Genomic DNA, 114454 nt, shown 5'->3' on the forward strand with positions numbered 1-114454 from the left:
ATGCGCTTTTCGTCGACGGCGACGCGGGCGGCGGAGCCTTCGAGTTCGGCGAGGCCTTCGGCGACGTCGAGTTTGTCCAGGGCGGCCTTGGCGCGCACGATGGCGGCGGAGTCACTGGCGGTGACGGCGCGGGCTTCGATGGCGGCGGCAGCGCCGGCACCGTCGAGGCGGTCCATGTTGGCTTCGGTGGCGTGGCCGGCGTTGGCGCCTTTGGCGGCTACTTCGCCTTCTTCTTCTTTGTCGAATTCGTCCCAGCTCAGCATGACGTGTCGTCTCCTGCGTGAGGGCTCAAAGGTGCCCGTGTGAAACCGGATGGTTGGGTGTTCACACGGCCCAGAGGCCGCGGTGGATCTTAAGGAATCGTTTGTTGCAACAGCTCGCGCAGGCAATTAAACGGAATAGGGTTACGGGTTCTGCTTGAGGCTTGAGGTGCGCAGCAACAGATGCAGGCTCGCGCGGAGGCCTCAGGTCTGGCTCTTCATCCCACTGTAAAGGGATATTGCAGGCCCGATTTACCCGCGCATTATAGGGAAAAAATCGGCTTTGTGTTGCGGCGGATGGTCACGATGGAGGGCCAAAATGGTGTGGTTTTCGGCCGGAGCGTGTGTTTGCAAGGCTTTGCTGGGGTAGGAATTTTTTGACGGGCGGTGGGATAGTTTTTGTAGGGCTGGGGGAGGTGGGTGTGTGGCGGGCTTTGGCGGGTGTGTGAGGCCGAAATCGCCATCGCCGGCAAGCCAGCTCCCACATTGGGTGGGCGGTGGGCCAGAGGGCGGTTCTTGGCCGCAAGAACGATTTCTTGCGGCGACCAAGATCCGGGTTTAAATCTTTCTGAAAAAGTTATTACCCGTTAGAGCAACCATTGCCCATCACTTGATAATTAAGAATATGCCGCTGACCTTGCGAGTCTTCATATTCCATTTGTACCGGTACAACGTTGCAGACATCCGGGATGTTACTCATGGACAATACTTTGGCCACATCCAAGTGTGTGCTGTAAGTGTAGTCTTCAACGATCGGTGGGTTCTGTCCGGCCAGCTCAGTCGGGGCTTCGTCGGCCAGGGCGGCGGTGGCGCACAAGCTGCTGAGGGCCAAAACTACTAACGCTTTCATTTGTGTATTTACCTTCTTCAGGGCGAAAGGGGTCACGGGGCCCTTATGAGGCCGCGTGTGTAACTTAAGAGTTGGGAAGTTCGGATTAACGTTGCCTTGGTGGGGGCTGTTACGGTGTTAATCACGTTGCCTTGTTGGCGGAGTTGATTTTAGGCCTGCGGGTTATATTCATATACCCGTGCTTTTGATAAACACTATTGGCGGTTTTTGTAACAATCCCGTAGTAAAGGTTTTTTCATCAGGCGCCAAAGCCGCGCAGGCCGTGGGCCAGAGCCCTGAAAGGGCATAGCAGGGCATTTTGTAGGGGCTTGTTACTACCATCGTCGAATGGTTCTATGGGGCAGCCCCGGCTACAACAGGGGCCATACAACAACAACTATGTCACCGAGGTAAGAAAGATGAGTGCGGCTTCCCTGTACCCCGTTCGCCCCGAAGTAGCAGCCAACACGCTGACCGACGAGGCGACCTACAAGGCCATGTACCAGCAGTCGGTGGTCAACCCCGATGGCTTCTGGCGCGAGCAAGCCAAGCGCCTTGACTGGGTCAAGCCTTTCACCGCGGTCAAGCAGACCTCTTTCGACGACCACCATGTCGACATCAAATGGTTCGCCGACGGCACCCTCAACGTTTCCTACAACTGCCTGGACCGCCACCTCGCCGAGCGTGGTGATCAGGCGGCGATCATCTGGGAGGGCGATGACCCTTCCGAAAGCCGCACCATCACCTACCGCGAGCTGCATGAAGAAGTCTGCAAGTTCGCCAACGCCTTGCGCGGCCAGGATGTGCACCGCGGCGACGTGGTGACTATCTATATGCCGATGATCCCCGAAGCCGTGGTCGCCATGTTGGCCTGTACCCGCATCGGTGCGATTCACTCCGTGGTGTTTGGCGGTTTTTCGCCGGAGGCGCTGGCCGGTCGCATCATCGACTGTAAGTCGAAGGTTGTGATCACTGCCGACGAAGGCATTCGCGCCGGTAAGAAGATTCCGCTGAAGGCCAACGTCGACGACGCGCTGACCAACCCGGAAACCAGCAGCATCCAGAAAGTCATTGTGTGCAAGCGTACCAATGGCCACATCAAGTGGAACCAGCATCGCGACATCTGGTACGAAGACCTGATGAAAGTGGCGGGCACTGTGTGCGCGCCTAAAGAGATGGGCGCCGAAGAAGCGCTGTTCATCCTTTACACCTCGGGCTCCACCGGCAAGCCTAAAGGCGTGCAGCACACCACCGGCGGCTACTTGCTGTACGCAGCCCTGACCCACGAACGCGTGTTCGACTACCGCCCAGGCGAAATTTACTGGTGCACCGCCGACGTCGGCTGGGTCACCGGCCACACCTATATTGTCTACGGCCCGCTGGCCAATGGCGCGACCACGCTGCTGTTTGAAGGCGTGCCGAACTACCCGGATATCACGCGGGTGGGCAAGATCGTCGACAAGCACAAGGTCAATATCCTCTACACCGCACCGACCGCGATCCGCGCGATGATGGCGTCGGGCACCGCTGCCTGTGAAGGTGTGGATGGCAGCAGCCTGCGCCTGCTCGGTTCGGTGGGTGAGCCGATCAACCCGGAAGCCTGGGACTGGTACTACAAGAACGTCGGCCAATCCCGTTGCCCGATCGTCGACACCTGGTGGCAGACCGAAACCGGCGCCACCTTGATGAGCCCGCTGCCGGGTGCTCACGCGCTCAAGCCGGGTTCGGCGGCACGCCCGTTCTTCGGCGTGGTGCCGGCGCTGGTGGACAACCTCGGTAACATCATCGAGGGCGCTGCCGAAGGCAACCTGGTGATCCTCGATTCGTGGCCGGGCCAGGCGCGCACGCTGTATGGCGACCATGACCGTTTTGTCGACACCTACTTCAAGACCTTCCGTGGCATGTACTTCACCGGCGACGGTGCGCGTCGCGATGAAGACGGCTACTGGTGGATCACCGGGCGGGTGGACGACGTGTTGAACGTCTCCGGGCACCGTATGGGCACCGCCGAGATTGAAAGCGCGATGGTTGCTCACCCGAAAGTCGCTGAAGCAGCGGTGGTGGGGGTGCCCCATGACATCAAGGGGCAGGGCATCTATGTGTATGTCACGCTCAAAAATGGTGAAGAGCCGAACGAAGCGCTGCGCCTGGAGCTGAAAAACTGGGTGCGCAAAGAGATCGGGCCGATTGCCTCGCCGGATGTGATCCAGTGGGCACCGGGTTTGCCGAAGACGCGTTCGGGGAAAATCATGCGCCGGATTTTGCGCAAGATTGCCACGGCTGAGTATGACGGGTTGGGGGATATCTCCACCCTGGCCGACCCAGGTGTGGTGGCGCATTTGATTGAGACGCACAAGACCATGAACGTCGCGTAAGGCGGGCTTGGGTCAGATAAAGCCCCATTTGGCGTGAGCCGGGTGGGGCTTTTTTGTGGGGATCGAAGACGATGGAAATCCCCTGTGGGAGCGGGCTTGCTCGCGAATTCGGTGGATCAGTGAGCAGAGATGTAGCTGACCCACCCCATTCGCGAGCAAGCCCGCTCCCACATTTGGAATGTATTTCATGGCCGGAATCAGTGGTGTCTGACGGCCCGGCATAACCACCAAGCCAATAAATATCGGTTTCTCTCGCAGGAAGTTTCTGAATGTTACCGTCCAGCCTAAATGTGTAACCTCACGCCCAAGCCTGAGGCAATGCGCTACGCCCATGCCCCGAAAACCCGCGTTTTAGACACCCTCACAAATAAGATTAAACGCCAGACTTGCCGTGCTAGAAGGGTTTGCGAATAATAGGCCCGCAATTTGCAGCATCATCAGGTTTTATATCTTTTGTCTCTGCATAAAAATCAGAGGCTGTCAATAAGCTGGAACCGCTTTCTCGGTGCTTCTGTAAATTGTTGTCGCATTGAGGAAATATCGGCTTCCGGCCTGTCGTTAGAATGCCGATCACTCGCTCGTCGTCTCCTGTATCAATTCGGGGTAGGACGCAGCACCGCTATTCGGTTTCACTTAAGTCGCATCGTGGGCCACGGCTCATTCTGCTTTTTGCCCCATACCGATGGAGTCCCAAGATGAAGAAACTTGTGCTGTTGGGCGCCCTGGCGCTGTCCGTGCTGTCCATGCAGGCCTTCGCTGATGAAAAGCCTCTGAAAATTGGTATTGAAGCGGCTTACCCTCCGTTTGCCTCGAAGGCGCCGGATGGCAGCATCGTCGGTTTTGACTACGACATCGGTAACGCGCTGTGCGCAGAGATGAAGGTCAAGTGCGTATGGGTCGAGCAGGAATTCGACGGCCTGATCCCTGCGCTCAAAGTGCGCAAGATCGACGCGATTCTGTCGTCCATGTCCATCACTGAAGACCGCAAGAAGTCCGTGGACTTCACCAACCGCTACTACCTGAGCCCGGCGCAGCTGGTGATGAAGGAAGGCACCACCGTCAGCGACAGCCTGGATGAACTCAAAGGCAAGAAAATCGGCGTGCAACGCGGTTCGATCCACGATCGTTTCGCCAAGGAAGTCCTGGCCCCTAAAGGTGTCACGGTGGTGCCTTACAGCTCGCAGAACGAAATCTACCTGGACGTGGAAGCCGGTCGCCTCGATGGCACCGTGGCTGACGCTACCCTGCTGCAAGACGGCTTCCTGAAAACCCCGGCCGGTAAAGGCTACGCGTTTGTGGGCCCACAGTTCACCGACGCCAAGTACTTCGGTGACGGCATTGGCATCGCGGTACGCAAAGGCGACAAGGCCGAGCTGGACAAGATCAACGCGGCCATCGCTGCGATCCGTGCCAACGGCGAATACAAGAAAATCCAGGACAAATACTTCGACTTCGATATTTACGGCGCTGACCCTAAGTAACTCGTCGCAGCTGTCTGTCCAGAATGGCGCAAGCAACAGAAGATTCTGAAGTTTGCGCCATTTTTTCATCCCCCTTTTCGAGGACCTGAATCATGTTGAACGGCTACGGGGCTGTCATCCTCGATGGCGCATGGTTGACGCTTCAGCTCGCCTTGTCGTCCATGGCCTTGGCCATTGTTCTGGGTCTGATCGGGGTCGCGTTACGCCTGTCGCCGGTGCGCTGGTTGGCTTGGCTGGGTGACTTGTACTCCACGGTGATCCGCGGGATCCCCGACCTGGTGCTGATTCTGCTGATTTTCTACGGCGGCCAGGACTTGTTAAACCGCGTCGCGCCGATGCTCGGCTATGACGACTATATCGACTTGAACCCCTTGGCCGCCGGTATCGGCACCCTGGGTTTCATCTTTGGCGCCTACCTCTCGGAAACCTTCCGTGGCGCCTTCATGGCCATTCCCAAGGGCCAGGCCGAGGCCGGCCTTGCGTATGGCATGAGCAGTTTCCAGGTGTTTTTCCGGGTGATGGTGCCGCAGATGATTCGGCTGGCGATCCCCGGGTTCACCAACAACTGGCTGGTACTCACCAAGGCCACCGCGCTGATCTCGGTGGTGGGCCTGCAAGACATGATGTTCAAGGCCAAACAGGCGGCAGACGCCACCCGTGAGCCTTTTACCTTCTTCCTCGCAGTGGCGGCGATGTACCTGGTGATCACCAGCGTATCGTTGCTGGCCCTGCGTTATCTTGAGAAGCGCTACTCGGTAGGCGTAAGGGCGGCTGATCTATGATCTTCGACTACAACGTCATCTGGGAAGCCATGCCGCTGTACCTTGGCGGCCTGGCAACCACCCTGAAACTGCTGGCCATTTCGCTGTTCTTCGGCCTGCTCGCCGCCTTGCCCCTGGGCTTGATGCGCGTGTCCAAGCAGCCGGTCATCAACGGTGCGGCCTGGCTCTACACCTACGTGATCCGCGGCACGCCGATGCTGGTGCAGCTGTTTTTGATCTACTACGGCCTGGCGCAATTCGAAGCCGTGCGCGAAAGCTTCCTGTGGCCGCTGCTGTCGAGCGCCACGTTCTGCGCGTGCCTGGCGTTTGCGATCAACACCAGCGCCTACACCGCCGAAATCATCGCTGGCAGCCTCAAGGCCACGCCCAACGGTGAGATCGAAGCGGCCAAGGCCATGGGCATGTCGCGCTACAAGCTGTACCGCCGCATCCTGCTGCCGTCGGCCCTGCGCCGCGCGCTGCCGCAGTACAGCAACGAAGTGATCATGATGCTGCAGACCACCAGCCTGGCGTCCATCGTCACCTTGATCGACATCACCGGTGCTGCACGCACCGTTAACGCCCAGTACTACTTGCCGTTCGAAGCCTATATCACCGCCGGCGTGTTCTACCTGTGCCTGACCTTTATCCTGGTGCGCCTGTTCAAGTTGGCCGAGCGCCGCTGGCTGAGCTACCTGGCTCCACGGAAGCACTGATATGGAACGTATCGATCACCTGTTGCCCTGGGGCCACCTGGGGTGTGAACGCCAACTGAGCGTCTTTCGTTTCGGCACTGGCGAGCGCAAGGCCTATATCCAGGCCAGCCTGCACGCCGACGAATTGCCCGGAATGCGCGCGGCGTGGGAGCTGAAAAAGCGCCTCACCGAACTGGAACAGCAAGGCGCGCTTAACGGCGTGATCGAGCTGGTGCCGGTGGCCAACCCGATGGGCCTGGGCCAGTTGCTGCAAGGCAGCCACCAGGGGCGTTTCGAGGTGGGCAGCGGCAAGAACTTCAACCGTGATTTCGTCGAACTGAGCGCGCCGGTTGCCGAGTTGCTCAAGGGCAAGCTGGGCGATGATCCGCACGCCAATGTGCGCATGATCCGCCAGGCGATGACCGACGCACTCAACGCACTGCCCGCGCCGAGCAGTCAGCTGCAAGGCATGCAGCGCATCTTGCTGAGCCACGCCTGCACTGCCGATATCGTCCTTGACCTGCATTGCGACGCCGAAGCCGCGTTGCACATGTATGCGTTGCCCCAGCACTGGCCGCAGTGGCGCTCGTTGTCGGCGCATTTGAATGTGAAGGTCGGCCTGCTGGCGGAAGACTCCGGCGGCAGTTCGTTTGATGAGGCGTGCTCGCTGCCGTGGTTGCGTCTGTCCCAGGCGTTCCCCGAGGCACAGGTTCCGCTGGCGTGCCTGGCGACTACCCTGGAATTGGGCGGCCAGGCCGACACCGGCCGTGATGAAGCGATTTTCCACGCCGAAGGCATCCTCGCGTTCCTGGCCGAGCAGGGCTTGATCACCGGCCAATGGCCGGCGCCGCAATACGAAGCGTGCGAAGGCTTGCCGTTTGAAGGCACCGAGTTGCTGTTTGCGCCCCATGCCGGTGTGATCAGTTACCTGCGTAAAGCCGGTGACCGGGTAGAAGCGGGCGATGAGATTTTTGAAGTGATTGACCCTCTGACCGACCGCGTCAGCATTGTCTGCGCGGGTACATCCGGGGTGTTGTTTGCCGTTGAACGGCTACGTTATGCCCAAGCGGGTTTCTGGCTGGCCAAGGTGGCGGGGCGCGAAGCGCTGCGTCACGGGCGCTTGCTCAACGACTGACCACCTGTTTTTGTGAGAACCGACCGCATGTACAAACTTGAAGTCCAAGACCTGCATAAACGCTATGGCAGTCATGAAGTGCTCAAAGGCGTGTCCCTGGCCGCCGCGGCCGGTGATGTGATCAGCATCATCGGTTCCAGTGGTTCGGGCAAAAGTACCTTTTTGCGCTGCATCAACCTGCTGGAGCAACCCCACGCCGGCAAGATTCTGCTCAATAACGAAGAGCTGAAACTGGTGGCCAACAAGGACGGCGCCATGAAGGCCGCCGACCCTAAACAGCTGCAGCGCATGCGTTCGCGTCTGTCCATGGTGTTCCAGCATTTCAACCTGTGGTCGCATATGACGGCGCTGGAAAACGTGATGGAAGCGCCGGTGCACGTGCTGGGCATGTCGAAAAAAGACGCGCGTGAGAAGGCCGAGCATTACCTGGCCAAGGTCGGCGTGGGCCATCGTAAAGATGCGTTCCCGGGCCACATGTCCGGCGGTGAGCAGCAGCGCGTGGCGATTGCCCGTGCCCTGGCGATGGAACCGGAGGTGATGCTGTTCGACGAACCGACCTCGGCCCTCGACCCGGAGCTGGTCGGCGAAGTGCTCAAGGTGATGCAGGACCTGGCCCAGGAAGGCCGCACCATGGTGGTAGTGACTCACGAAATGGGCTTTGCCCGTGAAGTGTCGAACCAGTTGGTGTTTTTGCACAAAGGCATCGTCGAAGAACGGGGTGACCCGCGTGAAGTGCTGGTGAACCCGCAGTCCGAGCGGTTGCAGCAGTTCCTTTCGGGTAGCTTGAAATAATCAAGACTGCTTTTGTGCACTCAAATAGTGCATATTTCGCAGCTCGGAAGTTGACTTCCGTCCCTGTGGGAGCTGGCTTGCCTGCGACAGCGATATATCAGTAACCGGTGTGCCATCTGACCCACCGCCATCGCAGGCAAGCCAGCTCCCACATTGGATCTCCATTTGTTTTGAGATTTGTGTTGGTTTCCGGGCTAGCATTGGCCCTTGTCTTCATTACTGTTACTCGCTTCGGATAGCCCCTAAATGACCGCCCATAAAATTGGTTTCCTGATTTGGCCCAGCACAAAAGCCCTGACGCTTGCGCTGGCTGAGGAGGCTTTGCGCGTTGCTCAGCGGGTGCATCCGGACGTGGTGTACGAACTGTCGTTTTTGCAGGCCGAACCGCGCACCGAGGGCGACTGGCAATTGCCGGGCGAGCCATGGGCCGGCAAGCTTGAAGGCTTTCAAAAACTGTTCCTGCTGGCGGATGAGCCGCCGACCGTCATCGCCTCCCAGCTCAGCAGCGCGCTCAAGCAGCTTGTGCGGGCTGGCTGTGTGATTGGTGGCTTGTCGGCGGGCGTGTATCCCTTGGCTCAGTTGGGTCTGCTCGACGGCTACCGCGCCGCCGTGCATTGGCGCTGGCAGGATGACTTCGCCGAGCGCTTCCCCAAGGTGATTGCCACCAGCCACCTGTTCGACTGGGACCGCGACCGCCTGACCGCCTGTGGTGGCATGTCGGTACTCGACCTGTTGCTGGCGGTGTTGGCCCGTGATCATGGCGCCGAACTGGCCGGTGCGGTCTCCGAAGAACTGGTGGTGGAGCGCATCCGCGAGGGCGGCGAGCGCCAGCGCATCCCCCTGCAAAACCGCCTGGGCTCCAGCCATCCGAAGCTGACCCAGGCCGTGTTGCTGATGGAGGCCAATATCGAAGAACCGCTGACCACCGACGAAATCGCCCAGCATGTGTGCGTGTCGCGACGACAACTCGAGCGCATCTTCAAGCAATACCTCAACCGCGTTCCCAGCCAGTATTACCTGGAACTGCGCCTGAACAAGGCGCGCCAGATGCTGATGCAAACCAGCAAGTCGATCATCCAGATCGGCCTGTCGTGCGGCTTCTCCTCGGGGCCGCACTTCTCCAGCGCCTACCGCAACTTCTTTGGCGCCACCCCGCGTGAAGACCGCAACCAGCGGCGCAGCAGCAGCCCGTTTGAGTTGTCGTCGGTGCCTTCCGAGCGCGGGTGAGCATTTTTCATTCTTCCCTTCTGCTCGTCCATTGGCATCCGGCGTGAAGGCTGTAATCAGCGGCGTAACAGCCCGTCAGTCCTCTTCCGTGTCGGGATAACTCATCGGCAACGGGTTGCCTTGATCATCCACTGTGGCGGCGTCAACCTGGAAGTCGATGCCTGTGCGTTGGTAATACTCACGCATACGCGCAAGGCTTGGCGCCGATAACGGGTTAGCGCTCAGGTCGCTGTCTTCATTGAACGGTGCCGGGGCGTGCAGCAAGTCCGCCGGTATCTCGCTGATCCCGTTATTGCTTAAATCCAGTGTGTGTAATTGATCCAGACGGAATACCCCTTCCGGCACTTCGCGCAATCCCGCATTGCTCAGGTGCAGAGCGGTCAGTTGGTGCTGGGAACTGACGTCAGGGGCGAGCCCCAACGGGTTGTGACTCAAATCAAGGAACTCAAGTTGGCTCAAGCTCGCCAGCGCCTCGCGGGTGTCGGGTGTCAAGCGGATCGCGCACTCCTCCATTGCAAGTGTGGACAGCTTGGGCATGTACTGGATCGAGTCAGGCAGAACGCCCAAGGAACACTTTTCGAGCGTCAGCGATTGCAGGTTGGTAAAGCTTCGCAGTGTGCCGTCGACGCCGGTCGTGGTGCCGTTGCCGGTCAGATGGAACGAGCTTACGTGGCTGAAGTTGGCGTTCAACTGCGGCAAATCACCCAGTATGGGTGTGAGCAAATTCACTTTATGGGTCAGTTCATCGTCCAGACTTTCTTCGTCTTCGATGCTTTCCCGTCGCCAGGCTTCTTCCAGCAGTGTCTTGAAGTTGCGCCGCGACAGCTGGTCCTGCGCACGGGTTTGCTCGTCAATCGGCACATCCAGGATCGGGTGCCGATCCGGCACATCCTGTACCCACAGTTGCAGGTCGTCTCTGAGTTGTTCGTATTCGGCTTTCAGGCGCGTCAATGTCGGGTCGACTGACGCCATGTCGCCGGGCAGACGAAAGATAAACCGGTCTGCCTCGGTGTCCAGGAACGTGGGATAAAGCTGCTGCGCTCGGATGCGTTGTTCTGCGGGTGCCTGGGCTGCGAAGCTTTCGCCGGTGCGCTGGCAGTAGCGTTTGATCGATTCCAGGGTCTGGGGTGTCAACGGGTTTGCTGAAAGGTCCAGGCTGCTGGTGGATGAACTCGGCAGGGAAAAGAGTTCGTCGGGAAGTTGCTCAATGCCGTTTGCGCTCAAGTTCACCGTCTGGCGGGGTGGGTTACCCAGCAGCTCAAGGGGCATCTGCGTCAGCCCCGTATTTTTCAGTGAGACATGGCTCAAGCCGGGCAGGCGACTCAAGTCCGGCGGTTGTCCCAGAGGGTTATGGTCCAGGTTCAAGTACCTGAGGTTGTTCATCGCTTGCAGCCCCTCCCTGCTGGTGGGGCTCAGTGCAATTGAGCAACGTGGCAGCCCCAGTATGTCCAGTTCGGGCAGGTTGAGCACTGAGGGTGGGATGTCGCCGAGCATAACGTTATCGATGTCCAGAATCTTGAGGGCCGGGAAGCTGTCGATAAAGGCGGTTGATCCCATCGAGCCGCCGCTGCCTTTGATCATCAGCGAGCCAATATGCTTGAAGCGCGCGCTCAGGGTGGGTAACTCGCCCGCAAGCGCCTGAGGGATTTCCAGGTCATGGACCAATTGAGTGTTTTGAGGTGTTTCCCGGCGCCAGCTTTGCTCAAGTAATGTATTGAGCTCACGGCGCCGGGCGGTTTCCAGTGGCTGCGACTGCGGTTGTTGCTTCCACTGGTTGAGCTCGTGCTGCAAGGTGTCCAATTCACTGGCCAAACGTGCCAGCTCGCGCTTACCCGCTTCCAGCTCCCCCGGCAGGCTGTAGATGAACTGGTTGATCTGCTTGGCGTCGAGCGAGGGATATAACAGTTTTGCGTCGCGTACATCTACTGCGGGGGCATCGGCCTGCCAGTAAGTTCCATGTTGCTGGTAATAGGTTTTGACACGCTCAAGGGTGGCCGATGACAGCGGGTTGCCAGACAGGTCGAAGGCAACGCTGGCATGGGCAGGCATTTCGAACAGGGCCTCAGGTAATTCACTGATTTGGTTGCCGTTCAGAAAGGCCGCCGTCAGTTCGTTGCGGCTGAGCAGGCCAGGGGGGAGGCGATTGATGCCGGTGTTGGACAGGTCCAGGGTGTGTATTTCGTTCATCGCTTCCACACTGGGCACCCGGCTCAAGGGGTTGTTATGCAGGTCCAGTACTTGCAGTTGGGTCATCGAGGCGAGCCGGGTTTGGCTGAACGGCTTTAAGGTGATTGCGCAGTTGCTCAGGCTCAATGTGTTCAACGCGGGCATCTGGAAGACTGCCGGCGGCACGTCACCCAGCGCGATACTGTCAACGGCCAGATGGCGCAGTCGGGGAAAGTAGCCCAGGAACGCGGGCGCCCCCTGCGTGTGGTTGCTGCCTGCCAGGGTCAGCATTGATACGTGATCGAAGTTGGCGGATAACCGGGGCAGTTCACCGCGAATGGGGTAAGGAAGGTTCAGGCGGTGGCCGTCACGGGTCGGGTCTTCGAAGAAGTCATCTATGGGCAATTCCCTTCGCCAGCAACGTTTGAGTTCGCGGGCAATGTGCGCGCGATTGTGTTGCTCGTACTGACGCTGCTGCAGGTTTAGTACGGGGCCGTTCCCGGCTTCCTGATGGGGAATATTGCCTTGCCAGGTATTGAGGTCACGTTTGAGTTGTTGGTATTCGATGTGCAGCGCTTCCAGGCCGGCGACCGCGCCACCAGGCTGTGAGTGCAAGTGGTTCAGCAGGTCAGTTAATTGATGTTCGGCGAGTTGGGGGTAGAGGGTACGTGCGCGCTGATGCAGGGTTGGAGCGCCCAGCGGCGTGGGCGCTTGGGCGTGGTAGCCATTGTCGTTGCCCAATAGGCGCAGGGTTTCAGTGACCTGTCGCGGCTCACTTTGAGGGGTGAGCAGTACACGTAGTTCACTGCGTGGCAGCGGCTTTTGGCGCAGACGCTGCTTGAGTTGTGCGCCCTGGTGTATGCCCAGGCCTAGCTGATCACGCTGCTTATCGGGCAGGGCACTTAAAATGGCTGAGTACAGGTCCGTCTCGCTGGAGAGGGCGCCCTGTTGATCATGAGGCTGGTAGCGGCCCGCTTCGGTGCGCACCAATGTGCGATGTATAGGCGCGTCATCCGGGCCTACCCGCAGCCAAGTCTCCCCAGTGGCCGAATGGTGACGGGCCTCAAGTTGTACCTCGCCCGACCAGCCCTGTAGTGTGCGCAACGAACTCAAGGCCAGGTGATCAGTGTCCAGAGGCTGCGGTGCATTCAGGTGCTGACCCTCATAGGCACGGTTGAGCCGCACTTCATTCAAGGCCGTGCGTGCCAATTCGGCCAGGCGCGGGGGCGTGTTTCGCTCGTGCAAGGCTTCAAGTTCTGCGCCGCTCGCCTCGCTCACAAGGGTCTTCGCAACGCTTGCCGGCAACTGCGGCGTGGTGTTGATCAATTGCTGCGTAAGCGGTTCGGTAGAGGCTTGCAGCGTCGCGTACCGCGATTCGAACAACGCGGTGCGCTGGCGATCGGCAATATCCGCCAGGGTGTGGCGCAATAGCTGGGCACGACGCACCAGGCTCAGCTCTGGGTCGCTGGCGCGCTCGCCGAATTGTGTGCGGATCTCTTCACTGGTCAGGCCGCGCAAGACGGTTTTCAGCAAGTCTCCGTTGTCCAGCTGGGTTTCGTATACCTGAACCACCGGCATGTTCTTGTCCCCGAACTCCCAGGCGGTCTGCCCTTTATCATTGACGATGCGCAAGGCTTTAGTGGGCGGCCACGAGCCGTGGGTGGTCAATAGTTGCAAGGTGTCTTGAGGATCAATCCGTTGGTACGCCGCTGGGTCGTCGCTGCGTAGCTGCTCGATAAGCCGTTGGATGTCGCGGTCGATGCGCAGACGGCTCAAGGTATCGTCCAGCAGCGCCGCCGGGCGCTCACCGTTGACGTGCATTTTGCGCAACGCGTGTTCAGTGGTGCCACTGATGTGCAGGGCCAGTTCGCGGTCGGCTTCGCTCAAGTCCTGGGCGCTGTGCCCCAGCCGACGCAACAGTGTGTGTTTGTCCCACTGCAAGGGCTGTTCGAGTTCCGTATGCCACGCGCCGGCTTGGTTGTGCTGCACGCTTGGGCGGTAGGCTTCAGGGCGGGTCGGGTGTTTGATCTGGTAAACCTCGCTGCTCGAGGTTTTCTCCACGGTGTAGAGCTTGTTTTCCAGTGGCAGGATTGTCTCCCCGCGCACCTCGTGCAGGCCCAACTCGTTGATGCCAAGGCGCGCAGGTAACGAGGATGGGCACTGGTAGGGCGTCAGGTCCGGTTTCCAGTAACGCTTGGCCTCATTGGCCAGGCTGACGGGTTTGAACGTGTCGATATAGGCGAGTACGTCCTTGGGCAGCACTTTACGCAACTCGGCCGGGCCAATATGGCTGCCCGCAGCGAATGCGCCCAATTGCACCAGAGACTCCAGCACGCCCATGAGATGACCGAAGGCTTCCTTGCCCTGGCCCTCAGCCCAATCGACAATGCCTTCGAACACCTCATCGAGCAGCTGATAGGCCATGTAGCCAAGCATCAACTCGCCCAGCCCGGGGACGAAGGGCGCCACCACCATCAAAGCCGCGTTGAAGATCGAGGCAGCCACCTCGACGAACGAGTCCCAAAGCCGCCACCGCGCCTCACGATCCACATTGGCAGTGGAGACCGCAAGGGTGCGGGCATCGTTGAGCATTTTGTCGAGTTTGCGCTGGAACAGATGCGACCAGACATCGCCCCGGATCGGCACTGCATCAAACTGCAACTTGGGGTCGTCGGTAGGTGTGCTGCGCCAGGGCGCCTCGCTGCTGCCCTTGACGGGGGGATGCCAGGTAATGCGCGACAGGCGCCGGCCCAGGCCGGAAAAAAACTCCCCGCGATGGGAGTGGGGCACAAAGCGGCTGAAAAAGGTTTGGTAGTCAGGGGTACGCAGTTGTCGGATCAGTTCCTGTTTGAAGGCCAGCGACGAGGCATACTCCTTGAGTGGATGTTGTGGGTCATCCGGAACATAGGCCACCAGGCGTTGGGACGAGCGGGGATTTTCCAGGTTGGGAGCGAACAATTGGATACCCGTGAGCGGGATCCCCATCAGTTGCAAGTCTTGACAGAGCAAAGGCTGCCCCTGGAGCTTGAGGTGCGGCTTACCGTCGATCAGCCCTTCGATCAAGGTGGCGAAGTCATCGCTGATATCTGCGTGGATACGAGCCAGTTGCAGCGCTGCGCGCAGTGCGGTTTTGTGGCTGCGGTCGACCTCATGGCGCAGTACGGCGGCGGCAACGGGGTTGTCCATCGCTAATGCATCGTCAAGGTAACGAGCGTAGCGGGCACCAATGTCCACGTCGCGACACAAGTTGGTGAACGCCGAGATCGACAACACATGCTTTATGTGCGGCAAAGTGTCGAATTGCCCACTCTCCGAGGGGCGCGTGATGAAGGTTGAGGCCGGTTCATAGGCATCGGCCAGTGTTTCTTTGTGTTCGAAGTTGTGCAGGGCGGCGTCGAGCAGCGAGACCGTCCAGGTCCGCGTGGCGCCGGAGCGTATCGAGGTCCACGGAATGTGGTCGGGGATATACAGGCGCACGAAGGTGGTTTCGACGTCCAGTTCCAGGCCAAAACGGGCTTTCAGTGCCTGTTCGAGGAGGGGGGTTGCAAACGCCTTGACGTCCTGCAAGTGCTGCAATGTCTGGTCCACACTGTTTTGTGCAGCCCAGTGGGCGCCGGTCAGCCGCTTGAGTGCGGCGCGCTGCTCGGCGCTGCCCTGCAGCAGCCGTTGCGGTGTGGCCTTGGCAAGCGCCTGGCGTTTGTCGGCAGAGGCATTGCCCAGCCAGGTGGGCAGGGCGCGGGTCAGCAGTTGATAGTGGCTATCGGGCAGGCGGGTGTCGGTAAGATCGATATTGGTCATGGAGCGGGTCCGTGCAAGTCATGAAGGCTCGCAGTAAACCAGCCGCCTGCGGGCAAGCGACTTTAGATAGTTAGGGTGTTGCAGTCCTTTCACCTGATGACCTGACGCAAAGCGCCGCAGCGTTTAAACTGCGCCATTGCGACGCTATTTGTCGCATTGGCGTAAACCCGCCAAAAACGCGGGTTGGCGCTATAAGAAGTTGTCGCTTGGCGGCAAGGCCGCACTGAAAACTGTCCTTACAATCCCTGCATCGCCCGCCAGTTCCAGGCAGGCGTTCCTCTTCAGGAGACTCCGATGTCCGTTGAGCAAGCCCCGGTGCAACGTGCCGATTTCGACCAGGTGATGGTGCCTAACTACGCACCTGCCGCCTTTATCCCCGTGCGTGGCGCAGGTTCGCGCGTGTGGGACCAGGCCGGTCGCGAGCTGATCGACTTTGCCGGCGGCATCGCGGTCAACGTATTGGGCCACGCCCACCCGGCGCTGGTGGGTGCACTGACCGAACAGGCCAACAAGCTGTGGCACGTCTCCAACGTGTTCACCAATGAGCCGGCCCTGCGCCTGGCGCACAAGCTGATCGACGCCACCTTTGCCGAGCGCGTGTTCTTCTGCAACTCCGGCGCCGAAGCCAACGAGGCCGCGTTCAAGCTGGCCCGTCGTGTCGCGTTCGACCGTTTCGGCACCGAAAAGTACGAGATCATCGCCGCGCTGAACAGCTTCCACGGCCGTACCCTGTTCACCGTCAACGTCGGTGGCCAGTCCAAGTACTCCGATGGTTTCGGGCCTAAAATCACCGGCATCACCCACGTGCCTTATAACGACCTGGCCGCGCTCAAAGCCGCCGTGTCGGACAAGACCTGCGCCGTGGTGCTGGAGCCGATCCAGGGCGAAGGCGGCGTGCTGCCGGCCGAGCTGGCTTACCTGCAAGGCGCCCGCGAACTGTGCGACGCCAATAACGCGCTGCTGGTGTTCGACGAAGTGCAAACAGGCATGGGCCGCAGCGGCCACCTGTTCGCTTACCAGCATTACGGCGTGACGCCGGACATCCTCACCAGCGCCAAGAGCCTGGGCGGCGGTTTCCCGATCGCGGCCATGCTGACCCGTGAAGACCTGGCCAAGCACCTGGTGGTCGGCACCCACGGCACCACTTACGGCGGCAACCCGCTGGCGTGTGCGGTGGCCGAGGCGGTGATCGACGTGATCAACACCCCAGAGGTACTGGCTGGCGTGAATGCCAAGCACGACCTGTTCAAGGCGCGCCTTACGCAGATCGGCAAGCAATATGGCATTTTCACCGAAGTGCGCGGCCTGGGCCTGCTGATCGGTTGCGTGCTGAGCGATGCGTTCAAAGGCCGTGCCAAGGACGTGTTCAACGCGGCCGAAAAAGAAAACCTGATGATCCTGCAAGCCGGCCCCGACGTGGTGCGTTTCGCCCCAAGCCTGGTGGTGGAAGAGGCGGATATCAACGAAGGCCTGGACCGCTTCGAACGTGCTGTGAAGACGCTGACGCAAGCTTGATGGACCGTTCGGCGCCTGGCGATCCGGGTGCCGAACAAAAATTCTAAAGGCCGGACCGGGTCAAATGTGCGAGCTGGCTTGCCTGCGAAGGCGGTGGTACAGGCAACCTCTGTGCTGACTGACACACCGCCATCGCGGGCAAGCCCGGCTCCCACATGGATTTGCTTACACCATCAGAATGGGGTGAGCAGGCCTCCTGTCCGGCATTTTTCCCTCTGTGAGTTTTTCGAGTTAAGGAGTGACACCATGCTGGTGATGCGCCCCGCGCAAATGGCTGATCTGGGCGAGGTACAGCGTCTGGCTGCGGACAGCCCGATTGGTGTCACCTCCTTGCCGGACGATGTGGAACGCCTGAGCGATAAAATCGCCGCCAGCGAAGCGTCCTTCGCGGCCGAGGTGAGTTTCAACGGTGAAGAAAGCTATTTCTTCGTGCTCGAAGACACCGAGACCGGCAAGCTTGCCGGTTGCTCGGCCATCGTCGCCTCGGCCGGTTACTCGGAGCCGTTCTACAGCTTCCGTAACGAGACCTTCGTGCATGCTTCCCGCGAGCTGAAGATCCACAACAAGATCCACGTGCTTTCCCAGTGCCACGACCTCACCGGCAACAGCCTGCTCACCAGTTTCTACGTGCAGCCTGCGCTGGTCGGTTCGCCGTGGTCGGAACTCAATTCCCGTGGCCGCCTGCTGTTCGTCGCCAGCCACCCCGAGCGCTTTGCCGACTCGGTGGTGACCGAAATCGTCGGCTACAGCGACGAGAACGGTGACTCGCCGTTCTGGGACGCCATCGGTCGCAACTTCTTCGACCTCAACTACGCTGCCGCCGAGCGCCTGTGCGGGCTCAAAAGCCGCACCTTCCTCGCCGAGCTGATGCCGCATTACCCGATCTACGTACCGCTGTTGCCGGACGAAGCCCAGGAAGCCATGGGCCAGGTGCACCCGCGTGCGCAGATCACTTTCGACATCCTTATGCGCGAAGGCTTCGAGACCGACCACTACATCGACATCTTCGACGGTGGCCCGACGTTGCACGCACGGGTCTCGGGCATTCGCTCGATCGCCCAGAGCCGCGTGGTGCCGGTAAAAATCGGCGAGATGGTCAAGGGTGTCGGTCGCCAGTACCTGGTGAGCAATGCGCAATTGCAGGATTACCGTGCGGTGATGCTGGAGCTGGACTACGCGCCGGGCAAGCCAGTGACCCTGGACCTGGAAGCAGCCGAAGCGTTGGGCGTTGGCGAAGGCGCGAGTGTGCGTCTGGTAGCGGTTTAAATAGAGTTTCGCGGGTGGCTGACAACAGCGGCCCGTTCGAGGAGATAGCATGATCGTTCGTCCCGTACGCAGCAGCGATTTACCGGCCCTGATTGATCTGGCGCGCAGCACCGGCACCGGCCTCACCACCTTGCCGGCCAACGAAGAGCGCCTGACCCACCGGGTTGGCTGGGCGGAAAAAACCTTCCGTGGCGAAGCCGGGCGCGGCGATGCCGACTACCTGTTCGTGCTGGAAAACGACGAAGGTCGCGTGGTGGGCATTTCCGCCATCGCCGGTGCCGTCGGCCTGCGTGAGCCCTGGTACAACTTCCGGGTCGGCCTGACCGTCAGCGCCTCCCAGGAACTGAACATTTACCGCGAGATTCCGACGCTGTTTCTGGCCAACGACCTCACCGGCAATTCCGAATTGTGCTCGTTGTTCCTGCACGCCGATTACCGCAACGGCCTTAACGGTCGCATGCTGGCCAAGGCGCGCATGCTGTTTATCGCCGAGTTCCCGCAGCTGTTCGGCAACAAGATCATTGCCGAGATGCGTGGCGTGTCCAACGATGCCGGGCGCTCGCCGTTCTGGGAAAGCCTGGGCCGGCACTTCTTCAAGATGGAGTTCAGCCAGGCGGATTACCTCACCGGCGTGGGCAACAAGGCGTTTATCGCTGAGCTGATGCCTAAGTTTCCGCTGTACAGCTGCTTCCTGTCGGAAGACGCGCGCAACGTGATCGGCAAGGTCCACCCGGACACCGAGCCGGCGCTGAGCATGCTCAAGAGTGAAGGCTTCAGCTACCAGGGCTATGTCGATATTTTCGACGCCGGCCCGGCGGTGGAGTGTGAAACCAGCAAAATCCGTGCGGTGCGCGACAGCCAGTCGCTGGTGTTGGCCATCGGCACGCCGGGGGACGACGCCACGCCGTTCCTGATCCATAACCGCAAGCGCGAGGAGTGCCGCATTACGGCTGCTCCGGCCCGGCTGGCGGCAGGCACGTTGGTGGTCGATCCGCATACCGCCAAACGCCTGCAACTGGTGGTGGGTGATCAAGTGCGCGCTGTTGCGTTGTCTGCTGCTCGGGAGTCGAAATAATGAATTCGTTGTATATCGCAGGTAGCTGGCTGGCTGGCCAGGGTGAGCTGTTTGAATCGCGCAATCCGGTGACCCAGCAGGTGTTGTGGGCCGGCAACGGCGCCACCGCCGAGCAGGTTGAGTCGGCCGTGCAAGCCGCGCGCCAGGCGTTTCCAGCGTGGGCCAGGCGCCCGCTGGAAGAACGCATCAGCGTGCTGGAAACCTTCGCCGCCACCTTGAAAAGCCGCGCCGATGAAATCGCCCGTTGCATCGGTGAAGAAACCGGCAAGCCCCTGTGGGAATCGGCCACCGAAGTCACCAGCATGGCCAACAAGATTGCCATCTCGGTGCAAAGCTACCGCGAGCGTACCGGTGAGAAGAACGGCCCGCTGGGCGACGCCACTGCCGTGCTGCGCCACAAGCCCCACGGTGTGGTGGCGGTGTTCGGCCCCTACAACTTCCCTGGCCATTTGCCGAACGGGCATATCGTCCCGGCCTTGTTGGCGGGTAACACGGTATTGTTCAAGCCGAGCGAGTTGACCCCCAAAGTCGCCGAGCTGACCGTGCAATGCTGGGTCGAGGCCGGTTTGCCGGCGGGCGTGTTGAACCTGCTCCAAGGTGCGCGGGAAACCGGTATGGCCCTGGCGGCCAACCCAGGCATTGACGGGTTGTTCTTCACCGGCTCCAGCCGTACCGGCAATCATCTGCACCAGCAGTTCTCCGGGCGCCCGGACAAGATCCTGGCCCTGGAAATGGGTGGCAACAACCCACTGGTGGTCGACGAAGTGGCCGACGTGGACGCGGCGGTCTACACCATTATTCAGTCGGCGTTTATTTCGGCTGGCCAGCGTTGCACCTGTGCCCGTCGTTTGCTGGTGCCGCAAGGCGCCTGGGGCGATGCGTTGCTGGCGCGTCTGGTGGCGGTGAGCGCGACGATTGCAGTCGGTGCATTCGATCAACAGCCGGCGCCGTTCATGGGCTCGGTGATTTCCCTCGGTGCGGCCAAAGCCTTGATGGACGCCCAGGAACGGATGCTGGCCAATGGCGCCGTAGCGCTGCTGGAAATGACTCAGCCGCAGGCGCAGGCCGCCTTGCTGACACCCGGCATCATCGACGTGACCGGCGTGAGCGAGCGCGAGGATGAAGAACTGTTCGGCCCCTTGTTGCAAGTGATCCGCTACGCTGATTTTGCCGGTGCGATTGCCGAGGCCAACAACACTCAATACGGGCTGGCGGCGGGTTTGTTGTCGGATTCCGAAGCGCGCTACCAGCAGTTCTGGCTGGAAAGCCGCGCCGGTATCGTCAACTGGAACAAACAGCTGACCGGCGCTGCCAGCACTGCGCCGTTCGGCGGTGTGGGCGCCTCGGGCAACCACCGCGCCAGTGCCTATTACGCGGCGGACTATTGCGCGTACCCGGTGGCGTCGCTGGAGACCCCGAGTTTGGTGGTCCCGGCAACACTGACGCCAGGGGTAACGCTAATCTAAATGTGGGTGCGGCCCATGTGGGAGCGGGCTTGCTCGCGAATACGGTGTGTCAGTCAATACATCTGGCGACTGAACCACCGCTTTCGCGAGCAAGCCCGCTCCCACACAAGCCCGCTCCCACAGTTGATTTGTGGTGTGTTCAAGTAATTTGATGCCTATAAAAACAGATGTTCGTGGAGCCTCGCCGATGAAATCCTGTGAAGTCAATTTTGACGGTCTAGTGGGGCCGACCCATAACTACGGCGGTTTGTCCTACGGCAACGTCGCGTCCCAGAGCAACAGCCAGCAGTCTTCGAACCCCAGGGAAGCGGCGTTGCAGGGCCTGCAAAAAATGAAGGCCCTGATGGACATGGGCTTTGTGCAAGGCGTGCTGGCGCCGCAAGAGCGCCCGGATGTGGCTGCCTTGCGCAGCCTCGGTTTCAGCGGCACTGACGCCCAGGTGATCGAGCAAGCCGCCAGGCACGCCATGCCGTTGCTGGTGGCCAGTTGCTCGGCGTCGAGCATGTGGGTGGCCAACGCCGCCACGGTCAGCCCGAGCGCCGACACCGCGGACGGCCGCGTGCATTTCACCGCTGCCAACCTCAACTGCAAATACCACCGCAGCATCGAGCACCCGACCACCAGCCGTGTGCTGGGGGCGATGTTTGCCGATGGCAAGCACTTCGCCCATCACGCCGCGTTGCCGGCGGTGGCGCAGTTCGGCGATGAGGGCGCCGCCAACCACACGCGTTTTTGCCGTGAATACGGTGAGGCCGGGGTTGAGTTTTTCGTGTTCGGCCGCAGTGCGTTCGACACCCGTTACCCGGCCCCGCAGAAATACCCGGCGCGCCAGACCCTCGAAGCCTCCCAGGCGGTTGCACGCCTGCACGGCTTGAAGGATGACGGCGTGGTGTACGGCCAGCAGAACCCGGCGGTGATCGATGCCGGTGTGTTCCACAATGATGTGATCGCGGTGGGCAACGGCGAAGTGCTGTTCTATCACGAGGACGCGTTCCTCAATACCGAGCAGATGCTTGCCGAATTGCAAGGCAAGTTGGGCAAACTGGGGGGCAACTTCCAGTCGGTGTGTGTGCCGCGTGCCCAGGTCAGCGTCGAGGACGCGGTGCGTTCCTACCTGTTCAACAGCCAGTTGCTGACCCGCGCCGACGGCTCGATGCTGCTGATCGTGCCGGAAGAATGCCGCGCCAACGAGCGTGTCTGGCAGTACCTGCAAGGCCTGACCGCCTCCGGCGGGCTGATCCGCGAAGTGAAAGTGTTCGACCTCAAGCAAAGCATGCAGAACGGCGGTGGCCCGGCATGCCTGCGCTTGCGCGTGGCCTTGAATGAAACGGAACTGGCGGCGGTGAACCCAGGCGTTATCATGACCGCGCCGTTGTACGAAACCCTGACCCAATGGGTCGACAAGCACTACCGCGACAGCCTGCGTGAAAGCGACCTGGCTGACCCGCAATTGCTGCTTGAGTGCCGGACGGCACTGGATGAACTGACGCAAATCCTTAAACTGGGCTCGGTTTATCCTTTCCAGATCAATTAAATCTGCCTCTTTTTACACCCTATGCTGAGAACAATTTATGACCACCGACACCCTGAAACTGATCCTTGAAGACACCGACGGCACCCAGCTGGAAACCTCCTGCACCCGCGTCGCCGTGGTGTGGCAGGGCAAGGAAATCTGGATCCAGCACGACGGCCGTGGCCAACTGCTGATCGGCGTAGACGTGGAAGAAGGTGACGCCGAATACGCCAACCTGCTGATGCGCCCGCTGGCCACCAACCTGATGAGCCTGCAATTGGAAATGGAACCGGCCGACGTTGAAGGCGATGACGACGATCACGTTCACGGCCCTGGCTGCAACCACTAAGGAAGCTGCTTATGCTCGCCCTCGGCAAACTGCTTGAACTGACCCTCGCCGGTCGTGAACCGGCGCAAAAAATTCAACTGACTGTCGACGGCGTGCAGATGCGCTGGCTCAGCGAAGGCGCGCTTGAAGTGCGCCCACCGCTGGCATTGGACAACGGCGGCGACCTGCTGCTGTCGTCCGGCATCCATGGCAACGAAACAGCGCCGATCGAATTGCTCGACCGCCTGTTGCATGGCATCGCCCGTGGGGAGATCAAACCCCGCCATCGTATTCTGTTCCTGTTCGGTAACCCTGAGGCCATGCGCCGCGGCGAGCGTTACCTGGAGCTGGACGTCAATCGGCTGTTCAATGGCCGCCACGAACAAAACATCGGCCCGGAGGCCATGCGCGCCGCCGAGCTTGAGCAGTTGGCTCGCAGCTTCTTCAGCCTGCCGGGCCGTTCGCGCCTGCATTACGACCTGCACACGGCCATCCGCGGTTCGAAGATCGAGCAGTTCGCGCTGTACCCGTGGAAAGAAGGGCGCCAGCATTCGCGTCATGAGCTGGCGCGCCTGAACGCTGCCGGTATGCAGGCGGTTTTGTTGCAAAACAAAACTTCGATCACCTTCACCGCGTTTACCTACGAGCAACTGGACGCTGAGGCCTTCACCCTGGAATTGGGCAAGGCCCGGCCGTTCGGGCAGAACCAGGGCGTGGATGTGTCACGCCTGGAAACGCGCCTCAAGCAGATCATCGAGGGTAATGAGCCCGAAACCGGGAGCCTCGATGGCTTGCAACTGTTTGCCGTCTCCCGCGAAGTGATCAAACACAGTGATGCGTTCCTGCTGCACCTGCCGGCGGATGTGGAAAACTTCTCGCCGTTGGCCAAGGGTTACCTGTTGGCCGAGGACGTGGCCAAGACCCGCTGGGTGATCGAGGAGGAGGGCGCGCGCATCATTTTCCCGAACCCGAAGGTCAAGAATGGTTTGCGGGCGGGGATATTGATCGTGCCGACCACGGATGCTGGCCTGGCCTAAATCTTAAGGCTTGCAGGGATCCAAATGTGGGAGCGGGCTTGCTCGCGAAGGCGGTCTGTCAGTCATTTATGTATTGACTGACACTGCGCTTTCGCGAGCAAGCCCGCTCCCACATTGGTTTTGTATTGTTGCTTAGACCGCTACAGCACGCGGCTCGCTGCGACGGATCGCACGCACCTTGTGCAGCGTGTCGGCGCAAGTACGTGCAGCTTCCTGGCCTTTATGCACGAAGTGCTCATAGAAGAAAGTGTGGTGCTCGCTGCCCGCGTGGAAGTGGTGCGGGGTAAGGGACACGGAGAATACCGGCACTTCGGTTTCCAGCTGAACCTGCATCAGGCCGCTGACCACCGATTGGGCGACGAATTCATGGCGGTAGATGCCACCGTCCACCACCAGCGCGGCGGCGACGATGCCGGCGTAACGGCCGGTCTTGGCCAGCAGCTTGGCGTGCAGGGGCAGTTCAAAGGCGCCGCCGACTTCGAAGAAATCGATGTCCGATTCCTGGTAGCCCTGGGCGATCATTTCGCCGAGGAAGCCTTTGCGCGATTGGTCGACAATATCCTTGTGCCAGCAGGCCTGGATAAACGCGACGCGCTCGCCGTGGTGGTTTTTGCTTTTGCTGTCGATTGCGGTGGGTTGCATGTTCTGACTCCTGTTTAAGAAAAAAACAGGGCGTTATGAATCGAATGGGATTTCGAGGGTACGAACAGCGGCGTCATGCAGGCATGAGTTCAGCGCGCGGCCCTCGGGTGCCAATCCCGTTCTCTCTTCATCCGGACTATGACCGTCGGCCCCGGGATCACACCGGGTCTGCTGACCTTGTCGCCGTCCTGCGTGAGCAGTTCGAGGCGCCAAGCGCTCGCGGGCTATGCACATTGCGTGCAATTACCGCCGGTGGGGAATTGCACCCCGCCCTGAGAACGTTGCCGCCAGAACCCTGGCGGCGGAGAGTTTTTAACATGGTTTTTCAGAAACTGCACGATCGCCGTATCGATAACCTATATCGGTTTGTTTGGTTGGTATTCGATTGAATGCACGTGGGGCTTGATATTGCGTGGCTTTGCCCGCAGTAATCATCAATACGACAACCCTGTTCAGAGGCCCCCGGATGACCGTCATAGACCTGCGCAGCGACACCGTGACCCAACCCACCGCCGGCATGCTCGATGCGATGGCCACTGCCGTCAGCGGTGATGACGTCTACGGCGAAGACCCGAGCGTCAACCTCCTGGAGGCCGAACTGGCCAAGCGCCTGGGCTTCGCTGCGGCGTTGTTTGTGCCAACGGGCACCATGAGCAACCTGCTCGCCTTGATGGCTCACTGTGAGCGCGGCGAGGAATACATCGTCGGCCAGCAGGCCCACACCTACAAATACGAAGGCGGTGGCGCGGCGGTACTCGGCTCGATCCAGCCGCAGCCGCTGGAGGTGCAAGCCGACGGTTCCCTGGACCTGGAGCACGTACTGGCGGCGATCAAGCCGGATGACTTCCACTTCGCCCGTACCCGCCTGTTGGCGTTGGAGAACACCATGCAGGGCAAGGTGCTGCCGCTGGCGTACCTGGCCAAAGCGCGGGCGTTTACCCGTGAACACGGCCTGGCGTTGCACTTGGACGGCGCGCGGCTCTACAACGCGGCGGTCAAGCTCGGCGTGGATGCACGGGAGATTGCCCAGCATTTCGACTCGGTGTCGGTGTGCCTGTCCAAAGGCCTCGGCGCGCCGATCGGCTCGGTGCTGTGCGGCTCCACGGCGTTGATCGCCAAGGCGCGGCGCCTGCGCAAGATGGTTGGCGGCGGCATGCGCCAGGCCGGCTCGCTGGCGGCGGCGGGCTTGTATGCCCTGGATCATCAGGTGCAGCGCCTGGCGGATGACCATGCCAACGCCCAATGGCTGGGGGATGCGCTGCGCGACGCCGGCTTTGAGGTGGAGCCGGTACAAACCAATATGGTGTACGTGCAGATTGGCGATCAGGCCCAGGCGCTGAAGGCCTTCGCCGCCGAACGCGGGATCAAGTTGAGCGCCGCGCCGCGTCTGCGCATGGTCGCTCATCTGGATGTCAGCCGGGCGCAGATGGAGCACGTGGTGCAGACATTTGTCGAGTTTTCCCGAAAATGATCGTGCAGACCGTCTAATTGACTGTTTCTATCACATAAACACGCTGTACCACCGGCAAAGGGCCGATATAATGCGGCCCTTTGCCGTCGCTCCGTCTGATGATGTTGCGCACTGGCCTTTGGCCGCAGACTCCGTGGAAGAACCTAATGAAAAGCGCAGAAATCCGTGAAGCCTTCCTTCGCTTCTTCGAAGAGCAAGGCCACACCCGTGTAGCCTCCAGCTCCTTGATCCCAGGCAATGACCCAACCCTGCTGTTCACCAACGCGGGGATGAACCAGTTCAAGGACTGCTTCCTGGGCCAGGAAAAGCGCGCCTACACCCGCGCCACCAGCAGCCAGAAGTGCGTACGCGCCGGCGGCAAGAACAGCGACTTGGAAAACGTCGGCTACACCGCCCGTCACCACACCTTCTTCGAGATGCTGGGTAACTTCAGCTTCGGCGACTATTTCAAGAAAGATGCGATTACCTTCGCCTGGACCTTCCTGACCGGCGTGTTGAAGCTGCCCAAGGAAAAGCTCTGGGTTACGGTCTACGCGACCGACGACGAAGCCTATGACATCTGGACCCAGCAAATTGGTGTGCCCGTCGAGCGCATGATTCGCATCGGCGACAACAAGGGCGCGCCTTACGCGTCCGACAACTTCTGGACCATGGGCGATACCGGCCCGTGCGGCCCGTGCACCGAGATTTTCTATGATCACGGCGCCGACATCTGGGGCGGCCCACCGGGCTCGCCGGAAGAAGACGGCGACCGTTACATCGAGATCTGGAACAACGTCTTCATGCAGTTCAACCGCACCGCCGATGGCGTGTTGCATCCGCTGCCGGCGCCGTCGGTGGACACCGGCATGGGCCTGGAGCGGATCAGTGCGGTGATGCAGCACGTGCATTCCAACTACGAAATCGACCTGTTCACCCACCTGCTGAGCGCCTCGGCGGCTGCCATTGGCTGCGCCAATGACAACCAGTCTTCGCTCAAGGTGGTGTCGGACCACATCCGTTCGTGCGGTTTCCTGATCGCCGACGGTGTGCTGCCGTCCAACGAAGGCCGTGGCTATGTGCTGCGCCGTATTATCCGTCGCGCCTGCCGTCACGGTAACAAGCTGGGCGCCACCGGCAGCTTCTTCTACAAGATCGTGGCCGCGCTGGTCGCCGAGATGGGCGATGCCTTCCCGGAACTCAAGCAGCAGCAGGCCAACATCGAGCGCGTGCTCAAGGCTGAAGAAGAGCAGTTCTCCAAGACCCTGGAGCACGGCCTGAAGATCCTCGAGCAGGACCTGGCTGAGCTTAAAGGCACCGTGGTGCCGGGCGATGTGGTGTTCAAGCTGTATGACACCTACGGTTTCCCGATGGACCTGACCGCCGACATCGCCCGCGAGCGCGAGCTGACCGTCGATGAGGCCGGTTTTGAGCGTGAGATGGAAGCCCAGCGCGTGCGTGCCCGTTCCGCCAGCTCCTTTGGCCTGGACTACAACACCCTGGTCAAGGTTGACGTGCCCACCGAGTTCACCGGCTACGCGGCGACCGTGGGCGCGGCCAAGATCGTGGCCATCTACAAAGACGGCAAGTCGGTCGACGTATTGAGCGAAGGCGAAGAAGCGGTAGTCGTGCTGGACCAGACGCCGTTCTACGCCGAATCCGGTGGCCAGGTGGGTGACTGCGGTTTCCTCAGTTCGACCTCCGGGCGTTTTGAAGTGCGTGACACCACCAAGACCGGCGGCGCGTTCCTGCACCACGGTGTACTGGTGTTGGGCAACCTGACGGTCGGTGCGCCGGTTGACACTCAAGTCGACGCCGACGTGCGGCATGCAACTGCTTTGAACCATTCCGCCACTCACTTGCTGCACGCTGCGTTGCGCCAGGTGTTGGGTGAGCATGTGCAGCAGAAGGGTTCGTTGGTGGACAGCCAGCGCCTGCGTTTCGACTTCAGCCACTTTGAAGCGATCAAGCCTGAGCAGATCAAGGCGCTGGAAGACATTGTCAACGCCGAGATTCGCAAGAACACCCCGGTTGAAACCGAAGAAACCGATATCGAGACCGCCAGGAAGAAAGGCGCCATGGCGCTGTTTGGCGAGAAGTACGGCGACGAAGTGCGCGTACTGAGCATGGGCGGCAGCTTCTCGGTGGAACTGTGTGGCGGTATACACGCCAACCGTACCGGCGATATCGGCCTGCTGAAAATCATCAGCGAAGGCGGCGTGGCCTCCGGTGTACGGCGTATTGAAGCGGTCACCGGTGCTGCGGCCCTGGCCTACCTCAATGCGGCTGAAGAACAACTCAAGGAAGCGGCCGGCCTGGTCAAGGGCAGCCGCGACAACCTGATCGACAAGCTGTCGGCCGTGCTGGAGCGCAACCGCGCACTGGAAAAACAGCTGGAGCAGTTGCAGGCCAAGGCGGCGAGCGCAGCGGGCGACGATCTGTCGGCCTCCGCGCTGGACGTCAAGGGCGTGAAAGTGCTGGCTGTGCGCTTGGATGGCCAGGACGGCAAGGCGCTGTTGGCCTTGGTCGATCAGTTGAAGAACAAGCTCGGCCGCGCAGTGATCCTGCTCGGCGGTGTCCATGAGGAAAAGGTCGTTCTGGTTGCCGGTGTAACCAAAGACCTGACTGGCCAACTCAAGGCCGGTGATTTGATGAAGCAAGCCGCTGCGGCAGTGGGCGGGAAGGGTGGTGGTCGTCCGGACATGGCGCAAGGCGGTGGTGTAGACGCAGGCTCCCTGGACGCGGCCCTGGCCCTGACCGTGCCGTTTGTCGAGGCTGGCATTTAAGGCACTGTTAGCGAGCCCATGGTTTAGTCATGGGCTCGTTTGGGTGCTGGAAGATTTGTTTATTGGGCGCCCCTTTACGGGCTGAGGCGGCTTAGAAATGGCTTTGATCGTACAGAAATTCGGAGGCACCTCGGTCGGTTCTGTCGAAAGAATCGAGCAGGTCGCCGACAAGGTTAAGAAATTCCGCGACGCCGGCGATGACCTGGTGGTGGTGCTGTCAGCCATGAGCGGCGAGACCAATCGCCTGATCGATCTGGCCAAGGCAATCAGTGGTGATCAACAGCCGCTGCCGCGTGAGCTGGATGTGATCGTGTCCACCGGCGAGCAGGTGACCATCGCCTTGCTGGCCATGGCGCTGAACAAGCGTGGCGTGCCGGCGGTGTCCTACACGGGCAGCCAGGTGCGCATCCTCACCGACAGCGCGCATACCAAGGCCCGCATCCTGCAGATCGATGATCAGAAAATCCGCACAGATCTGAAAGCCGGCCGCGTGGTAGTTGTAGCAGGCTTCCAGGGTGTGGACGAGCAGGGCAACATCACGACCCTCGGGCGTGGCGGTTCGGATACCACCGGTGTGGCACTGGCAGCGGCCCTCAAGGCCGATGAATGCCAGATCTATACTGATGTGGACGGCGTGTACACCACCGACCCGCGTGTGGTGTCCGTGGCCCAGCGCCTGGACAAGATCACCTTTGAAGAGATGCTGGAAATGGCCAGCCTCGGTTCCAAGGTGTTGCAGATCCGCGCGGTGGAGTTCGCCGGCAAGTACAACGTTCCGCTGCGCGTATTGCACAGCTTCAAAGAGGGTCCGGGCACCCTCATTACTATTGATGAAGAGGAATCCATGGAACAGCCGATCATTTCCGGCATCGCTTTCAACCGCGATGAAGCCAAGCTGACGATCCGTGGCGTGCCAGACACCCCGGGCGTGGCCTTCAAGATCCTCGGCCCTATCAGCGGCGCGAACATTGAAGTCGACATGATCGTGCAGAACGTTTCGCACGATAACACCACCGATTTCACCTTCACCGTGCACCGCAACGAGTACGATGCAGCCGAGCGTATCCTGCAGAACACTGCGAGCGAGATCGGCGCCCGTGAAGTGGTCGGCGATACCAAGATTGCCAAGGTGTCGATCGTGGGTGTGGGCATGCGTTCCCATGCCGGCGTTGCCAGCCGCATGTTCGAGGCGCTGGCCAAGGAAAGCATCAACATCCAGATGATCTCCACCTCGGAAATCAAAGTCTCGGTGGTGATCGAGGAGAAGTACCTGGAGCTGGCTGTACGCGCACTGCACACTGCTTTTGAACTGGACGCTCCGGCGCGACAGGGCGAGTAAGGCAATGCCCGGAAGGCGCGGTTTACCGCGCCTTTCATTTTTTTGTGGAGCGCATGGTCTTTTGCGTGCGCTCGACAATACTTAGGCCGTTAGGGCTATGGCCGTCAGGTCATGGGTCGAACGCCTTTTTTTTGCAGACTGTTGTTCCTGAACTGAAATGCGTGAGGTGAAAGGTATGCTGATTCTGACTCGTCGTTGCGCAGAAAGCCTGATTATCGGTGATGGCGAAATCACCGTGACTGTGCTCGGCGTCAAAGGCAATCAAGTGCGTATCGGGGTTAACGCTCCGAAAGAGGTAGCGGTCCACCGCGAGGAAATCTACCTGCGGATCAAGAAAGAGAAGGACGAAGAACCAAGCCTTTAATTTTTATCGTTTTTTATGTTTGCAAACGGGGATGAACGTGGTTAATATACGCCCCGTGTTGCGGAGAGCTGGCCGAGTGGCCGAAGGCGCTCCCCTGCTAAGGGAGTACACCTCAAAAGGGTGTCGGGGGTTCGAATCCCCCGTTCTCCGCCATTATTTGCTTAGTACGTTGCAATCTGGTTTTTTCGCTAAGTTGTTGAAATTAAACGAAAAAATAGCTTTACATAGAGATTGAACGGCCTATAATGCGCGGCAACAAATGCACTCGTAGCTCAGCTGGATAGAGTACTCGGCTACGAACCGAGCGGTCACAGGTTCGAATCCTGTCGAGTGCACCATTTAAGAGTCAGTTGCAGCAATGCAGGTGACTTGGCTTCAACCAGTTGTGATCTGGTCTAAAAACACAATCTGCACTCGTAGCTCAGCTGGATAGAGTACTCGGCTACGAACCGAGCGGTCACAGGTTCGAATCCTGTCGAGTGCACCATACAAACAAAAAGCCCGCCTAGTGCGGGCTTTTTGCCGTCTGGGGTTTGTGTAGGATTTCAGCTCTTTCTTCCGGCCTCATGTGTTTTCCTTCCGGGCTGTGTCGTCGCAGTTCATAGATGCAGCCGATGCTCAGCTTTGGCTCGCAAGCGCTTGTTCTTTCCAGTTTTTTAACGTTAAAAGCGTGCGCAGCGTGTATCATTGCGCCCGTCAGCCCCGCCGGGGCTTGTGGAATACCTCCATGGACTTACCCAGTAGTTGCTCAGTACCCCGCTTTACCAATCATGAATTGACTGATTGATCCTTCCGGCGTGCCCCGCTGCTGGGAGTGGAGTTCGCCTATGACCGAAGTAGAAGTAAAGAAAACACAAGACAGCCTGCAGGATCGCCTGGCTCAAGTCATCGAGCTGCTGCAGCGTCAGCGCGTGGTCGAAGACCTCACGCACCGCCAGGAAGGCCCGCACCACGACCGCGTCGAAAACCTGGTTCATCGGCAAAACCTCGTTGAGCTGCAACGCAAGCTCGATGACCTGCACTCTGCCGACGTCGCTTATATTCTTGAAGCCTTGCCGCTGGATGATCGACTGACTCTGTGGCAGTTGGTCAAGGCTGACCGCGACGGCGACATCCTCCTCGAAGTATCCGACTCGGTCCGTGAAACCCTGATCGCCGACATGGACGATCACGAGCTCCTGGCTGCCGCCAAGGAGATGGACGCCGACGAGCTGGCTGACCTGGCGCCAGAGCTGCCGCGTGATGTTGTCCATGAATTGATGGAGGCCCTCGACAGCCAACAGCGTGAGCGTGTGCGCTCCGCGTTGTCTTACGACGAGGATCAGGTTGGCGCACTGATGGACTTCGAGATGGTCACCATCCGCGAAGACGTCAGCCTGGAAGTGGTTTTGCGTTACCTGCGTCGCCTCAAAGAGCTGCCGGGTCATACCGACAAATTGTTCGTAGTCGACTACGAAGGCATTCTCAAGGGCGTGTTGCCGATCAAACGTTTGCTGGTCAATGATCCGGACAAGAAAGTAGCGGATCTGATGGCCAGCGATACGGTGAGTTTCCACCCGGATGAAGACGCCTACGAGGCCGCCCAGGCATTTGAGCGTTATGACTTGATCTCGGCGCCGGTGGTCGACAAGAACGGCAAGCTGATTGGCCGTTTGACCATCGATGAAATGGTCGACCTGATTCGTGAAGAGAGTGAAACCGAAGTCCTCAACATGGCGGGTCTGCGTGAAGAGGAAGATATTTTTGCGTCAGTCTGGCGCTCCCTGCATAACCGCTGGGCGTGGTTGGCTGTCAACCTGATCACCGCGTTCATTGCCTCGCGCGTGATCGGTCTGTTTGAGGGGTCGATCGAGAAGCTGGTAGCGCTTGCGGCCCTGATGCCGATTGTGGCCGGTATCGGCGGCAACTCCGGTAACCAGACCATCACCATGATTGTGCGTGCCATGGCACTGGACCAGGTCAGTACGGCCAATTCCTCGCGCCTGTTGCGCAAAGAGTTGGCCGTGGGCCTGATCAACGGTTTGGTGTGGGGCGGCGTGATCGGTGTGGTGGCTTACTTGCTATATGGCAGTTGGTCACTGGGCGTGGTAATGACGGCAGCCATGACCCTCAACCTGCTGTTGGCGGCGCTGATGGGCGTGTTGATCCCCATGACGCTGGCACGTCTGGGGCGTGACCCGGCCATGGGTGCCAGTGTGATGATCACGGCCATGACCGACAGCGGTGGCTTTTTCATCTTCCTGGGCCTGGCGACGATCTTTCTGCTCTGATCCCTGTGGGGGCCCGGCTCCCACGCCGCCCTCTGCCGTGCCTCTCAAATTTCACGCAAAAAAAAGCCAGCATAGCGCTGGCTTCGGCTTTCAGTTGCAGATCAATTGGCTTCTGCGGCCGCCTCAACGTCGTGCGCGATAAGCGAGACGAGAGCATTCTGCTGGCGGTGGGAGAGCTGACGAAAACGCTGCAGCAGTTCGCGTTCGTGCAGTGACAGCTCGGGGCTGTCCAGGCGCATGCTCAACTCTTCGCCCAGCGCACCTTCCTGAATAAGGCTCTGCTCCAGGCGCGCGATGATTTCGGAGTTCATGCTGCGGTGATGATTGCGAGCCACCTCGGCAATGCGTTCCCGCATTCCGTCTGGCAGACGTACGACGAACTTGTCAGCCGTACGGCTGGAATAAATTGCCTGTTTCAATGGGCGCATATATTTAACCGGTTAGTTCAGGGGAGCGGTTTCTGGAATTGGCCGCAAGATGAGTGTTAAGACAAGGCTCACGACCAAAGTTCAACCCGAATTGCAAAGAGGCCGCATCATGCCTCAGATTTGACAGTTCCTTGGCGTCAATTCTGTGACAAATATTGAACTGCCTAAAGGCTTAATGCCAGCACTCATTTGTATTTTTGCGGACTGGTTGGAAAACTTTCAAACGGGTCATTCCGCAACGGAACTTCCCGTCAGTCCAGGCCGGCACAGGGGTTGAAGCCGCACATCCTAAAGCAAAGTGGCCTTTTGCCCTTATTTTTAAGACTAGTGGCAATTTGCCGATTTGCTAGCGCGGGGCGACATAAGGTCGAAGGGGGAAGGTGCGGTGCAGGGGTCAGCGCAAAACTGGATCGAACTTTATTTTGCGGCCCATGAAAAGCGTCAACAGGAGGAAGCTTGTGAACACAGCCGCAGCAACAGTTGCAGCGGTTTGCCCTTCTTCAGAGGTGGCGCCCAGACCCAGAACGCCAGTGGCGATAGTCAGGCACAAAAACAGCCAGGCGGATTTGCTCATCAATGGCTTCCTCAGAAAACCCAATGTTCGGATGCCGGTGCAGTCTGGGTGCCTTGGGTCAGGCGTATCGGCGATTGCGCGTTGGGCGTCATCACCGCCAATTGCGGGCGTTGTTGCAGGTGGTGCGGCACGGCCTGGCTGATCTGTGCAGGATCATTACTGCCGGTCGATTGGAAATGAAACATCACCAGTGCAGCCAGGGCTATGGTGTTGAGGGCTAACAGAAGGGCACTGTTCATGGTCATGTTCTCCGCTAAACGCCGTGGCTGAATGGGTTTGTAGGAGAAGTATTGCAGGTCCCGTGCCAATCTATTATTTCAGTAAAATCAACTACTTAAGTCTAATCTAAAGCATCGCCAGGTTGCAATTTGCAATGATGGCATTTTGGGGTAGTGCATTTTGCACGACAGGGTCCGGGCCCCGTGGTTGCGGGGCAAGGCGCGCATCGGCGGAACAAGGATCGGCCTACACTCAAAAAGCCCACGGACGACATGACAAAACCCACCTCGGCCGTTAACATGCACGCCGTCCGTCGCAGTGCCCCGTGCCCGATGGCTGTCATTTGTCCCAGTAGCTCAATTGGATAGAGCATCCCCCTCCTAAGGGGAAGGTTGGCCGTTCGAACCGGCCCTGGGACACCATCTTCAAAAGCCCTGCACAGGTTGTCCTGGCAGGGCTTTTTTGTGCGCACCGGCAACACCGGTCGAACCTTGCCGCCTATCAGGGTTCACAGCAGGGGCGCCGTGTGTTTCGCGTACTTTTGTACGTTGCATATGTACCCTGCATGCGACCAGGCAGCGTCTGAACGATTAAGCAAAAATATTCCCCGGAAAACGGCCCGTTGCTTCTGTCCGCTCCCGGCAACCCCGGACTATCATGCTGATAGCCCTGTCCCTCACTTCAAGGAGCCGCTCGGAACGCCGATGCGCCAGATCTGGAAATCTTTTCGAGCCCTTTATTTCGCCTCCTTGATGATGTTGATCGGGTCCGGCCTGCTCAGCACTTACCTTGCCTTGCGTCTGGCAGCCGACCACGTCGACAGCCTGTGGGTGGGTGCCTTGATGGCGGCCAACTACTTCGGCCTGGTGCTGGGCGGCAAGATCGGCCATCGGCTTATCGCCCGCGTCGGGCATATTCGCGCGTATGCCACCTGTGCCGGGATTGTCGGCGCGGCGGTGTTGGGCCATGGCCTGATCAACTGGCTGCCGGCCTGGATTGTGCTGCGGATGATCGTGGGCCTGGGGATGATGTGCCAGTACATGGTCATCGAAAGCTGGCTCAATGAGCAGGCGGACGCCAAGCAGCGTGGCGTGGTGTTCAGCGGTTACATGATCGCGTCCTATCTCGGGCTGGTGCTGGGTCAGTTGATCCTGGTCATGCACCCTGAACTTGGCCTTGAGTTGCTCATGCTGGTGGCCTTGTGCTTTGCCTTGTGCCTGGTGCCGGTGGCCATGACCCGACGCATTCACCCGGCGCCGCTACACCCGGCGCCCATGGAGCCGCGCTTCTTTATCAAGCGTGTGCCGCAGTCGCTGAGCACGGTGCTGGGCGCGGGGCTGATCGTCGGCTCGTTCTACGGCCTGGCGCCGCTGTATGCCTCGCAGCAAGGCTTGAGCACCGAGCAGGTCGGTCTGTTTATGGGTAGCTGCATTTTTGCCGGTTTGTTGGTGCAGTGGCCATTGGGCTGGTTGTCGGACCGCTATGATCGCGCCCTGCTGATTCGCTGCTTTGCCTTGTGCCTGGCAGTGGCGGCGTTGCCGTTGGCCGTAATGACCCAGGTGCCGCTGGAAGTGCTGTTCGTGGCCGGCTTCCTGTGTTCCCTGGTGCAGTTCTGCCTGTATCCCTTGGCGGTGGCGTTCTCCAATGACCATGTGGAAGGTGATCGCCGCGTGTCGCTGACGGCCATGTTGCTGGTGACTTACGGCATCGGCGCGAGTGTCGGGCCGCTGTTGGCGGGTGTGGTGATGAAGCTGTTCGGCAGCCACATGCTGTATGCGTTTTTCAGCCTGTGTGCATTGATCCTGGTATGGCGTATCCGGCCGAAGGCGGTAACCAACCTGCACCAAGTGGATGATGCGCCACTGCATCACGTGGCAATGCCTGACAGTATGTCCAGCTCGCCGCTGGTGGCGTGCCTCGACCCGCGGGTGGATGAGGCGGTGGTGCAGGAGCAAATGCAGAACGTTGTGCCTGAGCCGGAACCTGAAACCGAAACTGACCCGCAACAACCCGCGGATGAACCCGCTTTTGAAGGGCCGCCGGAGCCTCTGGGGCCGGACGAGCATCCTCATGACTTGAGCAGGGCGCGCCCCTGAAAGCAAAAACGGGCAGATCCCATCAGGATCTGCCCGTTTTTATTGACGCGGCCTTTAAGGTTTAAAAGTCGTCGTCCTTGTCAAAGCGCCGCGCTTCGCGCTGCAACTGGTACACAAAACGTTCAACCTGGCGCTGTACCAAGCCGCTCATGTTGTGAAAGCGCACGCCGGCGAAGGTGGTGTTGATCTTGTCTTCGAAGTGTAGGTAACGCAGTTCCACCGAAGTGGTCATGCTGCCGAAGGGCAGGGCGGCGATAAAGCGGTCATAGACCTGGCCCAGTTGCAGGCGATCGGCGATGTCGCCTTCAAAACGCAGCTTGCAGCCGGTGGCGGAGATGTCCAGCAGCTTGCCGCTGATCGGTGCCTTGAGCTTTTCGCCACCCAGCTCGATGCTGACCAGTTGGGCCAGCTTCAATGCGGCGCGAAAGGCATTGCGACGCTGATGGTAGACCACCTCGTCGGGCATGCTGCCGGTGTAGATGCGGTGGCCGCCTTTTTCACTGATGGTCAGCGTGCCGTTGCTTTCCCAGGCGATTCGCACGCCATCATGGAAACCTTCAATGCGGAACGGTTCGCCATTTTCAAGGTAGCGTTCACCGTCACGGGGGATCATTTCGTCGAGGGCGAGCGTTTTGCTCTCCCGATCAATATCCACCAGATAGCTTTGAAACCGCTGGCTGCGTTCATGAAAAGTGATGATCAGCGGGTCATGGCTTTCTTGCAGCATCCGCAACGTGCTGGCGATTTCCAGAGGCGTGGTGAGCACCTTGGGTGGCTGCGGAGCATCTTCCGCATTAAGGGCGTTGAACACGGTTCTTCCATCTCCAGACAAAATACGACTACACGCAAGAACCGGCATTTTGCCAGTATGTAACGCGCCTTGGATAGGGCGCGCTGTAAACCGGTGTCAGGCTTGGCTGCGGGTGCTTGGCTTGACCAGTCGCGAGGTGGAACCCTGGGCGTTGTACAGCGCAGGAGGCTCTCCGCCGTGGAGTATGCGCAACTGGTTGGCGGTCGTAGCCTGCTGCAGCTGGATCGACTGGCCGTTGAGCAGGTTGGCTTCCTGGCACTGGGCCAGCAATTGATTGAGTGCGGTGCTCTGCGCCAGCAACTGATCGCCTACCGAGGAGTGGCTGGCCAGTTGTGCCAGGCCGTCATGATCAGCCGGCAGGCCGAGGCTGATGAGAATTTCGCTGCGCTTCTTGCCATGCTGCTCCAGCAGCACGATCAGCGACTGTTTGCGCGCCAGAATTTCCTCCAGCAAGCGCATATCCCGGCCATAGAGGGCCAGGGATTCTTCTTTGAGCAGCTCGAGCAGAAGTTGCGTCGGCGCCAGATCATCAATGATCAGTTCAAGCAAATGTTCGTCGTGGTGCATGGCTGGCCTTGGGTTTTAAGCGTCCACAAGCCCTGCGCAGGCCTTTGCCTAGCGCTCGGCTTCGAAGTTAAGCAGCTTGCTGGCTACACGGTTGCTGTCGACTTTATAGCTGCCATCAGCGATTGCCTGCTTCAATTCGGCCACGCGGGCTTTATTGACAACGGGTTGATCGCGCAGCGAGTCAGTGACCTTCTGCAACTGTTGAGCCTCATTGCTCAGGTGTACCGATTCCCCGCTCTGGCTGGCGCTGGCCTGTTCTGCCTTGGCGGCAGGTGCTGGCTGGGACTTGGCGTCTACGCCGTCCTTTGCCCCGCTGGTGCGCGTATTGCCCGGCAAAGCCTGGGTGTTATTTAAACGACTGAAATCAATGACCATGTTAAAAAAACCTCTGGGTATTTGGACGCTTGCCATGTTTTCGGCCATACCCGGACAAACTTTAGGCCCGATTGACAATAAACCTGTACAGGTCGACATCCCACGCACAGTGTAGGAAAACCTGGCGTTTCACACCAGTGATCTATAGTGCCACCTCGACTTGGCCCGGCGCCGTCACTTGCGCCTTGATCACACGGTTGGAATTGAGGTTCTTGACCCGGATCTGCTCGCTCATCCCGCCATTGGACAGCGCTTCCCCCGGCATTTTTACCGTCAGCCCACCGCTGCTGGCGGAAATCACCACCTGGTCGCCCTTGCGAATCACCTCAGCCTGTTCCAGATGCACCAGCGTAATAACCTGGTCGGTGACCATTGGTCGGGTCAGTTTCTGCCCGATGGCTTGGTCCACAGCGGTGAGGTAGCCCTGGTTGATCAGGCTGATGTCGCGTTCACGCAGGGCCACGTCTTCAAAACCAATGATGCCGGTGCGTTTGAGCGGGCGTGTGACGACCACTACGTCGCGGAACAGTTTGACCTGCGCCGGCACAAACACCGTCCAGGGTGAGGCGCCCTCGCAGCGCACTTTTACCGTCACGCGGCCGATGGGTTGGGCCGGGCTTTCAAGGCTCGCCGTCAATTCCTTGTCGCACATGGGCATGCGCAGGCGCGGGTCCAGTTGGTTGACCTGGATTTCGTAACGCCCCGGCGTTTGGGTGGTTGCCAGATAATCTTCTACAGTGAACTCAAGAAAGCCTTGGGTGACGCCGATAAGGAGATCAGGCAAGGTGACATTATCTGCGCGAGCCGTGGTGCCCGAGCCCAAGGCAAGCAAAGCCATCGTTGCGCAGAGCAATCTGCGATACCGTGGGATGCGTCGGAAAACTGTCGTTTTAAGGTTCATAGACCAATAAATAGCAAAGCCCGTGCCGTTTAGTGTTGGGTGAGCGTCGTTGCCCTTGTAGGTATAGCCAAAGGTTTTAGCGTAGGAGTCAAGGCATGGCAGGAGTAATGGACTCAGTAAACCAGCGCACACAGCTGGTAGGGCAGAATCGCCTGGAACTGTTGCTTTTTCGCCTGGACGGCAAGCAGCTGTACGGCATCAATGTGTTTAAAGTGCGGGAAGTGCTGCAGTGCCCCAAGCTGACCATATTGCCTAAATCCAGCCCGGTGGTCTGCGGCGTAGCGAATATCCGAGGCGCGACCATTCCGATTCTCGACCTGGCCATGGCCACCGGTTCTTCGGGGTTGCAGGACCGCGAAAGCCCCTTTGTGATCATCACCGAATACAACACCAAGACCCAGGGTTTCCTGGTGCGCTCGGTGGAACGCATCGTCAACATGAACTGGGAGGAGATCCATCCGCCGCCCAAGGGCACCGGGCGCGATCACTACCTCACGGCGGTGACGCGGGTCGACAACCAGTTGGTCGAAATCATCGACGTGGAAAAGATCCTCGCCGAAGTCGCCCCCACCTCGGAAACCATTTCGGTTGGCGTGGTAGACGCCGAAACCGCGCACAAGGCAGTGTCACTGCGTGTGCTGACGGTGGACGACTCCTCGGTGGCGCGCAAGCAGGTCAGCCGTTGCCTGCAAACCGTCGGCGTGGAAGTGGTGGCCTTGAACGATGGTCGCCAGGCCTTGGATTACCTGCGCAAGCTGGTGGACGAAGGCAAGAAGCCGGAGGAAGAGTTCCTGATGATGATCTCCGACATTGAAATGCCGGAAATGGACGGCTACACCCTCACGGCCGAAATACGTAACGACCCACGCATGCAAAAATTGCATATCATCCTGCATACTTCCTTGTCGGGCGTATTCAATCAGGCGATGGTCAAGAAGGTCGGTGCCGATGACTTCCTGGCCAAATTCCGCCCTGATGACCTGGCATCCCGGGTAGTCGACCGGATCAAGGCAGCAGATCACGGCTAGGGGGATTTCCTCCTGGCGGTCACACGATTTAAGAGGCGGTATCATTGTCTACGGGTAATTTGGATTTCGAACAGTTCCGGGTCTTCCTGGAAAAAGCCTGTGGCATATTGCTCGGTGAAAACAAGCAGTACCTGGTATCCAGCCGTCTCAACAAACTGATGGAGCAGCAGGGCATCAAGTCCCTGGGCGAGTTGGTGCAGCGCATCCAGGGCCAGCCGCGCAGTGGGCTTAAGGAAATGGTGGTAGATGCCATGACCACTAACGAAACCTTGTGGTTTCGTGATACCTACCCCTTTGAAGTGCTCAAGAACAAAGTGCTGCCGGAGGCCATCAAGGCCAGCCCCGGCCAGCGCCTGCGCATCTGGTCGGCCGCCTGTTCTTCGGGGCAGGAACCGTACTCGATCTCGATGTCGATCGATGAGTTCGAGCGCACGAACATGGGCCAATTGAAGGCCGGCGCGCAGATTGTCGCCACCGATTTGTCCGGCACCATGCTCACCAACTGCAAGACCGGCGAGTACGACAGCCTGGCCCTGGGCCGTGGTTTGTCCCAGGAGCGCCTGCAACGCTTCTTCGACCCCAAAGGGGCCGGGCGCTGGGCGGTCAAGGCGCCGATCAAGAGCCGTGTGGAGTTTCGCTCGTTCAACCTGCTCGACAGCTATGCCAGCCTCGGCAAGTTCGACATGGTGTTCTGCCGCAATGTGCTGATCTACTTCTCGGCAGAGGTGAAGAAGGACATCCTGCTGCGCATTCACGGTACGCTTAAGCGCGGGGGCTACCTGTTTCTTGGCGCGTCCGAAGCGCTCAACGGGCTACCGGACCATTACCAGATGGTGCAATGCAGCCCAGGCATCATTTATCAGGCCAAGTGACGGTGGCTTGAGCAAAAAAAACGGGAAGCCCTGCAAAGGCTTCCCGTTTTTATGTGCGCCGAGCGCCGGTTTTTTTTACGGGCGGTGGTTAGGGCCTGGGTGTCATTCGGATATTGCCCAGGAAGAGAAGATTGTCCTTGCCGGGGATGGTCTCGTTGAAAATACCCAAATGCATAGTGCCGGTACTGCCTGCGGTAAATGTCCCGGTTCCGGTTTGAGTTGATGCGTTGGTTATGTTTTGTACGTTGGCACCGATTCGGCTGCCGTTAATCGTCAGGTACAGCGTCGAGCCATCTCCAGCGGGTGTACCACCTAAGACATCAAAGCTGAAATCGTAGGTGCGCCCAGCGATGACCGATACGGGGCGAGTGATGATGTGAGCCCTGGTTACCTGGCTGCTGGGCAGGTCAACGACCACGCTGCCGTTGACGACGTGCAGCACCCCGCCTGCATAAACTGACTGAGGTACCCAGCCTTGGAACGTGCCATCGGCGAAATCCCACACTGTGCCAGGCAGAGGCACAACAATAACGCCTGCGTCGATGGACACGGTTGACGTCGGCGCAAAGTACACGTCGCGGCTGCCACGCCGAATGCGTAGCAATAAAAACACATTGGTGCCTGACTTACGGGTAATGAATGATTTGAGTATCGGAAAGTTGAGCTCGGCCTCGTCTTCCTCTGCCTCATAGCTCAGGTTGTACGTTCTGCCGTTTTCGCCGATCACGTTTGCGACGATCAGATCACCCGTCTTGATGGCAAAGGCGCAAGTCATTTCAACTGTTTTACCGATCAGCAGTTTGGTCTGCAGGTTTGGAATGGGTAGCGCGTTGTCCTGCAGGACGAATCGGAGGGGAGGAATAGTCAGCATGTTGTGCCTCTGCTTTTCGCATGTAGGGGGTTGCGAGATAAGGCGCGTAGAAGGGCAGGCGCGACAACTGTCAGAAATGACAGTGCAGACGAACGGTCAAAGCCGCCGGCGCGCAGGGGCAGCCTGTTTAGCGTTTGCCACCGGCAGTAAAAGCGGCAACCGCCATTGCCGCTTTACTGGCGCCACGCGGAAGCCCATTGCCGCTTTTCTGGCATTGCCGCCGGCAAATCCCGCGCAACCCCTTGATTTACGGGCATGCAGCGAATTGGCATGGGCCTTGCTATAACCCAGATACGAAAAGCAGGTCAGCCTAAAGGTTTCCGCCATGAGCATCAGCTTCGATAAAGCGCTCGGTATCCACGAACAAGCCCTGGGCTTCCGCGCTCAGCGTGCCGAAGTCCTGGCCAACAACATTGCCAACGCCGACACCCCGAACTACAAGGCTCGGGACTTGGACTTTTCCGCCGTGCTCGCCGCGCAGCAGGACAAGACCAAGAACGGCACCTTCGCCTTGAACATGACCAACAGCCGTCATATCGAAGCGCAAGGCCTGGGCAATGGGGACGAGTCGCTGCTGTATCGCACGCCGATGCAGCCATCGATCGACCAGAACACCGTCGACGCCCAGTTGGAGCAATCGGCCTACGCCGAGAACTCGGTGAACTTTCAGGCCAGCTTCACCCTGCTTAACAGCAAATTCAAAGGGCTGATGTCAGCCCTGCGCGGAGAGTAAGCCATGTCCCTCGCCAGTGTTTTCAATATTGCCGGCAGTGGCATGAGCGCGCAGACCACGCGTTTGAACACCGTCGCCAGTAACATCGCCAACGCCGAGACCGTGTCTTCGAGCATTGACCAGACCTACCGCGCCCGCCACCCGGTGTTCGCCACCATGTTTCAGGGTGGCCAGGCCGGCCAGAGCGGCAGCGGTGATTCGCTGTTCCAGAATCAGGATGCGGCCGGCCAAGGCGTGCAGGTGCTCGGTGTGGTCGAGGACCAGAGCAACCTGGAAGCCCGCTACGAGCCGAACCACCCCGCCGCGAACGAAAAGGGCTATGTGTACTACCCCAACGTCAACGTGGTTGAGGAAATGGCCGACATGATTTCCGCCAGCCGCTCGTTTCAGACCAACGCGGAAATGATGAACACCGCCAAAACCATGATGCAGAAGGTCCTGACCCTGGGTCAGTGATAAGGGGCGCCAAATAATGGCCATTGTTGATACCACTTCTACACCCAACTCGGCGGTTCAGGACCTGTTCAACTCCAAGGTCAAGACTGCTACAGATAACAGCGGCCTTGAAGGTGCCGCCAAGGCGGCCACGGGCAACCAGGCGCTGGGCAAGGACGCGTTCCTGCAATTGCTGGTCACCCAGCTGAAAAACCAGAACCCGCTGTCGCCTCAAGATAACGGCGCCTTCGTGGCGCAGTTGGCTCAATTCAGCAGCCTGGAGGGCATCAACACCCTGAACGACTCGGTGAATGCGATCTCCAGCAACTTCAGCTCTTCCCAAGCGCTGCAGGCGTCGTCGCTGGTCGGGCGTTCGATCATCACCCAGACCGACAAGGCCATGGTGGATACCAGCAAAAGCATGACCGGCTCGGTGGCAGTGACGGCAGCGACGGGCAACGTCTCGGTGAAAATCACCGACAAAGACGGCAACGTGGTGCGCACCATCGACATGGGCGCCCAAAGCGCCGGCGATTCAAGCTTTATCTGGGATGGCAAGAACGACAATGGCGAAGTCGCCCCCGCCGGCACTTACACCTTCGCGGCCAGCACCAAGAATGACAAAGGCGACTCGGTTGCCCTGTTGACGTCGCTGCCGGCAACGGTCACCAGCGTGACGTTGAGCAAGACCGGCGGCGAAATGCTGCTCAACCTTGCAGGCGGCATGGGCAGCGTCAAGCTGTCGCAAATTCAGACTATCGGTACATAGAGCCGGCTAAATACGGCAGAAGGAGAGAAACATGTCTTTTAACATCGGCCTTAGCGGCCTCTATGCGGCCAACAAACAACTGGACGTGACCGGCAACAACATTGCCAACGTTGCGACCACCGGTTTCAAAGCGTCCCGCGCGGAATTTTCCGACATCTACGCGGCGTCCAAACTGGGCACCGGCCAGAACAGTGTCGGCAGCGGCGTGAACCTGGCGGCAGTGTCTCAGCAGTTCACCCAGGGTGACGTCAACAACACCGGCGGCTTGCTGGACATGGCGATCCAGGGCGGCGGTTTCTTCGTGCAGAAGGGCAGTGACGGTTCGCTGGAATACACCCGCAGCGGCACTTTCCGTGCGGACAAAGACGGCTTTATCACCAACAACACCGGCACCTCGCGCCTGCAAGGCTACGCAGCGGACGCCGATGGCAACATCATCAAAGGCGCGCTGACCGACCTGCAATTGAACCTGTCGAACCTGCCGCCCAAGGCGTCCACCAAAGTGGACTCCACCAGTAACCTGAACTCTTCCTCGCCGGTGATCGACCAGGCGGCCCACCCGTTCGATCCAACCGAGTCCAGCTCGTTCAGCACCCAGTACAACACCACGTTGTATGACACGCAGGGTAACGCGCACCCGATGGTGCAGTACCTGGTCAAAACCGACTCCAACACCTGGAAGTCCTACACCCTGATCGACGGCCGTAACCCTGACGGTTCGGCGCCTACCGGCACAGGCTCGACGCCACCGGTGGCATCGACGTTGAGCTTTGACGGCTCCGGCAAACTCACCGGGATTGTGACCGGCACCACCTCCAGCACCACCTTGCAGCTGACCGGCTGGGTGCCGGGTACCGTGACCAATGGTGTGTGGACCAAAAACGGCGCGAATGCCAACCCTGGCGGGATTGCCATCAACATGGGCAACATCACCCAGTACAACTCGGCCACCTATCGTAACCCTCCGGTCACCGATGGCTACGCCACCGGCCAGATCACCGGCCTGAACATCGACGGTAACGGCGTGCTGTTCGCCACTTTCAGCAACCAGCAGAGCAAGTCCATTGGCCAGCTCTCCCTGGCCAGCTTCAACAATGAACAGGGCCTGCAGCCCTCGGGTGGCACCACCTGGAAAGAGACCTTCGCCTCGGGCCAGCCGGGTTACGACGCTCCGCAATCCGGTACCTTGGGGTCGATCGTGTCCAAGTCCCTGGAAAACTCCAACGTCAACCTGACCAACGAGCTGGTGGACCTGATCAAGGCCCAGAGCAACTACCAGGCGAACGCCAAGACCATCTCCACCCAGAGCACCATCATGCAGACCATTATTCAGATGACCTGATGCGGTTGGCCTGACACTGCTGCGAACGAAAGCCCCTCACGCGAGGGGCTTTTTTTTGCGTGCAATTTGGCTGGAAATAATTCCCACCCTGCGCTCGATTACGACCCGACATGCTTTTGCTGGAACCGACTACGCCGTTCATTCCACTTATCGGACTTAAAGGTATTGGATCTTACGGGGGCTGGTATGTGGAATTCGTCGATGTCTGGCCATGGGGCCGGAGGTGTGCGTTATGACGTGGGCGGCGCGGGGGCGGGGCAGAATCTGTGGGGCGTAAGCCGTACAGAGGAAAAAAAGGATGACGCCGAGGCCGATAAAAAAACCGTCGCCCAGATGCTCAAACAGTTGGATGAGGCCGAAAAGGGCAATAAAAACCAAACCGCCCAGGACCTGCGGGACAAGCTCAATAAAAAACGCAAGGAGCTGGGGGAGGAGAAGTTCAAGGAGATCCTTGAGGCGTTGAAGAAGGACGCCTCCAGCGATTTGCTCGCGTTGTTGAAGAAGCTGTTTCCGGATCTGTTCCCGGATGAGCCGTCACCAGCGCCTGCGCCAGCACCTCAACCGTCACCAGGTGGTGGTGGTGGTGGTGGTGGTGGTGGCACGGTCAATCCCAGTAATTTCGGCTCCGTAGAGTCCATGAGCAGCAAACCCTTTACTCAAGGAGCTCAATTCACTAACTACACGCCCGACAAAAGCAACCCTGGGGAAAAACCTGGCATGGGCAGGGAACTCGGCAACATCTGGAGTGGCTTCAGGCAGGGGCCAGACGGAAACTGCATCACTGTGTCGGCCATAAAGGCCGCGATGATGAAGTTTGGCAAGAAAGCTACTGACGTGTTCAGGGATGTGAAAGCAGCAGGCGATGGATGGGACGTGCAGATGAAGGATGGGTTTCAACTCCATCTGAGCCGGAATGAATTAACGCAGGCGGCGCAACAGGCTCGGTTCATGGGGAATGATCCGCAAATGATGACCAACGCCAACTTTATGTACGCCGCCAGCGCCAAACGTGCGCAGATGGAAGGTAATAATGGGTTTGGTTATGGGAACGATCACAACGCCAAAAGAAGTTACCGTGATGCATTAGTGAGTTTGAATGACGGTGAACACCGTAATGAGGGGCTGGATCGTCTGGGTCTCAAAGGCTTGTACAGGCAGTCATCGAGTGACGAACTTGCCCGTGGTGCGTTGGGGGTTGTGAACTACGATCACCATTCGATGGCAGTTATTGGCGGCCGCGTAGAGTTATGGGGCGGGCGAGGTGGTCGACCTGGAAGGGAGGATCCGGGAGAGGCATACGCATTTGTATAGCGTGACAGACAAGCTGCAATAAAAAAGCCCGTTAACCCAAAAGAGTTAACGGGCTTTTCAGCAACCGCTCAGCTTACTGGCAAGCCTCGCAATCCGGCTCGTCAATCGCGCAAGCCTTTGGCACTGGCGCCGGGCCGGCTGGAGCAGCCAGCACCGAATCATCACCGTGGTTGCCGCTGGAAACAGCGTTGAGCTTACCGGTGTTGATGGTCGACTTCTCGGTGCTGGTCGCGGCCAGGGCACGGAGGTAGTAAGTGGTTTTCAGGCCACGGTACCAGGCCATGCGGTAGGTCACGTCAAGCTTCTTGCCCGAGGCACCGGCGATGTACAGGTTCAGCGACTGCGCCTGGTCGATCCACTTCTGACGACGGCTGGCGGCGTCAACGATCCACTTGGTGTCCACTTCGAAGGCCGTCGCGTAGAGCTCTTTGAGTTCTTGCGGGATGCGCTCGATCTGCTGCACCGAACCGTCGTAGTACTTCAGGTCGTTGATCATGACCGAGTCCCACAGACCGCGGGCCTTGAGGTCGCGAACCAGGTACGGGTTGATCACGGTGAATTCGCCCGACAGGTTCGATTTCACGTACAGGTTCTGGTAAGTCGGTTCGATCGACTGCGATACGCCAGTGATGTTGGCGATGGTTGCGGTCGGTGCGATGGCCATGATGTTGGAGTTACGAATACCTTTCTGCACACGGGCACGTACCGGCGCCCAGTCCAGAGTTTCGTTCAGGTCAACGTCGATGTACTTCTGGCCGCGCTGCTCGATCAGGATCTGTTGTGAGTCCAGCGGCAGGATGCCCTTGGACCACAGCGAACCCTGGAACGTCTCGTAGGCGCCGCGCTCGTCGGCCAGGTCGCAGGAAGCCTGGATCGCGTAGTAGCTGACCGCTTCCATGGACTTGTCGGCGAACTCGACCGCAGCGTCCGAACCGTACGGAATGTGCTGCAGGTACAAGGCGTCCTGGAAGCCCATGATGCCCAGGCCGACCGGACGGTGCTTGAAGTTGGAGTTCTGCGCCTGTGGCACCGAGTAGTAGTTGATGTCGATTACGTTATCGAGCATGCGTACGGCGGTGTTGACGGTGCGTTCCAGCTTGGCGGTGTCCAGCTTGCCGTTGACGATGTGGTTCGGCAGGTTGATCGAGCCCAGGTTGCAAACGGCGATCTCGTCCTTGTTGGTGTTCAAGGTGATCTCGGTGCACAGGTTCGAACTGTGGACCACGCCCACGTGCTGCTGCGGGCTGCGCAGGTTGCACGGGTCTTTGAAGGTCAGCCATGGGTGGCCGGTTTCAAACAGCATGGACAGCATTTTGCGCCACAGGTCTTTGGCCTGGATGGTCTTGAACAGCTTGATCTTGCCTGGGTACTGGGACAGGGCTTCGTAGTACTCGTAACGCTCTTCGAAGGCCTTGCCGGTCAGGTCGTGCAGGTCCGGCACTTCGGATGGCGAGAACAGGGTCCACGGGCCGTCATCGAAGACACGCTTCATGAACAGATCAGGGATCCAGTTGGCGGTGTTCATGTCGTGGGTACGACGACGATCATCACCGGTGTTCTTGCGCAGCTCGATGAACTCTTCAATGTCCATGTGCCAGGTTTCCAGGTACGCACACACAGCGCCTTTGCGCTTGCCGCCCTGGTTGACCGCAACGGCGGTGTCGTTGACCACTTTCAGGAACGGTACAACGCCCTGGGATTTGCCGTTGGTGCCCTTGATGTACGAACCCAAGGCACGCACCGGGGTCCAGTCGTTGCCCAGGCCGCCAGCGAATTTGGACAACATGGCGTTGTCGTGGATCGCGTGGTAGATGCCCGACAGGTCATCCGGCACGGTGGTCAGGTAGCAACTCGACAGCTGTGGACGCAGGGTGCCGGCGTTGAACAGGGTTGGGGTCGACGACATGTAGTCGAAGGACGACAACAGGTTGTAGAACTCGATGGCGCGGTCTTCTTTGTGCTTCTCTTCAATCGCCAGGCCCATGGCCACGCGCATGAAGAACACTTGCGGCAGTTCGAAGCGCACACCGTCCTTGTGGATGAAGTAACGGTCGTACAGGGTTTGCAGGCCCAGGTAGGTAAACTGCTGGTCGCGCTCGTGGTTGATCGCCTTGCCGAGTTTTTCCAGGTCGAAGGTGGCCAGGATCGGGTTCAGCAATTCGAATTCGATACCCTTGGCGATGTAGGCCGGCAGGGCCTTGGCGTACAGGTCAGCCATCTCGTGGTGGGTGGCGCTGTCGGCCACGCCCAGGAAGCCCAGGCCTTCGGCACGCAGGGTGTCCATCAGCAGGCGCGCGGTCACGAACGAGTAGTTCGGCTCACGTTCAACCAGGGTACGGGCGGTCATCACCAGAGCGGTGTTGACGTCGGTCAGGGCCACGCCGTCGTACAGGTTCTTCAGGGTTTCGCGCTGGATCAGGTCACCGTCGACTTCTTCCAGACCTTCGCAGGCCTCGGTGATGATGGTGTTCAGGCGGCCCAGGTCCAGCGGAGCAAAGCTGCCGTCGGCCAGGGTAATGCGGATCGACGGGTGAGCTTGCACGGCCGCTTCTTCAGCCGGGGTGCGCACGGCACGTTCCTTGGAACGGGCGTCACGGTAGATCACGTAGTCGCGTGCCACTTTCTGCTCGCCGGCACGCATCAGGGCCAGTTCAACCTGGTCCTGGATTTCTTCGATGTGGATGGTGCCGCCCGACGGCATGCGACGCTTGAAGGTCGCGGTAACCTGTTCGGTCAGGCGGGCAACGGTGTCATGGATGCGCGACGAGGCAGCAGCGGTGCCGCCTTCAACTGCAAGAAACGCTTTGGTGATGGCGACGGTGATTTTGTCATCGGTGTAAGGAACGACAGTGCCGTTACGCTTGATCACGCGCAGTTGGCCAGGTGCGGTGGCGGACAGATCCAGGTTCGAATCGGCGGCCTGCGGCACGGAGCCCTGCGGGTTCTCGCGAGTTGTGTCGGTTTGCATGGGGGGTTGTCTCCACATTCTATATTTATTTGGGCACCATCAAGGTGCCCACCGTTCCGTCCTGAAGCACTTACAACAGGCCTGGGCCTGGCATAACAACTTCGGGACAGGAGGAAGGGAGCTCATCGCGCCGCTTCCATGCCGAAGTCTTCGGTTCGGAGCTTCAAAGAGCCCTTGGCCGTATTCCTGCCGGGTGACAGTTGCTCGCTCCAAGCACTGCAACACCCGTACCGTTTTCTGCCAATTGGGCGGGGAAAACGGTTGCCATCCGCGTGCGCGGTTTGGGCTTTTAAAAAAGGCTTTGGTTCAACCAAACAGGAGCAAGAAAGCGCTTGAGTTTCTTGTCTGATTTGTGTTTGGTTTTTCGCTTAAAACCCTACATGTAGGGTTTTTTTAGCGCCGAGGTACAAGATAATGCGTTTTGGGGGGCTTAGCAACGCACTACCTGTGGATAACGCTGTGGGTAAAATGTGTATGAAACGTGGAACGCCCGTGTAGGCCGCAGTACTGCTGGATTACGCCGTTTGTCACCGAATATTCCAAGGCAAAAACCGTCTGTTGGTTTTTTGAGGGCGCGAACCCTATCACAAAAAAACGCGATCACCGAATGGATTTCCAGGCGTGTACTGGAGGGCTGGCCCATGGCTACAATCGGCCCCTATAGAGAGAGGCCACATTGTGTTTCCCGCACATGACAATAATGAGAAGCGAGGTAGCGCATGGAGCAAGAAGCCTGGCAAATATTGATCGTCGAAGACGACGAGCGATTGGCCGAGTTGACCCGTGATTACCTGGAGAGCAACGGCTTGCAGGTGTCCGTGGAGAGTGACGGTGCCCAGGCGGCGGCGCGCATCATCGCCGAACAACCGGACCTGGTGATCCTCGACCTGATGCTGCCCGGCGAGGACGGCCTGAGCATCTGCCGCAAGGTCCGCGAGCGCTACGACGGGGTGATCCTGATGCTTACCGCGCGCACCGACGATATGGACCAGGTGCAGGGCCTGGACATGGGCGCCGACGACTATGTGTGCAAACCCGTGCGCCCGCGCTTGTTGCTGGCGCGAATCCAGGCGTTGTTGCGGCGCAGCGAGCCGGCAATACCCGCCGCCGTGGAAAACCAGCGGCGCCTGCAGTTCGGCCCGCTGGTGGTGGACAACGCCCTGCGCGAAGCCTGGCTGCACGAGGGCAGCATCGAGCTGACCAGCGCCGAGTTCGACCTCTTGTGGCTGCTGGTGGCGAATGCCGGGCGCATCCTGTCCCGCGAAGAAATCTTTATTGCCTTGCGCGGGATTGGCTACGATGGCCAGGACCGCTCCATCGACGTGCGCATCTCGCGTATTCGGCCCAAGATCGGCGACGACCCGATTCACCCGCGGCTGATCAAGACCATTCGCAGCAAAGGCTACTTGTTCGTCCCCGAAGCTGCCGCCGACATGCCGCTGTGAACTCGATCTTCCTGCGCATCTACGGCGGCATGTGCGCGGCGCTGGTCCTGGTGGCGTTGCTCGGCGTGCTGGCCCTGCACCTGCTCAATGAAGTGCGCAGCGGCCAGTACCGTGAGCGTCTGGCCCACGGCACCTTCGCGCTGATGGGCGACAACCTGCAACCGATGAGCGCGATCGAGCGCCAGCGCGCCCTGGCGGTGTGGGAGCGCTTGCTCGGCATTCCCCTGGAACTGCGTCCCTTGGCGGACGCCCAGTTGGACCTGACCCAGCGCAATCGCCTGCAACGTGGCCAGGTGCTGGTGGAGCAGACCGGCCCGCATGCCGCGCGCGTGCTGCGCCTGGTCAGCGAACAGTCGCAGCTTGTGCTAACGGGTGAAGTGCAGCAGATCAGCGAGCAGCTGGCGCGTGCGACGATTTACCTGCTGGCTGACGAACTGGTGCGCTTCCCGGTGGCCGAGCAGCCGCAACGCCTGGCGGACATAAAAGAGGCCAAGGGTTTTGGCTTTGAGATGCACCTGATGACGCTGGATCAGGCGGATATGGATGACGACCAGCGCCGCCGCGTCGCGGAAGGCGATACGGTGATGGCCCTGGGCAAGGGCGGCGATTCCATCCGCGTATTCGCCGGTATGGTCGGCACGCCGTGGGTGCTGGAAATCGGCCCGCTGTATCAAATGAACCCGTACCCGCCGCAGTGGCTGATCCTGATCGCGTTGATCAGCCTCACGCTCATCGGGTTGATCGTGTACCTCTTGGTGCGTCAGCTCGAACGGCGCCTCAAAGGCCTGGAAGCAGCGGCCACGCGCATCGCCAAAGGCAACCTGGAAGTGCGTGTGCCGGCCCGTGGCGCCGATTCGGTAGGGCGTTTGGCCGCCGCCTTTAATGGCATGGCCGAGCACTTGCAGCAATTGCTGGCGATCCAGCGCGAGCTGGTGCGCGCGGTCTCCCACGAGTTGCGCACCCCGGTGGCGCGCCTGCGCTTTGGCCTGGAGATGATCGGCGACGCCGCCACCCCAGAGGCGCGGCGTAAATATATGGAAGGCATGGACAGCGATATCCAGGACCTCGACGGCCTGGTCGACGAGATGCTCACCTACGCCCGCCTGGAGCAAGGCGCGCCGGAGCTGAATTTCCAGCGGGTCGACCTTAATGCCTTGCTCGATCAGGTGATCGGCGAATTATCGCCACTGCGCCCGCAGGTCAGTGTCGCCCGTGGCATCTGCCTGTCCTCGGCACATTGGGATGACGCCTGGGTCGACGCCGAACCGCGCTACCTGCACCGCGCCCTGCAAAATTTGGTGAGCAATGCCATGCGCCATGCCCAAAGCCAGGTATTGATTAGTTATCAAGTGGGCCAGGTGCGCTGCCGCATCGATGTGGAAGATGACGGGCCGGGCGTGCCGGAAAGCGCCTGGGAGCGGATCTTCACGCCATTCTTGCGTCTGGACGACAGTCGCACGCGAGCTTCAGGCGGGCATGGTCTGGGTTTGTCGATCGTGCGGCGGATTATCTATTGGCACGGCGGGCGGGCGTTGATCAGCAAGAGCAACAACCTGGGTGGGGCGTGTTTCAGTTTGAGTTGGCCCAGGGATCAGGACAAGACTTAAGACCGCCATCGCAGGCAAGCCAGCTCCCACATTTTGAATGCATTCGCAAACCTAAGGTGGGAGCCGGGCTTGCCCGAGATAGCGATCTATCAGGCGCCGACCGCCACCAGACTCAACAACTGCTCCCCCTCCACCGCAAATTGCCCCTCCAACTCCTTGCCATAACACCATTCAGCAGACAGGTCCGTCAGCAACCGCAACCGCACGCGCCCGGCCTGCGACCACTCAAGCACCTCGGCATGCTCAAAGTAGAAACGCTTTTGCACAATCGGATACAGCGCTTTGAACAGGCTCTCCTTGACCGAAAACGTCAGCGTCACCAGCAAGGCAACCTGCTCGCGTGGCCCCAGTGCCATGCGCTGCAATTCGTCGGGCGTCAGAATCTCCCCAGCCAAACGCTCCGCCCGCTCCAATGACAGCAGGTTCTCCAGGTCCATCCCCAGCCCGCGCCATTGCGCCTTGTGCCCGACAATGGCCGCTGCATGCCCGGTGCTGTGGGTGATGGAGCCGCTGATATGCCCAGGCCACACCGGCGCACGGTCATCACCGATGGCCGGCACGCAATCCAGTTGGTCAAGCTGTTGCAGCGCTGCGCGGGCGCACAGGCGACCGGCGAGGAATTCCGCCTGGCGTTTGGCCACCGAGCGCTGGATGCTGGCCGGCGGCGGCACTGCGCTGCGCTGGAAGTCATCGGCGAGCAACAAGGCCGGGTCGAATCGCGTGCTCAAGAACACCGTGCCCGGCAGCGGGATGGGCAGTGGCCAATGGGCGTCGAGTGGGGTGCAGCAAGCGGGTAGAGGCGTCATGCGCGGTATTTTGCGTCAGTTGGTACGCCAGTGCATAGCCCGCAGCGGTTCAGGCCAGGTTCAGAGCCCGTTCAGGGGGAGTTCAGGGGCGCCTGCGTAGTCTGGCTTTAACAGCCAAAACGCGTAGAGGTAAGCCCAATGACTGCGATCAAAAAGCTGATTCTGGCCTTAAGCATGCTCGGTGCCACTGCTGGGGTTCAGGCTTCGGACGGTGCTTTTGCCGGGTTCGGCAGCGAGAAAACCAGGAAATCCAGCAACCTGATCCAACGTGTGAGCCTCGAAGAGGTAGGCGGCCAGGCCGCGCCTTGGGGCCAATCCTTGGGCATGACCACGCCGCAACCTGCCTACCGTACCGGCTACGAACACCTGACGGGCCAATACAATGGCATTAAACTGCGCCCGCAAGACTTGCAGGGCCGCTATGATATCCCCCTGTCGGACAGTTGAATCGCCTTGGAGAGCCTTATGAAATTGCTGGTCGTGGAAGATGAGGCGCTGCTGCGCCATCACCTGTTCACCCGCCTGACCGACAGCGGCCATGTGGTCGAAGCTGTGGCCAATGCCGAGGAAGCCCTGTACCAGACCGGCCAATTCAACCATGACCTGGCGATTATCGACCTGGGCCTGCCCGGCATGGGCGGCCTGGACCTGATCCGCCAACTGCGCAGCCAGGCCAAGACTTTTCCGATCCTGATCCTCACCGCGCGCGGCAACTGGCAGGACAAGGTCGAAGGCCTGGCCGCCGGTGCCGACGATTACGTGGTCAAGCCGTTCCAGTTCGAAGAACTGGAGGCGCGGATGAACGCCTTGCTGCGCCGCTCCAGCGGGTTCACCCAATCGACCATCGTCGCCGGGCCGTTGCTGCTGGACCTCAATCGCAAACAAGCCTCGCTGGATGAGCAGCCGCTGGCGCTGACGGCCTACGAGTACCGGATTCTCGAGTACCTGATGCGTCATCATCAGCAAGTGGTCGCCAAGGACCGCTTGATGGAGCAGCTCTACCCCGATGACGACGAGCGTGATCCGAACGTGATCGAAGTGCTGGTGGGTCGCCTGCGCCGCAAGCTGGAAGGCCCGGCCGGGTTCAAGCCGATCGACACCGTGCGTGGCCTGGGCTACCTGTTCAATGAGCGCTGCCGTTGATTCGCTCGCTACGTGTGCGCTTGATGCTCGCGGCCACCACCCTGGCCGTGCTGTTTATGCTGGGCTTGTTGCCCGCCATGCAAGGCGCGTTCAGCCTGGCGCTGCAGGATTCCATCGAGCAGCGCCTGGCCTCGGATGTGACTACGCTGATTTCCGCCGCGCGGGTCGAAAACAACCGTCTGTTGATGCCGGCGCAGTTGCCGGACGAACGCTTCAACCTCACTGACAGCCGCCTGCTCGGTTACATCTACGACCGTGAAGGCCATCTGGTCTGGCGCTCGCGGGCGACTCAGGAAGAAAACATCAACTACAAGCCGCGCTACGACGGGCGCGGTAATGAATTTGCGCGGATTCGCGAAGCCAATGGCCAGGAGTTCTTCGTGTATGACGTCGAGGTCAAGCTGCTGGGCGGCAAGAGCGCGGCGTTCAGTATCGTCGCGCTGCAACCGGTGCGTGAATACCAACTGACCCTCGAAGGCCTGCAGGAAAACCTCTACCTGGGTTTCGGCGCGGCCTTGCTGGTATTGCTGACGCTGTTGTGGCTGGGCCTGACCTGGGGCCTGCAAGCCTTGCGCCGCTTGAGTCAGGAACTTGACCAGATCGAAGGCGGCACCCGCGAAAGCCTCACCGAAGAACACCCCCGCGAACTGCTGCGCCTGACCGGCTCGCTCAACCGTTTGCTGCACAGTGAGCGCGAGCAGCGGGCGCGCTACCGCGACTCCCTCGACGACCTGGCCCACAGCCTGAAAACCCCGCTGGCGGTGTTGCAGGGCGTGAGTGAGGACATGGCCCAGCGCCCGGAAGAGCGCGGCCAGGCCTGGGTGCTTCAATCGCAGATCGAACGCATGAGCCAGCAGATCGGCTACCAATTGCAGCGCGCCAGCCTGCGTAAAAGTGGCCTGGTGCGTCACCAGGTGCGCCTGGAACCGGTGTTGCAAAGCCTGTGTGACACGCTGGACAAGGTTTACCGCGACAAACGCGTGACCGTGACCCTTGAGTTGCCGCCCCAGTGTGATGTGCCGATCGAGAAGGGCGCACTGCTTGAAATGCTCGGCAACCTGCTGGAAAACGCTTATCGCCTGTGCCTGAGTGAAGTGCGCATCAGCCTGACGGAGAACCTTGAAGGCACTGAGCTGTGCATCGAAGATGACGGCCCTGGCGTGCCGCCCGATCAGCGTGCGCGGATTCTGCAAAGGGGTGAGCGGCTGGACCGTCAGCATCCGGGGCAGGGTATCGGCCTGGCGGTGGTCAAGGACATCATTGAAAGCTACAGCGCGCGGCTGACCCTTGGGGATTCGCCGTTGGGTGGCGCGGCGTTCAAGATTCACTTTCCGGCGGCTTGATCCTTGTTGCCCTTACTGGCCTCATCGCAGGCAATCCACCTCTAGCTTTCTTGCGCCCGATACGCCCCCGGCGTCAGCCCGGTCCACTTCTTGAACGCCCGATGAAACGCCGACGGTTCCGAAAACCCCAACTGCTCGGCAATCTCCTGCAACGACAAATCCGCACGCCCCAAGTGATAAATGGCGATGTCCCGCCGCAACTCATCCTTGAGCGCCTGAAAGCTGGTGCCTTCCTCGCGCAAATGCCGGCGCAGGGTTTGCGGGCTGATGTGCAGGTGCTGGGCGACGGCCTCCAGGTCGGGCCAGGGCGTGCGGTCGCGGCTGAGCAGGCGGCGCAGCTGGCTGCTTAAGCTGTCGCCTTCATCGGGCCGCGACAACAGGTCAGCGGGCGAGCGCTCGAGAAAGTGCTTAAGGGTGCGCTCGTCCTGCAACAACGGCAGGCTCAGGTATCGGGCGGGAAACACCAGGCTGCTGTTCGGTGCGCCAAATACCTGAGGGCACGGGAACAGCAGGTCGTATTCGCCCGCATGGGCCGGCATCGGGTAGCTGAACGTGGCCTGCTGCAGCCGGATACGCTGGCCGATCAACCAACTGCCCAGGCGATGCCAGATCACCAGCAGGCACTCGCTGAGAAAGTGGTCCGGGTCCCACAGCTGCGAATCGTCCAGGCTCAAACGGGCCAAGTCGCCTTCTCTGGTCAACTGCCAGCGCGGCCCCTGCGGGAATAGGCTATAAAATAATAAGCCGCGTTCCAGAGCCTTCTCCAGGGTGCGGCAGTGAATCAGCGCGTGGCACATCATGGCGAAGGTGCCGCGCTTGCTCGGGCCTTCGGCAAACCCCAGGTATTCGTCGTCCAGCCCCAGCCATAGCATTTGTAACAACCGGGTAAATTGCTCGGGGGCGATGCGGGCGCGGGGTTCGCTCAGCAGTTCCGGGGTGATGCCCACTTGCAGCAGCAGGCCCGAATAGTCGTAACCCGCGCGGCGCGCACCGCCCAGAGCGGCGCGGGCGTAGTGACTGGCGATGGTACGTTCACGCATGTGAGGGCCTCGTCCATGGAGTGGCGGATGTTAGCCATCACCGGGTAGGGCGACAAGGCGGATATCCGCCAAATTGTAGGACGAGATGGGGTGAGTGGGCGGAATTCCGCCACCTCATCCACAGTGGCGAGGGCGTGATGTTTGTCCTGGGCCCTGATGTCTAAAGGCCTTCAGGCGATTAGAGCAAAGTGGCACGGCGTTTGCGATAGGGATTACAGCGCAGGAATGTTCCTACAGGCCTCGCAAACAACAAATCCCTCCAGTGCAGGAGGGTTCGCAATTGAAGTGTCGTGGGCAATGGCGGATCTTTGCCACACGGTGCGATTGAGGAACTTTGCAATGACGACTCGTCAGCCAATCTACAAATCCCTGTATTTCCAGGTGATCGTCGCAATCGTTATCGGTATTTTGCTCGGTCACTTCTACCCGCAGACCGGCGTGGCCCTCAAGCCACTGGGTGACGGCTTTATCAAGCTGATCAAAATGGTCATTGCCCCGATCATCTTCTGCACCGTTGTCAGCGGCATCGCCGGCATGCAAAGCATGAAATCGGTGGGCAAAACCGGCGGCTACGCGCTGCTGTACTTCGAAGTTGTTTCCACCATCGCCCTGCTGATCGGCCTGATCGTGGTCAACGTTGTGCAACCGGGCGCCGGCATGCACATCGACGTAGCGACCCTGGACGCCTCCAAAGTCGCGGCCTACGTGACCGCCGGTGCAGACCAGAGCGTGGTTGGCTTTATCCTCAATGTGATCCCGAACACCATCGTCGGCGCTTTCGCCAACGGCGACATCCTGCAAGTACTGATGTTCTCGGTGATCTTCGGTTTTGCCCTGCATCGCCTGGGTGCCTACGGCAAGCCGGTGCTGGACTTCATCGATCGCTTCGCCCACGTGATGTTCAACATCATCAACATGATCATGAAGCTCGCGCCAATCGGTGCCCTGGGCGCCATGGCGTTCACCATCGGCGCCTACGGTGTAGGTTCCCTGGTGCAGCTGGGCCAGCTGATGATCTGCTTCTACATCACTTGCATCCTGTTTGTGGTGGTGGTGCTGGGCGCTATCTGCCGCGCCCACGGTTTCAGCGTGTTGAAGCTGGTTCGCTACATCCGTGAAGAGCTGTTGATCGTACTGGGTACTTCCTCCTCCGAATCCGCACTGCCACGCATGCTGATCAAGATGGAGCGTCTGGGCGCGAAGAAATCCGTAGTAGGCCTGGTGATTCCGACCGGCTACTCCTTCAACCTCGACGGTACTTCGATCTACCTGACCATGGCTGCCGTGTTCATCGCCCAGGCGACTGACACCCACATGGACATCACCCACCAGATCACCCTGCTGCTGGTGCTGCTGCTGTCCTCCAAAGGCGCTGCAGGCGTGACCGGTTCGGGCTTCATCGTACTGGCCGCCACCCTGTCGGCCGTAGGCCACCTGCCGGTTGCCGGCCTGGCGCTGATCCTGGGTATTGACCGCTTCATGTCCGAAGCCCGCGCACTGACCAACCTGGTGGGCAACGCGGTTGCCACCATCGTTGTGGCCAAGTGGGTTAAAGAACTGGACACCGACAAGCTGCACAGCGAGTTGGCATCCGGCGGCACCGGTATCTCCGATACCCGTCCGGAAGATGACCTGGGCGTGGCCGAAGGCCCGGCGCCTGCCATCAAGTAAAATGCCCAGGGTGTGAACAACACCCAAAGCCTGCAAACGCCCCGACTGGTTCGGGGCGTTTGCGTTTCTGACGTGGCGCTTTGGGTTTTGCTTGCTTTACAGTAAGTGAATACTTTATCCGCTGTAGGAGACCTGATGGACAGTGTGGATCTGAATGTCCTGCGCAGCGTGCTCGAATGGCGCCGTGCCGGGCACCGAGTGGTGTTGTACAGCGTGGTTCAGACCTGGGGCAGCGCGCCACGCCCGCCGGGGGCAATGCTGGCTTTGCGTGGCGATGGTGTGGTGATCGGCTCGGTGTCGGGCGGTTGCATCGAGGACGACTTGATCGCGCGCTTGCAGGATGGTCGCTTGCCGGAGGATGGCCCGCCGGTGCAGTTGGTGACCTACGGCGTCACCCGCGATGAGGCGGCGCGTTTCGGCTTGCCGTGCGGCGGCACGTTGCGCCTGACTGAGGAACGCGTGGATGAATTCGGCTGGGTCTCGCAATTGCTGGCGCGCTGTGAAGACCACCAGATTGTCGCGCGTGAGCTGGACCTGAGCAGTGGCAAGGTCACCTTGAGCGGCGCGGCCAAGACCGATGTCGTGACCTTTGATGGCGAGCGCCTGCGGGCTATCTACGGCCCGCGTTGGCGTTTGCTGTTGATCGGCGCCGGGCAGTTGTCGCGCTACGTGGCTGAAATGGCGCGCCTGCTGGATTTCGAAGTGCTGATCTGCGACCCGCGCGAAGAATTCGTCTACGGCTGGGAAGAGCAGCATGGCCGCTTTGTGCCCGGCATGCCGGATGAGGCGGTGCTGAATATCCAGACGGATGAGCGCACGGCTATCGTCTGCCTGACGCACGACCCTCGATTGGACGATATGGCGCTGCTGACGGCGCTCGACTCATCGGCGTTCTACATTGGCGCCCTCGGTTCGCGGGTCAATACGCAAAAGCGCCGGGAAACCCTGGCGGCGCTGGGGTTGTCGGCTGAGGCGATTGCACGTCTGCATGGGCCGATCGGGTTGCATATCGGTAGTCATACACCGGCGGAAATTGCTCTGTCACTGATGGCGGAAATTGTCGCGATCAAGAACGGTGTTGCGCCAATGCAGAAAAAACCAATGCCCGTGGTGGCTGAGTAGTGGTCACGGCGATTGTGCTGGCAGCCGGGCAGGGCAGTCGTTTTCGCGCTGAGGCCGGCGCTGATCAAGACAAGTTGCTGGCCGATTGCGTAGGCGTCGATGGTGTGACACGCCCCGTGATCGAACAGGTATTGGTGAGCTTGCCAGCGTGCATCGTAGAGCGCTGGCTCGTCACCTCGCCGGACCGCCTCGCCGTTATTCGTTTGGCCAAGGCGTATGGCTGTGAAGTCTTGTTGCTGGACTCGCCAGGTATGGGCGACAGCATCGCGGCAGCCGTCGCAGCCAGTGGTGACGCCGATGGTTGGTTGGTGGTGTTGGGGGACATGCCGTTTATTCAGTCGTCGACCCTTGAGCGAGTGATTGACGCGGTCCAGGACGATGGCATCAGTGTGCCGGTACAGGCGGGTAAGTACGGGCATCCGGTGGCTTTTGGCCGGGCGCTGGGGCCGCAACTGATGGCATTGAGCGGTGATCGTGGCGCGAAGCCGTTATTTTCCCAGGCGGTGGTGCGGCAAGTGCACGTGGAGGATCCCGGTGTGCTGTGGGATGTGGACGTACCGCAGATGCTAAGTTTCAGCACAGACTAACGGTGGGAGCCGGGCTTGCCCGCGATGCAGGCACCTCGGTGTGTCAGTCACGCTGCGGTGATGCTATCGCAGGCAAGCCAGCTCCCACCGTTGATCTCCACAAGGCTTGATCTCCACAAGGCTTAAGTTGAACGCCCATAAAAAAGCCCCGCCTGATCGCTCAGGCGGGGCTTTTTAGTGGCTGATGGAATCAGACGAGGGGTTTAGGCTCGTGCTCTGCTTCCAGGGCCTTGTGCTCAACCACGGCTTCAACAACCGGGGCTGGTGCCTCGACCGCGTCGGCAGCCGGTGCGGCAGCGGCTGCAGCCGCGGCGGCTTCAGCTTCCTTGCGACGACGACGCACTTCACGTGGGTCGTTCGGCGCACGGCCGTTTTCGGTCAGGGCGCTGGCAGGCGCCGCTTCAACCACGGGGGCTGCGACTTCGGCAACCACTGGTGCTTCAGCAACTACGGGCGCTTCAACCACGGGTGCAGGCTCAACCACCGGGGCTGGCTCGGCAACCACTTCGGCAACCGGTGCAGGCGCTTCTTCTACCACAGGGGCAGGTGCTGGCGCTTCAACCGGTGCAGCGGGTTCGGCAGTCCACTGGAAGGCGGTCTGTTCTTCGCGAACTTCACGCACTGCCGGGGCAGCTTCTTCGACAACCGGCGCTTCAACCACGGCTTCAACCACTGGCTGAGGCTCGGCAACCGGTGCAGGCTCGACAGCAGCCACTTCGACTTCTGGCTGAACGTCGCGCACTTCACGCACTGGCGAGGCAACTTCCACTTCCGGAACCACTGGGGCTTCGATCGGGGTAGTGGCTTCGACGACTGGCGTTTCAACAACCGGCGCTTCAACCACTGGGGTCTCGGCAACCGGTGCTTCTACAGCCGCTGTTTCTTCAACAGCAGCGGTAGCGCGTTCAGCTTGCTCATGCGCCTGGGCTTCAGCCGGTGCGCTGATCACGCTGCTGGCAACGGCGGCGGTCACCGCCAGGCCGGCAGCCAGTTCGGCGCCCGTTGGCTCTGCGGTGGCCGCTTCGCCGTTCTCGCCGGTCTCTTCCGAGCCTTCGATCACATTGCCGTTGGCATCACGCTGACGCTCACGACGGTTGCTGCGACGACGCTGGCCACGGGAGCGGCGGCGTGGACGATCGCCTTCGGCGTTGTCCTGACCGTCTTCCTGCAGTTGCTCTTCACCGGTCAGCACTTCTTCTTCGCTGGTGGCAGCGGCTTGCTCGGCACGTGGTTGACGCTCTTCACGCGGTGGGCGCGGCTGGCGCTCTTCACGTGGGGCGCGTTCTTCACGCGGCTGACGAGCCGGGCGTTCTTCGCTGACAGCTTCGGCAGCAACGGCGGCTACTGCCGGTGCAGCGTCCAGCGGCTCGCGCAGTTCACGCACACGTTCTTCACGCTCGCCACGTGGCTTGCGGTCTTCACGCGGGGCACGCGGAGTACGGGGTGCGCGCTCTTCGCGTGGTGCGCGTTCTTCACGGGCTACGGTTGGGGTCTCTTCACGGGCTTCGCGAGGTGCACGTTCTTCACGAGGTGCACGTTCTTCACGAGGTGCACGCTCTTCACGTGGCGCGCGTTCTTCACGCGGTGCACGTTCTTCGCGCGGCTTGCGCTCCTCGTCACGGCGACCGTTGCGGTTACGGCTCTGTTGACGGCCGTTGCGACGTTCTTCATTACGGGCCGGGCGTTCGGTAGCAGGCTTTTCAACCACAACCGGCGCAGCAGGCTCTTCTTTGCTGGCGAACAGGCTGACCAGCGACTTCACCAGGCCTTTGAACAGGCTTGGCTCAGGCAGGGCGGCCGGTGCGGCAACCGGTGCAGCGACTTCAGCCGGGACCGGTGCGTTCGCACGCGCCGGTGCGGTCTTCACGGCGGCTTCCTGGCGAACCAGAGTACGGGTCGCAGCGGCTGGCTGGACTTCTTCCACTTCGGCAGCGGCAGCGGCGATTTCGTAGCTGGACTGGCCACTGTGGGCTTCCGGGCTGTCATCACGCAGGCGTTGCACTTCGAAGTGCGGCGTCTCGAGGTGATCGTTCGGCAGGATGACGATGCGGGCACGGGTGCGCAGTTCGATCTTGGTGATCGAGTTGCGTTTTTCGTTAAGCAGGAACGCGGCCACCGGGATCGGCACTTGCGCGCGGACTTCGGCGGTGCGGTCTTTCAGGGCTTCTTCTTCGATCAGGCGCAGGATCGCCAGGGACAGCGATTCAACGTCACGGATGATGCCGGTGCCGTTGCAACGCGGGCAGACGATGCCGCTGCTCTCGCCCAGGGAGGGGCGCAGGCGCTGACGGGACATTTCCAGCAGGCCGAAGCGCGAGATGCGGCCGACCTGTACGCGGGCACGGTCAGCTTCCAGGCATTCGCGGACTTTTTCTTCCACGGCGCGCTGGTTCTTGGCCGGGGTCATGTCGATGAAGTCGATCACGATCAGGCCGCCGATGTCGCGCAGGCGCAGCTGGCGGGCGATTTCTTCGGCTGCTTCCAGGTTGGTCTGCAGCGCGGTTTCTTCGATGTCGCTGCCTTTGGTGGCGCGCGCCGAGTTGATGTCGATGGACACCAGGGCTTCGGTCGGGTCGATCACGATGGAGCCGCCGGAAGGCAGTTCGACCACGCGCTGGAAGGCGGTCTCGATCTGGCTTTCGATCTGGAAACGGTTGAACAGCGGAACGCTGTCTTCGTAGAGCTTGATCTTGCTGGCGTACTGCGGCATCACCTGGCGAATGAAGGTCAGGGCTTCGTCCTGGGCTTCAACGCTGTCGATCAGCACTTCGCCGATGTCCTGGCGCAGGTAATCGCGGATGGCGCGGATGATCACGTTGCTTTCCTGGTAGATCAGGAACGGCGCGGAGCGATCCAGGGAGGCTTCTTTGATGGCGGTCCACAGTTGCAGCAGGTAGTCGAGGTCCCACTGCATTTCTTCGCTGCTGCGGCCCAGGCCTGCAGTGCGCACGATCAGGCCCATGTCGGCAGGGGCGATCAGGCCGTTCAGCGCTTCACGCAGTTCGTTGCGTTCTTCGCCTTCGATGCGACGGGAAATGCCGCCGGCACGCGGGTTGTTCGGCATCAGCACCAGGTAACGGCCGGCCAGGGAGATGAAAGTGGTCAGGGCAGCGCCCTTGTTGCCACGTTCTTCTTTTTCGACCTGAACGATGACTTCCTGGCCTTCGCTCAGGACGTCCTTGATGTTCACGCGGCCTTCGGGGGCTTTCTTGAAGTATTCGCGGGAGATTTCTTTGAGGGGCAGGAAGCCGTGGCGCTCGGAGCCGAAATCGACAAAGGCAGCCTCAAGGCTTGGTTCGATGCGAGTAATACGGCCTTTATAGATGTTGGCCTTCTTTTGCTCGCGCGCACCGGATTCGATGTCCAGGTCATAGAGGCGTTGGCCATCTACCAGTGCAACACGCAACTCTTCGGGTTGAGTTGCGTTAATCAGCATTCTTTTCATGTTGTACCGTCGGTTTCCGGGCTGCCGGAAACGGCGTTCGGCACACACGACTTCTCACGGTCGGTGTCAGGTGCGTCAAGAGTGGTTGGCCACTCCAGTGTCCAGCAATAACGAGCCAATTGGGCCGGTATCGCGACGGACGCGTCCTGCTTGTTAGCGGTGGTGACAAAGGCACCACTTCAACAAAAGCTAAGGTCAGGAGGAGGAATCAACCGGCGACTGTGGACGAGATGAAGCGTCTTATAAGCCTAATGCTACACGGTCCGACGGTTGTGCATCTCCACCCTACACGTATCCCTGATAATTCGGGTGCTGCCGCGCGCAGAATCCGCAGCGGGTTGGCATTTACCGTGTACTCCAATGGGGAGTCCACGCTCATGGCTAAACAAGACTAGGTGTGGGCGACTGCGCTCTCACTCAGCTCTTAACAGGCGTTGTTTCCGAAGCATTCGCCGTGGTCTGGCTCAAGACTGACTGCACTTTGTGAACTGGCCGTAAATATCGGCGCAGAACGCGAGTATTCACTCTGCTTTCTGCACTCGCTTCAGGCCTCATGTCACCTGCGCTTGTTACAATCCTGAGCCTTCCAAGGTGGCGAAAGCCCCGTAGGACGGCCTCGCGTCCTGATGAATTGCGATGGTCAGGGCCGGCAGTTTGCCGCAAGTCCTCTGTCCAGGCCGCTTTTGGCGGCGTTCGCGACTATAGCAGCAATGATTAAGTGCTTCAATTCCATAAAAAATTGTTATCATCGCCGCCATGACGACTACCGCCCCCCAGACCCCCAGCGTCCAGCTGCTCGAGGTCTCGCCGGAATATGCCGGCCAACGCATCGACAATTTTCTCCTGGCCAGGCTCAAAGGCGTGCCCAAGACCTTGATTTACCGCATCTTGCGTAAAGGTGAAGTGCGCGTGAACAAAGGCCGGATCAAGCCCGAGTACAAGCTGCAGGCGGGCGATATCGTCCGTGTGCCGCCAGTGCGCGTGCCTGAGCGTGACGAGCCGGTGCCATTGGCCCAGGGCCTGTTGCAGCGCCTGGAAGCGTCGATTGTCTTCGAAGACAACAAGCTGATCGTGATCAACAAGCCTTGCGGCATTGCGGTTCACGGCGGCAGTGGCCTGACGTTCGGGGTGATCGAAGCCTTTCGTCAGTTGCGACCCGATGCCAAGGAGCTGGAACTGGTCCACCGCTTGGACCGTGACACCTCCGGCCTGCTGATGATCGCCAAAAAACGCAGCATGTTGCGTCACCTGCACACCGCCTTGCGTGGCGATGGCGTGGACAAGCGCTACATGGCACTGGTACGGGGCAACTGGGCCAGTTCCATCAAGAGCGTGCGTGCGCCGTTGCAGAAGAGCAACCTGCGCTCCGGCGAGCGCATGGTCGAAGTGGACGAGGAGGGCAAAGAAGCCCTGACCCTGTTCAAGGTGCTGCGCCGCTTCGGTGACTTCGCCACTATGGTCGAGGCCAAGCCTGTGACCGGGCGTACCCACCAGATTCGTGTGCACACCCTGCACGCGGGCCACTGCATCGCTGGTGATACCAAGTACGGCGATGAGGATTTCTCCAGGGAAATTCGCGACCTGGGCGGCAAGCGCCTGTTCCTGCACGCCTACATGCTCACCGTGCCGCTGCCCGATGGCGGCGAGCTGAAGTTGCAGGCGCCGGTCGACGAAATGTGGGCCAAGACCGTGGAGCGTTTGAGTGTCGCACCCTGACTACAAGCTGCTGATTTTTGATTGGGACGGCACGCTGTGCAATTCCATTGGGCGCATCGTCGACTCAATGCACGCGGCCTCGACCCGTTCGGGTTTCGAGTTGTGCACGGATCTGGCGGTAAAAGGCATTATCGGTCTGGGGCTGCCCGAGGCGATCCGTACCTTGTACCCCCGGATCAGCGACACAGAGCTGGTGACTTTTCGTGACCATTACGCCGACCACTACATAGGGCTGGAGGCCACGCCTTCGCCGCTGTTTGACGGCGTAAGGCAATCCCTGGAGGCGTTTCGCGCCGAGGGTTATCACTTGGCTGTGGCCACCGGCAAGGCCCGTCGCGGGCTGGATCGGGTGCTCAAGGCCCACGGGTTTGAAGATTATTTCGATATCACCCGTGCAGCGGATGAAACCGCCAGCAAACCTCACCCTCTGATGCTGGAGCAGATCCTGGCGCATTGCGGCCTAGCGCCGCGTCAGGCGTTGATGGTGGGTGACGCTTCCTTCGACCTGATGATGGCGCGCAATGCCGGCATGGACAGCGTGGCGGTCAGCTACGGTGCCCAGGCTGCCGAAGCCTTGCAGGCATACGAGCCCAGGCTGACGATTGATCATTTTTCTGAACTGCACGCCTGGCTCAGCCGGGCCTGATAAGTCTTTGCTGGGGTTAATGGCATGAGTGACGAGTGGAAAGCGCCCGAAAAGGCCGAAAGCGGTGATGATAAAAGCTGGAAGCTGTTGGAGAAGACCCTGCTGGCCAGTGTCCAGGAGCAACGCCGAGCGCGTCGCTGGGGGATTTTCTTCAAGTTGCTGACGTTTATCTGGCTCATCGCCATGCTGGCGTTGTTCAGCCCGTTGATGGACATGGAAAAAAGCGCCACCCGTAGCAACAACTACACCGCCTTTATCGACGTGAACGGGGTGATTGCCGATAAGGAGTCCGCCAGCGCCGATAATATCGTCGGCGGCCTGCGTGCGGCGTTCGAGGACCCCAAGGTCAAGGGCGTGATCCTGCGCATCAACAGCCCAGGTGGCAGCCCTGTGCAGTCGGGCTACGTGTATGACGAGATTCGCCGCCTGCGCGGCCTGCACCCGGACATCAAGCTGTACGCGGTGATTTCCGACCTGGGCGCCTCGGGGGCCTATTACATCGCCAGCGCCGCTGACCAGATCTATGCCGACAAGGCCAGCCTGGTCGGCTCCATTGGTGTGACAGCGGCCGGTTACGGCTTTGTCGGTACCATGGAGAAGTTGGGGGTGGAGCGTCGCACCTACACCTCGGGTGAGCACAAGTCGTTCCTCGATCCGTTCCAGCCACAAAAGGCCGATGAAACCCAGTTCTGGCAGGGCGTGCTCGACACCACCCATCGTCAGTTCATTGCCAGTGTTAAACAGGGGCGTGGCGATCGTCTGAAGGACAAGGACCATCCTGAGCTGTTCTCCGGCCTGGTGTGGTCCGGTGAGCAGGCATTGCCGTTGGGTTTGATCGACGGCCTGGGCAGTGCCAGTTCGGTGGCGCGCGATGTGATTGGCGAGAAGGAACTGGTGGACTTCACTGTTCAGGAATCGCCGTTTGATCGCTTCTCCAAGAAGCTGGGTGCCAGTGTGGCGGAGAAGCTGGCCTACTACATGGGCTTCCAGGGTCCGACGCTGCGCTGATATTTCGGCCCTGATGTAGGTCGAAATGTGGGAGCGGGCTTGCTCGCGAATACGGTGGGTCTGTGACAGATATGTTGGCTGACACTCCGCTTTCGCGAGCAAGCCCGCTCCCACATTTGGCTTTGCGGTAGGGCCTAGGGGATTTGCACGCCTTCAGCCAGCAGCATGTCCACCAGTCGAATCAGCGGCAGGCCGACCAGGCTGGTCGCATCCGGCCCTTCGGTGCTCTGAAACAGGCTCACACCCAGCCCTTCGGCCTTGAAGCTGCCTGCGCAGTCATAAGGCTGTTCCGCGCGCAAATAACGCTCGATGCGCTCCACACTCAGTTCGCGCATCTGCACGGTAAATGGCACGCAGTCTACCTGGCAGTGGCCCGTCTCACTGTTGAGCAGCGCCAGGCCGGTCAAAAAGCTCACGCGTTTGCCGCTGGCAGCCAGTAATTGCTCGCGGGCGTTTTCAAAGGTGTGGGGTTTGCCGATAATGCGGCCATCGAGTGCGGCCACCTGATCGGAGCCGATAATCAAATGCCCTGGGTGACGGGCGGCGAGGGCGCGGGCTTTCTCTTGCGCCAGGCGCTTGACCAGCTCAATGGCCGATTCATTTGCGCGATGGCTTTCGTCGATATCCGGCGAGCTGCAGATGAACGGTAGGTGCAGGCGGGCCAGCAATTCCCGGCGATAAACCGAGCTGGAAGCGAGTAATAAAGGCAGCATGGGTGTCTCCTCGAGGCAGCCGCCGATTCTAGCGGGGCGACCAGCTGACGCACAGGGCTGAATTTCCTTTGACATGGCTGGGTGCATCCCTATAATGCTGCGCCTATGTTGAATGACCCGATTCCACCTCACGTTGACCCGCGCAAATTGGCTGATCGTGGCACCACCCTTCAAGGTGAAGTGCTGCTGGCCGATTTGGAGAGACTCTGCGACCCGCTTTCCGACACTGTCGGTACGGTGCAGGCTAAATTCGTTTTTGAACGAGATGAACGTAAGTCTGTGGTAATCCACAGCTTTATCGACACCGAAGTCAAAATGGTTTGCCAGCGTTGTCTTGAGCTGGTCACCCTGCCGATCCACAGCGAATGCAGTTATGCTGTGGTGAAAGAGGGTGCGAATACCCAGTCGTTGCCGAAAGGTTATGACGTGCTGGAACTGGGCGAAGATCCATTGGATCTGCATGCACTGATCGAGGAGGAGCTTTTGCTCGCCTTGCCCATTGTGCCTGCTCATCATCCGGAAGAATGCCAGCAGCCGGAGGGCCTTGATGACGAGGCCGAGCCGAGCGAGGACGAGGTAACGCGGTCCAACCCGTTCAGTGTATTGGCGCAGTTAAAGCGTGACCCAAACGTTTAGGAGTTAATCAATTATGGCTGTTCAGCAGAACAAAAAATCCCGCTCTGCCCGTGACATGCGTCGTTCGCACGATGCCCTGACGGCAAGCACTCTGTCTGTAGAAAAAACCACCGGTGAAATTCACCTGCGTCACCACGTATCGCCAGAAGGCGTATACCGTGGCCGTAAAGTGATCGAAAAGGGCGCTGACGAGTAATCACTTGTCTGCTCAAGTCATCGCGATTGACGCAATGGGCGGGGACTTCGGTCCCCGCAGCATTGTTCAGGCTTGCGTTGCCAGCCTGACTGCTACGCCCTCGCTGCACCTGACCCTCGTCGGTCAACATTCCCTACTTGAAGAACTGATTGCCGGCCATCCGGCGGTGGATCGCGCGCGCCTGACCGTTACTGCGGCCAGCGAAACCATCGGCATGGATGAGAAACCCGCGGCAGCCTTGCGTGGCAAGCCCGACTCTTCAATGCGGGTAGCCCTTGAGTTGTTGCGTGATGGCAAGGTGCAAGCCTGTGTCAGTGCCGGCAATACCGGGGCGTTGATGGCGTTGTCGCGTCATGTGCTCAAGACGTTGCCGGGTATTGATCGGCCGGCCATGGTTGCGGCGATTCCGACGCAAAAAGGCTATTGCCAACTGCTGGACCTGGGTGCAAACGTCGATTGCAGTGCCGAGCACCTGCTCCAGTTCGCCGTGATGGGCTCGGTGGCCGCTGAAGCGCTGGGTGTGGCCCGGCCGCGCGTGGCGTTGCTCAATATCGGCACTGAAGACATCAAGGGCAATCAGCAGGTCAAGCTGGCTGCCGCCTTGTTGCAAGGTGCGCGGGGCTTGAACTACATCGGTTTTGTCGAAGGTGACGGCTTGTACCGCGGCGAGGCGGATGTGGTGGTGTGCGACGGGTTTGTCGGCAATATCCTGCTCAAGTCCAGCGAAGGCCTGGCGACCATGATCGCCACGCGTATCGAAGCCTTGTTCAAGCACAATCTGGCCTCACGCATGGTCGGCGCGCTGGCGTTGCCGTTGATGCGCCGTCTGCAGGCTGACCTAGCGCCGGCACGGCATAATGGCGCGAGTTTTCTGGGGCTGCAGGGCATTGTGGTAAAAAGCCACGGCTCGGCCGGTGTGCAGGGCTTTCAAAGTGCGATTGCGCGAGCGTTGATCGAGATCCAGGAAAACCTGCCGCAACGTTTGCACGGGCGTCTTGAGGATCTGTTGCCTTAGGCGAATCGGCCCGGGAGTGCTTAAATGTGACCGGCCAGTTCAATTGACCATCCAATCTGTCAGTTTCGTTCGCGCCCACCGTCGGTGCGGGCATTTTTGACGACCAGATCATTAGGGGCTTGTTACATGTCTACATCCCTCGCATTCGTCTTTCCAGGGCAGGGTTCGCAGTCCCTCGGCATGTTGGCCGAGCTGGGCGCGCACCATCCGCTGATCCTGGAAACCTTCAAGGAAGCTTCCGATGCCCTGGGTTACGACCTGTGGGCACTGACCCAGCAAGGGCCGGAAGAGCAACTCAATCAAACCGATAAAACCCAGCCGGCGATCCTGACCGCCTCGATCGCCCTGTGGCGCTTGTGGCTGGCCGAAGGCGGTGCACGCCCGGCTTACGTGGCCGGTCACAGCCTGGGCGAGTACAGCGCCTTGGTGGCCGCCGGCAGCCTGACCCTCGCTGAAGCGGTCAAGCTGGTCGAGCGCCGTGGTCAGTTGATGCAAGAAGCTGTTCCAGCCGGGCAGGGCGGCATGGCCGCTATCCTCGGCCTGGACGACGCTGTGGTGATCGAAGCCTGCGCCGAAGCGGCCCAGGGCGAAGTGGTCAGCGCAGTGAACTTCAACTCCCCTGGCCAGGTGGTCATCGCCGGCGCCAAGGCCGCTGTCGAGCGCGCCATTGAGGGCTGCAAGGCCCGTGGTGCCAAGCGCGCCTTGCCGTTGCCGGTGAGCGTGCCGTCGCACTGCGAGCTGATGCGCCCGGCTGCCGAGCGTTTTGCCGAGTCCATCGCCGCCATCAATTGGCAGGCGCCGCAGATCCCGCTGGTACAGAACGTCAGCGCGGCCGTTGCCGCCGACCTCGACACCCTGAAGCGCGACCTGCTGGAGCAGCTTTACAAGCCGGTACGCTGGGTTGAGTCGGTACAGACCCTGGCTGCCAATGGTGCCACTGAGTTGGTCGAGTGCGGCCCGGGCAAAGTCCTGGCCGGCCTGAACAAGCGTTGCGCCGATGGCGTGTCGACTGCCAACCTCAATACCCCGGATGCCTTCGCTGCCGCGCGCGCGGCACTGGCCTGAACCCCTTTAGGAGAAGCCTGCATGAGTCTGCAAGGTAAAGTTGCACTGGTTACTGGCGCAAGCCGTGGCATTGGCCAGGCGATCGCCCTGGAACTGGGCCGTCAAGGCGCCGTTGTGATCGGCACCGCCACTTCCGCTTCGGGCGCTGAGCGTATTGCCGCGACCTTGAAGGAAAACGGCGTGCAAGGCACCGGTCTTGAGCTGAATGTGACCAGCGACGCGTCTGTTGCTGCTGTGCTGGCCGAGATCACTACACAGTTCGGCGCACCGGCTATTCTGGTGAACAACGCCGGTATCACCCGTGACAACCTGATGATGCGCATGAAAGACGACGAGTGGTACGACGTGGTCGATACCAACTTGAACAGTCTGTTTCGCCTGTCCAAGGGTGTTTTGCGCGGCATGACCAAGGCGCGTTGGGGCCGAATTATCAATATTGGCTCCGTAGTGGGTGCCATGGGCAACGCAGGCCAAGTAAACTATGCAGCGGCCAAGGCCGGTCTGGAAGGTTTCAGCCGTGCATTGGCCCGTGAAGTCGGTTCGCGTTCGATTACGGTCAACTCGGTGGCCCCAGGGTTCATCGACACCGATATGACCCGCGAACTGCCGGAAGCACAGCGTGAAGCGTTGCTGACCCAGATTCCGCTGGGCCGTCTGGGCCAGGCTCAAGAGATCGCAAATGTGGTCACTTTCCTGGCATCCGACGGTGCGGCATACGTGACTGGGGCTACAATCCCGGTGAACGGCGGGATGTACATGAGTTAAATTGTGACGGATCGCTTCAAAAAAATGTCATACGAGCTGTCTAAAATCCGTTATAAAGCTGCAACTTAATTTATAGGCAGGTGGCCGGTCGGGTACGAGGGTGAAGCTTTCAGTTGAAAAGCTGAAAAGGCTTTCTATACACTTACCCACTGGCCAGCTGCCTGAATTTGTCCATTAGGAGTTAAACAAGGTATGAGCACCATCGAAGAGCGCGTCAAGAAAATCGTTGCCGAGCAACTGGGCGTTAAAGAAGAAGAAGTGACCAACTCCGCTTCCTTCGTTGAAGACCTGGGTGCCGATTCCCTTGACACCGTTGAGCTGGTGATGGCTCTGGAAGAGGAATTCGAGACCGAAATCCCGGACGAAGAAGCTGAAAAAATCACTACTGTTCAAGCTGCTATCGACTACGTTACTGCCCACCAGGCGTAATAGTTTGTAGTCGTCGCTTGCTGTCAGGGAAAAACCGCACTGCTGTAACGGCGTGCGGTTTTTTCTTTAAGCGGTGATGAAAAATAAGCTGCGAAGCAAAGTGTCGTCATTAGAAAAAGGAGAGTGCTGTGTCGCGTAGACGCGTCGTAGTCACCGGTATGGGTATGTTGTCGCCACTGGGTACAGATGTGCCGAGCAGTTGGCAGGGCATTCTGGCTGGCCACAGTGGTATTGGTCTGATCGAACACACGGACCTTTCTGCCTATTCCACCCGTTTTGGCGGCTCGGTAAAGGGCTTCAATGTCGAGGAATATCTCTCGGTCAAAGAATCCCGCAAGCTCGACCTGTTCATTCAATACGGCCTGGCAGCCGGTTTTCAGGCGGTGCGTAATGCCGGCCTGGAAGTCACCGACGCCAACCGTGAGCGCATCGGCGTGGCCATGGGTTCGGGTATTGGCGGTTTGACCAATATCGAAGAAACCAGCCGCACGCTGCACGATTCCGGCCCCCGTCGAATTTCGCCGTTCTTCGTGCCGGGCTCGATCATCAATATGATTTCCGGTTTCCTGTCGATCCATCTGGGCGCACAGGGCCCCAACTACGCCATTGCCACGGCGTGCACCACCGGCACGCACTGCATCGGCATGGCGGCGCGTAATATCGCCTATGACGAAGCCGACGTGATGATCGCCGGTGGCGCCGAAATGGCCGCCTGCGGCCTCGGCATGGGCGGCTTCGGCGCGTCCCGTGCGCTGTCGACGCGCAATGACGAGCCGACTCGCGCCAGCCGTCCGTGGGACAAGGGCCGTGATGGCTTTGTACTGGCTGACGGTGCCGGTGCGCTGGTACTCGAAGAGCTGGAGCACGCCAAGGCGCGCGGTGCCACTATCTACGCCGAGCTGATCGGCTTCGGCATGAGCGGCGACGCCTACCACATGACCTCGCCGCCGTCCGACGGTGCCGGTGCTGCACGTTGCATCACCAACGCGTTGCGCGATGCGAAGGTCAACGCCAACCAGGTGCAGTACATCAATGCCCACGGCACATCGACCCCGACGGGTGACCTGGCGGAAGCCGAAGCCATCAAGTCGGTGTTCGGTGAGCACGCCTACAAGCTGGCGGTCAGTTCCACCAAGTCCATGACCGGCCACCTGTTGGGTGCGGCGGGCGCGGTCGAGGCGATCTTCAGCGTCATGGCCATCAAGGATCAGGTCGCTCCGCCGACCATCAACCTTGATGAGCCGGACGAGGGCTGCGACCTCAACTTCGTGCCTCACGAAGCGCAACCGATGCCGATCGACGTGGTGATCTCCAACTCGTTCGGTTTCGGTGGCACCAACGGTTCCCTGGTGTTCCGCCGGTTCGCCGAGTGATGCACAGCTGGGTCGACGGTCAGCCAGCGGGCAGCGTGCCCCTGAAAGATCGTGGCCTGGCGTACGGCGATGGCCTGTTTGAGACCATCGCCGTCAAGGCCGGGCAGCCGGTGCTGCTCGACCGTCACCTGCAACGCCTTGAAGAGGGGTGCAGGCGCCTCGCCTTGAGTGCGGATCAAACCCTGATCCGCAGCGAAGTGCTGGCTTACGCCGCGGCCATGGGCAATGGCGTACTCAAATTGATCCTCACCCGTGGCGACAGCCTGCGCGGCTATGGCATCAACCCTGGCGTCCCCGTGCGCCGTATCTTGCAGGGCAATCCGCCCGCTGCTTATCCTCTGGCCCATGCAACCGATGGCATCCGCCTGTTTGCGTGCGCCACGCGCTTGGCCGAGCAGCCGTTGCTGGCGGGCCTCAAGCACCTGAATCGTCTTGAACAAGTGATCGCCCGCGCCGAATGGCAGGATGCCGAACATGCCGAGGGCTTGATGCTGGACAGGTCCGGTCGAGTCATCGAAGGCGTGTTCAGCAACCTGTTCGTGGTGCGCAATGGATTGTTACTAACCGCTGATCTGAATCGTTGCGGGGTTGCCGGCGTCATGCGAGCTGAGATTCTGGCCCAGGCGCAAACCCTGGGCATCCCGGTGGCCGTGGCCGACATCAGCATGGACCAGTTGCAACAGGCCGACGAAGTTTTCGTGTGCAACAGCGTTTATGGCATTTGGCCCGTACGTGGTTGCGCCGGGATGAGCTGGTCGGTTGGGCCGCTCACCCGTAAACTGCAGGGCATTGTTCGCGCGCTATTGGAAATTTGAGTTGATACGAAAACTGGTTTTACTGCTGCAGATCGGCCTGGTCTCGGCAGGCTTGCTACTGGGCTTTTCGGCCTGGAAGCTCGACTCTGCGCTGAAGCAGCCCCTGAATCTGACCCAGGAACAATTGCTCGATGTTCCCGCCGGGGCGACCCCGACGGGCACCTTCAATCGCCTTGAAACCGAAGGCGTGCTGGAGGGTGCCTTCTGGTTGCGCCTCTACTGGCGCTTCAACCTCGACGGCCAGTCGCTGCACAGCGGCGAATACCGCATGACCCCAGGCCTGACGGCCGAAGGCCTGATCGGCCTGTGGCAACGCGGCGAAGTGGTGCAATACAGCCTGACATTGGTGGAAGGCTGGAACTTTCGCCAGGTGCGTTCAGCGTTGGCCAAACACGAAAAGATCGTGCAGACCCTGTCGGGCCTGAGCGACAGCGAAGTGATGGATAAGCTCGGCCACCCTGGCGTATTTCCCGAAGGGCGGTTCTTTCCTGACACCTATCGCTTCGTGCGCGGCATGACCGATGTCGAATTCCTGAAAAAAGCCTACAACCGCCTGGACGAGGTACTGGCCCAGGAATGGAGCCAGCGCGCCGCCGATGCGCCGTACACCGACCCTTACCAGGCGCTGATCATGGCCTCCCTGGTAGAAAAGGAAACCGGTGTGCCGCAAGAGCGCGGGCAGATCGCCGGAGTGTTCGTGCGTCGCTTGAAAATCGGCATGCTGCTCCAGACCGACCCGACGGTGATCTACGGCCTGGGCGAGCGCTACACCGGCAAGCTGACCCGCGCGCACCTCAAGGAAGCCAATCCCTATAACACCTACATGATTGCCGGCCTGCCGCCGACGCCAATCGCCATGGTCGGCCGCGAGGCGATCCATGCGGCGTTGAACCCGGTGGCCGGCAGTAGCCTGTATTTCGTCGCCCGAGGCGATGGCAGCCATATTTTCTCCGATGACCTGGATGCGCATAATGCCGCCGTGCGTGAGTTCCAACTCAAGCGCCGCGCCGATTATCGCTCCAGCCCGGCACCGGCGGTAAAACCGCCGGAAGACGCGACGCCACCGACCGATGCCGCGCCGGTTGAAAAACCCGCCGAGCCTGCGCCGGACGCCGCTGCGCCGCAAAGCCCGCAATGACTCTGACTAAGGACTGCCTGTGACTGGCTTGTTTATTACCCTGGAAGGCCCGGAAGGCGCCGGCAAAAGCACCAACCGCGATTACCTGGCCGAGCGTTTGCGCGCTGAAGGCATCGAGGTGCTGCTGACCCGTGAGCCCGGCGGTACGCCGCTGGCCGAGCGCATTCGTGAAGTGTTGCTGGCACCAGGTGAAGAACAGATGAACCCGGACACTGAGCTGCTGTTGGTGTTTGCCGCCCGCGCCCAGCATTTGGCCGAAGTGATTCGCCCGGCCCTGGCACGGGGTGCTGTGGTGATTTGCGACCGTTTTACCGATTCCACTTATGCTTACCAGGGCGGCGGGCGCGGCTTGTCCCTTGAGCGCATCGCCAGTCTGGAGGCTTTCGTCCAGGGCGACTTGCGCCCAGACCTGACCCTGCTGTTCGACCTGCCGATCGAAGTCGGCATGGCTCGCGCCAGTGCCCGTGGCCGCCTGGATCGGTTCGAGCTGGAAGGTTCGACATTCTTCAATGCGGTCCGTAGCGCGTTCCTGCAGCGCGCCAAGGCTGAGCCTGCGCGTTACTCCTTACTGGACGCAGCCCAGCCACTGGCGCAGGTACAGCAGGCCATCGATGCTCTGCTGCCTGAACTTCTGGAGCGCGCCCGTGGCTGAGGCCTACCCGTGGCAGGACAGCCTCTGGCAGCAATTGGCCGGGCGCGCCCAGCATGCCCACGCCTATTTGCTGCACGGCCCCATCGGCATCGGCAAGCGCGCCCTGGCCGAGCGCCTGATGGCCAGCCTGCTGTGCAAGCAACCGGTCAACCTGCAAGCGTGCGGGGAGTGCAAATCCTGCCTGCTGCTCAAGGCAGGCAGCCACCCCGATAACTACCTGCTCGAACCTGAAGAGGCCGACAAGGCGATCAAGGTCGACCAGGTGCGTGATCTTGTCAGCTTCGTGGTGCAGACCGCGCAGATGGGCGGGCGCAAGGTAGTACTGATCGAGCCGGTGGAGGCGATGAACATCAACGCCGCCAACGCTTTGCTCAAGAGTCTGGAAGAGCCGTCGGGCGACACCGTGCTGTTGCTGGTCAGCCATCAGTCCAGCCGTTTGCTGCCGACTATCCGCAGCCGTTGCGTGCAGCAGGCCTGCCCATTGCCGAGCGAGGCCATGAGCCTGCAATGGCTGGCGCAGGCGCTGCCGGAATGTTCTGCCGACGAGCGGGTCGAGTTGCTGACCCTGGCTGCCGGATCACCCTTGGCGGCGGTGAAGCTGCAGGCCCAAGGCGTGCGTGAACAACGCGCACTGGTGGTGGATGGCGTCAAAAAGCTACTCAAGCAGGAACAGTCCGCTACACAACTGGCCGAAGGCGCCTGGAAGGATATTCCGTTGCTGCTGCTGTTCGACTGGTTCTGTGACTGGTCGAGCCTGATCCTGCGCTACCAGTTGACCCAGGACGAAAACGGCCTGGGCCTGCCGGATATGCGCAAGGTGGTGCAGTACCTGGCGCAAAAAAGTGCGCAGGACAAGGTGCTGAACATTCAGGACTGGATCCTGGCCCAGCGCCAGAAAGTCCTCGGCAAAGCCAACCTCAACCGCGTGCTGTTGCTCGAAGCCCTGCTGGTGCAATGGGTTGGCTTGCTCGGCCGGCGTTAATTTTCGTGGCCGACGGGTGTATCGTCGGCCAGACACTTCCCATGAATTAAGTCGTACTTTCCTATGCTCGTAGATTCCCACTGCCACCTTGATCGCCTCGACCTTGCCCAGCACGGCGGCTCCCTCGATGCCGCCCTGGAAGCGGCCCGCCAGCGTGGGGTAGGGCACTTTCTGTGCATCGGCGTGAGCGCCGACAACGCCGCCGACGTCAAAGCCTTGGCTGATCGCTATGCCGATGTCGATTGTTCGGTCGGCATCCACCCGCTGGACCTCAAGCCGGGTGAAGCGCCGGCTCTGGATTGGCTATTGAGCGAGCTCAATCACCCACGCGTGGTGGCGATTGGCGAAACCGGCCTGGATTACCATTACGAACCTGAAGCCGCCGAGTTGCAGCAAGCCTCCTTCCGCCTGCACCTGCAAGCCGCCCGGCAGACCGGCAAACCGGTGATCGTCCACACCCGAGGCGCCCGCGCTGACACCTTGACGCTATTGCGCGAAGCGGCCTTGCCCCAGGCCGGCGTGCTGCATTGCTTCACCGAAGACTGGGACATGGCCAAGGCCGCGCTGGACCTGGGCTTTTACATTTCCCTGTCAGGTATCGTCACCTTCCGCAACGCCGACGCCTTGCGCGACGTGGCGCGTCAGGTGCCGGCCGACCGCCTGCTGGTGGAAACCGATTCGCCGTACCTGGCGCCGATCCCCCATCGCGGCAAGCCGAACCTGCCGGAATACGTGCGTGATGTGGCCGATTACCTGGCGATGCTGCGCGGTGAATCCTTTGAGCGCTTTGCCGAGCAGACCACCGAGAACTTCAAGCGTCTGTTCCCGCTGGCCCACGTGGCCGGCTGAGGCGGTCAAATCGCAGGCAAAAAAAACCCGGGTTCTGGGGGGTGAATCCGGGTTAAGACCATTAGGAGTAAAACAAGGGCACACAGTCCGTCGGTACCCAGGTCGACGCGTCACTTGGGGGAGATGTCGCGCCGACAATTCAAGTATTGATCAGTATCCGATTCAGTCCAGTCGCGATTGGTCGTTTTTTAAACAGATTTGGAATACGCGCGCTTCGCTTGAGTTCTCATTGAGCCCAAGCACGGCTGCAGTTGTTGCGTATTATTTCTGACTGATAACCCCTCATTCGTTGGCGCGCTGAAACTAAAACGCACGCTGGGTTCACATAGGCGTTGCCCAATGACCGTTCAGTCGGGATAATCCCTCGCATCGGGTAAATCGTATCGCCACGTATCCGTGGCCCTGCGTAACCCTCCCTCATTCCGACCTCTGCAGACCTCTTCCTCATGCACAAAGAACCCCGTAAGGTCCGTGAGTTTCGCCGCCGTGAGCAGGAAATTCTCGACACTGCACTCAAGTTATTCCTCGAACAAGGTGAAGACAGCGTCACCGTCGAGATGATTGCGGATGCCGTGGGTATCGGCAAAGGCACGATCTATAAACACTTCAAATCCAAGGCCGAGATCTACCTGCGGCTGATGCTCGACTACGAGCGCGACTTGAACGAGCTGCTGCATTCGGCTGATGTGGACAAGGACAAGGAGGCGCTGTCACGCGCCTATTTCGAGTTCCGCATGCGTGACCCGCAACGCTACCGCCTGTTCGACCGCCTGGAAGAAAAGGTGGTCAAGGGCCATCAAGTGCCGGAAATGGTCGAGGAGCTGCACAAGATCCGCGCCTCGAACTTCGAGCGCCTCACGCTGCTGATCAAGGGTCGCATCAGCGAAGGCAAGCTCGAAGACGTGCCGCCGTATTTCCATTACTGCGCCGCCTGGGCATTGGTACATGGCGCCGTTGCGCTGTATCACTCGCCGTTCTGGAGCAATGTGCTGGAAGATCAGGAAGGTTTCTTCCAGTTCCTGATGGACATCGGCGTGCGCATGGGCAACAAGCGCAAGCACAGCACTGAGCTGCCGAATGCTGAGCCCAAGGGCAGCGACGCTCCTGCTGTTTAAGCCATTCCCGACAGTGATGGCGCAATGATTTGCTGCCGCTTGCAGTACCCCAGGAATATACTCAGGCAAGGACGCTTGCTAAAAGCTGATTTTTCAGTCAGCTTTTAGCGCGCCTGAACCATCCTCTGCCGGAGTGTTCCATGATCGTTGATCGTCAAGGCAGGCGATTTCGCAATTTGCGGATCAGCCTGACCTCAGCCTGCAATTACGCGTGTACCTACTGCGTGCCAAACGGCAAGCGGCTGGTGGCTGCCCAGGACGAACTCTCGGCCGAGGCCATGGCGCGCGGCGTTGCCTATCTGATCGAAGCGGCCGGCATCGAGCGTTTGCGTATCACCGGCGGCGAACCGTTGGTCAGCCCCAAGCTGGAAGCTTTCATGGGGGCTGTGGGCGGCATGGGCCTGAGTGACATCAGCCTGACGACAAATGGCCAACTGCTCGCGCGCAAGTTGCCACTGTTGGTCGACGCGGGTATTCGGCGAATCAACGTGTCCCTCGATACCCTGGATGCTGACGCCTTCCGCAGCATCGCCCGGGGTGGCGACCTGGCCACCGTGCTCGATGGCATGGACCAGGCCCGCGCTGCCGGCATCAAGATCAAAGTCAATATGGTGCCGTTGCGTGGGCAGAACCTCGACCAGGTGATGCCACTGCTCGACTACTGCCTGGAGCGTGGCTACGAGCTGCGCTTTATCGAACTGATGCGCATGGGCCACTTGGCCAAGGATTCCAATGCGTTCCTGCAGCAGTTCGTCAGCCTGCAGCAACTGCTGAGCCTGATCGGCGAGCATCACGAATACCTGCAAGCCAACGCGCCGATTGATGCCACGGCGGTGCGCTACGAAGTGCCGGGCAAAGGCTTCTTTGGCGTAATCGCCAACGAAAGCGTGCCGTTCTGCCGCACCTGCTCGCGCCTGCGCTTGTCGTCGACCGGCTGGTTGCATGGCTGTTTGTCGTCGAGCAACCGCCACTATGTGGGCGACCTGCTGGACCAACCGCGCCATCAGGCGCTGCCGGCCTTGCAGGGGCTGTTGATGAAGGCTTTGGGCGACAAGCAGGAAGTGGCCTTCTCCGGCGGCGCCACGGTCATGAAGATCATCGGCGGCTAAAACCGCGTGCAATCGAATGTGGGAGCAGGCTTTTTGTGGGCGCTGGCTTGCCTGCGATAGCATCACCTCGGTGTACTTGATGTACCTGGGTGTCTGCATCGCAGGCAAGCCAGCTCCCACATTTGGTTATGCAACCTTCTTGAATGGCGCGGATTCTGCATTAAGTGCCCATTCGCCGGTTTTCCGTCACCGGCTTCTGGAGGATTAGGATGCGTAGTCTGGTTTTGTTGCTGGCGTCAGTGGCGCTGAGTGGCTGCATGACCGTCAGCGATATGGCCGAAGGCACCCGCTATCAGATGAGCGACGCCGGGCTGCTGGACCACAGTGATACCCGCCGTACCGCCTCGGTGCGCATACAGCCGGACTCCTTTGTGTTTATCGCCCAGGGCGCCTTTGTGCCGCCCGGCAGCGCCTATCCGCGTCCCAATGTGGTGGCCGAAGAAGCCTTCAACGGCTTTGTCGAATATTTCCCGATGGTGCGCCGCGCCCGTAAGCCGGAAGGCCTTGAACAGGCCATGGCCGAAGCCCGTGCGGCGGGCGCTCACTACCTGCTGTATTGCCGCTTTGCGGCAGCCGATGACCGTATCGGCAATGCCGATGAGTGGACCGACCAGCAAGCGTTGGACCGTGTCGGCCTGGACAACGGCGTAATCCAGATCATGTTGATCGAGACCAGCACCCAGTATTTGATTGATACTGCACGCATTCGCAGTCGTGGCGGTTTACTGACGTTCCACGACAACAAGCCAGAAGACTTGATTGCCCGCCCGCTGGCCCAGTACGCCCGCGGCCTGTTGGGGATGGGTGATCAATAAAAATCCAGAGGAGAACCCTATGACCGATTCCGCCAAGGCCAATGATCTATTGGCCCAACTGCCCAAGGGCAAGGGGCCGGCGCCGGTACATCTATGGAACCCGGATTTCTGCGGCAACATCGACATGCGCATCGCCCGTGACGGCACTTGGTTTTACCAGGGCACGCCGATCGGGCGTAAGCCGATGGTCAAGCTATTCTCCAATATCATTCGCCGCGATGGCGATGAGTATTTCCTGGTCACTCCCGTGGAAAAGGTCGGCATCAGCGTCGATGATGCGCCGTTTGTCGCGGTGACGCTGGAAGTCCAGGGGCAGGGCGAAAGCCAGGTGCTGCGCTTTACCACCAATGTTGACGAAGACATTGAAGCGGGCCTTGAACACCCCTTGCGGGTGGTGATCGACCCGATCACCCAGGAGCCCGCGCCTTACCTGCGAGTGCGCACCAACCTTGAAGCCCTGGTGCATCGCAACGTGTTTTACCAATTGGTCGAGTTGGCGGTCAGCCGTCCGATCAACGGTCAGAACTGGCTTGGCGTATGGAGCGGCGGGGAGTTTTTCCGTATTGGCCTGGAGCCCTGAGGCCGATTTTTTCATCACACTGAAATAATTTTGCTTGCTGAGATCGGGCGCTTTCGGTTATCAATTTGTACATGATTAGACATGTCCGATTTGATAAGAAAAAACGCGTCGTCGACGAACTCATCCGCCGTATCGAAGGTGGAGTGATGGCCGACGGTTTCCTGCTGCCGGGCGAGCATCAACTGGCCGAGGAGTTTGCGGTCAGCCGTGGCACCTTGCGCGAAGCCCTGGCGGAGCTCAAACGGCGCAACTACATCGCCACGCAGAGCGGCGTGGGCTCCATCGTCACCTTTGACGGCATGGTGCTCGACCAACGCAGCGGTTGGGCACAGGCGCTGGCCGATACCGGCGCATTGGTCATCACCGACATCCTGCGCCTGGAGGCCGTGACACGACCGGACCTGCTGAGCCGTTTCGGCAGCGACCAATTTATCGCCCTCGACCGCCGTCGGCGCACCCCCGATGGCACCGCCGTGTCCCTCGAGCGTTCATTGATGCCCGCCACCGGCGGCCTGGAAAGCCTGCCGCGTGTGGGCCTGATCGATAATTCCCTGACCATCACCCTGGCCGCCTATGGCTATGTGGGCGCCGAAGGGGACCAGTGGATCGGCGCCGAGCCCTTGAGCGATGAAGACGCCGAGTTGCTCGGCCGCCCAGCCGGTACGGTGTTTCTCAAAGCCACGCGCACCACTTACGACCGCCGCGAGCGTCTCATGGAGCATGTCGAAAGCTTGCTCGACCCTTTGCACTTTCGCCTGCACCTGCAGTTTGGAGCTTCGAAATGACCGCGCAAAATCGCGCCCTCGCTGCCTTCTACGGCCTGGCCCTGGGCGATGCATTGGGCATGCCCACCCAGTCGTTGAGCCGTGAGCAGGTGCAGCAGCGTTTCGGGGCCATCACCGCTCTGGAAGCGGCCGGCGCCGACCAACCCATCGCACCGAACATGCCGGCCGGCTCCATCACCGACGACACCGAGCAGGCGATCCTGGTGGGTGAGTTGCTGGTGCAAGGGCAGGGCAAAATCGAACCCACGGTACTCGCCCAGCGCCTGATCGACTGGGAAGCGGCGATGCGCGCCAAAGGCTCCCAGGACCTGCTCGGGCCATCGACCAAACGCGCGATCGACATGATCCTCGCCGGCCACACCCCGGAAGAATCCGGGCGCTACGGCACCACCAATGGCGCCGCGATGCGCATCACGCCGGTCGGGATTGCCGCCGACGTCAGCGACCCGGCGCGGTTTATCCAGGCGGTGATCCAGGCCTGCCAGGTCACCCATAACACCAACCTGGGCATCTCCAGCGCTGCGGCAGTGGCGGCGGTGGTTTCGGCGGGTATCAACGGTGTGGATTTGGGCGAGGCCCTGAACATCGGCACCCAGCTCGCCCAGCAGGCCGAAGGCCATGGCCACTGGATTGCCGGTGGGCGGATTTCTACGCGCATCAGTTGGGCGCGCACCTTGAGCGTCGGCAGCGGCGATAAAGCCCTGTTTGCCGACCTGCTTTACGAACTGATCGGCACCTCCGTCGCGTCCCAGGAGTCGGTGGTGGTCTCGTTTGCCCTCGCCCAGCAAGTGGCGGTGGGCGACATGAATGCCTTCGAAGCGCTGTGCCTGGCGGCCAGCCTTGGCGGCGACACCGACACCATTGCCGCCATGCTGGGCGCGATGTTGGGCGCGTGCCTGGGCATGCAGTGCTGGCCTGAGGCGATGATTGAGCAGGTCAAGCAGGTCAATGGCCTGGATTTGCAGGCGTTGGTTCAAGGGCTGCTCGAAATTCGATAAGCGCTGAAAATCAAAAAAATTGTGGGAGCGGGCTTGCTCCCACATTTGATTGTGCCGAGTCATGGAGACCGAGTAAGTAATTCCATTTGCACACCTGCCACAACCACAACAATACAGGCACCAGGAGCACCCCTCATGAGCAGCACTTCTTCCGGCCAAAGTGCCGGGCAATTGGAAACACGCGGCATCGAACCGGTCCCCGAAGGCGAGTGCAACGGCCACCCGCTGCAACTGTTCTGGGTGTGGTTCGCGGCCAACATCAGCATCCTTGGCTTGCCGCTCGGCGCGACCCTGGTGGCGTTCCGTGGCCTGGCGATCTGGCAGGCGATCATTGTGGCGATCCTCGGCGCCGCGGGCTCCTTTGCCGTGGTGGGCATCATCTCGATTGCCGGCCGCCGTGGCCGGGCGCCGAGCCTGACGCTGTCGCGCGCCATCTTCGGTGTGCGCGGTAATATCGGCCCCACGCTGGTCTCGCTGATGTCGCGGCTGGGCTGGGAAACCGTCAATACCACCACCGCTGCCTTTGTGCTGCTGTCGTTGTGTTCGATCCTGTTCGGCTCGCCGGTCGAAGCCAAAAGCGCACCGGTACTCACGCTGATCTTTATCGCCATCTTCGTGCTGCTCACCCTGTCCGTATCCGGTCTCGGCCACGCTACCTTGCTGGTGATCCAGAAGTGGGCCACCTACGTGTTCGGCGCTTTGAATATCCTGGTGGGCGGCTTCCTCTGTGCCACCATTGACTGGAGCGCGGTGTTCAACGCCACCCCGGCGCCACTGAGCGCCATGATCATTGGCGTCGGCACCATGGCCGCCGGTACCGGTATCGGCTGGGCCAACGCCGGTGCCGACATGTCGCGCTACCAGCACCGCAGCGTCAAGGCCGTGCGCCTGGTGGCGTCTGCCGCGTTTGGCGCGGGCATCCCGCTGGTGCTGTTGATCACCCTCGGCGGCCTGCTGTCGGTGGGCAACAACGACCTGGCGTCGGCCACCGACCCGATCATCGCGATCCGCGACATGCTGCCGACCTGGATGGCCGTGCCGTACTTGATCACCGCGTTCGGCGGGCTGTTGCTCTCCAATAACCTCTCGGTGTACTCGGCCGGTCTCACCACCTTGACCTTGGGTCTTAAGGTCAAGCGCGTGCACGCGGTGATCGTCGATATCGTGGCGATATTCGCCGGCTCCATTTACTTCATGCTGATCGCCGACAGTTTCTACGGCCCGTTCATCACCTTCATCTCACTGCTGGCGGTGCCGATCACCGCCTGGGTGGGGATCTTTGTGGTCGACCTGATTCACCGTCACTACTACAGCCCCAAAGACCTGCTGGACGTAAGCCCGAGCAGCGCCTACTGGTATCGCGGCGGTGTGGAATGGCGTGCATTCGGCGCCTGGGCGGTGGCGATCGTGCTGGGTTTCAGCTTCACCACCATCGGCACCACCGCCGAAAACATCTGGTTCGCCGGGCCTTTGTCCGACTCCTGGCTGGGCCACAACGGCCTGGGCTGGATCGTCACCTTCCTGGTGGCCGGCGGGATTTATGCGGTACTGGGCGGCGCAGCTGACCGTCGTCCGGCTTTGGTAGAGCGCGCTAATGTCTAGATTGCTGCACACCGGCCAGGTCATCGTCGACCTGGTCATGGCCCTCGACACACTGCCTGCAACCGGCGGCGACGTGCTGGCAAAATCCGCCGGTTTCGAAGCCGGCGGGGGCTTCAACGTGATGGCTGCCGCCCGACGCAATGGTCTGCCGGTGGTTTACCTTGGTCGCCATGGCAGCGGGCGCTTCGGCGACCTGGCGCGCGCCGCCATGCAGGCTGAAGGCGTGGAGATGGCCCAGGCAGCCAGTGCGGGTAAGGACACCGGTTTGTGTGTGTCGCTGACCGAAGCCAGCACCGAGCGCACCTTCATTTCGCATATCGGCGCTGAAGGGGATTTGAGCGCAGAGGACCTGGCAGGCGTGGTGCCGCGCGCAGACGATTATGTCTACGTCAGCGGCTACAGCTTGTTACTCGACGGCAAGGCCCAGGCGCTGCTTGATTGGTTGCTGGCGCTGCCACGGGAGATCACCGTGGTGTTCGACCCGGGGCCATTGGTCAAGGCGCCGGATTCGGCATTGATGGCGGCCTTGCTGCCGCGCATCGACATCTGGACCAGCAATGGCCCTGAAGCCCTGGCGTTTACCGGGGCCGGAACGCTGGCCGAGGCGCTGCGCGAACTCAATCGTCACCTGCCGGCCGAAGCATTATTGGTGGTGCGTGATGGGCCCAATGGCTGCTGGGTGAGTCGCCACGGCAAGGCCGAGCATGTGCCGGGTTTCAAGGTGCAGGCGGTCGACAGCAACGGCGCGGGCGATGCCCATGCCGGGGTGTTTCTGGCCGGGCTGGCCGAGGGTTTAACCCCCGCAGTGGCGGCGCGTCGAGCCAATGCGGCGGCGGCGCTGGCGGTCACGCGCTGGGGGCCGGCGACGTCGCCTGGCAGGGCCGAAGTCGACGCCTTAGTCGCCGAATAAACACGAATAAAAATGTGGGAGCTGGCTTGCCTGCGATAGCAGTGTGTCAATGGGCCAACTTGGCACTGACCCTCTGCTATCGCGGGGACGCCCGCTCCCACATTGGTTTTTTCGGCGTCATCCAGCCTTGCGCAGTGCTTCGATCAGTTGATCCTTACGCATGCTCGACCTGCCTGGAATATCCTTGGCCCGCGCTTCCTTCAGCAAGCTTTCCCTGGTCTGGGTAGCCAATGAAGCCTTGCTGTTGCGTGAATGACCTTCACGGCTCGAAGCAGCCCTTTTGGCTGATTCACTGCGTGCCTTGGCTTGCTTCTGCGGGGGCTGGCTGCGGCCTGATCCACCGGGTTTTTCACCACCGCCAGACTGCTTGTTGACGGTGGCCCAGGCGCGGGCCTCGGCTTCTTCCTTGGGCAATCCCTTGTGCTCATAACTGTCTTCGATATGAGCGGCCTTGCGTTTCTGTTCGGCGGTGTATTTGGCTTTGCTTCCACGAGGCATCGCTAAAACTCCTTCTGGCCCCTGTTTCAGGGCCAGACCAGAAATGGATTACTCAGTGCTTTGTCCATCAAGCTTACGCGCCTCATCAACACCCGAAGCAGTCAGCTTGATCGGCAGGTTCAACGAGTATTCACCGGCGTCGTCGGTGGTCACATGCCCATCCTTGATAAACCCGCGGTCCTGCAAAAACGCCAGCACACTGGCGACCTCTTTTTCGCCGCGGTAGTTATCCAGCACCTCCTTGCCCAAGCCGTTGGGGTGGGCGTGCAGCAGGCGGGTGAGGACTTCTTTTTCAAGGTTTCTATCGACGTTCATGCGTACCTCTTCACTGGGAAATGATCGGGTGTCGGTGCGGCTATCGATGCATTACGGCGCAGGTTGTTTCGGGGCGCCCGGGATATTGCTGTCATCGCCTTTGTTGATTTTGGGGTCTTCATTGACGCCTGGACCCATTTTGCCGTTACCGACTGCTGCCGGTGCCTGGCGTTGGGTGTCGGCGCCTTTGGTGCGAGGGTCTGCGCCGTTATCGATAATCGCGCCACCGTTGGTTTCCATCCCTGTGCCCATCGAATCCTGAGACTCCTTGGTAGCAGGGTTGGTGGTGCCGGTAGACGAGGTGGCGGCAACTGCACTCAACGAAGCGGCGGACAGCAGGCCGGTGAGGGCGAGGGCAGCAAACTTGGAATTCTTCATGAGGGGTGTCTCCATATGATTAATGTCCTTACCCCTTATTGGTCCGCCCCCGTTTGCGGTTCGTGCCTTGATGGCGACGAACGGTCTTAACTCACCTGTAAGATTTTGTGTGCCGAACGCTGGCGCCAGATCAATCGCCCCGCCGCGATCAACCAGTTGAACAAGGCCACGCCCAGCACACTTGCCAGCAGCGTCGGCAAGCCGTAATCGACGATGAGCTTGCCCGCCAGCAGCGGAAAGCCGAACACCCCGACAAAGTACGCCAGGCTGAACAGCAGCAAGGCTTGTGACGTTGTACCGGGCGGCGCCTCATTGGCCACCAGCCCATTGATCACCGAATACGTCAGGCCATAACCCACGCCGAGCGTGGCGGCTGCCAACAGGTAACTGAGGTTGCCACTCACGCCAAACGCAAACAGCGCGATCGAGCCGAGCATGATCCCGGACAGCACGCAGGCGGCCCAATACGCATCGCGCTTGACCACGTAGCCCGCGATCAATAGCCGGCTGGTAATGGCGGCGCTCAGGAAGCCGCCGAAGAACAGCGAATAGTCCAACCCATGCGCAGCGGCATAGCTGGTCTGAAACGATGAAAGCCCGCCAAACACACAGCCGCCCAAGCCAACCATCAGGATCGCAAACGCGGCTTTGGATGACAGCACGCGGCGGCTCGACGCCCAGGAAATCTTCGAGGTGGGCGCATTCGCGTGGTGTTTGAGGTGGACGCCCATTCGCCAGAACAGCAGCACGCCGACCAGGCTGGCCACACCGGCAATATAGAAGGCCGCTGTCAGCGGCAGGCCCAGCGCGCCGGCGGCGCGGCCGAGCAAAGGCCCGGCACCGATTCCGCTCAACATACTGCCCGACAGCAGCGCAAAATATTTGGCCCGCTGCGCCGGTTGCACCAGCAGTGTCACGATGATCGGCCCCAGGGTGTAGAACACGCCCCAGCCCAGCCCCAGGGACAGACCGAACAGCATCAACCCCAGGCCAAACCCGGGTGTCAGGGCAAACCCCAGGCACGCCACCACCAGCAATACGCCCATGCCCGCGATGGCGCGCGCCGCACCGACGGCATCAGCCAAGTGCCCACAGAACAGCACCGCCACGAACGTGCTGAGCATCGCCATGGAAATTACGCTGCCGGCGTCGTGTTCATTGCCGCCGCGCGAATGAATCAGCAGCGACAGCAAAAACGTCGAGCCGTAGGACAGTGACAACAGGAAGCTGGCGAGGCAGAACAGGGCGAACAGTTTGGTATTCACGGCAGGGGTGGAGGGCATAGGGCGACCTTGCAGCTATTGGCATGCAGTTATTAGCGTTATGCCCGACTGTTTACCATGCGCGCATGCCGGGTTTGTTCTGTGGTTGGTGGTGCTTGCTTTACGCGTGGCCGGAGTAATCAAATTGCACTGCAATCAGTCATCAAAGCGCCTTAGTATGTGGCCTTTGACATTGCCCAAGGCCCGCCCATGACCATCGAGATTCGCCCTGCCGTGCCCAGCGACGCTGCGCAGATCCTGACTTTCATCACCGAGCTTGCCGAATACGAGAAAGCCCGCCATGAAGTGATCGCCAGCGTGGTGGATATCGAGCGCAGCCTGTTCAGCGAGGGCGCCACCGCCCATGGCCTGATCTGCTCACGGGATGGCCTGCCGATTGGCTTTGCGGTGTTCTTCTTCAGTTACTCCACCTGGCTGGGCAGCAATTGCCTGTACCTCGAAGACCTCTACATCAACCCCGAGCAACGCGGCGGCGGGGCGGGCAAGAAGCTCCTGCGCCACCTGGCCAGGATCGCCTGCGACAACGGTTGCGGGCGTTTCGAGTGGAGCGTGCTGGACTGGAACGAGCCGGCGATTGCCTTCTACAAGTCCATCGGCGCGCAGCCGCAGGAGGAGTGGGTGCGCTATCGCATGGAGGGTGACGCGCTGCGCGACTTTGCTCAGGGCTGAAAGCAATGAAGATCAACTGTGGGAGCCAGCTCCCACTTTTTTTGTGTTAAGTCTCACTATATGGGATGCAAATTTATATATTGAGATATTTCAAAAGATCGGTTTATAGTCGGCGGCATCAGCACTCACTACCAAAAATAAAACAGGTGAAGCGATGCAGCCCCAACCGTTGTCATTACCCGCCGTGCCCGAACCCACCTATGGCGAGCGGCTGAAAAACAAAGTGGTGATCATCACCGGCGCCGCCCAAGGTATAGGCGAGGCGATCGTCGCCTGCTTCCAGGCCCAGCAGGCACGGCTGGTGATTGCGGATATCCAGGCCGAAAAGGTCGAGCACGTCGCCGCCCACTGGCGCGAACGCGGCGCTGAAATCGTTGCGCAGGGCGTCGATATCACCTCCAAAGAGCAATGGCAGGCGCTGGTCAACCTGGCGATCGAGCGCTTTGGCCGCGTGGATGTGTTGATCAACTGCGCCGGCGTCAACGTGTTCCGTGACCCGCTGCAGATGACCGACGAAGACTGGCGCCGCTGCTTCGCCATCGACCTCGACGGTGCCTGGTTCGGCTGTCGCACCGCGCTGCCGCACATGATCGAGCAGGGCATCGGCAACATCATCAACATCGCCTCCACCCATTCCAGCCACATCATTCCCGGCTGCTTTCCCTACCCGGTGGCCAAGCATGGCCTGCTCGGCTTGACCCGCGCCCTGGGCATCGAATACGCGCCCAAAGGCATCCGCGTGAATGCCATCGCGCCGGGCTATATCGAAACCCAGCTCAACGTCGATTACTGGAACGGTTTCCCTGACCCGCATGCCGAGCGCCAGCGCGCCTTCGATTTGCACCCGCCCAAGCGCATCGGCCAACCCGTCGAGGTGGCGATGACGGCGCTGTTCTTGGCCACCGACGAGGCGCCCTTTATCAACGCAACCTGCCTGATGATCGATGGCGGGCGTTCCGTGATGTACCACGACTAACAACAATCAAGAGAGGTGGTTCATGTTCAAAAAGACGTTAGGCGCCGTGGCGCTGGCGGTAGCCTTCAGCGGTTTTGCAGCGGCCGAAGAAGTGAAGATCGGCTTCCTGGTCAAGCAGGCCGAAGAGCCCTGGTTCCAGACCGAATGGGCCTTTGCCGAAAAGGCCGGTAAGGACCAGGGCTTCACCGTGATCAAAATCGCCGTGCCCGACGGCGAAAAAACCTTGTCCGCCATCGACACCCTCGCCGCCAACGGCGCCAAGGGGTTTGTGATCTGCCCGCCGGATGTGTCCCTCGGCCCTGCGATCATGGCCAAGGCCAAGCTCAACGGTTTGAAAGTGCTGGCGGTGGATGACCGCTTCGTCGATGCCAAGGGCAAGCCTATGGAGGACGTGCCTTATGTGGGCCTCGATGCCTACAAGATCGGCCAGAAACAAGGCGAGGCCATGGCCGCCGAAGCCAGGCATCGCAACTGGGACTGGAAGGACACCTACGCCGTCATCAACACCTTTGACGAGCTGGAAACCGGCAAGAAACGCACCGACGGTTCGGTCGAAGGCCTCAAGGCTGCCGGCTTGCCCGCTGACCACATCCTGTTCAGCGCACAGAAAACCCTCGACGTGCCAGGCAGCATGGACGCCACCAACTCGGCGCTGGTAAAGCTGCCGGGCACCGCGAAAAACCTGATCATCGGCGGCATGAACGACAGCACCGTGCTGGGCGGCGTGCGCGCCACCGAAAGCGCCGGCTTCAAGGCGGCCAATGTGATTGGCGTCGGCATCAACGGCACTGATGCGATTGAAGAGTTGAAGAAAACCGACACCGGCTTCTACGGCTCAATGCTGCTCAGCCCCGATGCATCCGGCTACAAAACCGCCACGGCAATGTTCGAGTGGGTCACCAAAGGCACCGAGCCTGCCAAGTTCACCGCCCTGGATAACGTAACCCTCATCACCCGCGCCAACTTCAAGGAAGAGTTGAGCAAAATCGGACTGTGGAAATGACCGGCGCGGCGTTGCGTTTCAACGGCATCGGCAAGGAGTTTCCCGGGGTCAAGGCGCTGGCGCAGATCAGCTTTGAAGCGCAGCCGCACTCGGTGCATGCGCTGATGGGCGAGAACGGCGCGGGCAAGTCCACGCTGCTCAAGATTCTCGGCGGTGCCTACACGCCCAGCAGCGGCACGGTGCAGATCGGCGAGCAGGTCATGGCGTTCAAGAACGCTGCCGACAGCATCGCCAACGGCGTGGCGGTGATTCACCAGGAGCTGCATCTGGTGCCGGAAATGACCGTGGCCGAGAACCTGTTTCTCGGGCATTTGCCGTCACGTTTCGGCGTGGTCAACGGCGGCCAGTTGCGCAAGCAGGCATTGGCGTGCCTTAAAGGCCTGGCCGATGAAATCGACCCGCAAGAGAAGCTTGGGCGCTTGTCGCTGGGCCAGCGTCAACTGGTGGAAATCGCCAAGGCGTTGTCCCGTGGTGCCCATGTGATCGCGTTTGACGAACCCACCAGCAGCTTGTCGGCGCGGGAAATCGACCGCTTGATGGCGATCATCACCCGCCTGCGCGATGAGGGCAAAGTGGTGCTGTATGTGTCGCACCGCATGGAAGAAGTGTTCCGTATTTGCGATGCGGTGACGGTGTTCAAGGACGGCCGTTATGTGCGCACTTTTGACGACATGGCCACACTGACTCACGACCAGTTGGTGACCTGCATGGTCGGGCGCGATATTCAGGATATCTATGATTATCGCCCGCGTGAGCGCGGGGAGGTGGCACTCACGGTCAAGGGGTTGCTTGGGCCTGGCTTGCGCGAAGCGATCAGCCTGCAGGTGCACAAGGGCGAGATTCTCGGCCTTTTCGGGTTGGTGGGCGCCGGGCGTACCGAGCTGTTTCGTTTGCTCAGTGGCCTGGAGCGCGCAACGGCCGGGCAGTTGGAATTGTTTGGGCAAGCCCTGCAACTGCATTCACCACGCGATGCCATCGCCGCCGGCGTACTGCTGTGCCCGGAGGACCGCAAAAAGGAAGGCATCATCCCGCTGTCCAGCGTGGCCGAGAACATCAACATCAGTGCGCGTGGCGCGCATTCCACCTTTGGCTGGCTGTTGCGTGAAGGCTGGGAGAAGGGCAACGCCGACAAGCAAATCACGGCCATGAAAGTCAAAACGCCGAACGCCGAACAGAAAATCATGTACCTGTCCGGCGGCAATCAACAGAAGGCCATTCTTGGCCGCTGGCTGTCGATGCCGATGAAAGTGTTGCTGCTGGATGAGCCCACACGCGGCATCGACATCGGCGCCAAGTCGGAGATCTACCAGATCATCCATAACCTTGCGGCCAGTGGCATTGCGGTGATTGTGGTGTCGAGCGACCTGATGGAAGTGATGGGCATCTCTGATCGCATCCTGGTGATGAGTGAAGGCGCGCTGACCGGCGAGTTGACCCGCGACCAGGCGGATGAAGCGAAGCTGTTGCAACTGGCTCTCCCGCGTTCGCGGGCTTGAAGAATTCGAGGGTATAGGTATGTCACAGGTAAAAACTGCAAAGGGCTTTTGGCCGGGCTTCAACCAACGCAAATTTCTCGATGACTGGGTAATGCTGCTCGCCGCGTTGAGCATCTTTGTGCTCAGCGCGTTGTTTATCGACAACTTCCTGTCACCTCTGAACATGCGCGGCCTGGGCCTGGCGATTTCGACGGTGGGCATTGCGGCGTGCACCATGCTGTTCTGCCTGGCCTCGGGGCACTTCGACTTGTCGGTGGGCTCGGTGATTGCCTGTGCCGGCGTGGTCGCGGGGATTGTGATCCGTGACACCGACAGCGTGGTGCTCGGCGTATCCGCTGCGTTGGCCATGGGCCTGGTGGTGGGGCTGATCAACGGCATCGTCATCGCCAAGTTGCGCATCAACGCCTTGATCACCACCTTGGCGACCATGCAGATCGTGCGCGGGCTGGCCTATATCTTCTCCAACGGCAAAGCCGTCGGTGTGATGGACGAGCGCTTCTTCGTGTTCGGCAACGGCCAACTGATGGGCGTGCCGGTGCCGATCATCATCACTGTATTGTGCTTTGTGTTCTTCGGCTGGCTGCTCAACTACACCACCTATGGGCGCAACACCATGGCCATCGGCGGCAACCAGGAAGCGGCGTTGCTGGCCGGGGTGAATGTCGACCGCACCAAGATCATCATCTTTGCCGTGCACGGTTTGATCGGCGCACTGGCCGGAGTGATCCTCGCCTCACGCATGACCTCGGGCCAGCCGATGATCGGCCAGGGCTTCGAGCTGACGGTGATCTCGGCGTGTGTGCTGGGCGGTGTGTCGTTGAGTGGCGGTATCGGCATGATCCGTCATGTGATTGCCGGGGTGTTGATTCTGGCCATCATCGAGAACGCGATGAACCTGAAGAACATCGACACCTTTTACCAGTATGTGATCCGGGGTTCGATCCTGCTCTTGGCGGTCATCATCGACCGCATGAAGCAACGTTAATACTCGGTCTCAACAACACTGAAAATCCAATGTGGGAGCGGGCTTGCTCGCGAATGCGGTGTATCAGAAACAGATGTGCTGCCTGACACACTGCATTCGCGAGCAAGCCCGCTCCCACATTTGGATCTCCACTGTATTGGTGGGCGGTATTTGCCATAATGCGCTCGCTTTCATACTTATAGGCCCGATATGCAGGAAAACGCCCACAACCCCGTCAAAGACGCCGCCCCCACCGGCACCCAGACCCTGCTGCGTGGCCTGGGCGTGGTGCAAGCGGTGGCGGCGGGTGCGCGCGACTTGAAAGAGATCGCCAAGCGCATCGGCACCACCCGCAGCACCACCCACCGCCTGGCCAGCTGCCTGGTGGAGGAGCGTTACCTGCGTGTGGTGCCGCAAGTGGGTTATCTGCTCGGGCCGAAGCTGATCGAACTGGGTTTTCAAGCCCGCGACGAGTTGCCATTGGTGACCCTGGCGGTGCCGTATTTGGATGAGCTGTCGGCACTGACCGGCGACACCATCCACTTGGCGATTCGTGAATACGACGACGTGCTCTACCTGCACAAGAACCCCGGCCGCTACGGCCCGGAAATGCGCTCGCGGGTCGGCCATCGCATGCCGTTGGCGCGCACGGGTGTGGGCAAGGCAATGTTGCTGGATGACTCTGTGCAGGAGTGGCAGCGCCTGTATGAAGCCAGCCTGCCCGCCGAGGGCAAGAGCCAGCAATGGCCGTCGCACCCGGAGCAATCCTGGGCGCAGTTCGAGCAGCGCATGCGCGAATACGTGGTGGGCGGGTATGCGTTCGATCTGGAAGACAACGAACCGTCGATCCGTTGTGTGGCGGCACCGGTGCGCGATGCCAGCCGGCGAATCGTCGCCGGCATCAGCATCGCCAGTACCGTGCCCTACATGCCGCTGGAAAAGATGGCCGAGCTGATCCCTGTGATCAAACAGGTCGCAGCGCGGCTGTCAGCGGAGTTGGGCGCGAAGGCCTGATCAGGCCTTCAAGGTCGCCATGTCGATGACAAAGCGGTACTTCACATCACCGGCGATCATGCGGGTGTAAGCCTCGTTGATCTGGCGGATATCGAGCATTTCGATGTCACAGGTGATGTTGTGCTCGGCGCAGAAATCCAGGACTTCCTGGGTTTCGGCAATGCCGCCGATCAAGGAGCCGGCCAGCACTTTACGGCCCAGCACCAGCTTGGCGGCATTCACCGGCGGGTCGACCGGTTCGATCAAACCGACCAGGATATGCACGCCGTCAAAGCGCAGCACGTCGAGGTAGGGGTTCAGGTCGTGCTGCACCGGAATGGTGTCCAGCAGGAAGTCAAAGCTGCCGGCGGCGGCTTTCATCTGCTCGGCATCGGTGGACACGATCACATGGTCGGCGCCCTGGCGGCGGCCTTCTTCAGCCTTGCTCGCGGAGCGGGTAAACAGCGTCACTTCCGCGCCCATGGCCTTGGCGAACTTGATGCCCATGTGGCCCAGGCCGCCCATGCCCAGCACGCCGACTTTGTCGCCCGCCTTGACGCCGTAGTGCTTGAGCGGCGAGTAGGTGGTGATGCCTGCGCACAGAATCGGCGCGGCGCTGGCCAGGTCGAGCGTGGCCGGGATCTTCACCACAAAGTGCTCGCTGACTACGATGCTGTCGGAGTAGCCGCCCATGGTGTTGCTGCCATCCACCCGGTCCGGGGTGGCGTAGGTCATGGTCGGGCCTTCGAGGCAGTACTGCTCAAGGTCCGCCTGGCAAGCGTCGCAGTGGCGGCACGAATCAACCATGCAGCCCACGCCCACCAGGTCGCCGACTTTGTGCGTAGTCACGCTGGCGCCGACGGCAGTGACTTTGCCGACGATCTCGTGGCCCGGCATCAGCGGGTACACGGCGATGCCCCACTCGTTGCGTGCCTGGTGGATGTCGGAGTGGCACACGCCGCAGTAGAGAATCTCGATGGCTACATCATCGGCGCGCGGGCTGCGGCGTTCGAAAGACATGGGGGCGAGGGGAGTGGTGGCCGACTGGGCGGCATAACCGATGGCGGTGTACATGCAGAAACCTCGCAAAAGAATTGATCAGGGAGGTGGCGCATTTTCCGCGCAGGGCGGGGATGCGGCTATGGCGATTGCTCCGAACCTCATGCCTATTCGTCCGGGAGTGCCCTGTGATTGGATTCATGCGCGCTCAGACCTGCGATGATGCTCTTATCCCTTTTTAACGAAGTTTTTTGCCATGTTGTTGACCCGCCATCTCGATGCCAATGCCACGCTGGTTGCCTTGATTGAGGACCTCACGCCCTGCGACGGTTTCTCCCCGACGTACCTGCCCGGCGTGAAGGTATTGCGCGCCAGTTGCGATGTGGCACGCGGCCCGCAGATCTATGAGCCGAGCCTGATGTTTGTGGCCCAGGGCAGCAAAGTCGCCTATTTGGGCCCGCGCACACTGGAGTATGGCGCCGGGCATTACCTGATCCAGGCGATGCCGGTGCCGTTCGAATGCGAGACCTTTGCCATGGCGCCCGACGCGCCGCTGTACGGAGTCACCGTGGGGATTGATCGGGTGGTGCTGGGTGAATTGGTCATGGCCATGGGCATGCAGGCCGGGCCGCCGCCGACGGCGCAGACGTTGGAATCCATGAGCTCGGTGATGCTCGATGATGCAATGCGCGGCAGCGTCGAGCGGCTGCTGCAATGCCTGCACGATCCGCTGGAAAGCCGGATCATGGGCCCGGCGCGGGTAAGGGAAGTGTTGTTTACCGCATTGCGCGGGCCACAGGCGGATGTGCTGCGTGCATTGGTGGAACAGCAGGGGCAATTCTCACGTATTGCCACCTCGTTGCATCACCTGCATGCCCATTACGCCGAGCCGCTGAACATTGAGACATTGGCCGGGTATGCGCATATGAGTGCGTCGACCTTTCACGAACACTTCAAGCGTTGCACGCTGTTATCGCCGGTGCAGTATTTGAAGCGTTTGCGGTTGTTGAAGGCGCAGCAGTTGCTGCTGGTGGAAGGCTTGGGCGTGGCGCAGGCGGCGCACAACGTGGGGTACCAGAGTACGTCGCAGTTCAGTCGGGAATATAAGCGCTACTTTTTGCGTAACCCCGGTGAAGAGCGTGCGGCATAGTGACTACAGACAACGCACAATCTAATGTGGGAGCGGGCTTACTCGCGAATGCGGTGGTTCAGCCAAAACATCTGTGTCTGATACACCGCATTCGCGAGCAAGCCCGCTCCCACATTTGACCGAGTCGATTGGTCTGTTCCTGCTCATAAAAAAGGCTCCCGCCTGGGAGCCTTTTTTGTTCAAGCAACTGCCTTACATATTCGGGTAAGTCGGCCCGCCCGCGCCTTCCGGTGTCACCCACGTGATGTTCTGCGAAGGGTCCTTGATGTCACAGGTCTTGCAGTGCACGCAGTTCTGGGCGTTGATCTGGAAGCGCTTCTCGCCGTCTTCCTTGGTGATCACTTCATACACGCCGGCCGGGCAGTAGCGCTGCGCCGGTTCATCGTAGAGCGGCAGGTTGGTGCCGATCGGGATGCTCGGGTCTTTTAGCTTCAAGTGGCACGGCTGCTCTTCTTCGTGGTTGGTGCCGGAGATGAACACCGAGCTCAGCTTGTCGAAGCTCAGCTTGCCGTCGGGTTTGGGGTAGTCGATCTTCTTGCTGTCCTTGGCGAGCTTCAGGCAGGCGTAGTCCGGCTTGGTGTCGTGCAAGGTGAACGGCATTTTGCCGCCGAGGATGTTTTGGTCGAACCAGTTGAAGCCGGCGCCGATGATCGGGCCGAATTTGTGCATCGCCGGGCCGAAGTTGCGGCTGGCGAACAGTTCTTCGTAGAGCCAGCTGGATTTGAAGCTGTCGACGTAGTTGGTCAGTTCATCACCGCCTTCAGACTCGGCGAACAGGCGCTCGGCCACGGCGTCGGCGGCGAGCATGCCGGACTTCATCGCGGTGTGGCTGCCTTTGATCTTGGCCACGTTCATAGTGCCCAGGTCGCAACCGATCAATGCACCGCCCTTGAAGACCATCTTCGGCAGCGAATTGATGCCGCCTTTGGCCAGCGCGCGCGCGCCGTAACTGATGCGCTTGCCGCCTTCCAGGTACTGGGCCAGCACCGGGTGGTGCTTGAGGCGCTGGAACTCATCGAACGGCGACAGGAAGGTGTTGCTGTAGGACAGGTCGACGATCAGGCCGACGACCACCTGGTTGTTTTCCAGGTGATAGAGGAACGAGCCGCCGGTGTTTTCGGAACTCATGATGTCCAGCGGCCAACCGGCGGTGTGTACCACCAGGCCTGGCTGGTGCTTGGCCGGGTCGATTTCCCAGATTTCCTTGAGGCCGATGCCGTAGTGCTGGGCGTCGGCGTCGCTGTCCAGGTTGAAGCGCTGGATCAGTTGCTTGCCGATGTGGCCACGGCAACCTTCGGCGAACAGCGTGTATTTGCCACGCAGCTCCATGCCTGGGGTGTAGACGCCTTCTTTCGGATGGCCTTCGCGGTCGACACCGAGGTCACCGGTGATGATCCCGCGCACCACGCCGTTCTCGTCGAACAGCGCTTCCTGGGCGGCGAAGCCTGGGTAGACTTCCACGCCCAGGTTCTCGGCCTGCTGAGCCAGCCAGCGGCACAGGTTGCCCAGGGAGATGATGTAGTTGCCTTCGTTGTGCATGGTCTTGGGCACAAAGAAGTCAGGCACCTTGGTGGAGGCGTCGGGGCTGCGCAGTACATAGATGTCGTCGCGCACTACCGGGGTATTGAGCGGGGCGCCGAGGGCTTTCCAGTCCGGGAACAGTTCGTTCAGGGCGCGTGGTTCAAACACGGCACCGGAGAGGATGTGGGCGCCGACTTCGGAGCCTTTTTCGACCACGCAGACGCTGATTTCTTTACCGGCTTCGGCGGCCTTCTGCTTCAGTCGGCAGGCGGCAGACAGGCCTGCCGGGCCAGCGCCGACGATGACCACGTCGAATTCCATGTATTCGCGTTCCACAGGCTATCTCCTACTCAAGGCTCAACAGGCTTTTTTTTCTAATGGGTGGAGGTTCGGTGTCGTCTTGCAACAACGGCAAGACCCACCTTTCTCTCTAGGTGGCGCATTATATCTACACCACTGGCAGCGTCCAATACAAACGTTTGTTTGAATTGCTTGCAGGCTAGGTAAATCAAAGCAACGCGGCTTATGACTGGCTATTTTGGCGTATTGACCAGAATAGGCGTTCCGGTCAATATACGGTCGGTTTTGCGCTTACCGTAGGCAGACAGCAGGTTTCAAGAGCACGTCCAAAAGCACGACAGGTGACGCGCGCGCCCAACGATGGCGCGCAGTTTACACGCTGCGATAAAGAATGACCTCTTAGTCACCCCTGACGAACGGTCATCATTTCCCCATCGCTGAGTCACTCGCCGAGGTTTTTGGAGGTGCCCTTGTGTGCCGATGAGCATCAACCGCCAGGTTCGCCTAGGCGACTTTCTTTTCACCGGAGAGTAACGAGGAATCCATGAAGGTTCTTGTAGCTGTCAAACGCGTTGTCGATTACAACGTGAAAGTTCGCGTCAAGGCGGACAATTCCGGCGTCGACCTTGCTAACGTCAAAATGTCGATGAACCCTTTCTGCGAAATCGCTGTGGAAGAAGCTGTACGCCTGAAAGAGAAAGGCGTGGCGACTGAAATCGTGGTGGTTTCCATCGGCCCGACCACTGCTCAAGAGCAGCTGCGTACCGCCCTGGCCCTGGGCGCCGACCGCGCCATCCTGGTTGAGTCGGCTGAAGACCTGACCTCCCTGGCCGTGGCCAAGTTGCTCAAGGCCGTTGTCGACAAGGAACAGCCTCAGTTGGTGATCCTCGGCAAACAAGCCATCGACAGCGACAACAACCAGACTGGCCAGATGCTGGCTGCGCTGACCGGTTACGGCCAGGGCACCTTTGCTTCCAAAGTCGAAGTGAGCGGCGACAGCGTCGCTGTGACCCGTGAAATCGACGGCGGCGCACAGACCGTTTCGTTGAAACTGCCGGCCATCGTCACCACCGACCTGCGTTTGAACGAGCCGCGCTACGCGTCTCTGCCAAATATCATGAAAGCCAAGAAGAAGCCGCTTGAGTCGGTGACTCCGCAAGCTTTGGGCGTTTCCACCGCCTCTACCAACAAGACCGTCAAGGTTGAAGCACCGGCTGCACGCAGCGCGGGCATCAAGGTCAAGTCGGTGGCTGAACTGGTCGAGAAACTGAAAAACGAAGCGAAGGTGATCTGATCATGGCTATCCTCGTAATCGCCGAACACGACAACAAGGTGCTGGCCCCGGCCACCCTTAACACTGTTGCTGCCGCAGCCAAAATCGGTGGCGACATTCACGTACTGGTAGCTGGCCAGGGCGCTGGCGCCGTGGCTGAAGCCGCTGCGAAAATCGCGGGCGTGAGCAAAGTCCTGAACGCTGACAATGCTGCTTACGCGCATCAGTTGCCGGAAAACGTTGCCCCGCTCATTGCTGAGCTTGGCGCTGGCTACAGCCACATCCTGGCTGCCGCCACGTCCAACGGCAAAAACATCCTGCCACGCGTTGCCGCGCAGCTGGACGTTGACCAGATCTCCGAGATCATCTCGGTTGAAAGCGCTGACACCTTCAAGCGCCCGATCTACGCCGGTAATGCCATCGCCACCGTACAGTCCAACGCTTCGGTCAAAGTCATCACCGTGCGTGCCACCGGTTTCGACCCGGTTGCCGCTGAAGGTGGTTCGGCTGCCGTTGAAGCCGTCTCCGCTGCCCACGACGCCGGCACCTCCAGCTTTGTTGGCGAAGAGCTGGCCAAGTCGGATCGCCCTGAGCTGACCGCTGCCAAAATCGTCGTTTCCGGCGGTCGTGGCATGCAGAACGGTGACAACTTCAAGCACCTGTACGCCCTGGCCGACAAGCTGGGCGCTGCGGTCGGCGCTTCCCGCGCGGCCGTCGACGCAGGTTTCGTACCCAACGACATGCAGGTCGGCCAGACCGGCAAAATCGTTGCGCCACAGCTGTACATCGCCGTCGGTATCTCCGGCGCGATCCAGCACCTGGCCGGTATGAAAGACTCCAAAGTGATCGTTGCGATCAACAAGGACGAAGAAGCACCCATCTTCCAGGTGGCTGATTACGGCCTGGTGGCAGACTTGTTCGAAGCCGTACCCGAGTTGGAGAAGCTGGTCTAATCCAGCCGCTTCACTTATAAAGAGCCCGGTCCTTGTGACCGGGTTTTTTTTTGACTTGCTGGAGAACCTCGCCATGGAACTGCGTCCCGTATTGCTGGCCCTTTCACTGCTGCCAAGCCTTGCGCTGGCCGCCGGCAAGTGTGAGCGCCTGGTGATTACCGGCAGCCCGGACGCGCCGCCTTTGCTCTGGCGTGACCCTCAAGACCCAACGCACCTGATCGGCGCCACCGCCGATGTACTGCAACAAGTCGGCAAGGACCTGGGCGTTAAAATCGACCTGCTCTACGGCGGCAAACGCTCCTCGGCCCTGGATGAAGTGCGCAGCGGGCGCATGGATATTCTCGCCGATGCGCCGCTGAACCTTGGCGAGCTGGAAACCCTCGACTACATCCACCCGGCGCTGGTGCAGATCGACTACCTGGTGTGGACGCGCAAGGATTCGCCGCTGGTTTACACCCGCGCTGAAGACTTGCACGGGCATAAAGGCGCGGTCTCCGAGCGTGCGCGCTTGAGCGTTGGTTTCGACGCCTTCGCCGCTCAACAGCTGAGCCTGCAACGTCTGCCCAGCTTGACTCCGGCGTTCCAGAAACTGCTGTTGGGTGAAGTCGACTACGTGCTGGCCGGGCGCTACTCGGGCATGGCCATGGCCCAGACGCTGGGCATGAGCAACGACCTGGTCGCCCGCGAAATACCCGTCGACCAGCCCGGCCTGTACCTGGCGATTTTCCACAACTCCGCCTGCAACGATCCGTGGCTGCGCGGACAGCTGGCGAAAAAGATGACAGAATTACCCGCGTCCGGTGTCGCGCAAGCGGCCTTGCAGCGCAACCTCGACCGCTGGAAAGCGCAATTGCAGCAACCCGTCGGCACCCCAGCAAAGTAAGGATTTTCAGTGACTCTTCGACCTCTTTTCGCGGCCCTCGCCGTTGTCGCTCTGGCGGGATGTGCAGCTGATCCTGCGCCGAATGAACAAATACGCCTCACCCAGCAGGCCTTGCAGCAGGCCAATGCCGTAGGCGCCAGCACCGATGAATCGCCTGAACTGAAACTGGCTGAAGACAAGTTCGCCAAAGCGCGGGCCGACATGGCCGACCAATCTTATAAGGATGCGCGCATGCAGGCCGAACAGGCCGAGTTGGACGCGCGCCTGGCTGAAGCGCGGGTATTGACGCGCAAAAGCCAGGAACAACTGAACGTGCTCAATACCCGCATCGCTCGCCTGCGCAAACAATTGCAGCTGGGAGAAGCCCAATGAGCCCGCTGATCCGTGGTTTGAGTGGTGTGTTGCTGCTGGGCAGCGTGGCGTTGGGCGGTTGCGCCAGCCATCCCAACAGCGAGCAGGCACTGCAACAAGCCAGCAGCGACTTCCAGAAGGTCAAGGAAGACGCGAATGTGCTGCGCTTTGCGCCCAAAGACGTGATTCGCGCCGGCGAATCCCTGGCCCGCGCCGATCGCTTGTCCAGCTACTGGGGCAGCGGCCCGGACGTGGTGCATTACGCCTACCTGAGCCAGCGCTACAGTGAGATCGCCCGCGAACACACCGAGCACGGGCTCAATGCCGAACGCGGCACCAAGCTGGAACTGGAACGCCAGCGCCTGCAACTGGCCCTGCGTGAGAGCAAGTTGGCCAGCGTGCAGCAGCAGGGCAAATGGCTCGAAGAGCAAATCGCCAGCCTGACCACCACCCAGACCAATCGCGGCCTGGTCATGACATTGGGCGATGTGTTGTTCGACACCGGTGACGCCGAGCTGCAAAACTCGGCCAATCGCACCGTGCTGAAGATCGTGCAGTTCCTGCAGTTGAACCCCAAGCGCGTGGTGCGCATTGAGGGTTACACCGACAACACCGGTGGCGAGCAGGAGAACCTCAAGCTGTCCCGCGACCGTGCGCAATCGGTGGCTGACGTGCTGATGGACCTGGGGATTGATGAAAAACGCATCCAGGTCGAGGGCTACGGTGACCAGTACCCGGTCGAGGCCAACGCTTCAGAGCGCGGCCGCGCGCAGAACCGCCGGGTGGAAATTGTGTTCTCCGACGAAAAAGGCCAGCTGGGCGCCGCTCGCTAATAACGCCTGACGCAGATCAAAATGTGGGAGCGGGCTTGCTCGCGAATGCGGCTTGTCAGTCAATGCATGTGCTGGCTGATTCGCCGTATTCGCGAGCAAGCCCGCTCCCACTTTTTTGTCCGACTTATACCCCTACAGTTTTCTCTATCACTGCCGCCCGCGCTCGACTATTGTGGCAACTGTCCCCGTACACTTCTAAACTGTGCCGGTATGTTTCACACAAAAATAAAATACCCGTGAAATCGAGTGCTGCGTCATGACCAATCTGTTGCTTTACCAACGTATCGCCCAGCAACTGGCTGAGGACATCCGGCGCGGTGTTTATCAACCCGGCGAACGTGTGCCTTCGGTGCGCAAGATGAGCTCACAGCTCAACGTCAGCCACGCCACGGTGTTGCAGGCCTACGCCAACCTGGAAGACCAGGGGCTGATTCGTGCACGGCCGCAGTCGGGTTATTACGTGCACCAGACGCCTGCACTCACGGCGCCGACGCCGGATATCGCCCGGGTTGAGCGTCCGGGGTTGGTCACGCGCAGCAGCATTATCCAGCAAGTATTGGTCGAGTCGCGCCGCGAAGGGGTGTTCCCGCTGGGCGCGGCCGTGCCGAGTGTCGACTACTTGCCGGTGCGGGCGTTGCACCAGCAACTGGCCAAGGTCACGCGTTTCCAGAGCCCGCGGGCCTTCAGCTACATGTTCAGCCCCGGTTTCGAGCCGCTGCGCCGCCAGGTGGCGATTCGCATGCGTGATGCCGGCGTGGTGGTGGACCCTTCCGAAGTGGTGATCACCCACGGGTGCGTTGATGCGTTGCAGATGTCGTTGCGCGTGCTGACGCGCCCAGGCGACTTGATCGCGGCTGAATCACCGACCTATTACGGTTTGCTGCAACTGGCCGACCTGCTGGGCCTCAAGGTCATCGAGATCCCCAGCGACCCGGCGACGGGCATGAGCCTTGAGGCGCTGCAACTGGCGGCCAACCAATGGTCGATCAAGGCCCTGGTGCTGACCACGCGCCTGAGCAACCCGCTGGGCGCGACCATGCCCGAGGAGCGGCAGAAACAGTTGCTGCGCCTGGCCTCGGATTTCGATATTCAAATTGTTGAGGACGATATCTACGGCGAGCTGATGTTCGAGCTGGGTCGTACCAAGGCCCTTAAAGCCTATGACCGCCTGGACCGGGTGATCTACTGTTCGAGTTTCTCCAAGACCTTGTCGCCTGGCGTGCGCATCGGCTGGATGATCGCCGGCAAGTACCAGCAGGAAATCCAGCGGCTGCAGATGTTCAGCACCCACTCGGCGTGCAGCGTGACGCAGATGGGCGTGGCGGCGTACCTGGAAAACGGTGGCTATGACCGGCACCTGCGCTACATCCGCCAGGAATACCGCAAGAACCTCAGCGCCTTCCAGCTGGCGGTGCAGCAGTATTTCCCCGAAGGCACGCAGATGACCCGCCCGACCGGCGGCTTTATCCTGTGGGTCAGTTTGCCGGGAAGGGTTAATACCCAGGAACTGCACGTGCGCGCACTGCAGCAGGGCATCAGCATCGCACCGGGCGTCATCTTCAGTAATACGGAACAGTTCAACCACTGTATTCGGCTTAACTGCGGCACGCCGTGGAACCGCGAGGCAGAGCGAGCGCTGATGACGTTGGGGATGTTGGCCAGCCAATTGTGCCAGGAAACTGCGGCCGGATTTTGAACCTGGGCTGAGGCGCGAAAAGGGGACACTCACATTGGCCGGCTGATCACAAGGGTTGTCATGCCGCGCTCAACAAGCGAGCATATGGCCTTCTGCCGTTAATGCTGTAGGCAATATGACCTCTATTTTTCGCGCTGTTGTGGTGATTGGCCTGTTAAGCCTGTGTAACGTCGGCACCGTCCTGGCGGCAGCCCCCGTGACTCAAAGCAAGCCCACCGCCAGCACCGAGCAGAAGGCTCCCGCGAAGAAACCGGCGTTGGCTAAAAAAGCCCCGGCGGCCAAGAAAAAAACCGCCGTCGTGAAAAAACGTGCACCGATGGCGAGCAAATCCAAATCTGCCCACGAAGTGGCCCAGACCAAACTGCCACCGGCACAGTTGGACCTGTCCCTGCCAACCGAAATGGTCAGGCACTTGCAACCCATCGGCACCATGCCTAAACCCAAGAGCGTGCCGCTGTTGCCGCCGATGTTTGCGGAAAAGCCCACCGACAACAGCGCGTTCCAGATCAATGGCCGCCTGCTCAGCAACCAAATGCAGTTGCAACTGCGTAACGAAGAGCGCCGCGACATCGAAGGCGCGGCGCTGGATTTCGAGTTCAAGCAATAAAATTGCGCGCTTGGGTGACGTACGCCTTCGACCATCTGTCGCAGACTGGTCGGTCACTTTTGTTTTGTGCGAAAAACCCCTGTTAGACCATTTTAAAACGGCTGTTTAAGGGCGTACTCTAGCCCGGCCATCCACATTGAGTCGTCGAGGACCTGCTGGTCATGAAATGCCGTGAAGGCTGTGGCGCATGCTGCATTGCCCCCTCCATCAGTTCGCCGTTACCGGGAATGCCCAATGGCAAACCGGCGGGAGAACGTTGCCTGCACCTGTCGGTCGAACAGCTATGCCAGCTGTTCGGGCAACCGGAGCGGCCGGCGGTGTGCAGTGATTTCAAGGCAGACCTTGAGGTGTGCGGCAACGATCAGGCCGATGCGATCCGTTTGATCGGCTGGTGGGAGCAGATGACGGCGGCTTGATGGGCTTTACTATCGGAACTTCAAAAATAAGGAATACAACAATGGGTTCGCTGAAACGATTGGCTGTGTTGTGCGGTTTTACGGTGTTGTTTGCTGCCACTGCCCAGGCTGAAGATTGGCAAGTCGCCAAGGACGAAGACGGTATCAAAGTGTCCTTGAGCGAAATCGCCGGCTCCAAGTACAAGGCTTATCGCGGTGTCACCGTGATCAAGGCCCCCATCGCCAAGATCCAGGCCCTGCAGGAAGACGTGGCCGGCGCCTGCGCCTGGATTCACGAATGCAAGTCGCAAAAACTGCTCAAGACCGAAGGCGACAAAAGCTGGACCTACACCCAGTTCAAGGCGCCGTTCCCGGTGACCGACCGCGACTCGATCCTTGAGATCACCACCTCCAAGGCCGCCGACGGCACCGTGACGCGCAAGCTGCTGGAAGTGCCGACCTACCAGCCCGAAGTTAAAGGTTACGTGCGTGTAGCCCAGGTAGACGGTTACTGGAAACTGGTGCCCAAAGGCGATAACCAGACCGAAGTCACCTACCAGGTGCACACCGAGCCAGGCGGCAGCGTGCCCTCATGGCTGGCCAACAAGTTCGTGGTCGACGCACCGTTTAACACCTTGAAAGCCTTGAAAGAACACGCTGAAAAATAAGCGCAGTTGATCCGGTGCCTCAGGCCTTGAGTGGAACGTTTGCCGACCGCTCAAGGTCCAGATAGATGTGAGCCCACACATGGGCTTTATCGAGGAGGCACCGATGCAAACGTGGCAGATTACCTTCGTAGATGATCACGGTGTAAAGACCGTGGAGCAGTTCGCCTGCGCGCAAAAGCCCAGCCTCGAAGACGCGGCGCACATGATCCGCAACAAGCTGGTGCCCGTGGCCGCCGAACTTGACCTCAATGACCTGGAGGGCCGCAAGCCCGAGCCTACGGTCAAGATCCTCAAAGATCAGAACAGCATCCAGATCCTCGACATCTCACCCGCCGCCTGAACATTTCCTGTAGGACCACGAAACCCCTCTGGTGGAGGTGATAGCTTCGCGCTACTCTGCAATTGAGATCAGCGAATGAATCGCTAAGGTCTGGTCTTGTCAGCTACATGCTTGTTTTCCCTCGGTGTTGTTATTGCCGTAGTACCCGCGTCAGTAGGGCGCGGGCTTCGGGAAGCACGGAAAGTCTATCCATCGGTTTGAGGAGGACGTTTCATGAGCACAGCCTATCAAGAAGACATCAGCACCAACGTACTGCGCCGGATGAAAGAAGGCGGGTTCGACTTCTCGCGTTTTCACCCCATCGAGTTCTACGCCATTTTCCCGGATGAGGAACGTGCGCGCAGGGCTGCGGGTCGCTTTCGCGGGGAATCCCTGAATGCTCAGGTCAGCGCGCGCGATGACGGCGCCTGGTACCTGGAGTTGAGCAAAATCATGTTCGCAACCTACGATGGCATAGGAGACTTCGAGCAAGACTTTGAAGCGGTGGTGGAACCGCTGGGCGGCATCATCGAAGGATGGGGCGTCAAGCAGGAGGTGCGTGGGTTACCCATGTAGTGCAATTGTGATGAGTAAAGCAGCGTATCGGCTGACCTTCGGGTCGGCCGATTTTGTGTGTGCTGTATGAAATCTCCCAACCCTGTCCCCCAGTTTTCTTGCACCAAAAAAAAGCCACCCAAACAGGGTGGCCCAAAGGGAAGAGCGGTTCGCTGAAGCTGTAGGACGCGTCCTGTTCAGCCGATGGAGGTGATTATCCGCGAGGCGGGGCGGGCAGTGAAATCAACTCTGACTATGCTGTTGATAGTCAAAACCCGCATTGTGATGAAGCGCGGGGCGTGACGGCGGGCATTCTGCGCACCAGGAAGGTGCGGGCGGAATCCGTTGTTTATTCAACTCACTGATTTTTAAGTGTTTATGCCGATGGCGCGAGCCTTGCAACACTGCTTGCGTCCGAGTGACAAGGAGTACGGCATGACCCGCACTTATTACGATGAAATGTACGACGGGGCAGGCCAGGTCCGGCCCCATTACCGCGAGTTCGCCCGCTGGTTGGCCGACACGCCGGCTGAATTGCTGGCGCAACGTCGGCGTGAAGCCGATTTGCTGTTCCACCGCGCCGGCATCACCTTCACCCTTTACGGGGACGAGCAAGGCACCGAGCGCCTGATCCCGTTTGACACCATCCCGCGCAGCATTCCCGCCAGCGAATGGCGAATGGTCGAGCGTGGCTGCATTCAACGGGTCAAGGCGCTGAACCTGTTCCTCGCCGACCTGTACCACGAGCAGCGCATCATCAAGGCCGGCATCATCCCCGCCGAACAAGTGCTGGCCAATGACCAATACCAACTGGCCATGCAGGGCTTGAACCTGCACCGTGATCTGTATTCGCACATCTCCGGTGTCGACCTCGTACGCGATGGCGACGGCACGTACTACGTGCTGGAAGACAATTTGCGCACGCCGAGCGGTGTGAGCTACATGCTCGAAGACCGCAAGATGATGATGCGCCTGTTCCCCGAACTGTTTGCGGCCCAGCGCATTGCGCCCATCGACCATTACCCCAACCTGCTGCTCGACACCCTCAAAAGCTCAAGCCCGCTGGATAACCCCAGCGTGGTGGTGCTGACGCCGGGGCGTTTTAACAGTGCGTTTTTCGAGCATGCCTTTTTGGCGCGTGAGATGGGCGTGGAACTGGTGGAGGGCGCCGACCTGTTCGTGCGTGATGACCGTGTGTTCATGCGCACCACCGACGGCCCCAAGGCGGTGGACGTGATCTACCGTCGCCTCGACGACGCGTTCCTCGACCCGCTGGCCTTCAACCCCGACTCGATGCTCGGCGTGCCCGGCCTGCTGGCCGCGTACCGCTCGGGCAATGTGGTGCTGGCCAATGCGATCGGCACCGGGGTCGCGGATGACAAATCGGTGTACCCGTTTGTCACCGAGATGATCCGTTTTTACCTGGATGAAGAGCCCATTCTGCAGAACGTGCCGACCTTTCAATGCCGCAAGCACGATGAATTGTCCCATGTGCTGGCCAACCTGCCGGACCTGGTGGTCAAGGAAACCCAAGGCTCCGGCGGCTACGGCATGCTGGTGGGGCCGGCCGCCACGGCGGCGGAAATCGAAGCCTTCCGCGCGCGCATCAAGGCCAAGCCCCACGCCTATATCGCCCAGCCGACCCTGTGTTTGTCCACCTGCCCGACCTTTGTTGAAAACGGCATCGCGCCACGGCATATCGACCTGCGCCCATTCGTGTTGTCCGGCAAGGAAACCCGCGTGGTCCCCGGCGGCCTGACCCGTGTGGCGCTGCGCGAAGGCTCGCTGGTGGTCAACTCGTCCCAGGGCGGCGGCACCAAAGACACCTGGGTGGTCGAGGATTGAACCATGTTGAGTAGAACTGCCTCGGATTTGTACTGGATGTCGCGCTATCTGGAGCGCGCGGAAAACCTCGCGCGCATGCTCGATGTCAGCTATTCGCTGTCGCTGATGCCCCAGGACGGGCGCGGTGATGGCCTGCACGAACTGGCCATGCCGCTGCTGATCACCGGCACTCTGGACGATTACCACGCGCGTCACGGCGAGTTGCATGCCGAGCGCCTGCTGCACTTTTTCGCGCTGGACGCGGCCAACCCGGCGAGCATCTACAGCTGCCTCGGCGCCGCGCGGGCCAGCGCCCATGCGGTACGTGGGCGAATTACCGCTGACATGTGGGAAAACATCAACGCCACTTGGCTGGATATTCGCGATATCGCCCGGCAAGGGCTGAGCCGTTACGGCATGAGCCGGTTTTGTGAATGGGTCAAGGAGCGCTCGCACCTGTTCCGCGGCGCCACTTACGGCACCATCATGCGTAACGACGCGTTCCGCTTTATTCGCCTGGGCACCTTTATTGAGCGTGCCGACAACACCTTGCGGCTGCTCGATGCGCGCTACGAAATGGCCGGCGACCAAGCCGCCGCCGTCACCGACGGCACGGCCCACGCCTACTATCAGTGGAGCGCCTTGCTGCGCGCCTTGTCGTCGTTCGAGGCCTACACCGAGATCTACCGCGACGCGCCCGGCGCTCGGCAAGTGGCTGAATTATTGTTGCTGCGCGCCGACGTCCCGCGCTCGTTAAGGGCGTGCAGCGAAGAGATCGACCAGATACTCGCCAGCCTGCCGGGCATCAACGGCCGCCCGGCCCAGCGCCTGGCCGCCGAGATGGACGCGCGCCTGCGTTTTACTGCGATTGACGAAATCCTCGAGGAAGGCCTGCACGCCTGGCTGACCGACTTCATCCCCTTGGTGCGCCAGTTGGGCGACGCCATTTACAGTTCCTACCTGGAGGCCGCATGAGACTCTCCATCAGCCACGAAACCACCTACCACTACGAGGACCAGGTGCGCGCCAGCATTCAGTACCTGCGCCTCACGCCCCACGACAGCGAGCGCCAGCATGTGATCAGCTGGCAGCTGGACTTGCCGCGCCCGGTGCGCGCGCAAGTCGACCCGTTCGGCAATATCCTGCACGTGCTGACCCTGGATGAGCCCCACGATGCGATCATCATTGGCGCCCGTGGCCAAGTGGATATCGACGAATTGCGCGAGGCCGAACACGAGAGCCAGTCAGCATTCCCGTTTCTGCGCAGTACACGCCTGACAGAACCCGATGAAGCCTTGCTTGGGTTTGCGCAACAGCACTGCCGGCAACGTCGCGACCGCAGCGCGTTGATCGACCTGATGCACGCGCTCAACCAAACCATGGTCTACACGCCCGGCGCCACCGAAGTCGACACCTGCGCCGCCCAGGCCTTTGCCGGTCGGGCGGGCGTTTGCCAGGACCACACCCATGCGTTCCTGGCCTGCGCACGCAGCCTGGGGATTCCTGCAAGGTATGTGTCGGGGTATTTGTACACCGAAGACAGCACGCACCTGGCCAGCCACGCCTGGGCCGAAGCCTGGCTGGATGACGCCTGGTACAGTTTTGACGTGACCAACCAACTGGCCCGACCGGAGCGGCATTTGAAACTGGCGGTGGGGTTGGATTACCTCGACGCCTGCCCGGTGCGCGGCATGCGCAGAGGCGGCGGGCATGAGCAGATGCATGCCAAGGTGTTCGTTGCGCCGACGCCGGTGGTTTCGGTGCAGCAGCAATAATCTCCAGAACGAAGCTGATCAAATGTGGGAGCGGGCTTGCTCGCGAATGCGGTGGTTCAGCAATAGTCAGGCTGACTGACCCACCGCTTTCGCGAGCAAGCCCGCTCCCACAAGGGATGTTCGCAAGGTTCAGGGTTGCTGTTTACGCCCCGCCATATGCTTCAGGTACCCCACCAGCAAATCCAGCTCGCCGTCCGGCAGTACGCTGGCGGCGAACGCCGGCATCTTCGCCTGTGGCCAATGCCGCAAGCTCTGCGGGTCGCGAATGTAGCGCTTGAGGAAATCCCCGCTGAAATACTCGGTGGGGTTGTAGGGAATATTCAGGTCCGGCCCCACCTGCGCATCACCGGCGCCATTAAGCCGATGACACGCCAGGCAATTCTTCTGGAACAGCGCAAAGCCCTGATTGACCGGGTCATTCGCCGCCAGCTTCGGGTCGGGCAACAGCGCCGGAAAACGCTCAGCCACCGTCTTCAATTGCTTGATCGCGGACACCTGGAACGGCCACTGTTCAGGGCTGATGTGCCCGGCTTGTGGGTCGGTCCATACCAAGTAGAAGGGCCCGGCACTCGGTTTGCCGTCTGCCAGCGCAGGCCATGGCTGGGCCGGGTCTTCGACTGCCAGCCAGGCGCGGGCGCCGTGTTTCTCCAGCAACGGCGCAGCGGTGAGTTCGGCGGCAAATCCATCCAGGGCCACGGCTTGCAGAGGGTTCGCAGGCTTGAGTCCCTGCAGGAGAGAGGCCAGCGGCACGGCGCGATAGGTCATAGTGCGCTTGTAGGAAACGTCATCGACGATCTGCACCGTCTGCGCATCCGGGTGCTTGAGCAGGTCGGCGGTCTGCCAGGTCTTGCGGGTGTGGTCGAGTTCGATGGTCAATTGCGCGGCCGTTGCCGGCAGGGCCAACAGCAAAGCGAGGATGGCAAGGATTGGTTTCAAGGGACAGCCCGGTTCGAAGTGGCGATGACGCCTACGATAGCGGAAATCTGCACGCAAAAAGACAGCCCCTGCAACAGGACCGCTATGCGCAATGTCCCGGCAGGTGCTGCCAAAAACTGCAGTCCTGATGCTGTGTGTGCACGGAATCCGGAGGCTTAATCGTCACCCGATAACCTTGGTTAAATTGGGCAAGATCAGAATCAGTGTGGTGGCGAACAGAATAAGTCCCGCCTGACGTACTTTCGAATGTTTAAACATGGCTGACTGCCTTTTGTTGTTATTCCTGAGCGTCAAATGCGTGCCGATGTATTTCAGTATCGCGATGTGACGTTGCACTTTTCTTACAACTGCCCCAGCAAAACCCGGCAGCAGCTTCCTACTGATTCAACCTTAGAGCCCTCGTTCTTCGCGGCTTAGATCCATTTCATATCAGCTAATCAGTATTTGCGCTAAAAACGGCATGAGGCTTATTGCCATCTTGGCGCCAGCCCTAGGGCTAGACAGCTAAAACGATTAATCAGCGGTTTCCCATAGCTGCCTACCGTTCGTCCGAGCGAGGGGGTCAAAAGCAATGAGCGCATCCGTCATTGAAACCGTGTCAATCGGGCCTGAAGGTAGGCACACACGCACTGGCTGCTCGAGGATGTCATGACCCAAGCTTTGATCTTTGATGCGATACGTACGCCCCGTGGCAAAGGCAAGGCCGATGGTGCCCTGCACAGCGTCAAACCGGTCAACCTGGTGGCGGGCCTGCTGACGGCGCTGGCGCAACGCAGCGACCTCGACACGCGCCAGGTGGATGACATCGTCCTCGGCTGCGTCACCCCGGTGGGCGACCAGGGCGCCGATATCGCCAAGACCGCCGCGCTGGTGGCCGACTGGGACGTCAGCGTCGCGGGTGTGCAGATCAATCGCTTCTGCGCCTCGGGCCTGGAAGCGGTGAACCTTGGCGCAATGAAAGTGCGCTCGGGCTTCGAAGACCTGGTGGTGGTCGGCGGTGTCGAGTCCATGTCCCGCGTGCCCATGGGCAGCGACGGCGGCGCCTGGGTGCTCGACCCGCAGACCAATCTGCACAGCCACTTCACGCCTCAGGGCATCGGCGCGGACCTGATCGCCACACTGGAAGGCTTCACCCGCCAGGACGTCGACACCTTCGCCCTACAGTCCCAGCAGAAAGCGGCCAGGGCTCGTGCGGACGGTTCCTTCAACAAGTCGCTGATCGCGGTGCAGGACCAGAACGGTATTGTGCTGCTGGACCACGACGAATTTATCCGTAGCGACTCCACCCTCGAAGGCCTCGGCAAGCTCAAACCGAGTTTCGAAATGATGGGCCAGATGGGTTTCGATGCCACTGCGTTGCGGGTCTACAGCCATGTGGAGCGTATCCACCATGTACACACGCCGGGCAACAGCTCCGGCATCGTCGACGGCGCCGCGTTGATGCTGATCGGCTCCGAGGCCAAGGGCCGCGAGCTGGGCCTGCAACCGCGGGCGCGCATCGTCGCCACGGCAGTCACCAGCACCGACCCGACCATCATGCTCATCGGCCCCGCACCGGCGACGCGCAAGGCGTTGGCCAAAGCCGGTCTGCGCGTTGAAGACATCGACCTGTTCGAGGTCAACGAAGCGTTTGCTTCCGTGGTCCTCAAGTTCATCAAAGACATGGGGGTCGACCCCGCCCGAGTCAACGTCAATGGCGGCTCCATCGCCATGGGCCACCCGCTGGGCGCCACCGGCTGCGCGATTCTCGGCACCCTGCTCGACGAGCTGGAAGTGCGCCAGCAGCGCTACGGCCTGGCCACCCTGTGTGTCGGCGGTGGCATGGGTATCGCCACCATCATCGAACGCCTCTGAGCCCAAGGAATTTGTCATGACCGAAGCCATTCGTTACGAAAAAGGCCAGGACCAGATTGTGGTGCTGACCCTCGACATGCCCGGCCAGAGCGCCAACACCATGAACGGCGTGTACCGCGAGGCCATGGCGGCCACTGTCACACGTCTTGAGGCGGAAAAGGCCGACATCGCCGGCGTCGTTATCACCTCAGCGAAGAAGACCTTCTTCGCCGGTGGCGACCTCAATGAACTGATCAAAGTCGACAAAGCCCACGCCAAGGCTTTCTACGACAGCGTGCTGGTGTTGAAGGCGCAACTGCGCCGCCTGGAAACTCTTGGCAAACCGGTGGTGGCCGCGATCAATGGTGCAGCGCTGGGCGGTGGCTGGGAGATTTGCCTGGCGTGTCATTACCGCGTGGCGCTGGATGACCAATCCACCCAGCTTGGCCTGCCGGAAGTCACCCTCGGCCTGTTACCGGGCGGCGGCGGGGTAGTGCGCATGGTGCGCATGCTCGGGTTGGAGAAGGCTTTGCCGTATTTGCTGGAAGGTAAAAAAGTGCGGCCGCAGCAGGCTTTGCAGGCGGGTTTGATCAATGCGCTGGCGGCAAACCTTGATGAACTGCTGGCCAAATCCCGCGCCTGGATTTTGGCGAACCCCGAGGCCAAACAACCGTGGGACAACAAGGGATACCAGATCCCCGGCGGCACACCGTCAAATCCAAAAGTTGCGCAAATGCTGGCCATCGCCCCGTCGATTTTGCGCAGTAAAACCAATGGCTGCTTCCCCGCGCCGGAGAAAATTCTCTGTGCGGCTGTGGAAGGTGCCCAAGTGGATTTCGACACCGCGCACCTGATCGAAACCCGCTACTTCACCGAACTGGTCACCGGGCAAGTGGCGAAAAACATGATCGGCACCTTCTGGTTCCAGCTCAATGAGATCAACGCCGGCAGCTCACGGCCCAAAGGTTTTGCCCCTTATATCACGCGCAAGGTGGGCGTGCTGGGCGCCGGGATGATGGGCGCAGGCATTGCGTATGTGAGTGCCTGTGCGGGCGTCGAGGTGGTGCTTAAGGACATTAATCTGGCGGCGGCCGAGAAGGGCAAGGCGCATTCGGCGGCGCTGCTGGACAAGAAAGTCAGCCGTGGGCAATTGACCGCCGAACAGCGGGAAAGCACCCTGGCGCGGATTCATCCTACGGCCTCCGATGCCGACCTGGCCGGTTGCGACCTGGTTATCGAAGCCGTATATGAAGACCGTGAGCTCAAAGCCAAGGTCACGGCGGCGGCGCAAAGCGTGGTCGGCAGCGAGGCCGTGATCGCCTCTAATACCTCCACCTTGCCCATCAGCGGCCTGGCGACAGCGGTGCCCGATCAAGGCAAATTCATCGGCCTGCATTTCTTCAGCCCCGTCGACAAGATGCCGCTGGTGGAAATCATCAAGGGCGCCCACACAAGCGACGAAACCCTGGTTCGAGGTTTTGATTTCGTCCTGCAAATCAAGAAAACCCCGATCGTGGTCAACGACAGCCGTGGCTTCTTCACCTCGCGGGTGTTCGGCACCTTCACCAACGAAGGCATCGCCATGCTCGGCGAAGGCGTGTCCGCGCCGATGATCGAAACCGAGGCGCGCAAGGCCGGCATGCCGGTGGGGCCGCTGGCGGTGTCGGATGAAGTGTCCCTCAGCTTGATGAGTCATATCCGACAGCAAACGGCGAAGGATCTGCAAGCCGAAGGCAAAGCGCTGCCGGTTCACCCTGCGACGGCTGTGATCGATCTGTTGGTGAATGAATACAAGCGCATGGGCAAGGCGGCAGGCGGCGGTTTTTACGACTACCCCGCAGGCGGGCACAAGCATCTGTGGCCCGAGCTGAAAACCCGCTTCGAACAAGCCGGCAAACAGATCTCAGCGCAGGATGTGCGCGACCGTTTACTGTTTATCCAGGCGATTGAAACCGTGCGGTGCGTGGAGGAGGGCGTGTTGCTGTCCACGGCGGATGCCAACGTGGGGTCGATCTTC

105 protein-coding genes, 4 tRNA genes, 1 pseudogene and 1 riboswitch (1 of these 111 cut by a window edge) are annotated in these 114454 nt (G+C 60.2%); of the genes and pseudogenes, 85 read left to right on the plus strand and 25 right to left on the minus strand.

Going from position 1 to position 114454, the window contains the following annotated elements:
- Window positions 1–263 (minus strand): annotated as a pseudogene (locus BLV67_RS12440) (ribonucleotide-diphosphate reductase subunit beta); the annotation flags it as partial.
- Window positions 264–840: 577 nt separating this feature from the next.
- A complete protein-coding gene (locus tag BLV67_RS12445) occupies window positions 841–1110 on the minus strand; it encodes a DUF2790 domain-containing protein (protein ID WP_058422476.1) in 270 nt (89 codons plus the stop codon).
- A 398-nt stretch (window positions 1111–1508) separates the two neighbouring features.
- Here BLV67_RS12445 and acs point away from each other — a divergent pair, with 398 nt between their 5' ends.
- The 7 genes from acs to BLV67_RS12480 all read left to right on the plus strand — a co-directional run bounded on the left by acs (window position 1509) and on the right by BLV67_RS12480 (window position 9555).
- Window positions 1509–3464 carry an acetate--CoA ligase gene (acs, locus tag BLV67_RS12450; protein WP_065929366.1) on the plus strand — a complete coding sequence of 652 codons (1956 nt, stop codon included), beginning with the start codon at window positions 1509–1511 and terminating at the stop codon, window positions 3462–3464.
- A gap of 695 nt (window positions 3465–4159) precedes the next feature.
- Window positions 4160–4945 carry an ABC transporter substrate-binding protein gene (locus tag BLV67_RS12455; RefSeq protein WP_017138432.1) on the plus strand — a complete coding sequence of 262 codons (786 nt, stop codon included), beginning with the start codon at window positions 4160–4162 and terminating at the stop codon, window positions 4943–4945.
- A 92-nt stretch (window positions 4946–5037) separates the two neighbouring features.
- A complete protein-coding gene (locus BLV67_RS12460) occupies window positions 5038–5727 on the plus strand; it encodes an ABC transporter permease (RefSeq protein ID WP_017138431.1) in 690 nt (229 codons plus the stop codon).
- Window positions 5724–6422, plus strand: a complete 699-nt coding sequence (locus tag BLV67_RS12465; RefSeq protein WP_058422264.1) for an ABC transporter permease — start codon at window positions 5724–5726, stop codon at window positions 6420–6422. Before BLV67_RS12460 ends, BLV67_RS12465 begins: the two co-directional genes overlap by 4 nt.
- A gap of 1 nt (window position 6423) precedes the next feature.
- On the plus strand, window positions 6424–7536 hold the full coding sequence (locus BLV67_RS12470; RefSeq protein WP_069787945.1) for a succinylglutamate desuccinylase/aspartoacylase family protein: 1113 nt from the start codon (window positions 6424–6426) through the stop codon (window positions 7534–7536).
- Window positions 7537–7563: 27 nt separating this feature from the next.
- Window positions 7564–8328 carry an ABC transporter ATP-binding protein gene (locus BLV67_RS12475; protein WP_065929363.1) on the plus strand — a complete coding sequence of 255 codons (765 nt, stop codon included), beginning with the start codon at window positions 7564–7566 and terminating at the stop codon, window positions 8326–8328.
- A gap of 246 nt (window positions 8329–8574) precedes the next feature.
- Window positions 8575–9555 (plus strand): GlxA family transcriptional regulator, encoded by a 981-nt coding sequence (locus BLV67_RS12480; protein WP_056861681.1) that lies wholly within the window; start codon window positions 8575–8577, stop codon window positions 9553–9555.
- Between the two features lie 75 nt (window positions 9556–9630).
- On the opposite strand, the gene BLV67_RS12485 is transcribed toward BLV67_RS12480, so the two are convergent.
- A complete protein-coding gene (locus tag BLV67_RS12485; RefSeq protein WP_069787946.1) occupies window positions 9631–15519 on the minus strand; it encodes a dermonecrotic toxin domain-containing protein in 5889 nt (1962 codons plus the stop codon).
- A 294-nt stretch (window positions 15520–15813) separates the two neighbouring features.
- Here BLV67_RS12485 and BLV67_RS12490 point away from each other — a divergent pair, with 294 nt between their 5' ends.
- From BLV67_RS12490 to astE, 7 genes are all read left to right on the plus strand, one after another.
- Complete coding sequence (locus BLV67_RS12490; RefSeq protein WP_065929361.1) at window positions 15814–17034, plus strand: aspartate aminotransferase family protein; 1221 nt, start codon at window positions 15814–15816, stop codon at window positions 17032–17034.
- A gap of 246 nt (window positions 17035–17280) precedes the next feature.
- Window positions 17281–18300, plus strand: a complete 1020-nt coding sequence (gene aruF / locus BLV67_RS12495; RefSeq protein WP_017138424.1) for an arginine/ornithine succinyltransferase subunit alpha — start codon at window positions 17281–17283, stop codon at window positions 18298–18300.
- Between the two features lie 49 nt (window positions 18301–18349).
- Entirely contained in the window at window positions 18350–19375 is a 1026-nt protein-coding gene (astA, locus tag BLV67_RS12500) for an arginine N-succinyltransferase (protein ID WP_065929360.1), read from the plus strand.
- The gene (gene astD, locus BLV67_RS12505; RefSeq protein ID WP_167365879.1) at window positions 19372–20841 is read left to right on the plus strand and encodes a succinylglutamate-semialdehyde dehydrogenase; all 1470 of its coding nucleotides are present in this window, start codon (window positions 19372–19374) and stop codon (window positions 20839–20841) included. Before astA ends, astD begins: the two co-directional genes overlap by 4 nt.
- Before the next feature lie 187 nt (window positions 20842–21028).
- Complete coding sequence (gene astB / locus BLV67_RS12510) at window positions 21029–22375, plus strand: N-succinylarginine dihydrolase (protein ID WP_069787948.1); 1347 nt, start codon at window positions 21029–21031, stop codon at window positions 22373–22375.
- 37 nt (window positions 22376–22412) lie between these two features.
- Window positions 22413–22703 (plus strand): hypothetical protein, encoded by a 291-nt coding sequence (locus tag BLV67_RS12515; protein ID WP_003214319.1) that lies wholly within the window; start codon window positions 22413–22415, stop codon window positions 22701–22703.
- 11 nt (window positions 22704–22714) lie between these two features.
- Window positions 22715–23719 carry a succinylglutamate desuccinylase gene (gene astE, locus BLV67_RS12520; protein WP_065929357.1) on the plus strand — a complete coding sequence of 335 codons (1005 nt, stop codon included), beginning with the start codon at window positions 22715–22717 and terminating at the stop codon, window positions 23717–23719.
- Window positions 23720–23851: 132 nt separating this feature from the next.
- Here astE and BLV67_RS12525 read toward each other — a convergent pair whose 3' ends face one another.
- The gene (locus BLV67_RS12525) at window positions 23852–24361 is read right to left on the minus strand and encodes a 6,7-dimethyl-8-ribityllumazine synthase (RefSeq protein WP_069787949.1); all 510 of its coding nucleotides are present in this window, start codon (window positions 24359–24361) and stop codon (window positions 23852–23854) included.
- A gap of 114 nt (window positions 24362–24475) precedes the next feature.
- A riboswitch (FMN riboswitch) is annotated at window positions 24476–24645 on the minus strand.
- Window positions 24646–24827: 182 nt separating this feature from the next.
- Between BLV67_RS12525 and ltaE the strand changes: the two genes are divergently transcribed.
- The 8 genes from ltaE to mgtE all read left to right on the plus strand — a co-directional run bounded on the left by ltaE (window position 24828) and on the right by mgtE (window position 32570).
- A complete protein-coding gene (ltaE, locus tag BLV67_RS12530; protein ID WP_069787950.1) occupies window positions 24828–25832 on the plus strand; it encodes a low-specificity L-threonine aldolase in 1005 nt (334 codons plus the stop codon).
- Between the two features lie 146 nt (window positions 25833–25978).
- On the plus strand, window positions 25979–28597 hold the full coding sequence (gene alaS, locus BLV67_RS12535) for an alanine--tRNA ligase (protein WP_069787951.1): 2619 nt from the start codon (window positions 25979–25981) through the stop codon (window positions 28595–28597).
- A gap of 97 nt (window positions 28598–28694) precedes the next feature.
- Window positions 28695–29936: an aspartate kinase gene (locus tag BLV67_RS12540; RefSeq protein WP_056861669.1), complete on the plus strand. Its 1242-nt coding sequence runs from the start codon at window positions 28695–28697 to the stop codon at window positions 29934–29936.
- Between the two features lie 175 nt (window positions 29937–30111).
- On the plus strand, window positions 30112–30300 hold the full coding sequence (gene csrA / locus BLV67_RS12545) for a carbon storage regulator CsrA (protein ID WP_003175645.1): 189 nt from the start codon (window positions 30112–30114) through the stop codon (window positions 30298–30300).
- Between the two features lie 62 nt (window positions 30301–30362).
- A tRNA-Ser gene (locus BLV67_RS12550) sits at window positions 30363–30453 on the plus strand.
- Between the two features lie 108 nt (window positions 30454–30561).
- Window positions 30562–30638, plus strand: a tRNA-Arg gene (locus tag BLV67_RS12555).
- 72 nt (window positions 30639–30710) lie between these two features.
- Window positions 30711–30787: transfer RNA gene (locus BLV67_RS12560), tRNA-Arg, on the plus strand.
- A gap of 340 nt (window positions 30788–31127) precedes the next feature.
- Window positions 31128–32570: a magnesium transporter gene (mgtE, locus tag BLV67_RS12565; RefSeq protein WP_065929353.1), complete on the plus strand. Its 1443-nt coding sequence runs from the start codon at window positions 31128–31130 to the stop codon at window positions 32568–32570.
- 101 nt (window positions 32571–32671) lie between these two features.
- On the opposite strand, the gene BLV67_RS12570 is transcribed toward mgtE, so the two are convergent.
- From BLV67_RS12570 to BLV67_RS12585, 3 genes are all read right to left on the minus strand, one after another.
- Entirely contained in the window at window positions 32672–32998 is a 327-nt protein-coding gene (locus tag BLV67_RS12570) for an Arc family DNA-binding protein (RefSeq protein ID WP_003193592.1), read from the minus strand.
- A gap of 394 nt (window positions 32999–33392) precedes the next feature.
- Window positions 33393–33572, minus strand: a complete 180-nt coding sequence (locus BLV67_RS12580; RefSeq protein WP_069787952.1) for a PA3371 family protein — start codon at window positions 33570–33572, stop codon at window positions 33393–33395.
- An 11-nt stretch (window positions 33573–33583) separates the two neighbouring features.
- A complete protein-coding gene (locus BLV67_RS12585; RefSeq protein ID WP_065929351.1) occupies window positions 33584–33811 on the minus strand; it encodes a hypothetical protein in 228 nt (75 codons plus the stop codon).
- A 325-nt stretch (window positions 33812–34136) separates the two neighbouring features.
- Here BLV67_RS12585 and BLV67_RS12590 point away from each other — a divergent pair.
- Window positions 34137–34213 (plus strand) — tRNA-Arg (locus tag BLV67_RS12590).
- A gap of 282 nt (window positions 34214–34495) precedes the next feature.
- Window positions 34496–35887: an MFS transporter gene (locus BLV67_RS12595; RefSeq protein ID WP_056861666.1), complete on the plus strand. Its 1392-nt coding sequence runs from the start codon at window positions 34496–34498 to the stop codon at window positions 35885–35887.
- A 61-nt stretch (window positions 35888–35948) separates the two neighbouring features.
- Here the strand turns inward: BLV67_RS12595 and BLV67_RS12600 are convergent, their stop codons facing one another.
- From BLV67_RS12600 to flgA, 4 genes are all read right to left on the minus strand, one after another.
- A complete protein-coding gene (locus tag BLV67_RS12600) occupies window positions 35949–36698 on the minus strand; it encodes a flagellar brake protein (protein WP_069787953.1) in 750 nt (249 codons plus the stop codon).
- Between the two features lie 96 nt (window positions 36699–36794).
- Window positions 36795–37265: a flagella synthesis protein FlgN gene (locus tag BLV67_RS12605; protein WP_017138391.1), complete on the minus strand. Its 471-nt coding sequence runs from the start codon at window positions 37263–37265 to the stop codon at window positions 36795–36797.
- 48 nt (window positions 37266–37313) lie between these two features.
- A complete protein-coding gene (gene flgM / locus BLV67_RS12610; RefSeq protein ID WP_065929337.1) occupies window positions 37314–37640 on the minus strand; it encodes a flagellar biosynthesis anti-sigma factor FlgM in 327 nt (108 codons plus the stop codon).
- 142 nt (window positions 37641–37782) lie between these two features.
- Window positions 37783–38541 carry a flagellar basal body P-ring formation chaperone FlgA gene (flgA, locus tag BLV67_RS12615; RefSeq protein WP_065929336.1) on the minus strand — a complete coding sequence of 253 codons (759 nt, stop codon included), beginning with the start codon at window positions 38539–38541 and terminating at the stop codon, window positions 37783–37785.
- Window positions 38542–38636: 95 nt separating this feature from the next.
- Between flgA and BLV67_RS12620 the strand changes: the two genes are divergently transcribed.
- Window positions 38637–39569 (plus strand): chemotaxis protein CheV, encoded by a 933-nt coding sequence (locus BLV67_RS12620; RefSeq protein ID WP_017138388.1) that lies wholly within the window; start codon window positions 38637–38639, stop codon window positions 39567–39569.
- A 44-nt stretch (window positions 39570–39613) separates the two neighbouring features.
- Window positions 39614–40441, plus strand: coding sequence for a protein-glutamate O-methyltransferase CheR (gene cheR, locus BLV67_RS12625; RefSeq protein WP_017138387.1), 828 nt, complete (start codon window positions 39614–39616; stop codon window positions 40439–40441).
- Between the two features lie 88 nt (window positions 40442–40529).
- Here cheR and BLV67_RS12630 read toward each other — a convergent pair whose 3' ends face one another.
- Both BLV67_RS12630 and BLV67_RS32475 read right to left on the minus strand, forming a co-directional pair.
- Complete coding sequence (locus BLV67_RS12630) at window positions 40530–41312, minus strand: hypothetical protein (protein ID WP_069787954.1); 783 nt, start codon at window positions 41310–41312, stop codon at window positions 40530–40532.
- 96 nt (window positions 41313–41408) lie between these two features.
- Window positions 41409–41639, minus strand: coding sequence for a hypothetical protein (locus tag BLV67_RS32475; RefSeq protein ID WP_141722752.1), 231 nt, complete (start codon window positions 41637–41639; stop codon window positions 41409–41411).
- Here BLV67_RS32475 and flgB point away from each other — a divergent pair.
- From flgB to BLV67_RS12655, 5 genes are all read left to right on the plus strand, one after another.
- Window positions 41638–42045, plus strand: a complete 408-nt coding sequence (gene flgB, locus BLV67_RS12635) for a flagellar basal body rod protein FlgB (RefSeq protein WP_003214246.1) — start codon at window positions 41638–41640, stop codon at window positions 42043–42045. The two genes, BLV67_RS32475 and flgB, sit on opposite strands and share 2 nt — an antisense overlap.
- Before the next feature lie 3 nt (window positions 42046–42048).
- Window positions 42049–42501, plus strand: coding sequence for a flagellar basal body rod protein FlgC (gene flgC, locus BLV67_RS12640; RefSeq protein WP_017138385.1), 453 nt, complete (start codon window positions 42049–42051; stop codon window positions 42499–42501).
- A gap of 16 nt (window positions 42502–42517) precedes the next feature.
- Window positions 42518–43249, plus strand: coding sequence for a flagellar hook assembly protein FlgD (flgD, locus tag BLV67_RS12645; protein WP_065929334.1), 732 nt, complete (start codon window positions 42518–42520; stop codon window positions 43247–43249).
- Window positions 43250–43280: 31 nt separating this feature from the next.
- Complete coding sequence (gene flgE / locus BLV67_RS12650; protein ID WP_056861661.1) at window positions 43281–44591, plus strand: flagellar hook protein FlgE; 1311 nt, start codon at window positions 43281–43283, stop codon at window positions 44589–44591.
- Window positions 44592–44777: 186 nt separating this feature from the next.
- Window positions 44778–45902 carry a hypothetical protein gene (locus BLV67_RS12655; RefSeq protein WP_069787955.1) on the plus strand — a complete coding sequence of 375 codons (1125 nt, stop codon included), beginning with the start codon at window positions 44778–44780 and terminating at the stop codon, window positions 45900–45902.
- Window positions 45903–45975: 73 nt separating this feature from the next.
- On the opposite strand, the gene BLV67_RS12660 is transcribed toward BLV67_RS12655, so the two are convergent.
- Window positions 45976–48870 (minus strand): ribonucleoside-diphosphate reductase subunit alpha, encoded by a 2895-nt coding sequence (locus tag BLV67_RS12660; protein ID WP_065929332.1) that lies wholly within the window; start codon window positions 48868–48870, stop codon window positions 45976–45978.
- A 719-nt stretch (window positions 48871–49589) separates the two neighbouring features.
- Between BLV67_RS12660 and BLV67_RS12665 the strand changes: the two genes are divergently transcribed.
- Both BLV67_RS12665 and BLV67_RS12670 read left to right on the plus strand, forming a co-directional pair.
- Window positions 49590–50315 (plus strand): response regulator, encoded by a 726-nt coding sequence (locus BLV67_RS12665; protein WP_065929331.1) that lies wholly within the window; start codon window positions 49590–49592, stop codon window positions 50313–50315.
- The gene (locus BLV67_RS12670) at window positions 50312–51922 is read left to right on the plus strand and encodes an ATP-binding protein (protein WP_069787956.1); all 1611 of its coding nucleotides are present in this window, start codon (window positions 50312–50314) and stop codon (window positions 51920–51922) included. The genes BLV67_RS12665 and BLV67_RS12670 overlap by 4 nt, the downstream gene beginning before the upstream one ends.
- An 89-nt stretch (window positions 51923–52011) precedes the next feature.
- Here the strand turns inward: BLV67_RS12670 and BLV67_RS12675 are convergent, their stop codons facing one another.
- A complete protein-coding gene (locus BLV67_RS12675) occupies window positions 52012–52728 on the minus strand; it encodes a 4'-phosphopantetheinyl transferase family protein (protein WP_065929329.1) in 717 nt (238 codons plus the stop codon).
- Between the two features lie 138 nt (window positions 52729–52866).
- Between BLV67_RS12675 and BLV67_RS12680 the strand changes: the two genes are divergently transcribed.
- The 3 genes from BLV67_RS12680 to BLV67_RS12690 are packed head-to-tail and all read left to right on the plus strand — an operon-like array spanning window position 52867 to window position 55214.
- Window positions 52867–53175, plus strand: coding sequence for a hypothetical protein (locus BLV67_RS12680; protein ID WP_065929328.1), 309 nt, complete (start codon window positions 52867–52869; stop codon window positions 53173–53175).
- A gap of 18 nt (window positions 53176–53193) precedes the next feature.
- Window positions 53194–53871: a response regulator gene (locus BLV67_RS12685; protein ID WP_017138377.1), complete on the plus strand. Its 678-nt coding sequence runs from the start codon at window positions 53194–53196 to the stop codon at window positions 53869–53871.
- Window positions 53868–55214: an ATP-binding protein gene (locus BLV67_RS12690; RefSeq protein WP_069787957.1), complete on the plus strand. Its 1347-nt coding sequence runs from the start codon at window positions 53868–53870 to the stop codon at window positions 55212–55214. Before BLV67_RS12685 ends, BLV67_RS12690 begins: the two co-directional genes overlap by 4 nt.
- Window positions 55215–55255: 41 nt before the next feature.
- Here BLV67_RS12690 and BLV67_RS12695 read toward each other — a convergent pair whose 3' ends face one another.
- Window positions 55256–56254 (minus strand): AraC family transcriptional regulator, encoded by a 999-nt coding sequence (locus BLV67_RS12695; RefSeq protein ID WP_017138375.1) that lies wholly within the window; start codon window positions 56252–56254, stop codon window positions 55256–55258.
- 339 nt (window positions 56255–56593) lie between these two features.
- Between BLV67_RS12695 and BLV67_RS12700 the strand changes: the two genes are divergently transcribed.
- The 3 genes from BLV67_RS12700 (at window position 56594) to BLV67_RS12710 (ending at window position 59634) form a co-directional block, all read left to right on the plus strand.
- Entirely contained in the window at window positions 56594–57925 is a 1332-nt protein-coding gene (locus BLV67_RS12700) for a dicarboxylate/amino acid:cation symporter (RefSeq protein ID WP_017138374.1), read from the plus strand.
- A 135-nt stretch (window positions 57926–58060) separates the two neighbouring features.
- The gene (locus tag BLV67_RS12705) at window positions 58061–59047 is read left to right on the plus strand and encodes an XdhC family protein (protein ID WP_065929325.1); all 987 of its coding nucleotides are present in this window, start codon (window positions 58061–58063) and stop codon (window positions 59045–59047) included.
- The gene (locus BLV67_RS12710) at window positions 59047–59634 is read left to right on the plus strand and encodes a nucleotidyltransferase family protein (protein ID WP_069787958.1); all 588 of its coding nucleotides are present in this window, start codon (window positions 59047–59049) and stop codon (window positions 59632–59634) included. Before BLV67_RS12705 ends, BLV67_RS12710 begins: the two co-directional genes overlap by 1 nt.
- Window positions 59635–59824: 190 nt before the next feature.
- Here the strand turns inward: BLV67_RS12710 and rne are convergent, their stop codons facing one another.
- A complete protein-coding gene (gene rne, locus BLV67_RS12715) occupies window positions 59825–63079 on the minus strand; it encodes a ribonuclease E (protein ID WP_069787959.1) in 3255 nt (1084 codons plus the stop codon).
- A 756-nt stretch (window positions 63080–63835) separates the two neighbouring features.
- On the opposite strand from rne, the gene rluC reads away from it, so the two are divergent.
- From rluC to BLV67_RS12735, 3 genes are read left to right on the plus strand one after another with little or no spacing between them, the layout of a single operon-like run.
- Window positions 63836–64795, plus strand: a complete 960-nt coding sequence (gene rluC, locus BLV67_RS12725; RefSeq protein ID WP_056861649.1) for a 23S rRNA pseudouridine(955/2504/2580) synthase RluC — start codon at window positions 63836–63838, stop codon at window positions 64793–64795.
- Complete coding sequence (locus BLV67_RS12730) at window positions 64782–65441, plus strand: HAD-IA family hydrolase (RefSeq protein WP_065929322.1); 660 nt, start codon at window positions 64782–64784, stop codon at window positions 65439–65441. Before rluC ends, BLV67_RS12730 begins: the two co-directional genes overlap by 14 nt.
- 24 nt (window positions 65442–65465) lie before the next feature.
- A complete protein-coding gene (locus BLV67_RS12735; protein ID WP_065929321.1) occupies window positions 65466–66449 on the plus strand; it encodes a S49 family peptidase in 984 nt (327 codons plus the stop codon).
- Between the two features lie 134 nt (window positions 66450–66583).
- Here BLV67_RS12735 and BLV67_RS12740 read toward each other — a convergent pair whose 3' ends face one another.
- Window positions 66584–67162 (minus strand): Maf family protein, encoded by a 579-nt coding sequence (locus tag BLV67_RS12740; RefSeq protein WP_065929320.1) that lies wholly within the window; start codon window positions 67160–67162, stop codon window positions 66584–66586.
- A 105-nt stretch (window positions 67163–67267) separates the two neighbouring features.
- On the opposite strand from BLV67_RS12740, the gene BLV67_RS12745 reads away from it, so the two are divergent.
- The 20 genes from BLV67_RS12745 (at window position 67268) to BLV67_RS12840 (ending at window position 84991) form a co-directional block, all read left to right on the plus strand.
- Window positions 67268–67798 (plus strand): YceD family protein, encoded by a 531-nt coding sequence (locus BLV67_RS12745; RefSeq protein WP_005790551.1) that lies wholly within the window; start codon window positions 67268–67270, stop codon window positions 67796–67798.
- Window positions 67799–67811: 13 nt separating this feature from the next.
- Complete coding sequence (gene rpmF / locus BLV67_RS12750) at window positions 67812–67994, plus strand: 50S ribosomal protein L32 (RefSeq protein WP_069787960.1); 183 nt, start codon at window positions 67812–67814, stop codon at window positions 67992–67994.
- A gap of 4 nt (window positions 67995–67998) precedes the next feature.
- Window positions 67999–69009: a phosphate acyltransferase PlsX gene (plsX, locus tag BLV67_RS12755; RefSeq protein ID WP_074854472.1), complete on the plus strand. Its 1011-nt coding sequence runs from the start codon at window positions 67999–68001 to the stop codon at window positions 69007–69009.
- Window positions 69010–69135: 126 nt separating this feature from the next.
- Window positions 69136–70074 (plus strand): ACP S-malonyltransferase, encoded by a 939-nt coding sequence (gene fabD, locus BLV67_RS12760; protein ID WP_069787962.1) that lies wholly within the window; start codon window positions 69136–69138, stop codon window positions 70072–70074.
- 21 nt (window positions 70075–70095) lie between these two features.
- Window positions 70096–70839 (plus strand): 3-oxoacyl-ACP reductase FabG, encoded by a 744-nt coding sequence (gene fabG / locus BLV67_RS12765; RefSeq protein ID WP_069787963.1) that lies wholly within the window; start codon window positions 70096–70098, stop codon window positions 70837–70839.
- Window positions 70840–71031: 192 nt separating this feature from the next.
- Window positions 71032–71268, plus strand: a complete 237-nt coding sequence (gene acpP, locus BLV67_RS12770; RefSeq protein ID WP_016973676.1) for an acyl carrier protein — start codon at window positions 71032–71034, stop codon at window positions 71266–71268.
- Between the two features lie 128 nt (window positions 71269–71396).
- On the plus strand, window positions 71397–72641 hold the full coding sequence (gene fabF / locus BLV67_RS12775) for a beta-ketoacyl-ACP synthase II (RefSeq protein WP_056861643.1): 1245 nt from the start codon (window positions 71397–71399) through the stop codon (window positions 72639–72641).
- Window positions 72641–73456 (plus strand): aminodeoxychorismate lyase, encoded by an 816-nt coding sequence (pabC, locus tag BLV67_RS12780; RefSeq protein WP_069787964.1) that lies wholly within the window; start codon window positions 72641–72643, stop codon window positions 73454–73456. Before fabF ends, pabC begins: the two co-directional genes overlap by 1 nt.
- 1 nt (window position 73457) lies before the next feature.
- Entirely contained in the window at window positions 73458–74594 is a 1137-nt protein-coding gene (mltG, locus tag BLV67_RS12785; protein ID WP_069787965.1) for an endolytic transglycosylase MltG, read from the plus strand.
- A gap of 19 nt (window positions 74595–74613) precedes the next feature.
- Window positions 74614–75246, plus strand: a complete 633-nt coding sequence (tmk, locus tag BLV67_RS12790) for a dTMP kinase (protein ID WP_058420777.1) — start codon at window positions 74614–74616, stop codon at window positions 75244–75246.
- The gene (locus BLV67_RS12795) at window positions 75239–76228 is read left to right on the plus strand and encodes a DNA polymerase III subunit delta' (protein WP_058420778.1); all 990 of its coding nucleotides are present in this window, start codon (window positions 75239–75241) and stop codon (window positions 76226–76228) included. Before tmk ends, BLV67_RS12795 begins: the two co-directional genes overlap by 8 nt.
- A gap of 63 nt (window positions 76229–76291) precedes the next feature.
- Window positions 76292–77077, plus strand: a complete 786-nt coding sequence (locus BLV67_RS12800; RefSeq protein ID WP_065929313.1) for a TatD family hydrolase — start codon at window positions 76292–76294, stop codon at window positions 77075–77077.
- A 446-nt stretch (window positions 77078–77523) separates the two neighbouring features.
- Window positions 77524–78192, plus strand: a complete 669-nt coding sequence (locus BLV67_RS12805; protein ID WP_069787966.1) for a TetR/AcrR family transcriptional regulator — start codon at window positions 77524–77526, stop codon at window positions 78190–78192.
- Between the two features lie 140 nt (window positions 78193–78332).
- On the plus strand, window positions 78333–79301 hold the full coding sequence (locus tag BLV67_RS12810; RefSeq protein WP_017138359.1) for a GTP 3',8-cyclase MoaA: 969 nt from the start codon (window positions 78333–78335) through the stop codon (window positions 79299–79301).
- Window positions 79302–79510: 209 nt separating this feature from the next.
- Window positions 79511–80116, plus strand: coding sequence for a DUF4823 domain-containing protein (locus BLV67_RS12815; RefSeq protein WP_056861633.1), 606 nt, complete (start codon window positions 79511–79513; stop codon window positions 80114–80116).
- Window positions 80117–80135: 19 nt separating this feature from the next.
- Window positions 80136–80696 (plus strand): DUF1285 domain-containing protein, encoded by a 561-nt coding sequence (locus BLV67_RS12820; protein WP_069787967.1) that lies wholly within the window; start codon window positions 80136–80138, stop codon window positions 80694–80696.
- 71 nt (window positions 80697–80767) lie between these two features.
- A complete protein-coding gene (locus BLV67_RS12825) occupies window positions 80768–81481 on the plus strand; it encodes a GntR family transcriptional regulator (RefSeq protein WP_065929311.1) in 714 nt (237 codons plus the stop codon).
- The gene (locus BLV67_RS12830) at window positions 81478–82479 is read left to right on the plus strand and encodes an ADP-ribosylglycohydrolase family protein (protein WP_069787968.1); all 1002 of its coding nucleotides are present in this window, start codon (window positions 81478–81480) and stop codon (window positions 82477–82479) included. The genes BLV67_RS12825 and BLV67_RS12830 overlap by 4 nt, the downstream gene beginning before the upstream one ends.
- 135 nt (window positions 82480–82614) lie before the next feature.
- Entirely contained in the window at window positions 82615–84081 is a 1467-nt protein-coding gene (locus BLV67_RS12835) for a purine-cytosine permease family protein (RefSeq protein WP_017138354.1), read from the plus strand.
- On the plus strand, window positions 84074–84991 hold the full coding sequence (locus BLV67_RS12840; RefSeq protein ID WP_069787969.1) for a PfkB family carbohydrate kinase: 918 nt from the start codon (window positions 84074–84076) through the stop codon (window positions 84989–84991). The genes BLV67_RS12835 and BLV67_RS12840 overlap by 8 nt, the downstream gene beginning before the upstream one ends.
- Window positions 84992–85108: 117 nt before the next feature.
- On the opposite strand, the gene BLV67_RS12845 is transcribed toward BLV67_RS12840, so the two are convergent.
- The 4 genes from BLV67_RS12845 to BLV67_RS12860 all read right to left on the minus strand — a co-directional run bounded on the left by BLV67_RS12845 (window position 85109) and on the right by BLV67_RS12860 (window position 87465).
- On the minus strand, window positions 85109–85489 hold the full coding sequence (locus BLV67_RS12845) for a termination factor Rho (protein WP_065929308.1): 381 nt from the start codon (window positions 85487–85489) through the stop codon (window positions 85109–85111).
- 48 nt (window positions 85490–85537) lie between these two features.
- Complete coding sequence (locus BLV67_RS12850; protein ID WP_069787970.1) at window positions 85538–85804, minus strand: hypothetical protein; 267 nt, start codon at window positions 85802–85804, stop codon at window positions 85538–85540.
- Between the two features lie 51 nt (window positions 85805–85855).
- Window positions 85856–86182, minus strand: a complete 327-nt coding sequence (locus BLV67_RS12855) for a hypothetical protein (protein ID WP_065929306.1) — start codon at window positions 86180–86182, stop codon at window positions 85856–85858.
- Between the two features lie 86 nt (window positions 86183–86268).
- The gene (locus BLV67_RS12860; protein WP_069787971.1) at window positions 86269–87465 is read right to left on the minus strand and encodes an MFS transporter; all 1197 of its coding nucleotides are present in this window, start codon (window positions 87463–87465) and stop codon (window positions 86269–86271) included.
- 189 nt (window positions 87466–87654) lie between these two features.
- Between BLV67_RS12860 and BLV67_RS12865 the strand changes: the two genes are divergently transcribed.
- From BLV67_RS12865 to BLV67_RS12890, 6 genes are all read left to right on the plus strand, one after another.
- The gene (locus BLV67_RS12865) at window positions 87655–88134 is read left to right on the plus strand and encodes a GNAT family N-acetyltransferase (RefSeq protein ID WP_065929367.1); all 480 of its coding nucleotides are present in this window, start codon (window positions 87655–87657) and stop codon (window positions 88132–88134) included.
- 154 nt (window positions 88135–88288) lie between these two features.
- Window positions 88289–89110 (plus strand): SDR family oxidoreductase, encoded by an 822-nt coding sequence (locus BLV67_RS12870; RefSeq protein ID WP_069787972.1) that lies wholly within the window; start codon window positions 88289–88291, stop codon window positions 89108–89110.
- A 22-nt stretch (window positions 89111–89132) separates the two neighbouring features.
- Window positions 89133–90113, plus strand: a complete 981-nt coding sequence (locus tag BLV67_RS12875; RefSeq protein ID WP_069787973.1) for a substrate-binding domain-containing protein — start codon at window positions 89133–89135, stop codon at window positions 90111–90113.
- On the plus strand, window positions 90110–91609 hold the full coding sequence (araG, locus tag BLV67_RS12880; protein WP_065929303.1) for an L-arabinose ABC transporter ATP-binding protein AraG: 1500 nt from the start codon (window positions 90110–90112) through the stop codon (window positions 91607–91609). Before BLV67_RS12875 ends, araG begins: the two co-directional genes overlap by 4 nt.
- Window positions 91610–91628: 19 nt before the next feature.
- Window positions 91629–92594 (plus strand): L-arabinose ABC transporter permease AraH, encoded by a 966-nt coding sequence (gene araH / locus BLV67_RS12885; protein ID WP_056861621.1) that lies wholly within the window; start codon window positions 91629–91631, stop codon window positions 92592–92594.
- Window positions 92595–92783: 189 nt separating this feature from the next.
- Window positions 92784–93587, plus strand: coding sequence for an IclR family transcriptional regulator (locus BLV67_RS12890; RefSeq protein ID WP_065929302.1), 804 nt, complete (start codon window positions 92784–92786; stop codon window positions 93585–93587).
- On the opposite strand, the gene BLV67_RS12895 is transcribed toward BLV67_RS12890, so the two are convergent.
- The gene (locus BLV67_RS12895; RefSeq protein WP_069787974.1) at window positions 93588–94640 is read right to left on the minus strand and encodes an NAD(P)-dependent alcohol dehydrogenase; all 1053 of its coding nucleotides are present in this window, start codon (window positions 94638–94640) and stop codon (window positions 93588–93590) included. It lies immediately after the preceding gene.
- 181 nt (window positions 94641–94821) lie between these two features.
- Here BLV67_RS12895 and BLV67_RS12900 point away from each other — a divergent pair, with 181 nt between their 5' ends.
- Window positions 94822–95715 carry an AraC family transcriptional regulator gene (locus tag BLV67_RS12900; protein WP_069787975.1) on the plus strand — a complete coding sequence of 298 codons (894 nt, stop codon included), beginning with the start codon at window positions 94822–94824 and terminating at the stop codon, window positions 95713–95715.
- A gap of 192 nt (window positions 95716–95907) precedes the next feature.
- Here the strand turns inward: BLV67_RS12900 and BLV67_RS12905 are convergent, their stop codons facing one another.
- Window positions 95908–97572 carry an electron transfer flavoprotein-ubiquinone oxidoreductase gene (locus BLV67_RS12905; protein WP_069787976.1) on the minus strand — a complete coding sequence of 555 codons (1665 nt, stop codon included), beginning with the start codon at window positions 97570–97572 and terminating at the stop codon, window positions 95908–95910.
- 508 nt (window positions 97573–98080) lie between these two features.
- Here BLV67_RS12905 and BLV67_RS12910 point away from each other — a divergent pair.
- The 14 genes from BLV67_RS12910 (at window position 98081) to BLV67_RS12975 (ending at window position 109668) form a co-directional block, all read left to right on the plus strand.
- The gene (locus tag BLV67_RS12910) at window positions 98081–98830 is read left to right on the plus strand and encodes an electron transfer flavoprotein subunit beta/FixA family protein (RefSeq protein ID WP_065929928.1); all 750 of its coding nucleotides are present in this window, start codon (window positions 98081–98083) and stop codon (window positions 98828–98830) included.
- Between the two features lie 2 nt (window positions 98831–98832).
- Window positions 98833–99762, plus strand: coding sequence for an electron transfer flavoprotein subunit alpha/FixB family protein (locus BLV67_RS12915; protein WP_069787977.1), 930 nt, complete (start codon window positions 98833–98835; stop codon window positions 99760–99762).
- Window positions 99763–99835: 73 nt separating this feature from the next.
- On the plus strand, window positions 99836–100645 hold the full coding sequence (locus BLV67_RS12920; RefSeq protein ID WP_069788028.1) for a substrate-binding periplasmic protein: 810 nt from the start codon (window positions 99836–99838) through the stop codon (window positions 100643–100645).
- Window positions 100646–100654: 9 nt separating this feature from the next.
- On the plus strand, window positions 100655–101017 hold the full coding sequence (locus tag BLV67_RS12925; protein ID WP_069787978.1) for a DUF4398 domain-containing protein: 363 nt from the start codon (window positions 100655–100657) through the stop codon (window positions 101015–101017).
- Window positions 101014–101829: an OmpA family protein gene (locus tag BLV67_RS12930; RefSeq protein ID WP_069787979.1), complete on the plus strand. Its 816-nt coding sequence runs from the start codon at window positions 101014–101016 to the stop codon at window positions 101827–101829. Before BLV67_RS12925 ends, BLV67_RS12930 begins: the two co-directional genes overlap by 4 nt.
- Window positions 101830–102085: 256 nt before the next feature.
- Window positions 102086–103525, plus strand: coding sequence for an aminotransferase-like domain-containing protein (locus BLV67_RS12935; RefSeq protein ID WP_017138335.1), 1440 nt, complete (start codon window positions 102086–102088; stop codon window positions 103523–103525).
- A 115-nt stretch (window positions 103526–103640) separates the two neighbouring features.
- A complete protein-coding gene (locus BLV67_RS12940; RefSeq protein ID WP_069787980.1) occupies window positions 103641–104132 on the plus strand; it encodes a translation initiation factor 2 in 492 nt (163 codons plus the stop codon).
- Window positions 104133–104293: 161 nt separating this feature from the next.
- Window positions 104294–104548 (plus strand): YkgJ family cysteine cluster protein, encoded by a 255-nt coding sequence (locus BLV67_RS12945; protein WP_017138333.1) that lies wholly within the window; start codon window positions 104294–104296, stop codon window positions 104546–104548.
- Window positions 104549–104589: 41 nt separating this feature from the next.
- Entirely contained in the window at window positions 104590–105195 is a 606-nt protein-coding gene (locus tag BLV67_RS12950) for an START domain-containing protein (RefSeq protein ID WP_065929924.1), read from the plus strand.
- 103 nt (window positions 105196–105298) lie between these two features.
- Entirely contained in the window at window positions 105299–105535 is a 237-nt protein-coding gene (locus tag BLV67_RS12955; protein ID WP_026013791.1) for a hypothetical protein, read from the plus strand.
- A gap of 213 nt (window positions 105536–105748) precedes the next feature.
- Window positions 105749–106090, plus strand: a complete 342-nt coding sequence (locus BLV67_RS12960) for a ribonuclease E inhibitor RraB (protein ID WP_003193463.1) — start codon at window positions 105749–105751, stop codon at window positions 106088–106090.
- Window positions 106091–106504: 414 nt separating this feature from the next.
- The gene (locus BLV67_RS12965; RefSeq protein WP_069787981.1) at window positions 106505–107914 is read left to right on the plus strand and encodes a circularly permuted type 2 ATP-grasp protein; all 1410 of its coding nucleotides are present in this window, start codon (window positions 106505–106507) and stop codon (window positions 107912–107914) included.
- Window positions 107915–107917: 3 nt separating this feature from the next.
- A complete protein-coding gene (locus BLV67_RS12970) occupies window positions 107918–108868 on the plus strand; it encodes an alpha-E domain-containing protein (RefSeq protein ID WP_056861611.1) in 951 nt (316 codons plus the stop codon).
- Entirely contained in the window at window positions 108865–109668 is an 804-nt protein-coding gene (locus BLV67_RS12975) for a transglutaminase family protein (protein ID WP_065929922.1), read from the plus strand. Before BLV67_RS12970 ends, BLV67_RS12975 begins: the two co-directional genes overlap by 4 nt.
- Window positions 109669–109797: 129 nt before the next feature.
- Here BLV67_RS12975 and BLV67_RS12980 read toward each other — a convergent pair whose 3' ends face one another.
- Window positions 109798–110604: a c-type cytochrome gene (locus BLV67_RS12980; RefSeq protein WP_069787982.1), complete on the minus strand. Its 807-nt coding sequence runs from the start codon at window positions 110602–110604 to the stop codon at window positions 109798–109800.
- A 648-nt stretch (window positions 110605–111252) separates the two neighbouring features.
- Here BLV67_RS12980 and BLV67_RS12985 point away from each other — a divergent pair.
- Window positions 111253–112458, plus strand: coding sequence for an acetyl-CoA C-acetyltransferase (locus BLV67_RS12985; protein ID WP_069787983.1), 1206 nt, complete (start codon window positions 111253–111255; stop codon window positions 112456–112458).
- A gap of 16 nt (window positions 112459–112474) precedes the next feature.
- Window positions 112475–114454, plus strand: the 5' portion of a protein-coding gene (locus tag BLV67_RS12990) for a 3-hydroxyacyl-CoA dehydrogenase NAD-binding domain-containing protein (RefSeq protein ID WP_069787984.1). The gene runs 168 nt beyond the window's last position; the window shows 1980 of its 2148 coding nt (coding positions 1–1980); the start codon lies at window positions 112475–112477; the stop codon falls past the right edge of the window.

It is taken from the genome of Pseudomonas salomonii (assembly GCF_900107155.1).
Taxonomy (GTDB): Bacteria; Pseudomonadota; Gammaproteobacteria; order Pseudomonadales; family Pseudomonadaceae; genus Aquipseudomonas; species Aquipseudomonas salomonii.

Coding starts and splice junctions, on each gene's coding strand:
- BLV67_RS12445 (WP_058422476.1), bottom strand. CDS start 1,110: ATGAAAGCGTTAGTAGTTTTGGCCCTCAGCAGCTTGTGCGCCACCGCC.
- acs (WP_065929366.1), top strand. CDS start 1,509: ATGAGTGCGGCTTCCCTGTACCCCGTTCGCCCCGAAGTAGCAGCCAAC.
- BLV67_RS12455 (WP_017138432.1), top strand. CDS start 4,160: ATGAAGAAACTTGTGCTGTTGGGCGCCCTGGCGCTGTCCGTGCTGTCC.
- BLV67_RS12460 (WP_017138431.1), top strand. CDS start 5,038: ATGTTGAACGGCTACGGGGCTGTCATCCTCGATGGCGCATGGTTGACG.
- BLV67_RS12465 (WP_058422264.1), top strand. CDS start 5,724: ATGATCTTCGACTACAACGTCATCTGGGAAGCCATGCCGCTGTACCTT.
- BLV67_RS12470 (WP_069787945.1), top strand. CDS start 6,424: ATGGAACGTATCGATCACCTGTTGCCCTGGGGCCACCTGGGGTGTGAA.
- BLV67_RS12475 (WP_065929363.1), top strand. CDS start 7,564: ATGTACAAACTTGAAGTCCAAGACCTGCATAAACGCTATGGCAGTCAT.
- BLV67_RS12480 (WP_056861681.1), top strand. CDS start 8,575: ATGACCGCCCATAAAATTGGTTTCCTGATTTGGCCCAGCACAAAAGCC.
- BLV67_RS12485 (WP_069787946.1), bottom strand. CDS start 15,519: ATGACCAATATCGATCTTACCGACACCCGCCTGCCCGATAGCCACTAT.
- BLV67_RS12490 (WP_065929361.1), top strand. CDS start 15,814: ATGTCCGTTGAGCAAGCCCCGGTGCAACGTGCCGATTTCGACCAGGTG.
- aruF (WP_017138424.1), top strand. CDS start 17,281: ATGCTGGTGATGCGCCCCGCGCAAATGGCTGATCTGGGCGAGGTACAG.
- astA (WP_065929360.1), top strand. CDS start 18,350: ATGATCGTTCGTCCCGTACGCAGCAGCGATTTACCGGCCCTGATTGAT.
- astB (WP_069787948.1), top strand. CDS start 21,029: ATGAAATCCTGTGAAGTCAATTTTGACGGTCTAGTGGGGCCGACCCAT.
- BLV67_RS12515 (WP_003214319.1), top strand. CDS start 22,413: ATGACCACCGACACCCTGAAACTGATCCTTGAAGACACCGACGGCACC.
- astE (WP_065929357.1), top strand. CDS start 22,715: ATGCTCGCCCTCGGCAAACTGCTTGAACTGACCCTCGCCGGTCGTGAA.
- BLV67_RS12525 (WP_069787949.1), bottom strand. CDS start 24,361: ATGCAACCCACCGCAATCGACAGCAAAAGCAAAAACCACCACGGCGAG.
- ltaE (WP_069787950.1), top strand. CDS start 24,828: ATGACCGTCATAGACCTGCGCAGCGACACCGTGACCCAACCCACCGCC.
- alaS (WP_069787951.1), top strand. CDS start 25,979: ATGAAAAGCGCAGAAATCCGTGAAGCCTTCCTTCGCTTCTTCGAAGAG.
- BLV67_RS12540 (WP_056861669.1), top strand. CDS start 28,695: ATGGCTTTGATCGTACAGAAATTCGGAGGCACCTCGGTCGGTTCTGTC.
- csrA (WP_003175645.1), top strand. CDS start 30,112: ATGCTGATTCTGACTCGTCGTTGCGCAGAAAGCCTGATTATCGGTGAT.
- mgtE (WP_065929353.1), top strand. CDS start 31,128: ATGACCGAAGTAGAAGTAAAGAAAACACAAGACAGCCTGCAGGATCGC.
- BLV67_RS12570 (WP_003193592.1), bottom strand. CDS start 32,998: ATGCGCCCATTGAAACAGGCAATTTATTCCAGCCGTACGGCTGACAAG.
- BLV67_RS12580 (WP_069787952.1), bottom strand. CDS start 33,572: ATGAGCAAATCCGCCTGGCTGTTTTTGTGCCTGACTATCGCCACTGGC.
- BLV67_RS12585 (WP_065929351.1), bottom strand. CDS start 33,811: ATGAACAGTGCCCTTCTGTTAGCCCTCAACACCATAGCCCTGGCTGCA.
- BLV67_RS12595 (WP_056861666.1), top strand. CDS start 34,496: ATGCGCCAGATCTGGAAATCTTTTCGAGCCCTTTATTTCGCCTCCTTG.
- BLV67_RS12605 (WP_017138391.1), bottom strand. CDS start 37,265: ATGCACCACGACGAACATTTGCTTGAACTGATCATTGATGATCTGGCG.
- flgM (WP_065929337.1), bottom strand. CDS start 37,640: ATGGTCATTGATTTCAGTCGTTTAAATAACACCCAGGCTTTGCCGGGC.
- flgA (WP_065929336.1), bottom strand. CDS start 38,541: ATGAACCTTAAAACGACAGTTTTCCGACGCATCCCACGGTATCGCAGA.
- BLV67_RS12620 (WP_017138388.1), top strand. CDS start 38,637: ATGGCAGGAGTAATGGACTCAGTAAACCAGCGCACACAGCTGGTAGGG.
- BLV67_RS12630 (WP_069787954.1), bottom strand. CDS start 41,312: ATGCTGACTATTCCTCCCCTCCGATTCGTCCTGCAGGACAACGCGCTA.
- flgB (WP_003214246.1), top strand. CDS start 41,638: ATGAGCATCAGCTTCGATAAAGCGCTCGGTATCCACGAACAAGCCCTG.
- BLV67_RS32475 (WP_141722752.1), bottom strand. CDS start 41,639: ATGGCGGAAACCTTTAGGCTGACCTGCTTTTCGTATCTGGGTTATAGC.
- flgC (WP_017138385.1), top strand. CDS start 42,049: ATGTCCCTCGCCAGTGTTTTCAATATTGCCGGCAGTGGCATGAGCGCG.
- flgD (WP_065929334.1), top strand. CDS start 42,518: ATGGCCATTGTTGATACCACTTCTACACCCAACTCGGCGGTTCAGGAC.
- flgE (WP_056861661.1), top strand. CDS start 43,281: ATGTCTTTTAACATCGGCCTTAGCGGCCTCTATGCGGCCAACAAACAA.
- BLV67_RS12655 (WP_069787955.1), top strand. CDS start 44,778: ATGTGGAATTCGTCGATGTCTGGCCATGGGGCCGGAGGTGTGCGTTAT.
- BLV67_RS12660 (WP_065929332.1), bottom strand. CDS start 48,870: ATGCAAACCGACACAACTCGCGAGAACCCGCAGGGCTCCGTGCCGCAG.
- BLV67_RS12665 (WP_065929331.1), top strand. CDS start 49,590: ATGGAGCAAGAAGCCTGGCAAATATTGATCGTCGAAGACGACGAGCGA.
- BLV67_RS12675 (WP_065929329.1), bottom strand. CDS start 52,728: ATGACGCCTCTACCCGCTTGCTGCACCCCACTCGACGCCCATTGGCCA.
- BLV67_RS12680 (WP_065929328.1), top strand. CDS start 52,867: ATGACTGCGATCAAAAAGCTGATTCTGGCCTTAAGCATGCTCGGTGCC.
- BLV67_RS12685 (WP_017138377.1), top strand. CDS start 53,194: ATGAAATTGCTGGTCGTGGAAGATGAGGCGCTGCTGCGCCATCACCTG.
- BLV67_RS12695 (WP_017138375.1), bottom strand. CDS start 56,254: ATGCGTGAACGTACCATCGCCAGTCACTACGCCCGCGCCGCTCTGGGC.
- BLV67_RS12700 (WP_017138374.1), top strand. CDS start 56,594: ATGACGACTCGTCAGCCAATCTACAAATCCCTGTATTTCCAGGTGATC.
- BLV67_RS12705 (WP_065929325.1), top strand. CDS start 58,061: ATGGACAGTGTGGATCTGAATGTCCTGCGCAGCGTGCTCGAATGGCGC.
- rne (WP_069787959.1), bottom strand. CDS start 63,079: ATGAAAAGAATGCTGATTAACGCAACTCAACCCGAAGAGTTGCGTGTT.
- rluC (WP_056861649.1), top strand. CDS start 63,836: ATGACGACTACCGCCCCCCAGACCCCCAGCGTCCAGCTGCTCGAGGTC.
- BLV67_RS12735 (WP_065929321.1), top strand. CDS start 65,466: ATGAGTGACGAGTGGAAAGCGCCCGAAAAGGCCGAAAGCGGTGATGAT.
- BLV67_RS12740 (WP_065929320.1), bottom strand. CDS start 67,162: ATGCTGCCTTTATTACTCGCTTCCAGCTCGGTTTATCGCCGGGAATTG.
- BLV67_RS12745 (WP_005790551.1), top strand. CDS start 67,268: ATGTTGAATGACCCGATTCCACCTCACGTTGACCCGCGCAAATTGGCT.
- rpmF (WP_069787960.1), top strand. CDS start 67,812: ATGGCTGTTCAGCAGAACAAAAAATCCCGCTCTGCCCGTGACATGCGT.
- fabD (WP_069787962.1), top strand. CDS start 69,136: ATGTCTACATCCCTCGCATTCGTCTTTCCAGGGCAGGGTTCGCAGTCC.
- fabG (WP_069787963.1), top strand. CDS start 70,096: ATGAGTCTGCAAGGTAAAGTTGCACTGGTTACTGGCGCAAGCCGTGGC.
- acpP (WP_016973676.1), top strand. CDS start 71,032: ATGAGCACCATCGAAGAGCGCGTCAAGAAAATCGTTGCCGAGCAACTG.
- pabC (WP_069787964.1), top strand. CDS start 72,641: ATGCACAGCTGGGTCGACGGTCAGCCAGCGGGCAGCGTGCCCCTGAAA.
- BLV67_RS12800 (WP_065929313.1), top strand. CDS start 76,292: ATGCTCGTAGATTCCCACTGCCACCTTGATCGCCTCGACCTTGCCCAG.
- BLV67_RS12805 (WP_069787966.1), top strand. CDS start 77,524: ATGCACAAAGAACCCCGTAAGGTCCGTGAGTTTCGCCGCCGTGAGCAG.
- BLV67_RS12810 (WP_017138359.1), top strand. CDS start 78,333: ATGATCGTTGATCGTCAAGGCAGGCGATTTCGCAATTTGCGGATCAGC.
- BLV67_RS12815 (WP_056861633.1), top strand. CDS start 79,511: ATGCGTAGTCTGGTTTTGTTGCTGGCGTCAGTGGCGCTGAGTGGCTGC.
- BLV67_RS12820 (WP_069787967.1), top strand. CDS start 80,136: ATGACCGATTCCGCCAAGGCCAATGATCTATTGGCCCAACTGCCCAAG.
- BLV67_RS12825 (WP_065929311.1), top strand. CDS start 80,768: ATGATTAGACATGTCCGATTTGATAAGAAAAAACGCGTCGTCGACGAA.
- BLV67_RS12830 (WP_069787968.1), top strand. CDS start 81,478: ATGACCGCGCAAAATCGCGCCCTCGCTGCCTTCTACGGCCTGGCCCTG.
- BLV67_RS12835 (WP_017138354.1), top strand. CDS start 82,615: ATGAGCAGCACTTCTTCCGGCCAAAGTGCCGGGCAATTGGAAACACGC.
- BLV67_RS12840 (WP_069787969.1), top strand. CDS start 84,074: ATGTCTAGATTGCTGCACACCGGCCAGGTCATCGTCGACCTGGTCATG.
- BLV67_RS12845 (WP_065929308.1), bottom strand. CDS start 85,489: ATGCCTCGTGGAAGCAAAGCCAAATACACCGCCGAACAGAAACGCAAG.
- BLV67_RS12850 (WP_069787970.1), bottom strand. CDS start 85,804: ATGAACGTCGATAGAAACCTTGAAAAAGAAGTCCTCACCCGCCTGCTG.
- BLV67_RS12855 (WP_065929306.1), bottom strand. CDS start 86,182: ATGAAGAATTCCAAGTTTGCTGCCCTCGCCCTCACCGGCCTGCTGTCC.
- BLV67_RS12860 (WP_069787971.1), bottom strand. CDS start 87,465: ATGCCCTCCACCCCTGCCGTGAATACCAAACTGTTCGCCCTGTTCTGC.
- BLV67_RS12865 (WP_065929367.1), top strand. CDS start 87,655: ATGACCATCGAGATTCGCCCTGCCGTGCCCAGCGACGCTGCGCAGATC.
- BLV67_RS12870 (WP_069787972.1), top strand. CDS start 88,289: ATGCAGCCCCAACCGTTGTCATTACCCGCCGTGCCCGAACCCACCTAT.
- BLV67_RS12875 (WP_069787973.1), top strand. CDS start 89,133: ATGTTCAAAAAGACGTTAGGCGCCGTGGCGCTGGCGGTAGCCTTCAGC.
- araG (WP_065929303.1), top strand. CDS start 90,110: ATGACCGGCGCGGCGTTGCGTTTCAACGGCATCGGCAAGGAGTTTCCC.
- araH (WP_056861621.1), top strand. CDS start 91,629: ATGTCACAGGTAAAAACTGCAAAGGGCTTTTGGCCGGGCTTCAACCAA.
- BLV67_RS12890 (WP_065929302.1), top strand. CDS start 92,784: ATGCAGGAAAACGCCCACAACCCCGTCAAAGACGCCGCCCCCACCGGC.
- BLV67_RS12895 (WP_069787974.1), bottom strand. CDS start 94,640: ATGTACACCGCCATCGGTTATGCCGCCCAGTCGGCCACCACTCCCCTC.
- BLV67_RS12900 (WP_069787975.1), top strand. CDS start 94,822: ATGTTGTTGACCCGCCATCTCGATGCCAATGCCACGCTGGTTGCCTTG.
- BLV67_RS12910 (WP_065929928.1), top strand. CDS start 98,081: ATGAAGGTTCTTGTAGCTGTCAAACGCGTTGTCGATTACAACGTGAAA.
- BLV67_RS12915 (WP_069787977.1), top strand. CDS start 98,833: ATGGCTATCCTCGTAATCGCCGAACACGACAACAAGGTGCTGGCCCCG.
- BLV67_RS12920 (WP_069788028.1), top strand. CDS start 99,836: ATGGAACTGCGTCCCGTATTGCTGGCCCTTTCACTGCTGCCAAGCCTT.
- BLV67_RS12930 (WP_069787979.1), top strand. CDS start 101,014: ATGAGCCCGCTGATCCGTGGTTTGAGTGGTGTGTTGCTGCTGGGCAGC.
- BLV67_RS12935 (WP_017138335.1), top strand. CDS start 102,086: ATGACCAATCTGTTGCTTTACCAACGTATCGCCCAGCAACTGGCTGAG.
- BLV67_RS12940 (WP_069787980.1), top strand. CDS start 103,641: ATGACCTCTATTTTTCGCGCTGTTGTGGTGATTGGCCTGTTAAGCCTG.
- BLV67_RS12945 (WP_017138333.1), top strand. CDS start 104,294: ATGAAATGCCGTGAAGGCTGTGGCGCATGCTGCATTGCCCCCTCCATC.
- BLV67_RS12950 (WP_065929924.1), top strand. CDS start 104,590: ATGGGTTCGCTGAAACGATTGGCTGTGTTGTGCGGTTTTACGGTGTTG.
- BLV67_RS12955 (WP_026013791.1), top strand. CDS start 105,299: ATGCAAACGTGGCAGATTACCTTCGTAGATGATCACGGTGTAAAGACC.
- BLV67_RS12960 (WP_003193463.1), top strand. CDS start 105,749: ATGAGCACAGCCTATCAAGAAGACATCAGCACCAACGTACTGCGCCGG.
- BLV67_RS12965 (WP_069787981.1), top strand. CDS start 106,505: ATGACCCGCACTTATTACGATGAAATGTACGACGGGGCAGGCCAGGTC.
- BLV67_RS12970 (WP_056861611.1), top strand. CDS start 107,918: ATGTTGAGTAGAACTGCCTCGGATTTGTACTGGATGTCGCGCTATCTG.
- BLV67_RS12975 (WP_065929922.1), top strand. CDS start 108,865: ATGAGACTCTCCATCAGCCACGAAACCACCTACCACTACGAGGACCAG.
- BLV67_RS12985 (WP_069787983.1), top strand. CDS start 111,253: ATGACCCAAGCTTTGATCTTTGATGCGATACGTACGCCCCGTGGCAAA.